The 115,343-nt window shown below is 58.2% G+C and carries 97 protein-coding genes, 4 tRNA genes and 1 pseudogene (2 of these 102 cut by a window edge); 37 read left to right on the top strand and 65 right to left on the bottom strand.

Annotated elements, in window-relative coordinates:
- The 25 genes from QP968_RS02635 to infC all read right to left on the bottom strand — a co-directional run.
- Positions 1-223 carry the 5' portion of an HAD-IIA family hydrolase gene (locus tag QP968_RS02635; protein WP_284854888.1) on the bottom strand. It extends 800 nt beyond the left edge of the window, so the window shows 223 of its 1,023 coding nt (coding positions 1-223); its start codon is at positions 221-223; its stop codon lies beyond the left edge, outside the window.
- Positions 224-235: 12 nt separating this feature from the next.
- The gene (locus tag QP968_RS02640) at positions 236-1,183 is read right to left on the bottom strand and encodes a tetratricopeptide repeat protein (protein WP_350309329.1); all 948 of its coding nucleotides are present in this window, start codon (positions 1,181-1,183) and stop codon (positions 236-238) included.
- A gap of 8 nt (positions 1,184-1,191) precedes the next feature.
- A complete protein-coding gene (gene tyrS / locus QP968_RS02645; protein WP_284854889.1) occupies positions 1,192-2,466 on the bottom strand; it encodes a tyrosine--tRNA ligase in 1,275 nt (424 codons plus the stop codon).
- A 78-nt stretch (positions 2,467-2,544) separates the two neighbouring features.
- Positions 2,545-2,736, bottom strand: coding sequence for a Trm112 family protein (locus QP968_RS02650; protein ID WP_284854890.1), 192 nt, complete (start codon positions 2,734-2,736; stop codon positions 2,545-2,547).
- Positions 2,737-2,756: 20 nt separating this feature from the next.
- Entirely contained in the window at positions 2,757-3,386 is a 630-nt protein-coding gene (locus QP968_RS02655; protein ID WP_284854891.1) for a hypothetical protein, read from the bottom strand.
- Positions 3,373-4,947: a VWA domain-containing protein gene (locus QP968_RS02660; protein ID WP_284854892.1), complete on the bottom strand. Its 1,575-nt coding sequence runs from the start codon at positions 4,945-4,947 to the stop codon at positions 3,373-3,375. Before QP968_RS02660 ends, QP968_RS02655 begins: the two co-directional genes overlap by 14 nt.
- The gene (locus tag QP968_RS02665) at positions 4,944-6,197 is read right to left on the bottom strand and encodes a hypothetical protein (protein ID WP_284854893.1); all 1,254 of its coding nucleotides are present in this window, start codon (positions 6,195-6,197) and stop codon (positions 4,944-4,946) included. Before QP968_RS02665 ends, QP968_RS02660 begins: the two co-directional genes overlap by 4 nt.
- Positions 6,198-6,257: 60 nt before the next feature.
- Positions 6,258-7,694: an argininosuccinate lyase gene (argH, locus tag QP968_RS02670; protein ID WP_284854894.1), complete on the bottom strand. Its 1,437-nt coding sequence runs from the start codon at positions 7,692-7,694 to the stop codon at positions 6,258-6,260.
- Between the two features lie 51 nt (positions 7,695-7,745).
- On the bottom strand, positions 7,746-8,948 hold the full coding sequence (locus QP968_RS02675; RefSeq protein WP_284854895.1) for an argininosuccinate synthase: 1,203 nt from the start codon (positions 8,946-8,948) through the stop codon (positions 7,746-7,748).
- A 68-nt stretch (positions 8,949-9,016) separates the two neighbouring features.
- Positions 9,017-9,535: an arginine repressor gene (locus QP968_RS02680; RefSeq protein WP_284854896.1), complete on the bottom strand. Its 519-nt coding sequence runs from the start codon at positions 9,533-9,535 to the stop codon at positions 9,017-9,019.
- 1 nt (position 9,536) lies between these two features.
- Positions 9,537-10,487: an ornithine carbamoyltransferase gene (gene argF, locus QP968_RS02685; protein ID WP_284854897.1), complete on the bottom strand. Its 951-nt coding sequence runs from the start codon at positions 10,485-10,487 to the stop codon at positions 9,537-9,539.
- A gap of 3 nt (positions 10,488-10,490) precedes the next feature.
- Positions 10,491-11,702, bottom strand: a complete 1,212-nt coding sequence (locus QP968_RS02690; RefSeq protein WP_284855104.1) for an acetylornithine transaminase — start codon at positions 11,700-11,702, stop codon at positions 10,491-10,493.
- Positions 11,703-11,710: 8 nt separating this feature from the next.
- Complete coding sequence (gene argB, locus QP968_RS02695; protein WP_284854898.1) at positions 11,711-12,679, bottom strand: acetylglutamate kinase; 969 nt, start codon at positions 12,677-12,679, stop codon at positions 11,711-11,713.
- A gap of 16 nt (positions 12,680-12,695) precedes the next feature.
- Complete coding sequence (gene argJ, locus QP968_RS02700; RefSeq protein ID WP_284854899.1) at positions 12,696-13,856, bottom strand: bifunctional glutamate N-acetyltransferase/amino-acid acetyltransferase ArgJ; 1,161 nt, start codon at positions 13,854-13,856, stop codon at positions 12,696-12,698.
- Positions 13,857-13,916: 60 nt separating this feature from the next.
- On the bottom strand, positions 13,917-14,960 hold the full coding sequence (gene argC / locus QP968_RS02705; protein ID WP_284854900.1) for an N-acetyl-gamma-glutamyl-phosphate reductase: 1,044 nt from the start codon (positions 14,958-14,960) through the stop codon (positions 13,917-13,919).
- Between the two features lie 84 nt (positions 14,961-15,044).
- On the bottom strand, positions 15,045-17,555 hold the full coding sequence (gene pheT, locus QP968_RS02710; protein ID WP_284854901.1) for a phenylalanine--tRNA ligase subunit beta: 2,511 nt from the start codon (positions 17,553-17,555) through the stop codon (positions 15,045-15,047).
- Between the two features lie 27 nt (positions 17,556-17,582).
- Positions 17,583-18,632, bottom strand: a complete 1,050-nt coding sequence (gene pheS / locus QP968_RS02715) for a phenylalanine--tRNA ligase subunit alpha (protein ID WP_284854902.1) — start codon at positions 18,630-18,632, stop codon at positions 17,583-17,585.
- A gap of 175 nt (positions 18,633-18,807) precedes the next feature.
- Entirely contained in the window at positions 18,808-19,131 is a 324-nt protein-coding gene (locus QP968_RS02720) for a cupin domain-containing protein (RefSeq protein WP_373277169.1), read from the bottom strand.
- Positions 19,132-19,179: 48 nt separating this feature from the next.
- A complete protein-coding gene (locus QP968_RS02725; RefSeq protein ID WP_034662933.1) occupies positions 19,180-19,995 on the bottom strand; it encodes a class I SAM-dependent methyltransferase in 816 nt (271 codons plus the stop codon).
- A 59-nt stretch (positions 19,996-20,054) separates the two neighbouring features.
- A complete protein-coding gene (locus QP968_RS02730; protein ID WP_284854903.1) occupies positions 20,055-20,867 on the bottom strand; it encodes a TrmH family RNA methyltransferase in 813 nt (270 codons plus the stop codon).
- A 36-nt stretch (positions 20,868-20,903) separates the two neighbouring features.
- Positions 20,904-21,977: a hypothetical protein gene (locus QP968_RS02735; protein WP_284854904.1), complete on the bottom strand. Its 1,074-nt coding sequence runs from the start codon at positions 21,975-21,977 to the stop codon at positions 20,904-20,906.
- A 299-nt stretch (positions 21,978-22,276) separates the two neighbouring features.
- Entirely contained in the window at positions 22,277-23,863 is a 1,587-nt protein-coding gene (locus tag QP968_RS02740; protein WP_284854905.1) for a S8 family peptidase, read from the bottom strand.
- A gap of 316 nt (positions 23,864-24,179) precedes the next feature.
- Positions 24,180-24,563 carry a 50S ribosomal protein L20 gene (rplT, locus tag QP968_RS02745; RefSeq protein WP_284854906.1) on the bottom strand — a complete coding sequence of 128 codons (384 nt, stop codon included), beginning with the start codon at positions 24,561-24,563 and terminating at the stop codon, positions 24,180-24,182.
- A 59-nt stretch (positions 24,564-24,622) separates the two neighbouring features.
- The gene (rpmI, locus tag QP968_RS02750; protein WP_034662973.1) at positions 24,623-24,817 is read right to left on the bottom strand and encodes a 50S ribosomal protein L35; all 195 of its coding nucleotides are present in this window, start codon (positions 24,815-24,817) and stop codon (positions 24,623-24,625) included.
- Positions 24,818-24,848: 31 nt separating this feature from the next.
- Positions 24,849-25,370, bottom strand: a complete 522-nt coding sequence (infC, locus tag QP968_RS02755) for a translation initiation factor IF-3 (RefSeq protein WP_284855105.1) — start codon at positions 25,368-25,370, stop codon at positions 24,849-24,851.
- Positions 25,371-25,782: 412 nt separating this feature from the next.
- Here infC and QP968_RS02760 point away from each other — a divergent pair, with 412 nt between their 5' ends.
- Positions 25,783-27,822: a DUF2339 domain-containing protein gene (locus QP968_RS02760; protein WP_284854907.1), complete on the top strand. Its 2,040-nt coding sequence runs from the start codon at positions 25,783-25,785 to the stop codon at positions 27,820-27,822.
- Here QP968_RS02760 and uvrA read toward each other — a convergent pair.
- Positions 27,819-30,668: an excinuclease ABC subunit UvrA gene (uvrA, locus tag QP968_RS02765; protein WP_284854908.1), complete on the bottom strand. Its 2,850-nt coding sequence runs from the start codon at positions 30,666-30,668 to the stop codon at positions 27,819-27,821. The two genes, QP968_RS02760 and uvrA, sit on opposite strands and share 4 nt — an antisense overlap.
- 141 nt (positions 30,669-30,809) lie before the next feature.
- On the opposite strand from uvrA, the gene QP968_RS02770 reads away from it, so the two are divergent.
- The 3 genes from QP968_RS02770 (at position 30,810) to QP968_RS02780 (ending at position 34,967) form a co-directional block, all read left to right on the top strand.
- On the top strand, positions 30,810-31,409 hold the full coding sequence (locus QP968_RS02770; protein ID WP_284854909.1) for an MBL fold metallo-hydrolase: 600 nt from the start codon (positions 30,810-30,812) through the stop codon (positions 31,407-31,409).
- Between the two features lie 79 nt (positions 31,410-31,488).
- Positions 31,489-32,601, top strand: a complete 1,113-nt coding sequence (locus tag QP968_RS02775; RefSeq protein ID WP_284854910.1) for a DoxX family protein — start codon at positions 31,489-31,491, stop codon at positions 32,599-32,601.
- A gap of 143 nt (positions 32,602-32,744) precedes the next feature.
- Positions 32,745-34,967 (top strand): HelD family protein, encoded by a 2,223-nt coding sequence (locus QP968_RS02780; RefSeq protein WP_284854911.1) that lies wholly within the window; start codon positions 32,745-32,747, stop codon positions 34,965-34,967.
- A gap of 5 nt (positions 34,968-34,972) precedes the next feature.
- On the opposite strand, the gene QP968_RS02785 is transcribed toward QP968_RS02780, so the two are convergent.
- Together QP968_RS02785 and uvrB are read right to left on the bottom strand one after the other, a co-directional pair.
- Positions 34,973-35,413: a universal stress protein gene (locus tag QP968_RS02785; protein ID WP_284854912.1), complete on the bottom strand. Its 441-nt coding sequence runs from the start codon at positions 35,411-35,413 to the stop codon at positions 34,973-34,975.
- A 114-nt stretch (positions 35,414-35,527) separates the two neighbouring features.
- Positions 35,528-37,636, bottom strand: a complete 2,109-nt coding sequence (uvrB, locus tag QP968_RS02790; RefSeq protein WP_284854913.1) for an excinuclease ABC subunit UvrB — start codon at positions 37,634-37,636, stop codon at positions 35,528-35,530.
- A gap of 120 nt (positions 37,637-37,756) precedes the next feature.
- Between uvrB and QP968_RS02795 the strand changes: the two genes are divergently transcribed.
- From QP968_RS02795 to QP968_RS02820, 6 genes are all read left to right on the top strand, one after another.
- On the top strand, positions 37,757-38,629 hold the full coding sequence (locus QP968_RS02795) for a TetR family transcriptional regulator C-terminal domain-containing protein (protein WP_284854914.1): 873 nt from the start codon (positions 37,757-37,759) through the stop codon (positions 38,627-38,629).
- Positions 38,626-40,182 (top strand): ABC transporter substrate-binding protein, encoded by a 1,557-nt coding sequence (locus QP968_RS02800; protein WP_284854915.1) that lies wholly within the window; start codon positions 38,626-38,628, stop codon positions 40,180-40,182. Before QP968_RS02795 ends, QP968_RS02800 begins: the two co-directional genes overlap by 4 nt.
- Positions 40,183-40,194: 12 nt before the next feature.
- A complete protein-coding gene (locus QP968_RS02805; RefSeq protein ID WP_257997228.1) occupies positions 40,195-41,133 on the top strand; it encodes an ABC transporter permease in 939 nt (312 codons plus the stop codon).
- Entirely contained in the window at positions 41,133-42,137 is a 1,005-nt protein-coding gene (locus QP968_RS02810) for an ABC transporter permease (protein ID WP_284854916.1), read from the top strand. Before QP968_RS02805 ends, QP968_RS02810 begins: the two co-directional genes overlap by 1 nt.
- Positions 42,138-42,139: 2 nt before the next feature.
- Complete coding sequence (locus tag QP968_RS02815) at positions 42,140-43,924, top strand: ATP-binding cassette domain-containing protein (RefSeq protein WP_284854917.1); 1,785 nt, start codon at positions 42,140-42,142, stop codon at positions 43,922-43,924.
- Positions 43,925-44,112: 188 nt separating this feature from the next.
- Positions 44,113-45,849 (top strand): choline/carnitine O-acyltransferase, encoded by a 1,737-nt coding sequence (locus QP968_RS02820; RefSeq protein ID WP_284854918.1) that lies wholly within the window; start codon positions 44,113-44,115, stop codon positions 45,847-45,849.
- Positions 45,850-45,860: 11 nt separating this feature from the next.
- On the opposite strand, the gene QP968_RS02825 is transcribed toward QP968_RS02820, so the two are convergent.
- From QP968_RS02825 to rpsA, 3 genes are all read right to left on the bottom strand, one after another.
- Positions 45,861-46,226: a DUF4259 domain-containing protein gene (locus QP968_RS02825; protein ID WP_284854919.1), complete on the bottom strand. Its 366-nt coding sequence runs from the start codon at positions 46,224-46,226 to the stop codon at positions 45,861-45,863.
- A 109-nt stretch (positions 46,227-46,335) separates the two neighbouring features.
- Positions 46,336-46,944 carry a dephospho-CoA kinase gene (coaE, locus tag QP968_RS02830; protein WP_284854920.1) on the bottom strand — a complete coding sequence of 203 codons (609 nt, stop codon included), beginning with the start codon at positions 46,942-46,944 and terminating at the stop codon, positions 46,336-46,338.
- 369 nt (positions 46,945-47,313) lie between these two features.
- Positions 47,314-48,792, bottom strand: coding sequence for a 30S ribosomal protein S1 (gene rpsA, locus QP968_RS02835; RefSeq protein WP_284854921.1), 1,479 nt, complete (start codon positions 48,790-48,792; stop codon positions 47,314-47,316).
- A gap of 354 nt (positions 48,793-49,146) precedes the next feature.
- Between rpsA and QP968_RS02840 the strand changes: the two genes are divergently transcribed.
- Entirely contained in the window at positions 49,147-50,403 is a 1,257-nt protein-coding gene (locus QP968_RS02840) for a YkvI family membrane protein (protein WP_284854922.1), read from the top strand.
- Positions 50,404-50,422: 19 nt separating this feature from the next.
- Here QP968_RS02840 and polA read toward each other — a convergent pair whose 3' ends face one another.
- Together polA and QP968_RS02850 are read right to left on the bottom strand one after the other, a co-directional pair.
- Complete coding sequence (gene polA / locus QP968_RS02845) at positions 50,423-53,110, bottom strand: DNA polymerase I (protein ID WP_284854923.1); 2,688 nt, start codon at positions 53,108-53,110, stop codon at positions 50,423-50,425.
- 65 nt (positions 53,111-53,175) lie between these two features.
- Positions 53,176-54,186 (bottom strand): DUF418 domain-containing protein, encoded by a 1,011-nt coding sequence (locus QP968_RS02850; RefSeq protein WP_284854924.1) that lies wholly within the window; start codon positions 54,184-54,186, stop codon positions 53,176-53,178.
- A 116-nt stretch (positions 54,187-54,302) separates the two neighbouring features.
- On the opposite strand from QP968_RS02850, the gene QP968_RS02855 reads away from it, so the two are divergent.
- From QP968_RS02855 to QP968_RS02865, 3 genes are read left to right on the top strand one after another with little or no spacing between them, the layout of a single operon-like run.
- The gene (locus tag QP968_RS02855; RefSeq protein ID WP_284854925.1) at positions 54,303-54,701 is read left to right on the top strand and encodes a TetR/AcrR family transcriptional regulator; all 399 of its coding nucleotides are present in this window, start codon (positions 54,303-54,305) and stop codon (positions 54,699-54,701) included.
- Positions 54,698-55,060: a hypothetical protein gene (locus QP968_RS02860; protein WP_284854926.1), complete on the top strand. Its 363-nt coding sequence runs from the start codon at positions 54,698-54,700 to the stop codon at positions 55,058-55,060. The genes QP968_RS02855 and QP968_RS02860 overlap by 4 nt, the downstream gene beginning before the upstream one ends.
- A gap of 50 nt (positions 55,061-55,110) precedes the next feature.
- On the top strand, positions 55,111-56,205 hold the full coding sequence (locus tag QP968_RS02865; protein WP_284854927.1) for a DNA alkylation repair protein: 1,095 nt from the start codon (positions 55,111-55,113) through the stop codon (positions 56,203-56,205).
- Positions 56,206-56,427: 222 nt separating this feature from the next.
- On the opposite strand, the gene QP968_RS02870 is transcribed toward QP968_RS02865, so the two are convergent.
- Together QP968_RS02870 and QP968_RS02875 are read right to left on the bottom strand one after the other, a co-directional pair.
- Positions 56,428-56,501 (bottom strand) — tRNA-Leu (locus tag QP968_RS02870).
- A gap of 70 nt (positions 56,502-56,571) precedes the next feature.
- Positions 56,572-58,149 (bottom strand): alanine/glycine:cation symporter family protein, encoded by a 1,578-nt coding sequence (locus tag QP968_RS02875; RefSeq protein ID WP_284854928.1) that lies wholly within the window; start codon positions 58,147-58,149, stop codon positions 56,572-56,574.
- Between the two features lie 193 nt (positions 58,150-58,342).
- Between QP968_RS02875 and QP968_RS02880 the strand changes: the two genes are divergently transcribed.
- From QP968_RS02880 to QP968_RS02905, 6 genes are all read left to right on the top strand, one after another.
- Positions 58,343-59,257 carry a phytoene/squalene synthase family protein gene (locus QP968_RS02880; RefSeq protein ID WP_284855106.1) on the top strand — a complete coding sequence of 305 codons (915 nt, stop codon included), beginning with the start codon at positions 58,343-58,345 and terminating at the stop codon, positions 59,255-59,257.
- The gene (crtI, locus tag QP968_RS02885; RefSeq protein ID WP_284854929.1) at positions 59,254-60,831 is read left to right on the top strand and encodes a phytoene desaturase family protein; all 1,578 of its coding nucleotides are present in this window, start codon (positions 59,254-59,256) and stop codon (positions 60,829-60,831) included. Before QP968_RS02880 ends, crtI begins: the two co-directional genes overlap by 4 nt.
- A gap of 84 nt (positions 60,832-60,915) precedes the next feature.
- A complete protein-coding gene (locus QP968_RS02890; protein WP_284854930.1) occupies positions 60,916-61,260 on the top strand; it encodes a hypothetical protein in 345 nt (114 codons plus the stop codon).
- 100 nt (positions 61,261-61,360) lie between these two features.
- On the top strand, positions 61,361-62,260 hold the full coding sequence (locus QP968_RS02895; protein WP_284854931.1) for an ABC transporter substrate-binding protein: 900 nt from the start codon (positions 61,361-61,363) through the stop codon (positions 62,258-62,260).
- A 2-nt stretch (positions 62,261-62,262) separates the two neighbouring features.
- Positions 62,263-63,183, top strand: coding sequence for an amino acid ABC transporter permease (locus QP968_RS02900; RefSeq protein ID WP_284854932.1), 921 nt, complete (start codon positions 62,263-62,265; stop codon positions 63,181-63,183).
- The gene (locus QP968_RS02905) at positions 63,184-63,948 is read left to right on the top strand and encodes an amino acid ABC transporter ATP-binding protein (RefSeq protein WP_284854933.1); all 765 of its coding nucleotides are present in this window, start codon (positions 63,184-63,186) and stop codon (positions 63,946-63,948) included. It begins immediately after the preceding gene.
- An 86-nt stretch (positions 63,949-64,034) separates the two neighbouring features.
- Here the strand turns inward: QP968_RS02905 and coaD are convergent, their stop codons facing one another.
- The 6 genes from coaD to QP968_RS02935 are packed head-to-tail and all read right to left on the bottom strand — an operon-like array spanning position 64,035 to position 70,432.
- On the bottom strand, positions 64,035-64,514 hold the full coding sequence (gene coaD / locus QP968_RS02910) for a pantetheine-phosphate adenylyltransferase (RefSeq protein WP_284854934.1): 480 nt from the start codon (positions 64,512-64,514) through the stop codon (positions 64,035-64,037).
- On the bottom strand, positions 64,514-65,092 hold the full coding sequence (locus QP968_RS02915; protein ID WP_284854935.1) for an RsmD family RNA methyltransferase: 579 nt from the start codon (positions 65,090-65,092) through the stop codon (positions 64,514-64,516). Before QP968_RS02915 ends, coaD begins: the two co-directional genes overlap by 1 nt.
- A gap of 20 nt (positions 65,093-65,112) precedes the next feature.
- Positions 65,113-67,233, bottom strand: a complete 2,121-nt coding sequence (locus tag QP968_RS02920) for an ATP-dependent DNA helicase RecG (protein ID WP_284854936.1) — start codon at positions 67,231-67,233, stop codon at positions 65,113-65,115.
- A gap of 3 nt (positions 67,234-67,236) precedes the next feature.
- Entirely contained in the window at positions 67,237-68,775 is a 1,539-nt protein-coding gene (locus QP968_RS02925) for a DAK2 domain-containing protein (RefSeq protein WP_284854937.1), read from the bottom strand.
- 11 nt (positions 68,776-68,786) lie between these two features.
- Complete coding sequence (locus tag QP968_RS02930) at positions 68,787-69,431, bottom strand: uracil-DNA glycosylase (RefSeq protein ID WP_284854938.1); 645 nt, start codon at positions 69,429-69,431, stop codon at positions 68,787-68,789.
- Complete coding sequence (locus QP968_RS02935) at positions 69,428-70,432, bottom strand: thiamine-phosphate kinase (protein ID WP_284854939.1); 1,005 nt, start codon at positions 70,430-70,432, stop codon at positions 69,428-69,430. Before QP968_RS02935 ends, QP968_RS02930 begins: the two co-directional genes overlap by 4 nt.
- Before the next feature lie 141 nt (positions 70,433-70,573).
- On the opposite strand from QP968_RS02935, the gene QP968_RS02940 reads away from it, so the two are divergent.
- Positions 70,574-71,560, top strand: coding sequence for a DUF3515 domain-containing protein (locus QP968_RS02940; RefSeq protein WP_284854940.1), 987 nt, complete (start codon positions 70,574-70,576; stop codon positions 71,558-71,560).
- On the opposite strand, the gene QP968_RS02945 is transcribed toward QP968_RS02940, so the two are convergent.
- Together QP968_RS02945 and QP968_RS02950 are read right to left on the bottom strand one after the other, a co-directional pair.
- The gene (locus QP968_RS02945; protein ID WP_284854941.1) at positions 71,529-72,593 is read right to left on the bottom strand and encodes a D-alanine--D-alanine ligase family protein; all 1,065 of its coding nucleotides are present in this window, start codon (positions 72,591-72,593) and stop codon (positions 71,529-71,531) included. The genes QP968_RS02940 and QP968_RS02945 overlap by 32 nt on opposite strands.
- Before the next feature lie 22 nt (positions 72,594-72,615).
- Positions 72,616-73,614 carry an NAD(P)H-dependent glycerol-3-phosphate dehydrogenase gene (locus QP968_RS02950; RefSeq protein WP_284855107.1) on the bottom strand — a complete coding sequence of 333 codons (999 nt, stop codon included), beginning with the start codon at positions 73,612-73,614 and terminating at the stop codon, positions 72,616-72,618.
- Positions 73,615-73,765: 151 nt separating this feature from the next.
- On the opposite strand from QP968_RS02950, the gene QP968_RS02955 reads away from it, so the two are divergent.
- Positions 73,766-74,785, top strand: coding sequence for an NUDIX hydrolase (locus tag QP968_RS02955; protein ID WP_284854942.1), 1,020 nt, complete (start codon positions 73,766-73,768; stop codon positions 74,783-74,785).
- A gap of 25 nt (positions 74,786-74,810) precedes the next feature.
- Here QP968_RS02955 and leuD read toward each other — a convergent pair whose 3' ends face one another.
- Both leuD and leuC read right to left on the bottom strand, forming a co-directional pair.
- Entirely contained in the window at positions 74,811-75,401 is a 591-nt protein-coding gene (leuD, locus tag QP968_RS02960) for a 3-isopropylmalate dehydratase small subunit (RefSeq protein WP_284854943.1), read from the bottom strand.
- A 13-nt stretch (positions 75,402-75,414) separates the two neighbouring features.
- Complete coding sequence (gene leuC, locus QP968_RS02965; RefSeq protein ID WP_284854944.1) at positions 75,415-76,836, bottom strand: 3-isopropylmalate dehydratase large subunit; 1,422 nt, start codon at positions 76,834-76,836, stop codon at positions 75,415-75,417.
- A gap of 142 nt (positions 76,837-76,978) precedes the next feature.
- Here leuC and QP968_RS02970 point away from each other — a divergent pair, with 142 nt between their 5' ends.
- Together QP968_RS02970 and QP968_RS02975 are read left to right on the top strand one after the other, a co-directional pair.
- Entirely contained in the window at positions 76,979-77,686 is a 708-nt protein-coding gene (locus tag QP968_RS02970) for an IclR family transcriptional regulator (RefSeq protein WP_284854945.1), read from the top strand.
- Positions 77,687-77,710: 24 nt separating this feature from the next.
- Entirely contained in the window at positions 77,711-78,109 is a 399-nt protein-coding gene (locus QP968_RS02975; RefSeq protein WP_284854946.1) for a carboxymuconolactone decarboxylase family protein, read from the top strand.
- Positions 78,110-78,281: 172 nt separating this feature from the next.
- Here the strand turns inward: QP968_RS02975 and QP968_RS02980 are convergent.
- The 4 genes from QP968_RS02980 to gltX form a co-directional block, all read right to left on the bottom strand.
- Positions 78,282-78,354: transfer RNA gene (locus QP968_RS02980), tRNA-Glu, on the bottom strand.
- A 184-nt stretch (positions 78,355-78,538) separates the two neighbouring features.
- Positions 78,539-78,611, bottom strand: a tRNA-Glu gene (locus QP968_RS02985).
- A 45-nt stretch (positions 78,612-78,656) separates the two neighbouring features.
- Positions 78,657-78,728 (bottom strand) — tRNA-Gln (locus QP968_RS02990).
- Positions 78,729-78,874: 146 nt separating this feature from the next.
- A complete protein-coding gene (gene gltX / locus QP968_RS02995; protein ID WP_284854947.1) occupies positions 78,875-80,377 on the bottom strand; it encodes a glutamate--tRNA ligase in 1,503 nt (500 codons plus the stop codon).
- Between the two features lie 120 nt (positions 80,378-80,497).
- Between gltX and QP968_RS03000 the strand changes: the two genes are divergently transcribed.
- Positions 80,498-81,622, top strand: a complete 1,125-nt coding sequence (locus QP968_RS03000) for an isochorismate synthase (RefSeq protein WP_284854948.1) — start codon at positions 80,498-80,500, stop codon at positions 81,620-81,622.
- Between the two features lie 10 nt (positions 81,623-81,632).
- Here QP968_RS03000 and QP968_RS03005 read toward each other — a convergent pair whose 3' ends face one another.
- From QP968_RS03005 to QP968_RS03045, 9 genes are all read right to left on the bottom strand, one after another.
- Positions 81,633-82,424: a fumarylacetoacetate hydrolase family protein gene (locus QP968_RS03005; RefSeq protein ID WP_284854949.1), complete on the bottom strand. Its 792-nt coding sequence runs from the start codon at positions 82,422-82,424 to the stop codon at positions 81,633-81,635.
- An 88-nt stretch (positions 82,425-82,512) separates the two neighbouring features.
- A complete protein-coding gene (locus QP968_RS03010) occupies positions 82,513-83,097 on the bottom strand; it encodes a 3'-5' exonuclease (protein WP_284854950.1) in 585 nt (194 codons plus the stop codon).
- Positions 83,098-84,963: a DUF294 nucleotidyltransferase-like domain-containing protein gene (locus tag QP968_RS03015; RefSeq protein WP_284854951.1), complete on the bottom strand. Its 1,866-nt coding sequence runs from the start codon at positions 84,961-84,963 to the stop codon at positions 83,098-83,100.
- Positions 84,964-85,037: 74 nt separating this feature from the next.
- On the bottom strand, positions 85,038-86,585 hold the full coding sequence (locus tag QP968_RS03020; protein WP_284854952.1) for a cell wall-binding repeat-containing protein: 1,548 nt from the start codon (positions 86,583-86,585) through the stop codon (positions 85,038-85,040).
- Between the two features lie 10 nt (positions 86,586-86,595).
- Positions 86,596-87,612 carry a 3-isopropylmalate dehydrogenase gene (locus QP968_RS03025; RefSeq protein ID WP_284854953.1) on the bottom strand — a complete coding sequence of 339 codons (1,017 nt, stop codon included), beginning with the start codon at positions 87,610-87,612 and terminating at the stop codon, positions 86,596-86,598.
- 61 nt (positions 87,613-87,673) lie between these two features.
- Positions 87,674-89,257, bottom strand: coding sequence for a phosphoglycerate dehydrogenase (gene serA, locus QP968_RS03030; protein WP_284854954.1), 1,584 nt, complete (start codon positions 89,255-89,257; stop codon positions 87,674-87,676).
- A gap of 153 nt (positions 89,258-89,410) precedes the next feature.
- Entirely contained in the window at positions 89,411-90,379 is a 969-nt protein-coding gene (locus QP968_RS03035; protein WP_284854955.1) for a hypothetical protein, read from the bottom strand.
- Entirely contained in the window at positions 90,376-92,181 is a 1,806-nt protein-coding gene (locus tag QP968_RS03040; RefSeq protein ID WP_284854956.1) for a DUF262 domain-containing protein, read from the bottom strand. The genes QP968_RS03035 and QP968_RS03040 overlap by 4 nt, the downstream gene beginning before the upstream one ends.
- Positions 92,182-92,220: 39 nt before the next feature.
- Positions 92,221-93,171: a cation diffusion facilitator family transporter gene (locus tag QP968_RS03045; protein ID WP_502870903.1), complete on the bottom strand. Its 951-nt coding sequence runs from the start codon at positions 93,169-93,171 to the stop codon at positions 92,221-92,223.
- 225 nt (positions 93,172-93,396) lie between these two features.
- On the opposite strand from QP968_RS03045, the gene QP968_RS03050 reads away from it, so the two are divergent.
- The 4 genes from QP968_RS03050 (at position 93,397) to QP968_RS03065 (ending at position 97,299) form a co-directional block, all read left to right on the top strand.
- On the top strand, positions 93,397-93,813 hold the full coding sequence (locus tag QP968_RS03050; RefSeq protein WP_284854957.1) for a hypothetical protein: 417 nt from the start codon (positions 93,397-93,399) through the stop codon (positions 93,811-93,813).
- A 136-nt stretch (positions 93,814-93,949) separates the two neighbouring features.
- Positions 93,950-94,282, top strand: coding sequence for a DUF2314 domain-containing protein (locus QP968_RS03055; RefSeq protein ID WP_284854958.1), 333 nt, complete (start codon positions 93,950-93,952; stop codon positions 94,280-94,282).
- A 157-nt stretch (positions 94,283-94,439) separates the two neighbouring features.
- Entirely contained in the window at positions 94,440-95,666 is a 1,227-nt protein-coding gene (locus tag QP968_RS03060; RefSeq protein WP_284855109.1) for an amidohydrolase, read from the top strand.
- A 10-nt stretch (positions 95,667-95,676) separates the two neighbouring features.
- Positions 95,677-97,299, top strand: a complete 1,623-nt coding sequence (locus tag QP968_RS03065; RefSeq protein ID WP_284854959.1) for an MFS transporter — start codon at positions 95,677-95,679, stop codon at positions 97,297-97,299.
- A gap of 161 nt (positions 97,300-97,460) precedes the next feature.
- Here QP968_RS03065 and ilvC read toward each other — a convergent pair whose 3' ends face one another.
- From ilvC to QP968_RS03080, 3 genes are all read right to left on the bottom strand, one after another.
- A complete protein-coding gene (gene ilvC, locus QP968_RS03070; protein WP_284854960.1) occupies positions 97,461-98,477 on the bottom strand; it encodes a ketol-acid reductoisomerase in 1,017 nt (338 codons plus the stop codon).
- Positions 98,478-98,567: 90 nt separating this feature from the next.
- Positions 98,568-99,095 carry an acetolactate synthase small subunit gene (ilvN, locus tag QP968_RS03075; protein ID WP_034664858.1) on the bottom strand — a complete coding sequence of 176 codons (528 nt, stop codon included), beginning with the start codon at positions 99,093-99,095 and terminating at the stop codon, positions 98,568-98,570.
- 2 nt (positions 99,096-99,097) lie between these two features.
- Positions 99,098-100,906 (bottom strand): acetolactate synthase large subunit, encoded by a 1,809-nt coding sequence (locus QP968_RS03080; protein ID WP_502870018.1) that lies wholly within the window; start codon positions 100,904-100,906, stop codon positions 99,098-99,100.
- Between the two features lie 317 nt (positions 100,907-101,223).
- On the opposite strand from QP968_RS03080, the gene QP968_RS03085 reads away from it, so the two are divergent.
- From QP968_RS03085 to QP968_RS03100, 4 genes and pseudogenes are all read left to right on the top strand, one after another.
- Positions 101,224-102,801, top strand: a complete 1,578-nt coding sequence (locus QP968_RS03085; RefSeq protein WP_284854962.1) for a mechanosensitive ion channel family protein — start codon at positions 101,224-101,226, stop codon at positions 102,799-102,801.
- A 49-nt stretch (positions 102,802-102,850) separates the two neighbouring features.
- Positions 102,851-103,360, top strand: coding sequence for a PH domain-containing protein (locus tag QP968_RS03090; RefSeq protein ID WP_284854963.1), 510 nt, complete (start codon positions 102,851-102,853; stop codon positions 103,358-103,360).
- Between the two features lie 4 nt (positions 103,361-103,364).
- Positions 103,365-105,218, top strand: a complete 1,854-nt coding sequence (ilvD, locus tag QP968_RS03095; RefSeq protein WP_284854964.1) for a dihydroxy-acid dehydratase — start codon at positions 103,365-103,367, stop codon at positions 105,216-105,218.
- Positions 105,119-106,057: pseudogene (locus QP968_RS03100) on the top strand (glycosyltransferase 87 family protein); the annotation flags it as partial. The gene ilvD and the pseudogene QP968_RS03100, both read left to right, overlap by 100 nt.
- A gap of 288 nt (positions 106,058-106,345) precedes the next feature.
- On the opposite strand, the gene QP968_RS03105 reads toward QP968_RS03100, so the two are convergent.
- Complete coding sequence (locus QP968_RS03105; RefSeq protein ID WP_284854965.1) at positions 106,346-107,293, bottom strand: DoxX family membrane protein; 948 nt, start codon at positions 107,291-107,293, stop codon at positions 106,346-106,348.
- Positions 107,294-107,464: 171 nt separating this feature from the next.
- Here QP968_RS03105 and QP968_RS03110 point away from each other — a divergent pair, with 171 nt between their 5' ends.
- The gene (locus QP968_RS03110; protein ID WP_284854966.1) at positions 107,465-108,868 is read left to right on the top strand and encodes a YkvI family membrane protein; all 1,404 of its coding nucleotides are present in this window, start codon (positions 107,465-107,467) and stop codon (positions 108,866-108,868) included.
- 237 nt (positions 108,869-109,105) lie between these two features.
- The gene (locus QP968_RS03115) at positions 109,106-110,200 is read left to right on the top strand and encodes an HNH endonuclease signature motif containing protein (protein WP_284854967.1); all 1,095 of its coding nucleotides are present in this window, start codon (positions 109,106-109,108) and stop codon (positions 110,198-110,200) included.
- 187 nt (positions 110,201-110,387) lie between these two features.
- Here the strand turns inward: QP968_RS03115 and gatB are convergent, their stop codons facing one another.
- Both gatB and QP968_RS03125 read right to left on the bottom strand, forming a co-directional pair.
- Complete coding sequence (gatB, locus tag QP968_RS03120; RefSeq protein WP_284854968.1) at positions 110,388-111,890, bottom strand: Asp-tRNA(Asn)/Glu-tRNA(Gln) amidotransferase subunit GatB; 1,503 nt, start codon at positions 111,888-111,890, stop codon at positions 110,388-110,390.
- Positions 111,891-111,939: 49 nt separating this feature from the next.
- Positions 111,940-112,902 (bottom strand): bile acid:sodium symporter family protein, encoded by a 963-nt coding sequence (locus QP968_RS03125; protein WP_284854969.1) that lies wholly within the window; start codon positions 112,900-112,902, stop codon positions 111,940-111,942.
- A gap of 89 nt (positions 112,903-112,991) precedes the next feature.
- Between QP968_RS03125 and nadA the strand changes: the two genes are divergently transcribed.
- Together nadA and nadC are read left to right on the top strand one after the other, a co-directional pair.
- The gene (nadA, locus tag QP968_RS03130) at positions 112,992-113,945 is read left to right on the top strand and encodes a quinolinate synthase NadA (protein WP_284854970.1); all 954 of its coding nucleotides are present in this window, start codon (positions 112,992-112,994) and stop codon (positions 113,943-113,945) included.
- 4 nt (positions 113,946-113,949) lie between these two features.
- Positions 113,950-114,798: a carboxylating nicotinate-nucleotide diphosphorylase gene (gene nadC, locus QP968_RS03135; RefSeq protein ID WP_284854971.1), complete on the top strand. Its 849-nt coding sequence runs from the start codon at positions 113,950-113,952 to the stop codon at positions 114,796-114,798.
- On the opposite strand, the gene QP968_RS03140 is transcribed toward nadC, so the two are convergent.
- Positions 114,795-115,343 carry the 3' portion of a GNAT family N-acetyltransferase gene (locus tag QP968_RS03140; RefSeq protein ID WP_284854972.1) on the bottom strand. 33 nt of this gene lie beyond the right edge of the window, so the window shows 549 of its 582 coding nt (coding positions 34-582); the start codon falls outside the window, past its right edge — the gene reads right to left on this strand; its stop codon occupies positions 114,795-114,797. The genes nadC and QP968_RS03140 overlap by 4 nt on opposite strands.

The raw sequence follows: 115,343 nt of genomic DNA on the forward strand, positions 1-115,343 counted from the left end.
ACGTCAGCACATCCCCTGCGCTGGCATCAAGGCCAATAGCGGCGAGTTTGCCTGCCACTTCATCCGGACCTTTGGACGCGTTATTCGTCACATAGGCCACGGCGCAACCCGACGCGGTGCATGCGTTGATGTTTGCAACGGCATGTGGGATGGCGTCGCCGCCGGCCCACACAGTGCCGTCAAGATCGAGCAACAGCGCGTCATAAGGCGCGATCACGCTCATCGCTGTCCCCCTCTACCCCAGTTCCGTCAGGCGCTGCTTGGCATCCGTCCACTCCTCGTCGTCCACAGCGGCGACGTGTTCAAACCAGTGGCGCGCCTCATCAGTTCGGCCAATCTGCTGCAGCGCATCTGCGTACGCATACGCCAGGCGGGTCTGCGCGAAGCCGTGTGCGCTTAAGCTCGGATTCATCTGCTGCAGCGTTGCTAATGCCGATTCATGCTGGCCCAGGTCATGGCGCGCACCGGCGACGACAATGGCCAATTCAATCCGGGAATCCGGGTCCAGTTGTTTCACTTCCGGGCTACGGCCAATCTCAATCGCCTTCTCCGGCCGGCCAAGTCCACGCTCAGCGTCAGCCATGACAGCCAAGAGACCTGGGCCACCGCTCATACGGCGTGCGGCGCGCAGTTCAGACAGTGCTTCCTTCCACTCCCCAGCGTGGTACGCGGCAATACCTGCTGCTTCACGGACCACACCAACACGCCCAGCACGGTTCTTCGCAGCACGTGCGTGGGTCAGTGCCAGCTGCGGATCATCTGCCATCCATGTTGCGGCCATGATCATGTGTTTGGCCACCTTATCCGCGTTGTCCTTAGCCAACACGCGGAGGTCCTGAAGGACCGATGGATCAAGATCGGTCGGATCAATATCATCCGGCAGCGAGGGCTCTTTTTCCTTCTGCGCCATGCGGTCCTCACGGAAGCCCTGGCGGTAAGGATTGGATCGATCGTGGCGCACCTTGCCATCGCTGCCATCACGACCAGCGCCACCACGATTCGCATGCGTACGGCGGCCATGGTTGCCGCCCTGACGGTCATCTCGACCGCCGTGGTCACCGCGTGCGTTCCGGTCGCCACGGGGATTGCGGTTGCCACCGGACCTTCGGTCCTGGCGTCCTTCGCGGTTCTCCCGGTTATTGCGTGAATCCCGGCTGCTGTTCTGCTTGTTGTCCTCGCTCATTGCGTCACCTACCCGTTCACTTTCACGCCGGAGAAGTTCTTCTTGCCACGGCGCAGCACAATCCAGGAACCGTGGAGCAGATCTGCTTCGGTCGGCTCCCAATCCTCCGAATCGATGCGCTGGTTATTCGCATAGGCGCCACCTTCCTTGATGGTGCGGCGTGCAGCTCCCTTCGACTCGGCCAAGCCAGTGCCCACGAGCATGTCGACGATTCCGCGCGGCTCACCCGCATTGATCTCAAAGACCTCTGTCTCAGACACAGCAGCAGCCAACGTTGCCTCATCCAGATCCGTCAGCTCGGCGCGACCAAAGAGAGCCTGGGATGCCAGCTCAACGTTCTTCGTCGCTTCTGGGCCGTGAACAAGGTCAGTCATCTCCTTCGCCAGCTTCTTCTGCGCGACGCGTTTGAACGGGCGCTCCTTGACCTCAACCTCGAGCTCATCCAATTCTTCCTTGGTCAGGAAGGTGAACCAGCGCAGGTAACGGATCACATCAGCATCAGCGGTGTTGATGAAGTACTGGTACCAGCGGTACGGGCTGGTCATCTCCGGATCGAGCCACAGCGAGCCACCACCGGTGGACTTGCCAAACTTCTTACCCTCAGAGTCAGTCACTAGCGGCACGGTCAGGGCATGTACGGACTCACCATCAATACGGCGGTTGAGATCCACACCGGCAACGAGGTTGCCCCACTGATCAGAGCCACCAACCTGCAGCACACAATCGTGGCGGCGACGCAGCTGCACGTAGTCATTGGCCTGCAACAGCATGTAGGAGAATTCGGTGTAAGAGATACCGTCGTTTTCCAGACGGCGCTTCACCGTGTCGCGAGACAGCATGGTGGACAAAGAGAAGTGCTTGCCCACATCACGCAGGAAAGTGATCACGGACATCTCATTGATCCAATCCGCGTTGTTCACCATGATCGCGGCGTTCTCACCTTCAAAGGAGACAAAACGCTCAAGCTGACCTGCAATGCGCTTCGCCCAATCGCCGACGGTGTCGGCCGAGTTCATGGAGCGCTCCCCCACATCACGCGGATCACCAATCATGCCCGTGGCGCCACCAGCAAGCACGATAGGACGGTGTCCTGCTTCCTGGAAACGGCGCAGCATCAGCAACGGCACCAGGTGGCCAGCATGCAAGGACGGACCCGTCGGGTCAAAACCTGCATACAGTGTGATCGGCGCCTGCGCCGCCTCACGCAGGGAATCCAAGTCAGTAGACTGATTAATCAGTCCGCGCCACTCTAGTTCATCAATAATGTTTGCACTGTTAGCCATAGAACAGTTCTTTCACGCCTCGTTGAGTTGTAAATGGATTTTCAAAAAAAAGAAAGATGGGCAGCCCGAATCCGGGTTCTATGCGGCGGGATACGGCTCAGCTTCGTCGATAAGCAAAACCGGAATGCCTTCATCAATGCGATAGGCAACGCCAAGCCGGCGATTGACCAGTAACTGCTCGTCCTTGAGATACTCCAACGGCCCCTTGTCCTGCGGACACGCAAGGATGTCAAGGAGCTGAGGGTCAAGCGTTGGAGTGTTCGCCGTCATGGTGCTTCATCGTACCTTGTTCAGTTCTCATCCAACCCAGGCAGGTCACCGAAGGCTTCCCGCAACGCCCGCGCCTGAGAGTCCAAAGCACGCAGGTTCTGGTCCAAGATGCCCTGCTTCACTTTCTCCGCAGCGTTGGTCAACGTAGTCAGTGAGCCAGTGACCACGTCAGCAGCTTCTGGGCTCCGGTACTGCGGCGCGTCCAGGTATGTGGCAATCACCTCCGGCAGGTAGATATTCACGATGTTCCAGATGGTCTGCTGGTGCTGCGGGGCAGCTTCCAGGTCATCCCACTCGTGTAGGACGAAACGCAGTGTCTCCTCCAACTCAATGGCCTGCAGGTGAACCGACTCCGGCGGCTCCACTCGGTAGAGCGGCTGAAGAACCTTATAGAGCTTTTGATCCAACTGTTTCCCCGGTGGCAGCAAGGGTGAGGTGTTCGCGGGAAGAGCTTTTTGCCGCGGCGCTGGAGTCAACAACACGCCTGCACCCCACGCGGCTGCCGCAACGACAGGCCAGAGGAACCCAAGGCCAACCACCACGTGCGCTCCCACGACCGCGGTGGCAAGACCCATGCCCACCATATTTTTCTTGGAGCTGAAAAAACTATCGCCACTGAGGGCTGCCGGGAGGCGGTTACTGGTACCCACGAATCTCCTTGAAGGCGTCACCGAGGTCACCGTTAATCGCATCAAACACAGCGCCACCGGTCATATCCGCCAGTTCCTTCATTTCTTCAACGTTTGCTTCACCGTACAGGATGACAAACACTGGGACCTTACCCTTGTTCGCGGTGACCTTGGCATAGTCATTCTTGAAGTCCGCCATTCCACGACCCGCCGTGACCTCACCATCCGTGAGTAGCACGATCGTTGCGATGCCTGCATCTGGGTCAGCCTTCTCAGTGACGCTTAGAAGCGTGTCGTAGATATTTGTTCCGCCATCGGCGACAAGACCGTTGATGTAGTCAAGGAACTGCTGCTGCACGGCAGGATCAGTGGTGCTGTAGGTGCCGGTGAGAGGTTCCCACGGTTCGGAGGAGAACTTCTGGAAGGTCACGGTCTCCCCATCGCGCAGGGACACGTTGCCGATCGTGGTTGCTGCAGTGCCATCCACCAGCGACGTCATGATCTCCTTGAGTGAATCAAGCCGTTCCCCTTCCATCGAACCCGAGGTGTCCAGCACAAAGGTCGTGTTGCCGCGTGTGCGGTATTCATTGTTGTAGCGCTCAACGAGATTCTGAACTGTGCCGTAGTTACCTGGGAACGGCAGCTCAATGACCGTCTGGGTCTGCAGCGCTGCTGGCATGTTTTCTACATCACTGACCGGGCGACGGAAGGAATCGGCGATCAGCTGCTGGTGCTCAAGCAACCAGTCTGCCAGAGCCTTGACCTGCCCTGAAGCCTCCTGATTCGCAGGATTAGCCAAGGTGGACAAAGGGTAATCCGCGGAGACAACCCCGTCCGCCGGAACGATCACCTCAATATCCGCACCCTCAGCTCGCATCTGGTGCAGCGTGGACTCGTAATTGATAATTGCATCCGCCTCATGTGGATTCTGCAGGAAAGAATCAGCCAACCAACCAGAAGAGCCGGAGACCATCGACTGCGCTTGGAAGAGTTCGTGGAGGCTTGGGCCGACTGTCTCAACATCCTGATCAGTCAATGCCGAACCAGTATCAGCCATGGCAGTAGCCACGGAAACGAGTGCAGAGAAACCTGAATTCGATGCGGACGGGTCCGTCATGCCGAAGGTGAACTTACCTTCACGGCCCGCGGCGGCGAATTCACTCCACGTTGGCTGCTTCTTATCCCAGCCAAGCTCGCGTGCCTTTGCTGTTTGCACACCGAAGGCAACGGGACTCGTAGCAATCTTGGTCTCATCTGCAAGTGCACCCCGTGCACCAATGAGGTCAACGTAGCGGTTGGTAGCCATCCACGTGGCATCGACGGAGCCATCAAAGACCCCATTTTTCAGGTCTTGAGAGTTCTGCAGGGTACCCTGGTGGAACTGCATATTGATGGGAAAACCAAGATCCGCGGACGCCTGCTGAACCACGGGTTCAAGGTCTTCCAACTCGGTTGCGGCGATGATGTTCAACGCTGTATCGGAGTTAATCCCAAGCGAATTACTCGCCTTCTCCGTCAGCTCACAACCGCTCAGTGCCACGCCAGTCAGCAGGGCGACAAGCAGTGTGATTAGCTTCTTCATTTCTCTTGTTCCTCCTGGTTGCGTGGCGGGACGCTGCCATAACGAGTGCCCGTTCCTTCAATGAGTGCTTCCAACCTGTCGTAGTTCGGTGGGTCCACCGAAGAGACATAACTCGATGGCGCTGGGAGGCCCTTCTCCTCGACGACTTCCGTCAGATAGTCATTACTCGCTGGGCGGAAACCGTGCTGCGCGGCAAGACGCTGTAGAGTCTCATCCGTGGACAAAAGGCGCCCCAGCTCCTTGCCCTCCGGGCTGATGCCTACAACGCCGTGGTTGGCCAACACTGTTGGATCCAGCTGAACCAGCACCATGTCGTCCTTGATGCGGGAGTTCGGCTTCATCTGCTCCCCAAGGAACTGCGCCTCATAGACCAGCACCATCGGCGTTGAACCCATGCCTTGGCTCAAGTAGTCATTGAAAGGGCCTGCGGAAGAAGACTGGGTGTAGCCCTGGCCGGTAAAGAACGGTGCCACCTGCTGTGTCAACCATGCAACATCGTTTGCTTTGTCTGGTTCACGTTCACCAAACTGCCACGCCAAGATGGATAGAAACATCGCAGCAGAATTAGATGTGCGGATGTCCGTCGTGGCAATTTGCACGTTCCGCGGTGAAGGGAATGTATCCCCAAGGTCACGCCACCGCTTCCCCTCTTGGGTCAAGTCGATGTACTTGTTCACATCGAGGACGTAGCTCTCCCCTTCTTTACGCACCACACCGGCGCCAACCAGCAGGTCCACGATCGGTTGGAATGTTGCCACTGCCATGGGGGAAAAGAATGGGTAATCAGCGGAGTAGCCGGAGCCTTGATCGGTGACCTTCTGGGTGGCGGGACTCGAAGATGGGAAAACAAAGTCTTCCTCATCCAAGTCCACTTCAGTAGCAATACGGCGTGAGCCAGCGGTGCTCACTGTGACGGTGTAGCCCAACTCACCGAGGCGTTCCACCACGGCTGGGTCTTCAAAGTACTCCCGCTTCTCCGACCCGACTACACCATGAATGGCCTTGGTTCCCTTGGCTGGTGCAGGCTTACCGTCACCATCCCCACCAAAACCAAAGGACGGCCCAGGAATTATGCCGCGGCCCATCAAAACAGCGACAACAGCAACGATGAGGAGTAGAACGCCAAGGCCGACGGAACAGCCCCGCCGCTTCTTTCCCGATGAGTTGCTGCTGGGTGTGCCTGCAGGCGGTGGCCCAAAATTAGGCGAAAAACTCATGCCGAACGAGGAGTTGGGGTCTTGCGTGGACATGCGCACAGTTTAGTGCGCATACCCTAACCTTGCAGGCCAAGCGAGGATACGCCAGGCAGTTTAGTTGCCGTGTGGGCTCGTTTGAGCCCACGCGCGTGCTTGCGCATTTGCCTCATCAACACGCTCACGCTGCTCCACCACACGAACACCGGCGGTGCCACCGCGGGTTGCACGGGAAGCCACGGCACCATCGATCGTGAGCACCTCACGTACCTCAGGGGTGAGGCGCTTATCCACGCTGGCGAGCTCCTCATCCGTCAAATCAACCAGATCGACGCCGCGGGATTCCGCGATGCGGACGCAGGCGCCGGACGCCTCGTGGGCTTCACGGAATGGCACGCCCTGGCGCACCATCCACTCTGCGAGGTCCGTTGCAAGGGTGAACCCTGCCGGAGCGAGTTCCCTCATGCGATCCTCGTGGAAAACGAGGGTGGAGACAAGACCAGTCATGGCGGGCAGGAGGATGCGCAGCTGATTGACTGAGTCGATGATCGGCTCCTTGTCCTCCTGCAAGTCACGGTTGTAAGCCAGTGGCATTGCCTTGAAGGTGGCAAGAAGACCGGTGAGGTTACCAATGAGACGACCCGACTTACCGCGGGCAAGCTCAGCAACATCCGGGTTTTTCTTCTGCGGCATGATCGATGAACCGGTCGACCACGCATCATCAAGCGTGATGTAACCGAATTCCGGTGTGGACCATGCGATGATCTCCTCGGCCAAACGGGAAATGTCCACACCAATCTGCGCGAGGACAAAAGCCGCCTCCGACACGAAGTCACGGGAAGATGTGCCATCCAGTGAATTATCCGCGGCTGAGTCGAAACCGAGCTCCTTGGCGATGGCCTCTGGGTCGAGCTTCAGCGAAGATCCTGCGAGTGCACCGGAACCGTACGGGGAGACCGCGAGGCGCTTGTCCAGGTCGCGGATGCGCTCGAGGTCACGCAACAAAGGCTGAGCATGAGCAAGTAGCGAGTGTGCAAGCAGGATTGGCTGCGCTGCCTGGAAGTGGGTCTTGCCCGGCATAATCGCATCCGGGTGTGCGGCAGCCTGCTTGCTCAGGGCTTCCACGAGGTCGGTGACATCGAGGGAAACAGCACGCACAGCATCGCGCAGCCACATACGGAACATGGCCGCAACCTGATCATTGCGGGAACGGCCCGCACGCAGGCGTCCGCCGAGTTCCGGTCCAACCCGATCAATGAGGCCACGTTCCATCGCACCGTGGACGTCCTCATCGGAAGGTTCCGGGCCGAAGGATCCATCAGCCACATCACGGCCCAGCTGATCCAGGCCGGCGAGCATTGCCGCTAAGTCAGAATCGGTCAGAAGGCCCGCGCGGTTGAGCACCTTCGCGTGGGCCTTAGAAGCCAACACATCGTAGGGTGCGAGGATCCAGTCGAAGTGAGTGGACACGGACAGTGCGAACATAGCCTCCGATGGGCCACCAGAGAATCGGCCGCCCCAGAGTGCGCCTTCATTCGTACCGTGCTGTTCCATTCTTATCTCCCTTTCCTCGCGCCCTATTCCTCGTGTGCTTGTCCGTTTTATTTACTTGCCAGCTTCGCGGTCGCGCTTGTTAGCAATCTCGGAGGACAGGCCGTGCAGCTTGACAAAGCCCTTGGCGTGGGACTGGTCGAAGGTATCGCCCGTGTCGTAGGTAGCCAGGTTGAAGTCATACAGCGAGTGACTGGAGCGACGGCCATTGACTGTGATGGAACCAGCGTGCAGCACCATGCGGATATCGCCGGTGACGTGCTCCTGGGTGGACTCGATGAAGGCATCCAGGGAACGCTTCAGCGGACCGAACCAAAGGCCGTCGTAGACTTCCTCGGACCAACGTGCGTCGATAAGCCTCTTGTAACGCGCAAGCTCACGCTCAACGGTGACGTCCTCGAGAGCCTCGTGTGCGGTGATGAGTGCAACTGCGCCTGGTGCCTCGTAAACCTCGCGGGACTTGATACCCACCAGACGGTCCTCGACCATGTCCAGGCGGCCCACACCCTGGGCACCAGCGCGACGGTTCATCTCCTCAATGGCCTCGAGCACGGTAACCTTGCGGCCGTCGATGGCAACTGGCTTGCCACCCTCGAAGGAAATGATCACTTCATCCGGAGCGTTGCCCAGTGCCGGATCCTCGGTGTAGGCGTACAGGTCCTTTGTTGGCGGGTTCCACAGATCCTCTAGGAAACCAGTCTCCACAGCGCGGCCCCACACGTTCTGGTCGATGGAGAACGGGGAGGCAGCGGACTGCTCAATCGGCAGATCCTTGCCCTCGGCGTACTCGATCGCCTTGTCGCGGGTCCATGCGTAATCACGCGCCGGAGCGATGATCTCCAGGTTCGGATCCATGTTGACAAAGCCGACCTCGAAGCGGACCTGGTCATTGCCCTTACCGGTGCAACCATGTGCGACGTGGGTGCCACCGTGCTCCTTGGCTGCCTCAACGAGGTGCTTGACAATGAGCGGGCGGGAAATCGCAGAGACCAGCGGGTACTGCTTCATGTACATGCCATTGGCCTTGATGGTGGGCAGGCAGTACTCCTCAGCGAACTCATCGCGGGCATCCACGACGATGGACTCCACCGCACCACAGTCAAGCGCGCGCTGGCGGACGGACTCCATGTCCTCGCCGCCCTGGCCGAGGTCCAGGGAAACAGCAACAACCTCACCGCCGGTCATCTCGGCGAGGTACGGGATGGCCACGGAGGTGTCCAGGCCGCCAGAATAAGCAAGAACGACGCGATTCGTCATATGTTTTCAGGGCTCCTTAGCTCTGTTGAATGCTTTGTAAAGACCAATAAAGACTGTATGACAGCGTACTACCCGGCTCCGGGCTCATCGCCGTCGGAATGCTCCTCGCGGTCCCCCATGAACTCCTCGGCTAAGTCTTTACCCGTGAGGGGTTCTCGGGCCAGTACAAACACCGTGTCATCCCCCGCGATGGTACCCACCACTTGGTCGAGCGCGACGCGGTCAATGTAGCTGGCCAAGTATTGGGCGGCACCGGCCGGGGTGCGCAGCACGGCGATATTGCCGGTGTGATCAACGGACACCACGAGCTCAGCGAGCATACGGCGCAGCTTGTCCCGCGGACCCTTCGGTGAGGCTTGGAAGGACTGCGCTTCCTCCCCCACCGCGTAGTAGGAACGGCCACCACCGGTGGGACGGACTTTGCGGGCACCCAGCTCATCCAAGTCGCGGGACAGGGTGGCCTGGGTGATGTCAATGCCTTCGTCCAGAAGCAGCTCCGACAACTGCACCTGGGACGAGACCCGAGTGTGATCCAAGATGGCCAGGATCTTTGCCTGGCGCACGGTGCGTGAGTTTGGTGTGGTCATGTCACTGGTTCTCCAACAGCCAGGTGAGCAATGCCTTCTGTGCATGGAGACGGTTTTCCGCCTCATCGAAGACGCGCGACTGCGGGCCATCAATCACCTCAGCGGTGACCTCACTTCCGCGGTACGCCGGCAGGCAGTGGAGGAAAATCGCGTCCTTGCCAGCACGATCCATCACAGCCTGGTTGACCTGGTACGGCATGAACGGCGTGCGGCGATCCTTCCCGTCTTGTTCCATGCCCATGGACACCCACGTATCCGTGATGATCACATCGGCACCATCGACTTCAGCAAGATCCGTGGATACCGTTACCGTGGCACCGGTCTCCTGCGCGCGAACCTGCGCTCGGTCCACGAACTCCTGCTTGGGCAGGAAGCCCTCCGGCGCCACGATGGAAATATCCATACCCGCTGTAGCGAAGCCAATCATGTAGGAGTTGGCCATGTTGTTATCGCCATCGCCAAGATAAACGGCTTTCTTTCCGGCGAGACCCGCAGCACCTTCCTCTGGGCAGAGGTTCTCAATGATGGTCTGCAGATCAGCCAAAATCTGACAGGGGTGCAAGTCATCGGACAGCGAGTTGATGATGGGCACGGTGGCACCCTGTGCCATCTCGAAGAAATTGGAGTGCGCGTAGGTGCGCCAGACGATCGCGGAGACATAGCGCGACAAGGTTGCACCCGTGTCCTGGAAAGTCTCGCCTTTACCCATCTGCGAGTTACCGGTCTCCGCCACGATGGGGAATCCGCCAAGTTCCGCGATACCCGTCATGAAGGAAAAGCGCGTACGCGTGGAGGTCTTGTCAAAGAGCACGGCCACAGATTTCGGCCCTTCAAGCGGACGGTAGGCGTAGCGGTCCTGCTTCATCTTCGCCGCCAGTCCAAGCACTTCTGCCTGTTCAGCGGGCGAAAGATCATCATCAGCCAAAAAATTTCGTGGTGCTGCGTGAATCATTATTTATTCTCCTTCAGCTTCCGCGCGGAGACACTCCGCCAAGGTTGTTGCGAATGCGTCAACTGCCGCATCCAGTTCTTCATCCGTGATGGTCAGTGGCGGGGTCAGGCGCACCACGTTGTCGGTCGGCGCGTTGAGGATCACGCCATTTTTCAGCCCTTGCGCCACCATCTTCTTCGCCACAGGTGCTTCCACAACAACGCCGAGCATGAGCCCGCGGCCACGCACGTGGTCAACGCCAGATAGCTTTTCGACGCTCCCCGCGAGCTTCTCCCCCTTCGCCCGCACCGTCTGGCAAAACTCATCGTGGACCACACCGAGCACCGCTTGCGCTGCGGCGCAGGAAATCGGGTTGCCGCCAAAGGTCGTCCCGTGGGAACCGGGAGTGAACAGCGTTGCTGCCTTGCCGCGGGCAATCACTGCGCCGATGGGCATTCCGCCAGCCAGGCCCTTCGCCATGGTGACAATGTCCGGTGTAATGCCTGCTGCCTGGTGCGCAAAGAAGTTGCCCGTACGGCCAACACCCGTTTGCACCTCATCAACCACCATGAGGATTCCATACTCATCACACAGCGCACGAACATCTTCCAGGAAGCCCTCCGGCGCCGGAATCACACCAGTCTCACCCTGGATCGGTTCCAGGAAAATAGCGGCTGTGTTGGCAGGATCTTGCTCGACGAGTTCACGGAGGTTCTCAATGTCCCCATAGGTGTAAAACTCCACGCCAGGAACGAGCGGCTCAAAAGGCTTCTGCTTGGCCGGCTGCCCGGTCAAAGACAGCGCACCCATCGTGCGGCCATGGAAACCGTGCACCGCGCTGAGCACCCGCGTCCGCCCGGTCAAACGCGAGAGCTTGAACGCCGCCTCATTGGCCTCTGCACCGGAGTTGCAGAAGAAAACCCGCGCTTGATCATCACCAAAGCGCACACGCAGTTCTTTCGCCACTGCCAACGCTGGCTCAGAGCCAAAGAAATTGGAGATGTGCCCAAGAGTGCGCACTTGCTTTTCGACGGCCTCTACCACCGCCGGATGCCCATGTCCCAGCGAGTTGACAGCAATGCCGGCCAACATGTCGATGTAGGTTTTGCCATCCGCATCCGTCACCGTAGCACCATCACCGGACACCAGGTGCAATTGCGGGGTGCCATAGGAATCCATGAACACACCCGACCACTCGGCCAGTGCCTCCGCGTTAGTACGCGAAAGGTTCGTCATTGAATCGCTCACTGCATATCGTCCTTCCTGAACACGGTGCCATCCGGGTAGTTCTCACGCTCATAATCGTTGGGCAACACCATCGTTCCAATGCCACCCATGGTGAGCAGCTCCAAGAGAACTGAGTGCGGAATGCGCCCGTCAATGACGTGTGCTGCTGCCACTCCCCCGTTGACTGCCGTCAGGCACGCTTCCATCTTGGGAATCATGCCGGAATCAAGATTCGGCACAATCTTCTCCAGCTCACCCACCTCGATCTTGGACAGTAAAGAATCCTTATTCGGCCAGTCGGTGTACAAGCCCTCAACGTTGGTGAGCACCACGAGGCGCTCTGCGTTCAAAGCAGCAGCAAGCGCACCAGCGGCGGAGTCTGCATTGATGTTGTACACATTCCCATCAGCACCAGGCGCAATGCCGGACACGACGGGGATCCTGCCCGCGTCGATAATGTCCATCACGGCTGCCGGGTTCACATCGACGATTTCACCGACAAGACCGATGTCCGTCAGCTCACCGTCAACCTCAACGAGTCGCTTCTCTGCGGTGAACAAACCAGCATCCTCACCTGAGGTGCCCACCGCGTACGGACCATGTGAGTTGATGCGCCCCAAGAGGTCACGCCCCACCTGGCCGAAGAGGACCATACGCACAACGTCCAGGATCTCCGGTGTGGTCACGCGGAAACCACCAACGAATTCACCACCGTCAAGCCCCAGTCGTCCCAGCATGGTGGTGATCTGCGGGCCACCGCCGTGCACCACCACCGGCTTCGCGCCCACGGTGCGCAAGAAGACCATGTCGGCGGCGAAGGCTGACTTCAGGTCATCGTCGATCATGGCGTTACCGCCGTACTTGACCACCACGATCTTGTCACGGTAGTGCTGAAGCCACGGTAAAGCCTCCGCCAACACCTGTGCGCGGTCTTGGTTAGTCAGACCGCGGGTCAATTCTGCTGCTGCATCCATCTTGCTGCTCATTTTCTATCACTCAACTCTACGTCGAGTACTCGGAGTTGATTTCCACGTAAGCGTAGGACAAGTCCGTGGTGCTCACCGTTGCCTTACCCGGTCCACCGGTGCCCAAATCAACATTGACCTGGATATCGATACCGCTCAGATCAACCTCGCGGGCACCCGATGCACCGGTACTGCCTTCACACACCGGCTGGCCGTTGAAGTAGACGCTGATGTTGTCCGGATCCATGTCCGCCTCTGCCATACCGACGGCAGCAAGCACACGGCCCCAGTTCGGGTCCGAGCCGAACATTGCGCACTTGAACAGGTTGTCCCGGCCAATCGTGCGTGCTGCGTTAAGCGCCTGCCCATCGGTAGTAGTGCCTTCCACCGTGATGGACACGCGCTTGGTCACACCTTCAGCATCAGCCTGAAGCTGGTGCGCCAAATCACGGCTGATCTCTAGGATCGCATCAGCTAAATCTTCCGCAGTTGGGGTCACACCAGAAGCACCTGAGGCCATAGCAACCACGGTGTCATTGGTGGATGTCGTGCCATCAATATCCAGGGTGTCAAAAGTGACAGCGGTTGCTGCACGCAATGCACGATCCAGGACCTCCGGCGTCACCAACGCATCAGTAGTAATGCAGGTGAGCATCGTGGCCAAAGACGGCGCCATCATGCCCACGCCCTTAGCCATACCGCCGACGGTCCAGCCGCCACGCACAACAACTGCTTCTTTTGCCACGGTATCCGTGGTCATAATCGCCGTAGCTGCTGCTGTGCCGTCGTCACCGAGGGAGGTACTCAGCTCATCAATGCCACCGCGCACAATGTCCATCGGCAGCAGATCTCCAATACGCCCCGTGGAGCACACAGCAACATCGGATGCAGCGCTACCAAGAGCTGCAGCGGCGTACTCCTGCATCGCCACAGCATCCTCATCGCCTTGGCGGCCGTTGCATGCATTCGCATTGCCAGAGTTGAACACCACTGCCTTGAGCGAACCATCGGCAACAGCCTTACGCGTCACCTTCACGGGCGCGGCCACGACCTTGTTGCGCGTGGTCACAGCAGCCGCTGAATATTCCGGGCCGCTGTTGACCACGAGGGCCATATCAGGATTGCCCGAAGGCTTAATGCCGGCAGTCACTCCTGCGGCCACAAAACCTGCTGGGGCAGTTACGCCTGTGGTTGCCATAGTGAACGGACTCTCTTTCAGTAGTGAATATGTAATGAACAAGTAGTGAGTAACTAATAGTTAGGGCGCAACGGCTGCACGTGGCAGACCATCGGTCTCTTCAAAACCAAGCGCAATATTCATGCACTGCACTGCTGCGCCACCAGTGCCCTTAGTCAAATTATCGATGGCCGAGGTGATCACCAGAACACCGGCACCCTCGTCCACCTCGACTTGCATGTAGCACATGTTGGAACCGACAACATTCTGTGTCTGCGGTTGGATGCCCTGCGGGAGCAGGTACATGAATGGCTCATAGGCATAGAACTCGGCATAAGCCGCGCGCGCTGCTTCCTCAGTCACATCACCATTCAGTGGTGCTGTGATCGTGGAGAGGATCCCACGGGGCAACGGCGCAAGGACCGGAGTGAAACTCACGGTCACTTTCCCATCGGTCACCTCACTGAGGTTCTGCACCATCTCCGGGGTGTGGCGGTGCTTACCAGCGGTGTTGTAGGCCTTGAGGGAACCCATCGTCTCCGACCCCAGCAGGTCCACGTTGGCTTTCTTGCCGGCACCGGAAACGCCGGTCACAGAGACCACATTCAGGTTCGGGTGAACCAGTCCAGTGGCAACAGCCGGCAGTGCTGCCAGCGTGGCACCCGTAGGAAAACAGCCCGGAACGGCGATGCGACGAGCAGTGGCAATCTGCTCACGGTGGCCGGGCATCTCGGGGATGCCGTAGGGCCAAGAGCCAGCATGCTTACTGCCGTAATACTTCTTCCAATCCGCCGCGTTGCGCAGACGGAAATCAGCGGCACAGTCCAGCACCAGCGTGCTCTCCGGAAGGGCAGCACCAATCTCAGCACTGAAGCCGTGCGGGAGCCCAAGGAAGACAACATCGTGTCCGGAGAGAATTTCCGTGGTTGTTTCCTGGATGGTTTTATCCGCCAGTTGTGGAAGGTGCGGCAGCACCACCGCAGCACTTTGACCAGCATTTGAATTGCCGGTCAACGCACCGATACGAAGCGTGCCATCAAGGTACCGCGGGTGGTTGAGCAGCAGGCGAAGGATCTCGCCACCGGCATAGCCAGTAGCGCCCGCCACGGCGACAGAAATAGTCATAGCGGTCAGGCTACTCGCCCAAGCGGCCAAATGTAAACTATTCCGTGCGTTTCATTTTATAAATTTGTGGAGGCAGCTTCTCAGTTAAGCGCGCATCTGTGCGCCGAACTGCTTTTCAGCAGCTTCTGCTGCAGCAAGACGACCGGCCGAAGCCTCATCGTCCGTCAACGTACGGTCAGGCGCACGGAAGATCAGACCAAAAGCCAGAGACTTCTTGCCGTCGCCGAGGGATTCGGACCGGTAGACGTCGAAAAGCTCCACCGCCTCGAGCAACTCGCCAGCACTCTCCTCGATCGTGCGGCGCACGGATTCAGCTGGGACTTCCTCGTCCACAACGAGCGCGATGTCCTGGTGAAGAGCCGGGAAAGAAGACAGCACCGGTGCCGGCAGTGTCTGGTTGAAAGGCACCGCCGTGAGGTCAATCTCCATTGCACAGGTGTGCTCCGGCAGGTCGAGCGCTTCGAGCACCTGCGGGTGAAGCTCACCGGCGTAGCCGACGACAACGCCGTCAACGGAGAGCTTTGCGCAACGTCCCGGGTGCCACGGAAGGTGCTCAGCGGACTCAATGTCCAGGCTCACACCGCACGCACGCGCGACAACCTGCGCGGACTCAATCGCATCAGCCCAGGTGTATGCACGGCCATCGCCCCACGGACCTTCGAGCTCAATATTGCCGATGGCCACGGTCGCCGCATGCAGGTGCTGTACCGGCAGCGAGGACACAAGTTCCTCTACAACCGCGTCGCTTGGACGCGATTCAACGCTCGGCATCGGCGATTCATCAGCGGTCTTCTCCGCGGTTTGTGCCACGGAGTACAGGCTGAGGTCATGGCGACCACGGGCGACATTGCGGCCGACAGCTTCCAGCATCGCCGGCAGCAGCGTGGTTGCCAGCACTGCATAATCCGCATCAAGCGGGTTCTGCACAGCAACGGTATTGCGGCGCGGATCGTCTGCATCCAGGCCCCACGTGTCCAAAACGGTGTTGGACATGAACGGTGTCGGGATGATCTCCACGTAGCCCGAGTACGCCAACGCGTGCGTCACTGCACGGCGACGGCGCTGCTCCGGGGAAAGACCACGACCACCACGCGGGGTGGGAAGCACCAGCGGAATATCGTCCAGGCCCTCAAGGCGCACAATCTCCTCAATGAGCTCCACAGGCTCATTCAGATCCGTACGCCACGTCGGTGGTGTGACCACGAGGACATCGCCGTTATCGGCAATGTCGCAACCAACCTCCTGCAGGCGCTTGATCACGGTCTCCTTGGAGTACTCCACACCAATGAGCTCAGATGGATGCGCCACGCGCAGGTTGATCGGATGACGCTGCTGCACAGCACCTTCAACCAACGTCCGCTTGTCGGAGATGGTGCCGCCGGCGATCTCCACCAGCAGGGCACACGCCATATCCAAGGCCACCTCAATGATAGTGGGATCGACGCCGCGCTCGAAACGTCGAGAAGCTTCCGAGCTCAACTTGTGGTGGCGTGCGGAACGCGCAACGGTGAGTGCGTCCCACGAAGCGGCCTCGAAGTAGACATTCGTCGTCCCGTCGCTGATCTCCGAGGTCGTGCCACCCATGATGGCTGCGAGCGACTGGATGCCGTTGTCATCGGAGATGACCACATCATCCGGAGTGAGCGTGCGCTTGGTGTGATCAAGGGTTTCAAACACTTCCCCACCCTGCGCATTGTGCACGCGCAAACCACCGGCAACCTTATCCGCGTCAAACGCATGCATCGGCTGGCCGAGCAGCAACATGACGTAGTTGGTCACATCGGTGGCAGCGTTGACAGAACGCACACCAGCCTGCATGAGCACGCGCTTCATCCAGAACGGTGCCTGCGCAGTTGGATCGATGCCCTCAACCTTGCGCAGGCCAAAACGCTGGACCTTCGCGGACTCCTCCAGGGTGATCGGAATGACTTCACCCGTCGGCGCCGGGACACCGGAAACATCGATACCCGCAACGGACGGATCATCGGCCATATCTTTGTACTTAAGATCAAACGCGGATGCGACCTCGCGGCCCAAGCCACGCGCAGACAGTGCGTAACCACGATCGGGAGTGATGTTTACTTCGAAGATCGTGTCCGGACCACCGAGCACCTCGCGCGCATCCTGGCCCAGCTCACAAACGCCCTCAGGCAGCGTGATGATGCCATCGCTCTTGGACGTGAACCCAAGCTCAGCCTCAGACGCCATCATGCCGTTAGAAATGTGACCGTAGGTCTCACGCGCGGCGATCTCAAAACCTCCCGGCAGCACAGCACCCGGCAGGGACACCACGACGTAGTCACCCTCCTTGAAGTTGCGCGCACCACAGATGATGCCCTGCAGCTCACCAGTGCCATTCGCCTTACCGACGTTCACCTGGCAGTACCGAATAGGCTTCCGGAACTCCGTGAGCTCCTCAATCTCCTCTACGCGACCGATAACGAGCGGACCGGTTGTCTCCGGCAAGGGGTCGTAGCCCTCGGTTTCAAAACCGACGCGAACGAAACCTGCATCCAGTTCCTCCGCGCTGACGGACCAGCCTGGGTTACCAGCGTTGTTCAGCAGGGACGTCAACCACTTCTGAGAAATCAGCATTTTCTACTCTCCTTAGACCTTTCCCTGTTACGCCTGAACACCAAACGGCTGCGTGAAGCGCACATCGCCTTCAACCATGTCGCGCATATCCGTCAGACCATTGCGGAACTGCAACGTGCGCTCAATACCCATACCAAAGGCGAAGCCCTGGTACTCATCCGGATCAACACCAACCGCGCGAAGCACATTCGGGTTGACCATGCCGCAGCCACCCCACTCGATCCAGCCGGCGCCACCCTTCTTATTCGGGAACCACACGTCCACCTCCGCGGACGGCTCCGTGAACGGGAAGTAGTTAGTGCGAATACGCGTCTTCGTCTCCGGGCCGAAGAGCACCTTGGCCAGGTGGTCCAGCGTGCCACGCAGGTGCGCCATGGTCAGACCCTTGTCCACTGCAAGACCCTCCACCTGGTGGAAGACCGGCGTGTGCGTGGCATCCAGCTCATCCGTACGGAAGACACGGCCTGGGCAGGCAATGTAGATCGGCAAGTCACGCTCCAGCATCGTGCGCACCTGGACTGGGGACGTATGAGTGCGCATCACCTGACGCGACCCTTCCTCGCCCACGTAGAACGTATCCTGCAGGGTGCGCGCCGGGTGATCCGGGATGAAGTTCAACGCATCAAAGTTGAAGTACTCTGCTTCGACCTCCGGGCCTTCAGCAACTTCCCAGCCCATACCGATAAAGATGTCCGCGATCTGCTCACTCAACGCGGTGATCGGGTGCATCGCACCAGCCTGCGCACGCGAGGTTGGCAGCGTGACATCCACCTTCTCCGCACGCAGCTGCTGCTCTCGGTGTTCCGCTTCTCGCTCTGCATGCAACTGGCCGTAACGCTTTTCTGCACGCCCACGCGCCATGTTCACAAAACGGCCGGCATCCTTACGCTGATCCTTCGGAATCGATCCCAGCGACTTCCGCGCCTGCATAATCGGCGACTGCTCGCCCAAGTGCGCGCGCTTGGCCTCTTCAAGCGCCGCCAGGTCCGCGGCTTTTTCGAACGCCGCGATAGCCTCGTCCGCAGCCCGATTCAGGTTCTCCTCGGTCAGTTCAATTTCGAGTTTGTCAATGCTCACTGCACACCCGCACCTTTCCACTTCGGCGGCATCACAAAACGTTCACAAGCATACCCGCGGGTATTCGGCTGTCTCCTAGGAGGATAAGTTGTCCCTGCATCTATACAGTGCGGACTCTGGGCGCACGCCGAATCTCGTGCTGTTTTGTGGTCATGAGCGTGACAACCACCCCTTTTTAAACCGCCGTAGGACGGTTCAACATATACAGCACCATTTTTGCCGGGGTCAGTGCTTTAACAGCGTGCGGTAGGCGCGTGGTGAAATGCACCAAACCGCCAGGACGCAGTATCACCGTTTTACCGTGGGCAGTAATTTCCAGTTCACCCTCTAGGGCCTGCACAATCACTGGCATCGCAGCGGTGTGTTCTGAAAGTTCCTCCCCTTGATCAAACGAGAACAACACCACGTTGACCCCCTCGGCACGCAGGAGCTTGGTCGATGTGATCGAGTTTGGGGAATACTCAACATGCTCCGCCATATTTTCGACGTAACCAAGCATGGCTTCTGGCACGTGTTCGTGTCCGCTCATGAATCTAATCTCCTTCTTTTACACGCTGCCATCGGGTTTTCGAGCGATGATAGCGATGCCGGTGAGATTGTCTCGATATTCATTAAAGGTTCTACGCATCTCCAGTACACGGTGACGCAAATCCCTATCCCGCACTACGTTACGCAAAATCCGAAAAACTCCGCCAAAACCTTCATCTGCAAGATTGCGACGCATTGACAGTAGGGCCATCGGCTCAGTTCCAACCCATTCAATGTCAAAACCCGACTCCTCCAACAATCCACACCATTCTCGGCGCGTAAGTGGGCGAGCATTCACGCGGATCGTTTTCGCTAGGCGCTTCCGCAACTGATCAGCGAGTTCTGCATCAATTGTATCGGGGGTGAGTCCCAGCTCATGGATCGCATACAAACCACCTGGCTCCAGCAAACGGAACGCTTCAGCAATAATCGCGCGTTTGCCTTTCTCACCTTGCATTGTCAGCATCGCCTCACCGACCACCACCTGGGCAGAACCTCTTTCAAGGCCGGTGGATTCGGCACTAGCATTGACCACTGTGCCACGCGATCCCACCACGGACTGCGCGCGTGTCACTGCATCCACATCTTGGTCTACACCGACATAGGACGCGATGTCCCGTTCAAGCATGATGGTGGCAGTTCGCCCCAACCCAGGCGCGAATTCCACCACCCTTTTATCCTGCAGTTCTGCTGCATCCAACAAACGATTCGTCAGCTTCAAACCACCAGGACGCAAAACGCGCTTCCCAGCTCGAGCGAGCACCCAATGGCCTGCAGCAACGTTGGTCGATCTGTCGCTCTGCGGTAATGGCGGTTGACTTCCATTCGTTCCCATGAGGCCAACCTTACAGCAGAAACTTAGGCTTGCCTACCCTTATATCTGTGCGATAAGGATCACCTCTCGCGCAACGCTTTTGCTGACTCCCACAGGCAAATGGACGCCGCGGTGGACAGGTTGAGCGATTCGGCGGAGCCCTTGATCGGGATGGAGGCTGTGTCGTCGGCGGCGGCGAGGACGTCGTCCGGCAGACCGTGGGCCTCGTTACCGAACAGCCAGGCGGTGGGCTTGTTTAGTGCATCGCCCGCATTGGTCAGGTCGAGGTTGCCGTTCATGGTTGTAGCTAACGTCGATAAGCCGGCCGCCCGCAGCTGACCGAGGACTCCCTTGATATCGCGCTCGCGTGCGACTGGGACATGGAACAGTGAGCCGGCCGAGGAGCGCACGACCTTCGGTGATTCCGGATCGACCGTATCGCCGGCGAAGACAACGGCATCCGCCCCAAGTGCGTCGACAAGCCTGATAATCGTGCCGGCATTGCCAGGATCATTGGTCTCCACGCACACGGCGACGAGCTTGGGGCGACCTTTGAGGATCGAGCCGAGCGTCCACGTGACTGGCTTGCATACGGCGAAAATACCGGTGGTGTGCACGGTGTCCGTGAGCGATTGGGCAGCCTTTTCCGTGATGGCGTGGGTGTACACATCCATGTAGCCGGCGGTGGTGACAATGTCGGCGAAGCGGTCAGCAGCAGCTTCAGTGACAAAGAGGTCCGTAGCGGCGCCAGTGGCCACGGCAGCCTCAACAGAGTTTTCCCCCTCCGCGAGGAAGGCCTTAGCCTTCTTCCTGCCAGCAGCCCGATTCAACTTTGCGGCGTTGACCACGCGCGGGGTGCGTTCAGTGAAAGGTTGGGAGAAATCAAGACTCATGGCAACCAAGCGTATAGCTAGAGCGTTCCGTTCGCGCTAACGTGCTCGCTCCGCGACGGGAGTGCGCTCCAGAATCTCGTCGATTGTGGCCGGGGGCACGACCGTCTTGCGGGCATCCAGGTGAATGAGCTCCCTCATCGCCTCCGTCCACTCGGCGACGATAACGCGCTTTTTCTTTATCCTGGTCTCCAGCTTTCCGCCTTTGACGTTGCCACCGCCGACGATCACGAGTACGAACTCGACTTCCCCACCGTTGACTAGGCGCGCAGCGTCTACCAGCGCACAGATCGAGCGGTAACGCGACAGCTCCTCCGACCCCAGGTTCGCATCCACGATGGTGCCGTCCCGCGCTAGGCTCAATGTGCCGTTCCACCACTTAATATCAGCGACAACAACTCCGCCACGGGTGGAAATGATTTCGCCCACCCGCAATGAATCTTCCTTCTGCGCCTGCTCTAGGAGTGAACCGAGGAAACGATTCCTCTCCTGTTTTAACTCGGTGGAGAAATCCAAACCGGAGAAGATAATCGGGTCCACTGCCCGTACCTCATTCTCGTGCGCACGTCTGACGAACGCCTTGCCCCGCGGGAGAACCCCGATGTCATGGCAGATCTGTACCTCGAAGGGCAAAGCATTCTCCAGATCCAGCCCCATCTGCTGCCGGCGATACGTTGCCTCTGCATACATCCGTGCATACGGGTAGGCGTCAAAGCCATTAAATGTGCCACGCTGAGCCTGCTTCACAAGAGGACTTAATGCCTCCAAGCTCCCAGCTGAGAATGCGCGCTGCTTATTCCTCCGGTGGCGGAAACGAAGGTAGTAAAAGAGGGACACCCCAACCACCGCTGTAATGAGACCGGCAAGCAACCACATACCTCGTCCGGCACCGAGGGTCGCGGCCACGGTGCTCCAGATGACCATGAAACAAAGGTAGACACCGAGGATAATCAGGTAGTATCTTGCGCTGATGAGCCGAAACTGCACCGGGTTATCGAGCCTCCTGGATTCCTCGAATGGATCCGTTGGGTTGAATCGCTCCGGGTCTTTGGCTGCTGCCTGAAAAGCACGCTCAAAGAAAATCCAGGTTCCAGCGGATGGCGGTTGTCCCATGCGCAACGCCATGTGCCTCTTTGCCTTCCCGCTACCGATAAGCTCCACGCCTTCCGTCCCCCACACGGCAGCATGACGTGGCAGACCGACATCATTACAGCACAACGCCCCACTGTCACGGGATGGAACCGGAGCAGCAGAGCGCGGACAAGCGAAAACGGCTTAGGTTCCCTTCAGAGGGTTGACGTCTGATGGTGGGCGATGCAGTACCTAAACAGCTTTTCAAAGCAGCTGACGGAGCACACCACTGCTAGCAGGTGCCCCGTCAGGCTATGGAACTAGATGAATCAAACAGTCATCTATGGGCGGAAAACCCACGGGAACCTAGGCCACGGGTTCAAACCCTCCCAAGGATCCCAGTTATCCCAATCATCCCAGCCGCCTCCCGGAGGTTTCGGCGTGCTTGGTGGCGGAGTTGGAGTCGGTGTCGGTGTAGGAGTTGGTCTTGGCGCCGGATTCCACGGCCAAGGCAAAGGTGCCGGCGGCCGTGGTGTCGGTGGCTGCGGTGTCGGTGGTTGCGGCGCCGGTGGCTGCGGGTTGTTGTCTTGGCCCTGGCTTACCGCCGCTGCAGGATCAACGATGCCTGTGCCACAGCCATTGCAATTACCTCGCAATGGGCGTGTGGTCGCGCGCAGTCTCTGAGCAACCTGATCCGGAGACAGCCTCGGACTTTCCGCGCGAATGAGCGCTACAACACCGGCAACGTATGGTGCTGCCATGGATGTGCCTTGGAGCGAACCATAGGAAGGCTGAGCGGGTTGCTGCCTTCCGGAATTGTAGGTGGCCAAGATTCCGCCACCTTGGTTGGAATCACCACCAGGCGCAGTGACATCTACCGGCGCCCCGTAGTTAGAGTAGCCAGCCTTTTGGTCACGTGGACCGGACGCGGCCACTGTGATTGCCCCACGACAACTAGCCGGAGTAACGTTCGCAGCATTTTGGCTCTCATTGCCCGCAGCAACCACTACTACCGTGCCACGGCTGCGCGCATTATCAATTGCTTGCTGATACAGGCGCGAGCACCTGCCCTGCCCGCCGAGGGACATATTGATCACGGTTGCCGGGTTCGAGTTACGTGGCGCTCCCCGCACTGCGCCACCAGAGGCCCACTCTATTGCATCAATGATGTCAGAGGTGTAGCCACCACAAGGACCCATGACTCGCACAGGCTGAATTGTCGCTCTTGGGGCAACGCTGGCTACGCCTTCGCGGTTATCCGTCACTGCGGCAGCGATGCCGGCGACGTGCGTGCCATGCCACGAGGAATTGGTTGAACGGCCGCATTGGCCGGGTTGCGTCCAGTCCCCTTCATCACTTGGGTTCGGATCCCATCCATCGCCGTCACGCCCGGTCTGCGGTGAAGAAATGAAGTCATATCCACCCCGTACATTCTGGTTGAGGTCAGGGTGGTTTGTAATGCCGGTGTCAAGAACCGCAATGGTTTGCCCAGCACCACGACTGGGCGCATGTGACCACGCGGTCTCAATGCTGGACCCTACGGAGCCATTCAAAGACCACTGCTGGCGGAAATGTGGGTCATTCACCGCCATTGGGTACATGCGTACATCTTCTTCGATGTAATCAACCTTGCCGCTGGCAAGTGCCTCCTGCATGAAGGTATCCACTTCATGGTCACTCATTTTCTTATCCGCTGCGACAACCGTGGTTCCATCTTCGCGTTCACGGACTTCTGTTACATCTGGTAGCGACTCTTCCGTCGTCGTATTGAGGATTCGCGTGCGCTCCACGGGTGTGTCCACATCATCAGCAAAGTTCACGATGAACTGCGTCGGTGCGTTGTCCTGTTGACTCTGAACGCCAACATCTGGTGCGCCAGAAATCTGCACATCTTGCGCGGACGCCACTGGCGGCTGTGCCGAAACCATGAACACAAGGCTCATCGGAACGGCCATATAGGCAAAGCTTTTTCTAGGTTGCAATGACTTCCCCTTCAGTCAGTGTTTCGGTTTCCCAGCGACCTATCCCCCGTGCTCATATGACGCGAGCATGATCGCTGGCTTCCCACCGTCTCGAGTTGATAACGGGACGGTAACGGAAGCATAACAAACACGGCACTCCTCCTACCCCTAAAACCCACCCCCGCCCTTCACCACCCCTAAACAGCACGAAACCCCGTGGCCGGCAAAAGCCGGGACACACGGGGTTCCGTCGAAAAGCTAGATGCGCAAGCGCATCCAGGGGTTAGGCAGCCTTCGGAGCGTTAACGTCTTCCGGAAGGGCGTTCTTAGCCACCTCGCACAAAGCGGAGAACGCTGCGAAGTCGTTGACAGCGAGCTCAGCCAGGATCTTGCGGTCCACCTCGACCTCAGCCAGCTTCAGGCCGTGGATGAGGCGGTTGTAGGTGATGTCGTTCATACGAGCAGCCGCGTTGATGCGCTGGATCCAGAGCTTACGGAACTCGGACTTGCGGGCGCGACGATCGCGGTATGCGTAGGTATGGGAGTGCAGCCACTGCTCCTTGGCCTTGCGGTACAGGCGGGAACGCTGGCCGCGGTAGCCCTTAGCGGACTTCAGAATCGCGCGACGCTTCTTCTTGGCGTTAACTGAGCGCTTAACACGTGCCACAGTGATACTTCCTTAACTTCTCGTGACGGATGATTTATCTGGGAAAGGCAGGCGCTCGATTAAGCCATGCCGAGGAGGCGCTTAGCGCGCTTGACGTCACCCTTAGCAACGTCGGTGGTGCCGGAGAGCTTACGGCGACGCTTGGACGAAAGCTTCTCGTTCAGGTGGCGCTTACCAGCCTGCTCACGGCGCAGTTTGCCGGAGCCGGTGACCTTGATGCGCTTTGCGGTGCCCTTGTGGGTCTTCTGCTTCATAGTGGTAAATCCTTAAAGGCGGTGAAACGATCTAATTCTTACCCTTGCGAACCGGGCCAAAGACCATGGTCATGTTGCGCCCATCCTGCTTCGGACGGGACTCGACCTGGCCAACCTCCTGGATATCCTCAGCGAGGCGCTCCAGCAGGCGGTACCCCAGCTCCGGACGCGACTGCTCGCGGCCACGGAACATGATGGTCACCTTGACCTTGTTGCCCTTGCCCAAGAAGCGCTCAACATTAGCCTTCTTGGTCTGGTAGTCATGCTCATCAATCTTGGGACGGAACTTCTGTTCCTTCACCACAGTCTGCTGCTGGTTCTTGCGGGCTTCGCGGGCCTTCTGATCCTGCTCGTACTTGAACTTGCCGTAATCCATGATCTTGCACACGGGCGGCTTCGCGTTCGGTGCCACCTCGACGAGGTCAAGGTCAGCTTCGTACGCAAGCTTGCGTGCATCATCGGTACGGACAATGCCAACCTGCTCACCGGACGGGCCGACGAGACGTACTTCCGGAACGCGGATGCGTTCGTTGATGCGAGCTTCAGCGCTGATGAGAACTCCTAGTGTCTAGGGCGGGTATATGGTTCGCTACCGATTCGCCCGTGAGAATTCCCCCTCAAACAAAAACCCACGCTGCCGGTGGCATGCGTGGGAGTTCATCCGAAAACGGCGCCAGCATTATGGCTGCCACCGTTGTTTTGACCCTTAGCCTTCCGGGCTATCGGCGGCATCAGGTGGGAGTAACTCCACTTGCAACCCACGAACCTTTCAAGGCCCGTAGGCGGTAGTGGGTAGAAGATTAGCACTCCCCTGCCACAGCACCAAATCACAACACTCCAGGCCTGTCGCGGGAAGGCCATCGCAGAGACGCTATGTCACAACACAGTAACTATTCAGTCGTGTGCGAAACCTTTTGAACCTAAACGTCGTCTAAGAATAGATAGACATACTTAGGAGGCCCAATATGAATCAACCGCGTGAACAGATTCTTGCGCATGTTCACCGCCAACTCGGTGAGCTCCGTGCTAGCACTGCGCATTCACAAAAGCTTATCGACGATATCCAGGCAACCCTCAACCACCTCAGCCAGGTCAACCCTGCCTCAGCTGTGGGTATGGCTGCACCTGCGCCTCCACCGGTTGGAGCACCGCTGCCACCACAGCAGCCCCAACCACAGTTCGGACCACCACCACAGTTCAGTGCACCACCACAACCGGGCCAGGCACCCCCGCCAAGGGAGCCTCTGCTGACTCCGCACCCACCAAAACCGAAGTTGACCACGGAGCAGCAAGTGATGCGATGGGCTGCGGTTGTCGGTTCCATCATCACCTTCGTGGGTGTGAGCTTCGGTATTGGGCTGGCTATTCAAACCGGTCTGCTTGGCCCTGTTGGTCGCATGGTCGGCGCTGCGCTTCTCGCGCTTATCCTGCTGGCCGTGGGCATTCGTGTGGATCTGCGCAAAGGCAAGAACGCTGGCGTGATGGCGCTGTACATCACTTCATTCCTTATTTTCATTCTTAATCTCTTGGATGCCGCGGAAGCCCGAGGCTGGTTGACTTCATTAGGTTTAGTCAGTTCCTTCTTGGTGCTGTGGTTGGTATATCTCGCCCTTGCGCACTGGCGAAAGAGCCCGCAGTTGGTTTTGGCTATGTGCATCATCTTGGTGTTCTACACACTCGGCATGACCAGCTGGGACGGTCTGGCTAATGCTCTTCTTATGGTCGCGCCGGTGGCTGTAATCCTGGTGAGCTGGCTAATGCCCATGTATGTCACCCCGCGTCTTCTTGCCATCGTGCGCGGGGTAGCAGGGCTGCTGCTTGCTTGGCAGATATACGCCGCGACATGGGCCACTGGATCTCGGTTATTCCGCGAGGACACGGGTACACCGATCGACTTTGCTGTCACAATGCCACTCATCGGCCTCGTGCTTCTGGTTCTTGGGGAGATCTTCTTTGGCGCCCCCGGCGCCAAACGTGCCTACAGGATCGTCCCAGCAGTTGTTGCACCAGCTGTTATTTTGATGGCATCTAACACGATGGTTAAGAACGCAGGCGTGTGGCTGCCCTTCATCACTGCCATTGGTGTCACACTGCTCGTCTTGGTTCTTCAGGCGAAGAATAACCCGCAGTTCGTTTACGATCTCATCACCGGTTGGTTCATCGTGCTTCCATTTACACTCAACCGGCCGCTGGCTGCATCCCGCGATTTCACCAGAGAAAACCTCCACGCAGAGGCGATTCCAATCTTCATCTTCCTCGCCCTTGCCATCACTTTGCTTCTATTTATCCACCGCCTGCCCGTGAACACACTTGCTGTGCTTACCAGCTGGACAATCATGCTCTTCAACGCCATTCTCCCCCTGCTTGTAGGCGCGTTGATCCCGTTTGCTCGCACAGGCTGGTCGTGGTTCGTTTTGTTCGAGGGTCTCATGCTCGTGGCCCTGATCGTTGTAGCAGCAACTCGAAAGGCTGTATGGAGCGGCATGACAATCGGGGCGCGAGGAGTATTTGCCGCCGTTGGGCTTCTACTGGAGATGGTGGCGGTAGTCACCCTCGCAGATGTGACCAAGAATGCCGCACTCTTCTTGTCGGGAGCTCCCACCACACCCACCCTTGAAGCCTCAGAAGGCGGTTTCTACACGGGGCACATGATCGTATCCATCTCCTGGATGGCTGTAGCTTCCTGGCTTCTGCTCAAACGCCCCAGCGCTATGGATACCAAGAATCTACGCAAAGCTGGTTTGCTCATGGCCATTGTGGCCACACTCAAGTTGGTTTTCTTCGACATGGCGGCCATCGGCGGAATCATGCGCGTGATCACCTTCATCGTCTGTGGTCTGATCCTCATCGCGGTTGCCGTCAGGGGCGCACAGCAGGTGGGTGCTGGGGCTAGCAATCGGGCAGGCAACAACCCCTATGCCAACAGCCCGGGGCCGAACATCCCAGCAGCGAGCCCTTCACAGGTGACTAACGCTCCTAGCGGAGCACAGCCCCCTGCGAACTAAACAAGATTGCTCAGGAACTGGCCGGTGAAGGATCCCTTCACCGTGGCCACGTCCTCGGGCGTGCCTTCGGCGACGACGGTTCCGCCGCCCGAGCCGCCCTCTGGGCCCATGTCAATAATCCAGTCAGCACACTTGATCACATCAAGGTTGTGCTCAATAACCAGGACAGAGTTGCCCTTGTCCACCAATCCGTTGAGCACGAGCATGAGTTTGCGGATGTCCTCAAAGTGAAGACCGGTCGTCGGCTCATCGAGGATGTAGATCGTTCGGCCATTGGAACGCTTCTGCAGCTCGGACGCTAGCTTCACGCGCTGAGCCTCGCCACCAGACAACGTCGTAGCGGATTGACCAAGGCGGACGTAACCCAAGCCGACGTCGCAAAGCGTCTGCAAATAACGATGGATCGACGTGATGGGCTCGAAAAACTCGGTGGCCTCACTGATGGGCATGTCCAGCACTTCAGCGATGTTCTTGCCTTTGTAGCGGACTTCCAGCGTCTCGCGGTTGTAGCGTGCACCGCCGCAGACTTCACACGGCACGTACACGTCAGGCAGGAAGTTCATCTCAATTTTGATAGTGCCATCACCGCGACATGCTTCACAGCGACCGCCCTTCACGTTGAAGGAGAAACGCCCAGCCTTGTAGCCGCGCACCTTTGCCTCCTGTGTTTCAGCAAAAAGATTGCGGATCTTGTCAAAGACTCCCGTGTACGTAGCCGGGTTGGAGCGAGGTGTTCGGCCAATCGGCGACTGATCCACCTGCACTAGTTTGTCCAGGTGCTCGAGGCCCTCCACTTTCTTCACACGGCCGGGGACTTGGCGCGCACCATTAAGTCGGTTCTGCAACGTCTTGGCCAGAATCTGGTTGACCAGAGTGGACTTACCCGAACCAGATACGCCCGTGACAGCGACGAGGACACCGAGTGGAATATCCACCGACACGTTGTCCAGGTTATTCTCCCGGGCGCCAACGACCTTCAGCTGACGCTCCTTATCGCGGGGACGGCGTGAGTCCGGAACAACGATCTCTTTCTTCCCAGAAAGATAGTCACCAGTCAGCGAGTTCTTTGCAGTCAGGATTCCCTTGGGCGGGCCCTGGTAGACCACTTCCCCACCGTATTCACCGGCGAATGGGCCGATGTCAATGAGCCAATCGGCCTCTCGGATCGTGTCCTCATCATGCTCCACCACCACGAGCGTGTTGCCAATATCGCGGAGCTTTTTCAACGTGGCAATGAGGCGTTGGTTATCGCGTTGGTGCAAGCCAATGGAAGGTTCATCAAGGACGTACAAAACACCTGCGAGACCGGAGCCGATCTGCGTGGCCAGGCGAATACGCTGTGCCTCACCGCCGGACAGCGTCCCGGCGGAGCGGGACAGGGTGAGATAGTTCAAGCCGACATCCAGAAGGAAGTGCAGGCGTGCCTGAATTTCACGCAACACTGCGCCGGCAATCATCTCCTCGCGGTACCCCAGGACAAGGTTGTCCAGGTACTCAGAAGCATCCTCAACAGATAGTTCCGTTAGGCCAGCAATTGACTTCTCACCATGCGTTGTGGAATCCAAACGGACAGCCAGAATCTCTGGCTTCAAACGTGCACCTTTGCACGTCGGGCAGGCCACATCGCGGGTGTACGCCATGAAGCGTTCTTTGGTGTGCTCTGAATCAGACTGCTCAATTTTGCGGTGCAGGTAGCCCCGCACGCCTTCAAAAGCAGCCGTGAAAGACCGCTGACGCCCGTAACGGTTCTTGTATCGAACGGACACCTTCGTATCCGTACCGTTGATCAGCGCATCGCGGTCGCTTTTCTTCAAGCTCGACAGTGGCGCTTCCGGGTCAAAGCCCTCCTCCTTCGCCAAAGCGACGATGAGTTTGGCAAAGTAGCCCTTGTTCGGACTAGAGTTCCACGGCTGGAACGCATCCACCGCTGGGGCATCCGGATCCGGGATAACCAAATCCGTGTCAATCTCCGCGCGTGTACCCAAACCATCACACGCTGGGCAGGCGCCAAACGGAGAGTTGAAGGAGAACGCGCGGGGTTCGTACTCTTCCACGCCCAGGGTGTGGCCATTCGGGCAGGCCATCTTCTCGGAAAAGATCACCACTCGTTCCGGGTCATCCGCATCTTTTTCAACCCAGTCGAAGGCCACCAGCCCGTCGGCAAGTTTGAGTGCCGTTTCCACGGAATCGGTGAGGCGCTGCTTCTGGCTTTCCTTGACCGTGAGGCGGTCCACCACCACGTCAATATCGTGCTTGATCTGCTTCTGTAGCTTCGGCGGATCACTCAACGTATACGTCTCACCGTCGACGTTGACGCGAGCATAGCCTTGCGCGGCCAGGTCAGCGAAAAGATCAACAAACTCACCCTTGCGCTTGCGCACAATCGGCGCAAGCACCTGAAACTTGGTGCGCTCCGGGTTTTCCATCACCTGATCCACAATCTGCTGCGGTGTCTGCCGTTCAATCACCGCATCACACACCGGGCAGTGCGCCGTACCCGCACGGGAGTAAAGAAGGCGCAGGTAGTCGTAGATCTCCGTAATCGTTCCCACCGTCGAACGCGGGTTACGGTTGGTCGACTTCTGGTCAATGGACACAGCGGGGCTCAGTCCATCGATGTAGTCAACCTCAGGCTTATCCATCTGCCCTAGGAACATGCGCGCATACGAACTCAAGGACTCAACATAACGGCGTTGACCTTCAGCAAAGATCGTGTCAAAGGCAAGGGAGGACTTGCCGGAGCCCGACAGCCCGGTAAACACCACCATTTTGTCGCGGGGTAGTTCAATGTCTATTCCCTTGAGGTTGTGTTCGCGTGCTCCGCGGACAATCAGCTTCTCAGCCACAGGCAGTGCATCCCCTTGTTGTAAGTTGCTGTTTGGAATGAGGTTGGATCCTCGAACAAAGATACCAACGTTAGCCAACCACCAATCATTCCCGCAGCATCAGCCCACCCAGGAGGCCCACGCCTCATTAAAGTAGGCACCATGACCAGACTTACTCTTCATTCTGTTTCCGTTTCCCCGATGGATAACAATTGCTATCTGTTGGCGTGTGATGGGCGGGGATTGCTTATCGACGCCGCGGCGGAGCCCCACACCCTCCTCTCCATGGCCGAATCCGCTGGGGTTCGCATCACTGATGTTTTGACAACGCACCGGCACGCAGACCACGTGGGGGCTTTGGCAGAGATCCTCACGGAAACAGGAGCAAACCACTGGGGCTCCTTCTTGGACGCCCCTGCCCTCCCGGTGGCACCGGACCATGAACTGCATGAGGGAGATACGCTCGACTTTGCTGGCCACCAGTTCCCGGTTCACATCCTGCGTGGTCACACTCCTGGTGGCGCCGCCATCGCGGCTGAGATCGATGGCACTGTGAACCTCTTCGTTGGTGATTCCCTCTTCCCCGGTGGGGTGGGCGGGACGAACGGCGAAGGCGATTTCGTTCGCTTGTTCACGGATGTGAAAGAAAAACTCTTTGACCAATATCCGGATGAAACCATCGTGCGCCCAGGACACGGAAAGTCGACCACATTGGGTGCAGAGCGTCCCCATCTGGATGAGTGGTGGAAGCGCCGCTGGTAACTTTTCCCTGCCAGCCTGCCGGAATCCGTCTACAGTGGAAAGGACGGAGAATCCCCGAATAAGAGAAGGATACGTGAGTATGATCCGTAAACTAGCTCGACCGATGCTGGCCTCTGTGTACATCGCAGATGGCGTCAACTCGGTCACCAAAGCTTCCGAGCACGCAAAAAGCGCAGAGAAGGTAGCTGGCGCTATTAAGTCGGTGCTCCCGGCTCAGTACGCAAGCTTTATCCCTTCTGACCCGGAGACCCTGGTCAAGATTGGTGGCGGTGTAAAGATCGGCGCTGGATCCACCTTCGCACTGGGCAAGGCTCCGCGCCTGTCCGCTGCCCTGCTGGCCGGCTCTTCCGTAGCTACCCTCCTTGGTCGCAATGCGTTCTGGGAGGCATCCAACGAGTCTGAGAAGGTACGCCAGCGCAATGGTGCGCTGACCAACGTTGCACTCCTTGGCGGTGTGCTCATCGCTGCTGCTGACACTGAGGGCAAGCCTGGTCTGGCTTGGCGTGCACAGGACGCCGCGAAGCGTTCCAAGAAGAACATCCAGCAGGCTCTGCCAACCCAGTCTGAGTCCGAGAAGGCTCTGAAGAAGGCTGGCGAATGGTTCCAGGACACTCGTGAGACGGTGACTGAATCCGCGCAGCAGGCAGCTCACCAGGTGGCAGACTACGTGGATGACAACAAGGGTGACTGGAAGAAGGTTGCTGAGAAGTGGGCTGACAAGGCCACTGATGTTGCCCACGATGCCGCTGACTGGGCTGAGGACACCTACAAGGACCTCAAGCCGAGCAAGGTGCAGCAGTACAAGGCTAAGCGCCAAGTTAAGGGCTTAATCGGCGACGTTCAGGACCGTGTAGGCGATGTGCAGGCCCGTATTGAGGATCTGCAGCCGTCCGCACTGGATAAGTTCAAGGCAAAGCGCAAGGTCAACTCCGTTGTGGGTGACCTGCAGAGCACCTTGGATGATTTTGGCCCCTCGGCGCTGGACAAGTTCAAGGCAAAGCGCAAGGTGAAGAAGAGTGCTACCAAGGCTCAGAAGACCGCGCAGGATGCTATTAACACCTTGCAGGATGCTTTTGAGAACCTTGATGCCGCTCCGAGCCGCCGCCAGAAGCGCAAGCTGAAGAAGAAGGTCAAGAAAGCAGAGAAGACTGCCAAGAAGGCCGTGAAGAAGGCAGAGAAGAAGTTCAAGTAAGCTCTCTCGCTTCTGTCCTACAGCGCGACAGCCTCATTGCTGGTTTTCCAGCGGTGAGGCTGTTTCGCATTTCGCGCTAGACTGGACCGTCATTGTTTACAGGCCATCTGGTGAACGAAGTTGAGTAAAGGAGTGTGTGCGTAGTGGCTAACCAGTCCGGAGACTTGTCCTTGAATTCCCCGGAGGCGGTACAGCACGAGCAGGCTTACGTCGATGTGCTGTTTGCTCACTTGGACCGCGAGGTCTCTAATGCACAGCAGCGCCTTGAGGAAGTTCAACGGGATGTGGACCCGGATAATCCGGATGCGGATGCGTTGGTGCGGCGTGAGACGGAATATCACGGCCTGAATGCGAAGTTGGATGCGCTGAATATCGCCGAGACGGGTCTTGTCTTTGGGCGTATCGATGTTGAGGATGGCTCCCCAGAAAACCCTGTGCCCGGTTCGCCGAACCAGGACAGGCGGTATATCGGCCGTATGGGTATGGATGACCGGGATGATAACTACCGCACGCTCTTGTTGGATTGGCGCGCCCCAATGGCTCGTCCGTATTACCTGGCCACTACCGCACACCCGGAAGGAGTTGTATCCCGCCGCAATATTCGCATGCGTGGGCGGACCGTCACCGCCGTTGATGATGATGTGTTGAGCGGGCCAGGGGCCGATGGCGCCGGCGCGGATTCTGGTGTGGCCAGCGAAGCAGCATTGGTGCGGGCCCTGAACGCACCACGCACTGGTCACATGCAGTCCATCGTGGAAACCATCCAGCGGGAGCAGGACCAGATCATCCGCGATAAGACCCGGGGCGTGCTTGTTGTGGCCGGCGGTCCCGGAACAGGTAAGACTGCTGTAGCGCTCCACCGCATTGCGTATTTGCTCTACACATGGCGTAACCAGTTGGCCCGCACCGGTGTTCTTATCGTTGGGCCTAACCGGACCTTCTTGGAGTACATCTCGCGCGTGCTTCCGGAACTCGGCGAGACAGGCGTGGTGTTAAGCACTGTGGAGGATCTCGTTCCCGTGTTCACGCCTGGCCTGCAGGATGATCTCCTCACACGGGAAGTCAAGGGATCAGCCGAGATGGTCACAATTCTCTCCCGCGCCGTGCGCAACTACCAGGTGGTTCCCTCGTCCCCTATTCCTCTCACAATCGACGGCATTGAGATCGCGACCACGCCCAAGATGTTCATGGCGGCACGCACGCGGGCTCGACACAGCCGTAAGCCACACAATGAAGCGCAGTCGGTTTTCGCCGAGGTTCTCACACAGCGCCTTGCAGAAGCCATGGCGGAGCGCATCGGTGCGGATCCGCTTGGTGGAGCAAACTTGCTCTCACACGCGGATGTGGATCAGTTGCACGATGATCTCGCAGACGAACCCCAGGTCGCCGATCTCATTGCGGAGCACTTCCCTATCTTGAATCCCGTCGAGGTGCTCGCGGAGTTTCTCAGCAGCCGTGAGGCCATCAGCGCTGCTGCACATGATTATGACGAGGAGACGCAGGACGCGCTCTACCGCGCCGACGGTGATGCATTCACAGCGTCAGACACGGCGCTTATCGACGAGTTGTATACCCTCATCGGCATCCCCACCCCCACCGACGAGGCGGAGAAGGCCGAACGACAATGGCGTGAACTGGTGGCGGATGCGGAAGATGCGCTGGATATCTTGGCGTCTTCGGCGAACACGGATACGGACGATGAGTTTGAGGCGGAAGTCCTCTCAGCCCACGACATCATCGATGCGGAAACTCTCGCTAGCCGCCAACGCGAGACAGATGCGCGGTCCACCGCTGAACGCGCTATCGCTGACATGACCTGGGCCTATGGTCACGTGATTGTGGATGAGGCACAAGAACTCACGCCTATGGAATGGCGTATGGTGTTCCGCCGCTGTCCGTCGAAGTGGATGACACTCGTTGGGGATACTGCACAAACCTCGTCCCCTGCTGGTGTGGACGACTGGGCCACTGCACTGGAGCCCTTCGTGGGCCAACGCTTCGTCTCTCACGAACTCAGCGTCAACTACCGCACCCCAGAAGAAGTAATGGAAGTAGCCAACGAGGTGCTCACGGCGATTGACCCGGATGCTCAACCCGCCGTGACAATCCGTTCATCCGGCCACCCCGTGCGTATCCTTCCCGAAGGCACAGATACCACCACGGTCCGCGCTGAAGTAGAAGAGCTTGGCGGACTCGTGGTGGTGATTAACAAGGACAATGTCAATGCGGTGAAAGGGCTGGAATTCGACCACGTCATCGTCGATAAGCCCCACGAGATCATCGAGGCCTCCCCGCAGGGGCAACAAGACCTGTACGTGGCACTGACACGCGCCACACAAACATTGACCGTGATTGGTGAGCTTTAAGCCACTTAAGCCACCGTGTGCACGATCATGACATCGCAATCGGACTGACGAGCCACATCTGCGGGGACGGAGCCCAGAAGGCGGCCCGTCAAAGAATTGATGCCACGGTTACCCACGACGAGGAGATCTGCATCGTGCTCTGTCACGATGGCCATGAGCGCCTCAACCGGGGTGCCTGAGCGCACAGTGGTCACCACATCTAACGCACCATGCTGCTTGGCGTGCTCGGCAGCAGCGACGAGGTTCTCCTTCGCCGTCTCATCCCCAAGAATCGTGTTGGAATCCTGGCGGAGTGTTCCCGCAACATCCTCCTCCGACTCGTAGTACGCACAGCCGATAACCAGCGTGGAATTGAAAGCAGAGGCAATCTCTGCGGCGCGCTCAACTGCCAGCAGCGAAGAGTGTGAACCATCCGTGCCAACGACAACAGTGTTGTACTTGCTCATGTTGCGCCTTTCGCATCTACTACGGTCCCTTCACGGACCATGTCTTCTCCGGCCACTATATACACGTACGTCACACAGCCGTCCGGTAGGCCGGACTACCTCGAGGGATACCAGTTAAATCCCGGCTTCTTTCACTCCGCGAAGTTCTTTCTTCAGGTCCGCAATCTCATCACGCAAGCGTCCTGCCAACTCAAACTTGAGTTCACGGGCGGCGGCGGTCATTTGAACCGTCAAATCGTCGATAAGCGTCTGAATCTCATCTGAAGCCATCGTCGAGGTATCGCGACCTTCAACCATCGCCGTGTCGCCTGCCAGAGTCTCCTCCGGAGCACCGCGCTCCTCCCCGTTGCGCTCATAGACCTCATCGAGGATATCCGCGATCTTCTTCCGCAATGGCTGCGGATCAATCCCATGCTCCTTGTTGTACGCAATCTGCTTCTCACGGCGCCGCTCGGTCTCATCAATCGCCTCACGCATCGAATCCGTGATGTTGTCGGCGTACATGATGACCTCGCCGGAGACGTTTCGTGCGGCACGGCCAATCGTCTGAATGAGAGACTTGGTGGAACGCAGGAACCCTTCCTTATCCGCATCAAGGATGGCCACGAGTGAGACCTCCGGGAGATCTAGGCCCTCGCGCAGAAGGTTGATGCCCACAAGGACGTCATATTCCCCCAAACGCAGCTGACGCAGAAGCTCAACGCGCTGCAACGTATCAATATCGGAGTGGAGATACCGAACGTTAATGCCGTTATCCAGCAGATAATCCGTGAGGTCCTCCGCCATGCGTTTGGTCAAAGTGGTGACCAGGACGCGCTCATCCTTCTGGGTGCGCTCACGGATCTCATGGATGAGATCATCGATCTGCCCCTTCGTTGGGCGCACGTGCACCTTCGGATCCACCAAGCCCGTGGGGCGAATGACCTGCTCGACGAACTCGCCACCAGCTGCTTCCAGCTCATAGTCACCCGGTGTTGCAGACATGTACACGGTTTGGCCCACGCGCTCCTCGAATTCATCGAAGGTGAGCGGGCGGTTATCCACGGCCGAAGGAAGACGGAAACCAAACTCGACGAGGTTGCGCTTGCGCGACATGTCGCCTTCATACATGCCACCGATCTGTGGCACGGTGACGTGGGACTCATCGATGATGGTGAGGAAGTCTTCCGGGAAGTAATCGATGAGGGTGGCTGGCGCGGAGCCTGCCTCGCGTCCGTCGATATGCCGCGAATAGTTCTCAATGCCGGAGCAGAAACCGACTTGTTGAATCATCTCCAGGTCATATTCCGTGCGCATGCGCAAGCGCTGTGCCTCGAGGAGCTTGCCCCGGTTCTCCAAATCCTCCAGACGGTCAGCGAGCTCCTCCTTAATGGCCTCAATCGCCTTTTCCATGCGCTCTTCTGTGGCTACATAGTGCGTTGCCGGGAAGATACGCAGTTCATCGCGCTGCTGCAGCACATCACCAGTAAGTGGGTGGATGTAATACAGTGCATCCACTTCATCGCCGAAGAACTCCACGCGCACGGCCACTTCCTCATAGGCCGGGATGATGTCAACTGTGTCGCCCTTCACGCGGAAGGTGCCGCGTTTGAAGTCCACGTCATTGCGCTCATACTGCACATCAACGAGGAGGCGCAGGAAGCGATCGCGCTCGATCTCCTCACCAACGCGCAGGAGCAGCGAACGGTCAAGGTAGGACTGCGGTGTGCCCAAACCGTAGATGCAGGACACGGATGACACGACGACGACATCTCGTCGACTAAGTAGCGCAGATGTGGCCGAGTGGCGCAAACGCTCCACATCATCATTAATCGACGAATCCTTCTCAATGTAGGTATCCGTCTGCGCGATATAAGCCTCCGGTTGGTAGTAGTCGTAGTAGGACACGAAGTACTCAACCGCGTTATTGGGCAGGAGCTCACGCAACTCCGTAGCCAGCTGCGCAGCCAAAGTCTTATTCGGTGCCATCACGAGTGTGGGGCGCTGCTGCTGTTCAATCAGCCACGCTGCTGTTGCGGACTTACCAGTACCGGTAGCACCCATGAGAACCACGTCCGGCTCCCCTGCCCGCAGCCGTCTATCCAACTCCTTGATCGCGGCAGGTTGATCGCCGGAGGGCTCGAACTCCGAGACGACTTCGAACAGTTTGTCCGATCGCTCCACTTCACCTACCGGCCGAAACTCGGAGTGGGACAAAACTGGGTGTTCAGCAGCAAAAGCCATGCCCGCCAGTCTATCCATCCGCACGCCGCGAAGCACCGGCCGGTAGAAAGTTGCGAAATGCGACTTGAACATCGGTCAAATAGTTGCGATAGATTCACAGCTATACCTAAGCTTGCGTACATGGTCTCGCATTCACCCCTGTCAGCCGCGCGTGACGCAATCACTGCGTCGGGCTTGCGGCATAACGAGGTGGCTGCATATCTAGGCATTGATGCCCCGAAGCTGTCCAAGTCCCTCTCCGGTGTCCGGCGCTTTAGCCAGACAGAGTTAGAGCGCTTGGCAGAACTCACCGGCGTTGAAGTAGAAGCCTTAAGACCATCGCCGAAAGAAAGGCACACGTCACCGAACCCACGCCATTCCGGTGAGGAGTTCGCGCTGCGTCAGCAAAAGATTGTGGATACGGCCTGGCCACTGTTCACATCCCGCGGATACCAGGCGGTCACCATCGCCGATATCGCTCGAAGCGCTGGGATTTCCACCTCAGCAGTGCTCTATTACTTCCAGTCAAAGAATGACATCTTCATTGCCACGCTGGACCGATGCTCGGAACAAGCTGCTGGGCGCAGGTCTTTTGTCGCAGAAATTCCGAATCCCGCCGAACGTCTACTTACCTTTGCTGAAGTGACGCTCGACGGATCGCCGGAGTCATTCCGCGAATGGACAACGTGGGCACAATTTTGGGCATCATCCACTGCTTTTGAGGACGCAAAACATGCCACCGTAGTGGCCTACGCACGGTGGGAAAAACAAATGCGCAGCATTGTTGAGGATGGGATTGCCACCGGCTGTTTCAATGCTCAAGCCCCGGAGCCAATGATCAACGCGGTCACCGCAATGATCGACGGGCTCGGCGTACGCATGCTCGCAGGGACACTTAGCCCTGCAGCTGCGAAAGATGCTGTCACTGCATACCTGAACACGTGGATTGAGCCACTAGACGCGAAGGAATTCGTATCAGCTACACCCACACGTAAGGAGAATTATTCACCATGATTGACCTCACACGCCGGCAACTGTTCGGCGCCACGGCAGTCGCTGGAGCAGCGGGAGCACTCGTCTCATGCTCCGCACAGCCGCCAGCCGAACAGATTGACACTTCCGGTCCACCACGTAAGGGCGGAAAACTACGCGTCGGGCTCGTTGGTGGTTCTACGGCCGACACGGTGGACGCTCACACCCCAGCGAGTGCCAGTGACGCGGCCCGCGTTATCAACCTCTACGAGCTGCTTGTGCGCCGTGGGTACGACTACGAGTTGGAGTACCGCTTGGCCGAATCGATTGACTCGAATGACGCAGCGACTGAGTGGACTGTGGTGTTGCGTGAGGGCGTGAAATTCTCTGATGGTCGCCCGGTTCGCCCGCAGGACGTTAAAGCAACACTCGAGCGCGTGGCTGATCCCGAGAATCCGAAGAACGGTGCTGGCTCCATCGCCCACGTCGAAGCGATCGAAATTATTGATGACCGTTCGTTGGTGATCAAGCTTTCTCAGGCAGATGCTGTGTTTGTGGACACTCTGGCGGAGTACCAGATGGGTATTGTTCCGGAGGATTATGACCCGAAAAATCCGATCGGTGCCGGGCCGTTCAAGCTGATGAACTTCAGCCCAGGACGCTCCACATCGCTCGCACGAAATGAGCACTACTTCGAAGGGCCCGCAAACTTGGATGAAGTCCACATCATTGACTTCTACCAAGAAGACGCGATGCTCAATGCTTTGTTGTCCTCCCAGGTCGATGGCATTGGTGCACTGAACCACGCGTTGGTGCGCGTCATCGAAGCTGATCCGCGTTTGAATGTGGTCAGTTCTGAAACAGGTATGTGGTTGCCGTTCACCATGCGTGTTGACGTCGAGCCTTTCGACGACGAGCGAGTGCGCCAGGCAATGCGCCTCGCGGCAGATCGTCCGGGCATGGTCAACCAAGTGTTCTCCGGCGAAGGCCAGGTGGGCAATGACATGTTCTCTCTGTATGACTCGGCCTACCCGCACGAGTTCCCGCAGCGGGAGCAGAACATTGAGGAAACCAAACGTCTCCTCGCCGAAGCTGGGTACCCAGACGGCATCGACGTTGAGCTAAACACCTCGGAGATCGCCTCCGGGGCTATTCGTGCTGCGCAGGTCTATGCCGAACAGGTCCGCGAGGCTGGTATTCGGGTGAAGATCAACCAGGTGGATTCCACCACTTTCTGGGCGGAAGGCAATTACTTGTCCTACCCGTTCTCCCAGAGTTTCTACTACACCCGTAACTTCCTTGAGCAGGTCAACCGTTGTGCCACTGCTGATGCGCCGTTCAATGAGACGCATTGGGTAGATGATGAGTTCACGGCAAAAACCATCGAAGCGCGTTCCGTGTCCGATGATCGCGAGCGCACCAAGCTGATCAAGGAATTGCAGCAAGATCTGTATGACCGCGGTGGTTACATCATCTGGGGCTTCCCCAACAACATCGATGCGTATCACAACTACGTGGTTGGGGCTCGCCCGCACCCGAGTGGTGTGGCACTGTCCCAAGCACTCTTCTACGACATGTGGATTGCGGAGGCATAAACAATGGGCAAAATGATTCTTCGCAGACTAGGTCTGAGTATCTTCATTCTTCTCGCAGTGTCCATCATCGTTTTCTGTGCGACGCTGCTTCTACCAGGTGACCCGGCACGTGCAATCCTTGGCCAGCAGGCCACACCGGAACGCATTGCGGCGCTGGAAGCTCAAATGAACTTGGACAAGAGTCCTTTTGAGCGGTACTTCCTGTGGCTCGGCGGTGTTGTCACCGGGGACTTTGGTATGTCCACCACGACCGGTGGCCCCGTATCAGAACTGCTGGGTGAACCCTTGGTCAACTCCCTGATCCTCATGGTGTTGGCCGCACTCGTTGCCATCCCGGTGGGTATTTTGCTGGGTGTCTACGCCGCTTGGTGGCGTGGCTACAAGCGCGACAGCGCTATCACCTGGGTAACGCTGATTCTGGCAGCAATGCCGGAGTTCGTCATCGGTATTCTTTTGATCACGCTTTTTGCTACCTCGGTATTCCAGGTACTACCAGCGGTGACCATGTCACCACCGGGCACTGCTGTGTGGGAGTACCCGTCCCAGCTGATCTTGCCCACGCTGACGTTGGCTCTGGTGGTCAGTCCTTACATCGCGCGCATGACACGCGCGACGATGATTGAAACCTTGGATTCTGGCTACGTGGAAATGGCACGCCTGAAGGGTGTTCCGGAGCGCCGCGTCATTTTCCGCCATGCACTCCCCCACGCCGTTGGTCCTATTGCACAAGTTGTGGCCATCCAGCTGGCCTGGTTGGCCGGCGGCATCGTCGTGGTCGAGTACCTGTTCCGTTACCCCGGCCTCGGTGTCGCCATGATCGACGCCGTGAATTACCGCGACGTCCAGGTGGTACAGGCAGTCACGTTGCTGATTGCCGCCGTATACGTCGTAGTCAACTTGCTCGCTGACGTGGTGAGCATCATGGCCAACCCGAAGCTAAGGAGCAACTAATGACTCAGCCACAGCTGAATCCACACTCCCCGACTCCGGTGCCTGTCTCCGCCGAGACGCAGGGTGAGCACACCACTGAGCTGAAAACTTCCCTGTCCAAACCGGCACCAATTTACAAACGTATTTGGGCACAACCTGAAGGTAAGGTCGGTGCGATCCTCACAGGAATCGTTCTCCTTGTCGCACTGGTCGGTTACTTCTTCGCCGAGCAAATCACCGGTTACTCGACCACTGAGTTCCTCGGCCTGCCGTTCACCAGCGATGGAACGTTTGGTACGGACAACCTTGGTCGCTCCGTTGCCTCCCGCTTCATTGCCGGTGGTTTGCTGCTGTTGGTCACCGCTTTCCTTGCCACTGTGCTGGGCATGCTCGTAGGCACACTCTTGGGCATGATCGCTGGCTACGCGGGTGGGAAGACTGATGCGGTAATCATGCGCATCAACGACATCTTCCTGGCTTTCCCACAGCTCATCTTCGCGATGTTGGCGATTGTGATCTTCGGTCCTTCCGCAACGGTGCTGGTGTTGGTCATCGGACTCACACACGCCCCGCGTATTGCGCGTGTGGCACGTGCTTCCACCCAGTCCGTGACCAATGAGGACTACATCCGTGCGGCACAGATGTACTCCGTCCCACACTGGAAGATCCTTACCCAGGAGATCCTCCCCAACATCACCGGCCCGTTGTCCGTGGAAGCCGGTTTGCGCCTGACCTACTCCATTGGTTCCATCGCTTCCCTGTCCTTCTTGGGTCTGGGTATCCAGCCGCCGGCTGCGGACTGGGGCTTGATGATCAATGAGAACCGCATCGCTTTGTCCATCCAGCCATGGGGTGTTGTGCTTCCGGTGTTTGCCATCGCACTGCTCACCATTGGCACCAACATGCTCGCGGATGCGACAGCCCGGGCAACTGCAACGACCGCTATGCCGATCAAGCGCACTGGCCCGAAGGCTGAAAGTGTGCGTCAGGAAAAGGTCGAGCCGATCCACAACGAGGAGGCATAACCATGAGCACCCCACATAATTCCGGTGGACCGACCCCGGTCAATCAACCTGCACAGGATGCATCAAGTGGCATCAACCTGTGGGAAGCTGCTGGCTTGCAGGGTGAGTACACCCCGCCACCGCGTACCGAAGAAACACTGGTGATGCGTTGCCGTGACCTTCGCTTGGCCACGTTTGAGGGAACGGAAATCCTCCACGGCGTTGATTTTGATCTCTACCGCGGTGAAATCGTTGGCCTCGTCGGCGAATCCGGCTCTGGCAAGACTACAGCTGGGCTGGCCACGATGGGTCACTTCCGCACCGGCCTGATCAAGACAGATGGCACCATCACGCTGCATACGCGTGAGGGTGAATCCATCGACATCTTCAGCCTGAACGAGGACCAGCTGCGTGATCTGCGCGGTGGCCGTGTTGCCTACATTCCCCAGGACCCGGCTCTGAGCCTTAACCCTGCGATGCGAGTGGGCGATCAGATCCGCGAGGTCCTAGACATCCACGGATACGGCTCAAGCGCACAAGAGCGCGAGGACCGCGTGCGCGAGGTCATGCGCGACGTGGACTTGCCTGACACCGATGAGTATCTGGCCCGTTGGCCACACCAGCTCTCTGGTGGCCAACAGCAGCGCGTCGGTATCGCCATGGCCTTTGCCATGTACCCGGATGTGCTCATCTGTGATGAGCCAACCACCGGCCTTGATGTGACCACTCAGAACCACGTTCTGAAGACGATTCGCACGATGACGGTGAAAAACGATGTTGCATCGCTCTACATCACCCACGATCTTGCAGTCGTTGCGGAGCTAGTGGACCGCGTCGTGGTGATGCTGCGGGGCGACATCGTGGAAGAAGGCCCCTACAACACGGTCTTGTACACCCCAAAGCACCCGTACACCAAGAAGCTACTGGCAGCCATCCCGGATCTGGCGGGCCGCAAGGACATCGCAGGCTTTGCGCGCTGGGGTGAAGGGTCGGATGCGGGGAAGATCCAGACTCCGGCAGATGCGCCTACTGAAGAGCGTGAGCAAAAGCGCAAGCACAACGCTTTGCTGGAAATCCGTGACCTCAAGATGGCGTATGGCTCCAACCAGGTGCTCCACGGTATCAATCTGACGGTGGAGCCCGGTGAGTCCATTCTCATTTTGGGTGAATCCGGTTCTGGTAAGACCACGTTGTCACGATCCGTCGTGGGTCTTAATGATGGCTACACCGGCCAAGTGCTGCTGCGTGGACAGGAACTTGATCCCAGTAGCCGCAAGAGGTCACTGCCGGAGCGCAAGGATGTCCAGTACATCTTCCAGTCCCCCTTCTCCTCGTTGAATCCACGTCGCACGATTGGGGAGTCCATGAGTGTCCCGCTCGTTATCGCGGACGAGCTATCCAAGGACGAGCAGCGCGCGATTGTTGAGGAGACTCTGGAAGCCGTGCAGCTGGACCGGAGCTTCTACGACCGACGTCCGGGTGACCTGTCCGGTGGTGAACGCCAGCGCGCGGCAATCGGTCGCGCTCTGGTGAGCACCCCTTCAGTGCTGGTCTGTGATGAGGTGACATCGGCTCTCGATGTCTCCGTTCAAGCCAGCATCCTCAAACTGCTCGCCGAACTGCGCCATGAACGCGATCTGGCCATGCTGTTTGTCACCCACAACATTGCGCTCGCCCGCCACATTGCCACTCGCGTTGCTGTACTGAACAAGGGCGTCATCGTGGATGAAGGCCCAGTGGACGAGGTTCTGGAGAACCCGCAGCATGAGTACACCAAGGAGCTTCTGGCTAATATTCCGTCGCTCTAAAGATTCCTAGACCGGTGGATGTAAACACCGTTCTAGTCCGTCGCCGTCACTCTCCCTCCCCGCCGGCCACCCCGCGGTGGATGAGGTGACGGCGATCATGTTTTTGCAGGTCTTGGGACGGGGATTTGGTGGGTAGAGTGGGCTGTGTATGCACTCAATGAAGACCTACCCATAGGAGGCCTGCTCTCGTGGCTGCGAATCCCACCATTGCGCCGCACCCGTCAACACTGGACCTGAAGGTTCTTGAGGTCCCGCCGCTGGATGACACACTCGATGCGTATAAGCATGCACTCTCGGCTGTGCTCGATGAGGATGCGCTGAGCCGCGCCGACGCTATCGTCGAAAAGTTCCGCACTGGCGCTGGCCCGAAACTTGACGCTGCTCTGCGTGAGCGTGCCGAAGCACGCGCGGCTGTGGGTACGAACTGGCTTCACGACGAGTGGTATTCCAGCTACCTCACCGTCCGTGAGCCACTGCCTTTGAGCACGAACGTGGGCTTCCAGCTCGCCCTTCCAGCGGAGCAAACACCAGTAGGCCTTGACCGCGCCATTGAGTTCATTCAGCGCGCTGCCACGGTGCACTTGCAAGCGGCCTCTAAGAAGCTGCCGGAAGATGTGGATGCCCGCGGTAACCGCATCACCTTGAACCAATGGTTCGTGTATGGCGGTGGTGTGCGCCATCCACTGCCGAATGAAGACACGATTTGGCAAAGCGAACTCGATGAAACGAACCGTGAGATCGGCGTATTTGTCAATGGACGCCTCTTTGCCATCCGCATCACCGACAGCGCCGGCAAGCTCGTCTCGGCAGAGACATTGCGTGCCACTTTGGAGAACATCTTGGCAGCCGCGGCTGAACCAGCTGAGCTTGATTTCAACGCCCCTTCCCTACTTGGCTCCGGCGTACTCGGGGAGCTTCTCCCGGAGATGCTGAAGCAGAGTAATAATGAGTCGGTGTATGAGCGCTTGAGTGACATGCTCTTCACTATCGAGCTGCTCGACGACGAGGACAAGACGAATAACCAGCGCATCCATGAAGCCACATTCACCCCACGCGGTGCATGGACATACAAAGCGTTGAGCTACCAGGTGAGCCTTACCGACGACTGGATTGCGGTTCACGTGGAGCATTCCTGCATCGACGGTGCCACCTTGGTCACCGCTATGAACCGCCTGCAAACGGTTGAACTGCCGGGTGAATCATCCGAGGAGCTGACAGAGCTGGTCCCCGAGGAACTCGTGTGGACGCTCGATGAAGCAACCAGCGAGAAGATCCGCCAGCAGGCCACCTCCTATGCGGCACAGGCAGAAAAACTCGCGGTGGAAATCATCGACGCGCCACTACGCCAACCAGCTGAGCTACCGTTCAAGATCAGCCGCGATGCCTCTACCCAGCTGATCATGCACATCGCGCAACAACTGACCTTCGGCCGCGTCCGTGGTGTATATGAAGCTGTGGATATGCGCGAGTTCCGCGCCGGCCGCACCGAGTGCTTGCGTGCTGCTACCCCGGAGGCCGTCGCGTTCGCAGAAAAACTAGTTGCAGGGACCGCTACGCAAGACGATCTCCTCGCGGCGGTGAACGCCCACCGTGGCTGGGTCAAACGCTGCAAGTCCGGCAATGGTTTTGACCGCCACATTCAGATGATGGCCACCATCGATGACAGCGACCCCTTCTTCAACGATGAGGCCGTCGTTGCTGCGCGCAGGGACTTCCTGTCCACCACATCTATTGGTGGCGCACAACAAATCGTGCGTTACAGCTTCGCGCCTACTCTGCCGGAGGGCTTCGGCATTTCCTACACTCCCCTCCCGGGCGCCACGGAGTACTGCGTCTCCTGGAACCTGGATACCGCGGAGAAGCCAAAGGAGTTCAAGGCAAACCTGGTCAAGGCCTCCGATTTGCTCTGGGATTTCCTCCAGTAAGTCAGCGTGGGCTAGCTGACAAACTTCCCGGAGTATTTGCGGGCTTCGGCGAGCCAATTCTCTAGCTCGCCGGCATCCTGCCACAGATCGTACAACTCGGAAATGTCCGGGTTCACCGCGTGATCAGCACGGCGCCGAATCCACTGGCGATCATCGCGGGTGAACGGGAAGGACAGCGCTGCGTTGTACTCCTCCGATGGCACATAACCATTCAACACAGCTGCTAAGGCTAGGACGGTTTCAGCCTCATCGGTGCCAAGAGCTCCGCGACCACATTCAAAACGGAATTGCGCCATACGGAAAGACCCGTCGGACAATGCGGCGACGGTGTCCAATGCCTGATCATTATCAAAAGGCCCGATATCCCACGTTCCCATGGGTTGAGACAGTAGGGATACCAGGTTAATCAAACGTGTCTACACACTAGCCGGACACTTAACTTTGCCGGTCAAATGGGCAACCTGTTGTGTGCTTGTCATCTTTCCACTACCGGAAAGCGTCACCGGATTGTACAGCCGAAATGAAGCGCTGAACCTGCGGATCGAGTTCTTCCAATGGGCCGTTGTTGTCAATGACCCAATCGGCTGCTGACTTGCGCGCATCATCATCGATCTGCTGCTTGATACGCGCGCGGGCATCTGCCTCATCCAGGCCACGTGACGCCACGAGGCGGCGTACACGCTCTTCCGCAGCAACATCTACAACAACGGTCAAGTCCATGTCCTTGTTCAAACCCAACTCAATAAGCAAGGGCATGTCGTAGACGGCCACGGCAATGCCATCGGCTTCTGCTTGCATGAACTGCCGGTGGGATTCCGCACGAATCGCTGGGTGCGTAATCGCGTTCAGGCGCTGAGTGGAGTCAGTGTTCGCGAACGCACGGCGCGCGAGTTCCGCCCGGTCCAGTGAGCCGTCTGTGTTGAGCACATCGTGCCCGAACTCATCGGCTACCTTGGCCAGCACTGGTGAGCCAGGTTCCATGATCTCTCGGGCGATTCTATCCGCGTCCACCACCCGAAAACCCGCTTCGGCCAGCATCGCTGCCACCGTGGATTTGCCGCTACCAATTCCGCCTGTCAGACCAATCTTTTTCATGCCCGCAACCGTAGTGGGTTGCGCAGCAAAACGGGTATCGACTACCGGCGCGTCGTGGCGGGTTAAGTGGGCGGGGATTGTCCAAAGACACTCTCCTTCGCCGGGTGCGTGTAAAAAACTACATCGCGAAAACTCGGCTCGGATAAAGACCGTGATAGAGATTTTCTAACGTTTGCTAGTTACCGGCGCAATGTAACCGGCTGCACCGAAGTAGGCGCACGCGTGAGTAGCCGAGAGCGAAGCATGGCGCGGGAGGCGGCCCGTAGTCGAGTTCAGGGCAGAGAAAAAGGCCCGCACCTTTCGGTGCGGGCCTTTTTGTCTAGGGCTATTGCCTAGGTCCTAGTGGTGAGACGCCTCAGCGACTCGCCACTAGTTGCCGGCTAGCTTCTCGCGCAGAGCGGCGAGCTGCTCGTCGGAGGCAAGGGAGCCACCCTGCTCAGCTTCGCCAGCGGACGGTGCTGCCGGAGCTGCAGCATCGCCGGAGGTGGAGCTGTAGTTGGTCGGGGTAGCGCCCTCACCGTTAGCCTCAGCCTCAGCTGCGGCAGCACGGTTGCGCTCGATCTGAGCGGTGTGAGCCTCGTGCAGGCGTGCAGCCTCGGCGTAGCGGGCCTCCCACTCCTGACGTGCCTCGTCGTAGCCTTCCATCCACTCGTTGGTCTCCGGGTCGAAGCCCTCCGGGAAGATGTAGTTGCCCTGCTCGTCGTAGGAATCGGCCATGCCGTAGCGGGACGGATCGAACTCTTCCGAGTAGTCCTCATCTGCTTGCTTGAGGGACAGGGAGATGCGACGACGGTCCAGGTCGATGTCGATGACCTTGACCATGACTTCCTGACCAACACCAACAACCTGGTCCGGTACCTCGACGTGGCGCTGAGCCAGCTCGGAGATGTGGACGAGGCCCTCGATGCCCTCCTCGACGCGAACGAACGCACCGAACGGGACGAGCTTGGTCACCTTGCCCGGGACGATCTGGCCCACAGCGTGGGTGCGGGCGAAGACGCGCCACGGATCTTCCTGGGTTGCCTTGAGGGACAGGGACACGCGCTCGCGGTCCAGATCCACGTCGAGGACCTCGACGGTGACCTCGTCGCCGACAGTGACAACCTCGGATGGGTGGTCGATGTGCTTCCAGGACAGCTCGGACACGTGGACCAGGCCGTCAACGCCGCCGAGGTCAACGAATGCACCGAAGTTGACGATGGAGGAGACAACGCCCTTGCGGACCTGACCCTTCTCCAGCTGGTGCAGGAAGTCGGAGCGGACCGCAGACTGGGTCTCTTCCAGGTATGCACGGCGGGACAGAACAACGTTGTTGCGGTGCTTGTCCAGCTCGATGATCTTGGCCTCGAGCTCCTGGCCGATGTACGGATCCAGGTCACGCACGCGACGCATTTCAACCAGGGAAGCCGGCAGGAAGCCACGGAGACCGATGTCGAGGATGAGACCACCCTTGACAACCTCGATGACGGTACCGGTAACCGGCTGGTCGTTGGCCTGGAGCTCCTCGATGGTGCCCCATGCGCGCTCGTACTGTGCACGCTTCTTGGACAGAAGCAGACGACCTTCCTTGTCCTCCTTGGTCAGGACAAGTGCGTCAATCTCATCGCCGATCTGGACGACCTCATCTGGGTCGACGTCGTGCTTGATGGACAGTTCGCGGGTCGGGATGACGCCTTCGGTCTTGTATCCGATGTCGAGGAGAACCTCGTCGTGATCGACCTTGACGACGGTGCCGGTGACAATGTCGCCATCATTGAAGTACTTGATGGTCGCGTCAACTGCGGCAAGAAAATCCTCAGCGCTGCCGATGTCGTTGATGGCAACCTGCGGGGTAGTAGAAGTGGGCATAAGTTATGTTGCTCCGAAACGGATAGGAGATAGCAAATGGACATGAGCGCATCTCTCGACACTCCGGCTCACGCACGGCAAAGCCCCGTATGAGCTGGGGTTTCGATCTCGCTTCCAGCACGGGCGGCCCTCCTATAATGACCGGATCCGCGACAAAAGCGTAGACACGCTCGTACGAGATTAGTCTATTTCCCCAGCTTGATCAAACTTTAGGCCCGCGCGCCAACAAACAATTGCTATCGACGCTCCCGCGGACGGTTCCAGCATTCCTTACTCTTGCTATTAGGCTTGTGTATTCAAACAAATTTTTCATAGCGGCCCAAGGTATTACCTGGGCGCATAGGTGGTGTTTTTATGTTAAAACGCGGTATCGGTATCGGTTTCGCGTTCATTGGCGTGGTTGTTGGTGCTGGTTTCGCTTCCGGCATGGAGGCTTTCCAATACTTCGTGTCATATGGGCACATGGGGCTATGGGGAATTGCCCTGGCAGGTGTAGTCATGGCGTTTGCGGCCGTGGCCTTCCTTGCTTTCGGCTCCTACTTCCGCGCAACGGAGCACACGCGTGTGTTCGGCGCTGTTTCTGATGGTCTGTCTTCAAGGATCATGGACTGGTCCGCCATCGCGTGCATGTTCAGTGTTGGCTTTGTCATGTTCGCTGGGGCTGGCTCCAACTTGGAGCAGGCCTACGGCTGGCCGATATATGTCGGCGGTGTAGCCATGCTCATCATCATGTTGTTGGTGGGCCGCCTGGATGTGGACAAGATCTCCTTCATCTTGGGCCTGGTCACTCCCCTGTTGATCATCTTCGTGCTCATTGCGTCCTTCTGGACGTTTACCCATGCGAGCGTGGATCTTGCCGCACAAAGTGCATGGACCAAAGAACATGTCGCTGGCGCCACGGGCGCACCAACCTGGTGGCTCGGTGCACTCAACCACACGGGGCTTAACGCACTATGCACGGTGTCCATGGCCATCGTCATTGGCGGTGACAATTTTGATAACAAGTCCGTGCGCATTGGTGGCATTATCGCGGGCGCGCTATACGCACTGATGCTTGCTCTACTCGTGGTCACCTTGTTCATCGAAGCGCAGGCCGTCAATGGCGATGACATGCCCCTGCTGACCGTGCTGTTCAACTTCAATCCGGTCCTGGGCCAGGTGATGACATGGGTGATCTTCCTCATGGTGTTCAACACCTGCCTGGGCATGATCTACGCCCTAGCTAAGCGCCTGACCCGTGATAACCCGGAAAACTTCTACAAGGTGTACGTAGTCGCCTGCATCATTGGCTTCATCCTGTCCTTCATTGGATTCAAAACGCTGGTGGCTAACCTCTACCCGATCTTGGGTTACCTGGGCCTCTTTGTCATCGCGATCATGGTGTACCAGTACTTCCACTACCGCGATCACCTGGCTAAGGAGAGCGAGGTTCGCACGGCCGCAGTTGACCTCGTTGCCGATGAGGACAATTTGGATCCAGACAGCGAGTTCGCAGACATGACTCTTGCGGAGCTCGCCGAGGAATCTAGCCTCGACCTTGAGGAGTTTAAGGAGGGCCTCGAGTCCGAGATGGAAACCCTCGACTCCGAGTCGGAGTCAAAGGCGGACTAAACCCGCCTGCTCATGCTGCCTAGTGGGCCGCCTCGTCCCAGTTCTTGCCCGTGCCGGCAGAAACTTCGAGCGGCACACTCAAGGTGATCGCACGGTCCATCTCCTTTTCCACGATCGCGCGCACCTGCTCTAACTCACCCGGAGCGACCTCCACAACGAGCTCGTCGTGCACTTGGAGCAGCACACGCGAGGCCAACGTCTTGCCCGCAAGCTGCGTCATTGACAGCGCGTGATCAACGCGGATCATGGCGACCTTGATGATGTCCGCAGCAGTTCCCTGGATCGGCGCATTCAATGCCGCACGCTCCGCGTTCTCGCGTGCCACACGGTTGTCGGAATTCAGCTCCGGCAGGTAGCGGCGACGGCCAAAGATGGTGGAAGTGTATCCATCGCGGCGGGCCTGCTCCACAACTTGGTCGAGGTAACGCTTGACGCCACCGAAGCGCTGGAAATAGTTCTCCATAATCTGCTTCGCCTCACCCGCTGGGATTCCCAGCTGATTGGACAGACCGTAGGCCGATAGGCCGTAGACCAAGCCGTAACTCATCGCCTTGACGCGGCGGCGAAGTTCTGGGGTGACCTCACTGATAGGAACATCAAAGACTCGGGAACCTACGAAGTTGTGCAGGTCCTCCCCTTCCTTGTATGCCTCGATGAGGCCCGGGTCTTCGGAAAGATGCGCCATCACGCGCATTTCAATCTGCGAGTAATCAGCGGTGAGCAGGCACTCATAGCCCTCGCCCACCGTGAACGCGGAACGAATCCGGCGGCCCGCCTCCGTGCGCACTGGAATGTTCTGCAGGTTCGGATCCGTGGAACTCAAACGCCCTGTCGATGTCACCGTCTGGTTGAACGTGGTGTGGATACGGCCGTCCTCCCCCACGGATTTGATCAAGCCCTCAAGCGTGGACTTCATTTTCTGGTACTCACGGTGCGCGAGCAGCTCATCGAGGAACGGGTGCGGGTTCTTCGCCGCCAGTGCTTCAATTTCCTTCGCTGCGGTGGAATAACCCGTCTTCGTCTTCTTAGTCTTGGGCAGCTCAAGCTTGTCAAAGAGAACCACAGACAGCTGCTTGGGGGAAGAGAGGTTCAGCGAAGGCTCGTCAACAAGCTGGCGTGCTTTTTCTTCAGCAGCAGCGACCTTCTCCGCGAACTCTTTCTGCTGATTTCGCAGCACATCCACGTCAACTGCAATGCCGTTTTCTTCCATCTCCGCGAGGATGGTCACAAGTGGCAACTCGAGATCCGCGTAAAGCTCATAGGAATCGATCTCGCGCAGCTCACCAGTCAACTTTTCAGCCAGCTCAAGGATCGCCACTGCGGAATCCACCACCGAGGTGTCCTCATCCAGCAAGCTCATCTGCTCACTCGCCGGCGCGAGCTGTCGCTGCAGGTGGCGTTGGTACACATCCGCCAGGTCATACGTGCGCTGGCCTGGGCGCAGCAAGTACGCCGCGATCGCCGTGTCATGCGCAATGCCATGCAGAGTCATTCCACGACCTCGCAGCATGTGCCACGTAGCTTTCGCCGAATGTACGTACTTCGGCGCATCCGATTCAATCCAAGCCTTGAAGGCCGCATCTTCAGCAGGGCTCAGTTCCCCTACTTCGCGCGTAATAGCGTGCCTTTGCTTATCCACGACCCCCACCGCCTGCGCATCCCCACCCGCCGGCACCGCGGTACCCACGACGTAGAGGGCCATGCCTTGGCCTTCGCGCTCTTGGAGCCATTCATCCAATGGTCCGTCATCGATGGTGAGTTCAAGGGTCTCGTCGGCTGAGTCCTCGGCATCAAGCAGTGCACCGTCATGTGGCACGGCGGCGAGCACTCGCTCGCGGAGGTTCACACCGAATTCCAGATCATCAAACGCGGTAGCCACTGCGTTCACGTCTGCTGGCTTGAGCTCCAACTCATCCGGACCGACTGGCAGCTCCAGGTCACACACCATCTGGGTAAGCTCCCGGTTCAGCTGTACCTGCTCAATCCGCTCGCGGAAGGATTCACCGACCTTGCCCTTGATCTCATCCGCGTGATCAATCAGGCCTTGGAGATCCCCGTACTGCACGATCCACTTCGTCGCGGTCTTCTCCCCTACGCCCGGAATATTGGGCAGGTTATCTGACGGGTCACCGCGCAGTGCCGCGAAATCCGGATACTGCGCCGGGGTGAGTCCGTACTTCTTCTCTACTTCCTCCGGTGTGAACCGTGTCAAGGTGGACACACCACGGGTGGGATACAGCACGGTCACCGTGTCATTGACCAGTTGCAGGTAGTCACGGTCACCGGTGACGATGACAACCTCGTAGTCATCCTGCGCCTGCGTGGTCAGCGTGGCCAGAATGTCATCGGCTTCGTAGTTTTCCTTGGTCAACGTGACAATGGCAAGATCCCCCAGCACATCCTGGATGATGGGCACCTGGCCCTTGAATTCCTCCGGCGCCGATTCACGCTGCGCCTTGTACTCCGGGAAACGCTCCGTGCGGAACGTCTTGCGTCCGATATCAAAGGCCACCGCCACGTGCGTCGGCTTCTCATCCGCGAGAATATTCGCGAACATGGACAAAAAGCCGTACACCGCATTCGTATGCTGCCCACCCGAGGTGGAGAAGTTCTCCACCGGCAGTGCATAAAAAGCTCTAAAGGCCATCGAGTGGCCATCAATGAGCAGAAGACGTTTCTTAGCAGAGGAATTATCAGCGGAAGTCACGCTGTCCTACCTTACCCGTGCCAGCTGCACCCCGATTTAGGGTTACAGGACTACCCTTCACTCGTTTAGGAGGCCATACGAAGGCCGGTGCCCCACGTAATCTTCCGCCATAGTTTCTCCAACGGACCCTGGCTAAATTTCTTGAGCCAAAGTGCGCTGAAAATCATCTGTGCAGTCAGCATGACCATAACCACTGCCCATGCCGTGAAGAAGGAGGCGTTCGTAGCCGATCCTTGTTCGGCGGGAATGCCCAACACCGGCCTGATTGCCAGCAGGATCATTGTTGCTCCGATGTAGTTGGTTAAAGCCATTCGGCCTAATGGGGCAAAGATTACCTCGAATCCTTGTCGCAGAGGCGTGCGCAGTATGACGACTACAGCCGCAACCCATGTTGCAGCGAACAGGAAGCCGGCAATCGAAGAATGCGGTGAGAAGCCCGCTTGATCGCGGTGAAGGTATTGAATGTAGCTGCCGATGGCGGTGAGCAAGATGAGTATCGGCAGTGCTAACGCTGCTGGCTTCGGGTGCTCATCCAGTTTCTCCGGAACGCGCCACTCCGATGCGGCAAAGCCAAGTAGGAGCAGACCTGGAATGAGCAAAACACCACCAAAATACACGCCGACGAGGGTGAGGATCACACCAAGTGCGAGTGCGATTCCTCGTCTCTTCTCCAACGGTAGGAAAGTCAAAGGAAACAGGAAGACGAGTCCACCAATTGCGTAGGGCGTGAGGGCCTCACCTGGCTGAAATATCGTATGCACTAGCCCAAGGAGAAGCAGAGGAATGAGCCGTCGCAGCATGATCTGCCATTCCACTCGTCCGCGTCTCCGTGCCGAACGGGTAATCATGGCAAAGCCGATTCCAAACAAGAAGGTAAAAACAGGAAAGAACCGTTCGTTTACAAGGAGGTTCACCCATGTCCAAGCCTGGGTATTGCTTGTCGACGCTGGGTACATATTCCACATCTGCGTCACGTTAACGAAGGCGATGCCGCATACCGCGATTCCACGCACCACATCTAGCGAAAGAAGCCGGTTAGGTATCTCGATCTTTGCCGACGATGCACTGATGACCATTGCGTTCCTTACTGTTTAGTACTTCCCGTTTATGTGCAGTCTCCCCATTACCTCATAAATAGACCTTCAGATTCCTTTTTTGAAGGTTCTGGACATTTCATTCCAGAATAAATAGTATGAAAGTCATGGGCAGGCCAAGAGAGTTTGATGAAGACCAAGTTATCCGCAAGGCAATTGCGCTATTTGGTGAACGCGGATTTAATGCTCCACCCGTAGATGCAATCCTTTCTTCCCTTGGGATTAACCGCTCGAGCTTCTACAAGCTCTTTGGATCGAAGCACGGCCTGCTCCATGCAGCACTGGAGGCAGTGTGCCAAGAAGCTAAGGCCGGAGAAGTGACCGAGGACGCAAAAAACCTCGTTGTGGTCACCCTCGTTGAAGTTGCACCTACGAGCCACGAGATGCGAGGCCTCATTCTTGACGCAAGCGTTCTGTGCTTTGGAAAAGACAACGCCGTCCTTGGCAAACACCTACTCAACCGCGCCAGCGGAAAGCTCAAAGGAGACCACCAATGATCAATAGGCTTACTTTTACTGACAACGCACTCATTATTGAACCCGTTGGGATGAACAAAGTTTGGTCCTTTAAAGGCTCTATCAAGGTGCCGTGGAGCCATGTTCGAGGCGCCACCCACGACCCGGGTATCAAAGATGAACCGAAAGGCTTCCGTGGGCCGGGGCTCGCACAGGGGAAGAAGTTTGCCGGAACATTCCGCACTGGAGGAGAGAAACACTTTTGGAATGTCAGTGGATACGAGGATGCCGTAGTTATTGAACTAACCAACGAAGACTTCAGTCGGCTGATCCTCTCGATTGAGAACCCGGCGCAGAACGTAGCAAGAATTAATGAACTGGCTATGGCCAATAAAAAGTAGTCACGCAGTGAAATGTAGAGGTTTCTCCACACCCGGTATTGTGCACAGTCATGGCCCCCAAATTGAAGGACTACTTCAACGCTGACACGGCAAAGAAACTCGGTGCGCAACTGGGGATTGATGGTGCGGAATACGCCACGTGGGTCGCGCCGCGCGTTGAGAGTTTAGAGATCCTGGACCGTGTGACTGTGTTTGCTCAGGGGCTTCGAGAGAGGCTTGCGGGGGACTATACGGAGGTGGTTGGAGGGATCGTCGATAAGCTTGGGCCCGAGCTTGCGGAGGGCGAGGGCTACTTCAACCACGCATTTCACTTGTGGCCGGTGAGTCGTTTTATTGAGCTATACGGGGTGGATAATCCGGAGGTTTCTCTAGGTGCAATCGAGGCTCTTACGAGGGCCTTTACTGGCGAGTGGGCTGTGCGTCCCTTCCTCGAGCGCTACCCGGAGCTGACCATGGCGCGGGTGCATGAGTGGGCAGGCTCGGACAGCCACAACGTGCGTCGTCTGGCTTCTGAGGGCATCCGACCACGCCTGCCATGGGCAAAGGTGCACACACCGTTTGTGGCGGATCCTTCCCCGATCATTCCGGTGCTGGACCGGTTATATACGGATGAATCGCTCTTCGTGCGTAAATCCGTGGCCAACAACCTCAACGACATCGGACGAACACAACCGGACTTGGCGCTCGCAACTGCTCGGCGATGGGCAGACAGCGGTGCACCGCACGCCGCATGGGTAGTGGAACGCGGGTTGCGTGGGCTGATCAAGCAAGGTCACAGTGAGGCCTTGGAGCTGGCCGGGTTCTCGTCACCTACCGCCATCACCATGACTCGCCCCGAATTCCCCCACGCTGTGGGTATTGGGGAGAAGGCGACTCTTTCAGCGACGCTCATTAACACGGGCGATGCGCCCGCGAATGTACTGGCAGAATACCGCGTTCACTTCCTCAAGAAGAACGGAACCCGCAAACCAAGCGTTTTCCGCCTTGGCAAATACACGCTTGAGCCGGGTGAAACCCGTGTCGTGACCAAGACACACCCGTTCCGGATCACCAGCACGCGTACCTACTACCCCGGTACACATGCTATAAGCCTGGTGATCAACGGGCGCGAGGGTGAGCTCGTGGAATTCGAACCCACCCAATAGCAGCCGCAGGTGGACTAGCCGCCAGTAGACGGTGAGGTCTCACCGCGCTCCTGCGTGGCTCCCCGCTGCACCATTCTCGAATATCGTGCAGAACCCCCATTAAAACACCTGGACTGCACTGAACTTCGGAAAGTTGAGGGCATACTGTCAACACCCAGGTCTCGGGTTAAAAGAAAGAAGCCCCGAGACATAACCGGAACTATGTCTCGAGACTTCACACCGTGCCCCAGGTGAGACTCGAACTCACACTGGACGGGTTTTGAATCCGTTGCCTCTGCCAATTGGGCTACTGGGGCGTGCTCTGGAAAGAATAGCGCACGGGATCGCGTGCGCTGAAATCAGCACGCTCCAGAGGCTGTTATCCCACTAAATGCGTGGGTAGCGGTCGAGGATGGGGTCGTTGAGACGGAGTTCGTCGATAAGCTCGCCTGTCTCCCATGTGCCGGCCTCAACCATGGCGGCTTTGCGTGCAACCCAGAAATCGGCGTTCTTGATGCCCAGTGCTTCAGGGTCGAACTGGGGGTCGCGGCCGGCCTTCTTCTGGCGGCGGTAATCCCACAGGCACTTAAGGGCGGGCGCCTGGATGACCAGGATGGCCAGAATGTTCAGCCAAGCTGTCGCGCCCACGCCAATGTCGCCGAGTGCCCATGCGTTGCCCGGGGTGGTGGTGGCGCCCACCCAGACGGATCCGAGGATGAGGACACGCAGGAACCAGATGATCACGGAGCGGGTCTTCTCATTCTTGATCCAACGGTTCAGGTAGGTGAAGTTGACCTCAGCCATGTAGTAGTAGGCGACGATCGTGGTGAAGGCGAAGAACAGGATGGCCAGCGCCACGAAGCTCGCGCCAAGGCCCGGGGTGAAGGAGTCAAGTGCGGACTGCACGAAACCGGGGCCGACCTTAACTGTGTCCGCCACAGCACCGCTGAAACGTACTGGCCCGTCTTCGATGCCGTTCTCGTACACGCGGTACATGTCGGTGGAGATGATGATGAACGCGGTAGCGGAGCAGATGAGCAAAGTGTCAACGTACACAGCGAAGGACTGAACAAAACCCTGCTTCGCCGGGTGCGAAACTTCGGCGGCAGCAGCGGACTGCGGGCCGGTGCCCTGGCCAGCTTCGTTGGAGTAAATGCCGCGCTTGACGCCCCACATAATGGCGAAGCCAAGGAGGCCAGAGAATGCTGCTTCCTTGTCGAATGCGGAGCGGAAGATCAGCCCGAAGACCTCCGGGATCTCAGATGCGTTGACAAAGAGCACGGCGATGGCCACGATCACATAGATCAGTGCCATGAAGGGCACGACCATGGAGGCGAACCACGCGATGCGCTTCACACCACCGATGACGATGATGCCCAGCAGAGTCACCATGACAAGGGCGGTAGCCCATGTCGGAACCGCCCAGGCGTTCTCAACTGCACCAGACACACCGTTGGCCTGCACGCCCGGCAGGAAGTAGGACGTGGCCAGGATCATCATGACCGCGAAGACGATCGCGTAGACGAGAGCGAATTTGCCGGCCTTGGTGTGCTTGTAGGCCTTCTCAATGTAGTAGGCCGGGCCACCACGGTATTCGCCCGTGTCCTGGTCCTTCTCCTTGTAGATCTGAGCCAGACAGCACTCAATGTAGGACGTGGCGGACCCAAGGAAGGCCACGATCCACATCCAGAACACAGCGCCCGGGCCACCAAAGGCAATCGCGGTGGCCACACCTGCGATGTTGCCCACACCGACGCGGCCGGCAAGCGAGATCATGAGGGACTGGAACGGCGAAATACCGTCAGCGGAGTCTTCCCGCGACGACACCTGCTTGATCATGTCCGGCAAGCAGCGCACCTGCAGGAACAAGGTCACCAGAGTGAAGTACACCCCGGCGCCCAAACAAAGATAAACGAGCCAGTTGGACCAAATCAGGCCATTCAGCGTTGTAATGACGGTTTCCACGTATGGACCTTTCCTATGCCAGCCGCAGCGGGGCGGGTTTCACATGATGAAATGAATTTAGTGCATGGTCCAGCCCAATGTTAAGAGTTTTCAACGAATTTCTTGTTAAAAAATACACGCCTGTGCATATGTCAAGGCCCGTACCGTTTCGGCATTCTGGCCGCCACGCACTAACTTATGTCCTATGAGTGCAATGTCCTCGGATCGCTTTTTGCGGCGATACGACGCGATGTGTTGCGATGCTGCGGCCGCGGTGATGAAGCGGTATTCCACAAGCTTCACCATGGCCACGAAGCTACTCCCCGGGCAGACCAAGGTAGACATCCGGAACCTTTATGCGGTAGTCCGCATTGCGGATGAGATTGTGGATGGTACTGCGCAGCAAGCGTCGGTGGCTGATGTTTCTGCGCTGCTCGATGCGTATGAAGTCGCTGTGCTTGCCGCGCCGTCTCAGCGTTTCCACTCCGACCCTATCCTTCACGCCTACGCCCAAACAGCACGACGCTGCGCATTTGATCCTGCGCATATCACCGCCTTCTTCACTTCCATGCGCAGGGACGCCAACCAAACCACGTACACACAAAATGACTTTGATGAGTATGTGTACGGTTCAGCGGAAGTCATTGGGCTTCTTTGCTTATCGACGTTCACCGCAGGCATGCCTTTCTCCCCTGCCGAGGAGGCAAAGCTTGCCGAGGGCGCACGCTCCTTGGGCGCGGCCTTCCAGAAGGTCAATTTCCTCCGAGATATAGCAGTCGACTCACGCGAGCTCGGTCGTTCCTATTTCCCCGGAATCAATCCAGCCGCGAACCAACCACTCGATGATGCTGCCAAAGATGCCATCGTTGCTGATATTCGCGCAGATCTTGCGGTAGCACGGCAATCCATCGGCCTTCTCCCCCGCCGTGTACGAGCCGGAGTTGTTGCGGCAGCCGATCTTTTCGAGGAACTGACAAACATGATTGATGTGACGCCGGCATCCGTACTAGCCACAACACGCATTAGTGTTCCCCGTCGACGCAAGCTGTGGTTAACGGCACGTGCCGCTTCCCGTGTTGCTGGCCAGCGCCAAAGCATGTCCTCGTTCTCGGAGGATCCACGGCAATGACCACGCATGAAGGTGTGCATGCCGGGCGCACCGCCATTGTGATTGGTGCTGGCATCGCTGGTCTGGCCACAGCCGCGTTGCTGGGCAAGGAGGGCTATGCCGTGAAGCTGATCGAACGCCTAGATGCCATCGGCGGCCGCGCCGGAGATCTCCATGTCGACGGCTTTCGTTTTGATACCGGTCCGTCCTGGTATCTCATGCCCGAGGCTTTTGACCATTTCTTTGAGCTCTGTGGCACGCGCACTGCGGATGTCCTTGATCTCGTGGATCTCAATCCCGGCTACCGGCTCTTCCCTGAGGGAGCCACCTATATTGATGTGCCTTCTAACCGTGGTGAAGCCATCGCTCTATTCGAATCCATCGAGCCTGGAGCGGGTGTGGCGCTGGCGGACTATCTGGATAGCGCCGGGGAAACCTACCGGCTGGCAGTGGACTACTTCCTGTACACCACATTCAGCTCCCCGGCTGCGTTCTTTGTGCCCGCGGTGTGGCGGAACTACTCCAAACTCGCCGAGTACCTCACCCGCTCCCTGGAAAGCTTTGTGGCGAGACGGTTTACTGACACACGGCTTCGCCAAATGCTCTCCTACCCAGCGGTGTTCCTGTCATCTGATCCGGCACACACGCCGTCGATGTATCACCTCATGAGCCACACAGATCTTGTCCAAGGAGTGAAGTACCCCCGCGGTGGATTCACCGCCGTTGTTCAGGCCCTTGCGGGTCAAGCTGTCGCCTACGGCGCTGACATTCAGCTGAATACCGCGGTGACAGCAATTGATACGGAGGGGAATAGAGCTACCGGGGTGACGGTAGGGCGGGATAACGGGGACGTCGAAAAGCTTTCTGCTGACATCGTGGTGTCTGCTGCGGATCTGAAATTCACTGAGACACAGCTGCTTCCTCACGATAAACGCACGTATAGCGAGGAGTACTTTGCCGCCCGCAACCCCGGTTTGGGCACGGTGCTGGTCATGCTTGGCGTGAAGGGCGCACTCCCCCAGCTTGAACACCACAACCTGCTGTTTAGTGCCGATTGGTCTGACGACTTTGGTGCGGTTTTCCGTGACCCAGTGGCTAGTCGGCGAAACGGCGCGTCCCAGTCGATCTACATTTCCAAGCCTTCCGCGACGGATCCGAGCACAGCGCCAGAAGGCCATGAAAACCTTTTCATTCTCATTCCTACGCCAGCTGACACAAATCTTGGGCACGGCGATGCGTACCACGTGCATGCCTCCGAAACGGTGGAAGCTATCGCAAATTCTGCTATTGAACAGGTGGCTGCATGGTGCGGGATTCCTGATTTGCCCCAGCGCATCATGGTCCGACGCACTTTAGGCCCGGCTGATTTTGAAGAGCGCTATCACGCTTGGGCCGGTGGTGCGATCGGGCCTGCGCACACACTGAAACAATCAGCATTCCTCCGAGGACGGAACGCATCACGGAAATTAAAAAACCTTTACTACGCTGGGGCGACAACCGTGCCTGGCGTGGGTGTGCCGATGTGTTTGATTTCAGCGGAGAACGTGATCAAACGCCTGCGCGGTGACCGTTCGGCCGGGCCGTTATCCGTGTGAAACTCCGCAACTCCACCGCGATTGTAGGTTTCTGTACACCAATTCAGTTTTGTATTGGGGCTAGTAAAGCTACACTTCACTGTCATGCGTACAAAGATGATTGCCGTTGCCACCGCTGCCACCTTGGCCCTTTCCGCTGCACCCGCTGTTCATGCACAACCCGCGAAGAGCACCAAGGGTGCTGATACCGCTATTGGTCGCGGCATTGAGAATGCCTTTGATCCGGAGAAGGCCTCGTCGATGAAGGAAGATAGCGCCAAGGGCTTCTTCGACATGGTGGTGAAACCGTACCGTCTGATGTCTTCTGACAATACGGAGCAGAGCTCCCAGGGTGTCACCCAGGCCATCATCAACTACGTGATCCTTGCGGTTGGTGTGACGGTGATTGGTCAGATTATTCAGCTGATCATGTCCAAACTGCCACGCTAATAATCCAAGAATGCGCTGCTCAATCAGCGTTTAAAAATTCTTCCACTTTATCCAGAGGCATACAATAATCTTCATTCGAAGGCATTGTATGCTTCTTTTTATGTTTAAACCTCGCAAGGTGGCCACCGCCATGCTCACCGCCGCTACTGTCGGCGCGTTGAGTGGCTGTGTCACCAACGTAGAAGGCGGGAATCCAGACGGCTGGGAACAAATTACCCCAGCTGAAGTACCCAAGATCGCAGCAATGGTGCCGGACAATGTCCGTCAGGACGGTTTCTTCACCATTGGCGCCAACCCACCGTTCGCGCCTTTCGAGTTTAAGGACTCGGAAGGCGCAATCGTGGGGATGGAGATGGATTTGGGCCACGCCCTAGCTAGCGTCATGGGCTTGGAATTCCGCGCTGTTGACCAAGACTTCGCCATGATTCTCCCCGCAGTGCAAGCAGGCACGCTTGATGCTGGCATGTCGGGTTTTACGGATAGCGAGGAACGCCGACAGAACTTTGACTTTGTCAATTTCCTCTACGCCGGCATCCAGTGGGCGCAATCTCCTGGCAACGATGTTGATCCGGCTAACCCCTGTGGTCTCACCGTGGCTGTACAGCGCACCACCGTCTCCGAAACGGATGATGTGCGGCCGAAGGCCGCCAAGTGTGAGGAGCAAGGCAACCCCATCACCATCCTCTCCTACGACACGTCGGACAACGCTGCTCTTGCTGTGCTCGTCGGTCGCGCCGATGCGCTGAGTGCGGACTCCCCTGTTTCCGCGTGGGCTGTGGACCGCTCAGACGGCAAGCTCGAATTGGTTGGGGAGATGTTCGATGCGGCACCGTATGGCATTGCTGTGCCGAAGGACTCCCCACTGGGGCCAGCATTGGCCGCTGCCATGCAGCATCTCATCGACACTGGCGAGTACGAACGCATCATGGAGCAGTGGAATGTGAAGACAGGCATGCTCGACCAAGCTCTTATTAACGAACAACCCGTGGGAGGACAATAACCATGACGCTCAAACCCACACGCCCAGAGCGCATCGAAGCCAAACCGTTGCGCCATCCCGGACGGTGGATCACCGCAGCTATCCTCGTTGCGCTGTTCATCTTGTTCATCGTCGATGCCGCCGGCCGTGATGCCTATGGGTGGTCCACGTACAGGGCATACATCTTTGACACCCGCATTCTTACCGCTGCTGGTCACACCCTCGCGCTGACTGTTCTGTCCATGATCATCGGTGTTGTGCTCGGCGTGGTGCTGGCAGTGATGCGCATGTCGCCGAACCCAGTGTTCAAATCCATCGCTTGGCTGTACCTGTGGGTCTTCCGTGGCACCCCGATCTACGTGCAGTTGGTCTTTTGGGGTCTCATTGGTGCGATCTACCAGTCCATCAACCTAGGGTTTACAGAGGTTTCCCTCGACGCACTGACGTCTTCTGCTTTCGCCCTCGCCGTGATCGGCTTGGGTCTCAACGAGGCTGGCTACATGGCAGAGATTGTCCGTTCTGGTGTGAACTCGGTGCCTGCTGGCCAGATTGAAGCGTCGAAAGCCTTGGGCATGGGCTGGGGCATGACTATGCGCCGCACCGTGCTGCCGCAAGCCATGCGCATCATCATCCCACCTACCGGAAATGAGTTCATCTCGCTGCTGAAGACCTCTTCCCTCGTTGTCGCTGTCCCCTACTCCCTCGAGCTCTACGGCCGCAGCCAAGACATCGCTGCCGCGCTCTTCGAGCCAGTGCCCATGCTGCTTGTTGCCGCAACGTGGTACCTCATCATCACATCCATCCTTATGGTTGGCCAGCACTACTTGGAGCGCTATTTTGACCGCGGTGTTACCCGCGAACTGACCGCCCGCCAGTTGGCGGCACTCACTGACGCTGAGGGTAAGGCCCCGAACAACGTCACCGTCGTGGAAAGGAACTCTTAAATGAGCACCCCTATGATTCAAGCCGTTGATGTATGGAAGTCTTTTGGCACTCTTGACGTGCTCAAGGGAATCAACCTAGAGGTGAATAAGGGAGAGGTCACCTGTCTCATTGGCCCCTCTGGTTCCGGCAAGTCCACGTTCCTGCGTTGTGTCAACCACCTGGAAAAGGTCACTGCTGGTCGCCTGTACGTCGATGGTGAGCTCATCGGCTACCGGGAGAAGAACGGTGCGTTGCATGAAATCTCCGAGAAAGAAGCCGCACTGCAGCGTCGCGAGGTAGGCATGGTGTTCCAGAACTTCAACCTCTTCGGTCATCGCACCGCGCTGGAGAACATCATCGAAGCGCCGATCCATGTCAAAGGCATGAAGCCGGAGGCCGCGAAGAAGCGCGCGATGGAACTGCTTGAGCAGGTCGGCCTGGCCAACAAGGCTGAGGCGTATCCAGTACAGCTCTCGGGTGGTCAGCAGCAGCGTGTTGCCATCGCTCGTGCGGTTGCGATGGATCCGAAGCTCATGCTTTTCGACGAACCCACATCCGCCCTTGACCCCGAACTCGTCGGTGAAGTCCTCCGCGTCATGCGTGAACTAGCGGCTTCTGGGATGACCATGCTCGTGGTCACCCATGAGATGGCCTTCGCCCATGAGGTGGCTGACAACGTAGCCTTCATGTCTGACGGTCAGATTGTCGAATACGGCACGCCGGAGCAGGTGCTGGACAACCCGCAGCACGAGCGGACGAAGGAATTTCTTTCCTCTATCTTCTAGCGTTCGAGAAATCTCTCATCGCAAGAGCGCCGACCTGGGGAAACAGGTGCGCATATTCAGGAAGTGGTGAGATTTCTCGAGTGCTTCTAATCCTTGAACTTGGCGTTCATGGCCTCCACGACGTGATCAGGCACCAGTCCGCTCACGTCGCCGCCATATTTAGCCACTTCTTTGCACAGGGATGAGGAAATGTAGCCATACTTCTCATCCGTCATGAGGAAGAAGGTATCTACCCCAGACAAGCGACGGTTCATCTGCGCCATCGGCAGCTCATAGTCGTAGTCCAGGGAAGAGCGCAGGCCCTTCACCAAGGCACCCACATGGTTTGCCGTGGTGTAGTCCACCAACAGCCCACCCCATGTGTCCACCGTGATGTTGGGGATGTGGCTGGTGGCCTGACGAATCATGTCCATGCGTTCTTCGATGTTGAACAAGCCACTTTGCTTGTTCGGGTTCGCGGTGACAAGGACGATGACTTCCTCGAAGCTCTTGGCGGCACGTGTGAAAATATCCACGTGGCCGTTTGTCACGGGATCAAAGGATCCGGGGCACACTGCTTTCGTCACTATTCCTCGTCCTTCCTGCGGTGGAACGTGGCCATATCCATACGAGCGATACCATACAGCCGCTTCTTCAGCTTCTGCCCAGTGGGCGTGAATCCCTCCGGCCACGCTGTCTCCGGGCTATCACGGTGGCGTTCAATCACCACTGCAGCCTCATCAGCCAGGGCGGGGATGAGGGCGTTGAGCATGTCCACCACCGCTTCGTCCGCAAGCTCATACGGCGGATCCGCCAAGACCATGGTGAAATGCTCACGCGGGGCACGGGCAACATAGGTCGATGCTTTCACGGGTTCGATGTGCACGTTCGGGTGACCAACAACCCCCGCGTTGTAGCGGATGATCTCTACCGCTTGCGGGTCGTTTTCCACCAGCACGACCTCAGCCGCGCCACGGGACGCAGCTTCCAAGCCGAGGGCTCCGGAGCCGGCAAATAGATCAAGCACATTTTGTCCGGCGAAGCCGAAACGGACCTGCAACGAGGAAAACAAGCCTTCACGCGCACGATCAGCAGTGGGCCTGGTGCCCTCCGGTGGGACCTTGATCTTCCGGCCTCGGGCTTCACCCGAAATGATGCGGTTCATGCGCAACACTCTAGCTTGAGTTAGCTCTTGTTCAGATAATCAAAGGGGTCGAGGAAGAGATCCTCGGCGATCTCCCGTGCACGTTCGGGCGCAGAGTCCACGTAGTCCGCCGCATCGTCGTACGCGCGCTGAATAATCTCATAGTCCTGCACAAGATTCAGCAACCGCAGTTGACGGTCCGTACCGGACTGGGATGTGCCCAGAACGTCACCCTCGGAGCGGGTTTCCAGGTCAAGTTCGGCGAGCTGGAAACCATCAGAGATTTCCGCAATCCGGGTGACGCGTTCCAGTTGGGGCGATCCTTCCTCCGCGAACGTGTGGAAGAGACACAACGAAGCGTGACCGCCACGGCCAACGCGTCCGCGGAGCTGGTGGAGCTGGGAAACACCGAAATGCTCTGATTCGCGCACCATCATCACGGTGGCGTTGGGCACATCCACGCCCACCTCAATGACCGTGGTGGAGACCAGCACGTCGATTGTTCCCGCGGTGAAAGCGGACATGACGTGATCCTTCTCTTCACCCTTCATGCGACCGTGCAGGACACCGATGGTGAGCCCTTCGAGCTCGCGGCGCTCTAGCGTGTCGGCGACCTCAAGAACGCCCCCTGGACCATCAATACGCGGGCACACCACGTAGGCCTGGTGGCCGCTGTAAACCTCTTCCTTTATCTTCTCCCAGGCCCGTTCCACCCACGCCCGCTTGAACTCAGGGACAACCGCGGACTGGATGGGTTTACGTCCACCGGGAAGTTCAGTCAAGGTGGACACAGCCAGGTCCCCGAACACCGTCATGGCGATGGTGCGGGGAATCGGCGTTGCTGTCATGACCAGCAGATGCGGTGTGTTCTCCCCTGCTTTATCACGCAAACGATTGCGTTGTTCCACCCCAAAACGATGCTGCTCATCCACCACGACGAAGCCAAGGTTAAAAAATTCCACCATGTCCTGGATAATCGCGTGAGTTCCAACGACGATGTCAGCTTCACCCGTCATAATCGCCAACAGCGCTTCCTGTTTCTGCACCGTGGACATGGACCCTGTCAGCGCAACAACGCGCGCGTGCACCCCCGTTTGCATGAGGGTCTTGCGCAAGGACTTCTCGTGCTGCAGGGTGAGCACCTCAGTCGGTGCAAGCAGGGCGCACTGCATGCCGTTATCAACAGCTTGCAACATCGAGGCAAGAGCAACGATGGTCTTACCGGAACCCACTTCACCCTGCAGCAACCGGCTCATGGGGGTGCTGCGCTCAAGGTCAGCGGAGATCTCTTCAAGTACCTTTGCCTGCCCGGCGGTGAGCTTAAACGGAAGATGATCCACCAGGTGTGACATATCCCCATCAGGCTTGCGTGGCAGCGCGGTGGCTTGACGGTAGGAATCATCACGCCTACGCATAGCCATGACAAGCGCGACGCTCAATGCCTCGTTGTATTTGAGTCGCTCCATCGCCGCGTGCGGTCCCTGCGAGGTGGGGTTGTGAATCTGATTGAGCGCCTCATGCAAAGACAGCAGGCCAGGTGGCGTGTACCCCAGCGGTTCAGGAATCTCTTCAATGGTGTCCAGCACCATACTGATAGCACCCATGATCGTCCACGTAGACAGGTTCTTCGTGGCTGGATAGACGGGAAGATAATCACGTCCAGCCAGAAGTTCATCCGGATCCCCAAAGACCGAGAGCTTCTTAATCGACCCAGTGGACGCCCCCTTGTTGCTGCCTGCTTGAGGGGTCCCCGGTGCAGACAGGATCATGAAATCCGGGTGCTGTATCTGCGGCTGATCCCTGAAGAATTTCACCTTGCCCGTGAACATCGCGCGCACGCCAGGCTTGAGTACCCGCGGGGCATACTTCGCGCCGAAGAAGGAAGCCTCAATCGATTGAGACCCATCGGTGATGACGGCTTTAAAAATTGGACGCTTGGACGTCGTGATGGTGCGCACGCTCTCCACGTTGCCGATGAAACTGATCGTGTCATCGGGCAGGACACCATCCAACGCGTCCCCCGTGCCGTATTGCAGGTATTTGCGGGGATAGTGCTCTAGGAGACCAGCAACTGTCTCAATCCCGAGGTGCTTCGCAATCGCGCGCGCAGGTGCCGTGGGAATGACCAAGTTTAGAGGGGTGAAATTAGTCAGACCCAGCATGTTTTACTCCACTCCGAGCTGTCCGGCCGAGCCTAACCCATCTGCGGGATACACCACGACCTCAGCGTCAAGGTCAGCTTCCAGCGCCTCCACATCTACGTTGGCCACATCCTGCGGGGAGACCAAAACTGTCACCAGTTCCCCACCGCCATCCAACATCACTGTAGCTGCGTCCCGCACGGCTGCGGTTAGGCTTTCGGTCCGCACAATCAGCGTGTCGCGTGCGACGACTTCCACACCACCATCTGTGGCCACAATGTCCGCCACGGCCATCTCCTCAGCAGCTTCGCTCATCACTGCTGCGGCCTCATCAACAGGCAGGCGCGGATCATGGACAGATACCGCCGCGATGCCGTTGACCAGGCGGACAGTGGGGAGCAGCGTCAGCGCCAAGGACTCATTCGCCGCTGTCGCTTCGATCTCCTCCAGGGTAGCCCGGTCAAGCTGCCCATTAGGAAGAATGATCACTTCATGCGCACCGGAAGCCGCTATTTCGCGGTAAACGTCCGCGACCACGTTGGGCCCCGGAGCCACCGCCACAGCGCCCGCGCGGTTGTACAAATCCATGAGCGAACCAACCGGCGTAATTGCCACAATGAGACGACCAACGCGTCGCGCTTCGTGCATCGGGGTGGCATCCGGCAGGATCTCCAACCGCAGGTCACTCACGGCACCGAGCTCAAAAACTCGCTCAATCACCGCACCAGCTGCCGTCGTGTGAATGTGTACCTTGCCATGTGTATCCGTCGCTCGCGCGATCACAAGGCTACGGCCCATCGTGGCCAACACAGCTTCAAGCTCATCCAACGGTCCTTCAAACATGAACAGGACTTCCAGCCAGCCTGCTACCCCATGGGAATGATCCGCCTCATCATGTGCGCTCTCATGCTCCGCGTCATCCCCCGCGGTTCCATGAATACTGCCACCAGTCACCTCAGCATTAAGCACCTTGAGCAACAACACCAAGCCTGTACCGCCCGCATCCACAACACCGGCTTCGCGCAGTTCAGCCAGCTGAGAAGGAGTGTTCGCAAGAGCTTCTTCAGCGGATGCCAAAGCCGCCGCCGTGACATCGCTCAAATCAAGATTTCTTATCGACGCCCCCTCCGCCGCCCTCGCCGCCTCCCGCAAGACCGTAATGATGGTGCCTTCAACAGGTTCCGCAATAGCGCGTTCCACGAAGGCAACGGCATTGCCCAAAGCCGCCGCGACAGCGCTGCCATCCAACTCCCCATCTGCTGCTGCCTGGGCAACGCCACGCAGCACCTGCGATAGGACCACACCGGAATTGCCACGAGCACCTTTGATGCTGCCGACGGCCAGAGCCTCCGCAACAACATCAGCGGTGGCGTCAGCTTCACATTCCGCAGCTTCACGCACGGCAGCAGCCATGGTGAAAGCCATGTTTGAGCCCGTGTCCGAGTCCGGGACGGGGAAAACATTCAGGCTGTTGATCTCTTCGCGGTGACGGCCCAATTCATCTGCTGAACGGCGCGCCCATGACAGGAGTCGGGCACCATCAATAGTCTCAGCAGAAGTCATGGCCATTAACTCTACAATGCCCAGTCGACACCGGTCCCGCCCTGTGCGGCAAGAGCCTCATTAGCACGGGAAAACGGCCTCGAACCAAAGAAACCACGGCGTGCTGAAAGCGGTGATGGATGTGGAGACATAATGCACGGCGTATTCCCCAAGAAGCCCTTCGCGGTCTGCGCATCCCTGCCCCACAAAATGGCAACCAGCGGTGTTCCACGCTGAGCAAGCGCACGAATCGCCGTCTCCGTCACCTCTTCCCAGCCCTTGCCACGGTGGGAGCCTGGTTGCGCCGGCGCAACGGTGAGAACTCGGTTAAGCAGCATGATCCCTTGGCTTGCCCAGGAGCTTAGGTCGCCGTCGGTGCGGGGTGGGATGCCTAAGTCGTCGAAAAGCTCTGCATAGATATTCACTAAGGAACGCGGCGGCTTGACTCCGGGCTGCGTAGAAAAACTTAAGCCCATCGGATGTCCCGGTGTGGGATACGGGTCTTGGCCAAGGATGAGTACTCGGACACTCTCAAACGGATCCTGAAAAGCCCGAAGGATGTCCTTCCCCGCCGGCAAATACGCTGGCTGTGTGCGGAGGAAATCCCCCATCGCATGAATACGATCCTCAACGCTGGCCAGCGGCTCCTGCCACGAAGGGTGAACGGGAAGACTCACGAGAAACTCTCCCACCCGCGTGTGTACTGTGGCGCATTCCCATCGATGGTCACGGAGATGCTGGAGGTGGTTGCGGCACTGGACCCGCTCTCACTACTTGGCTTGTGCACCGTCCCGATGGGACGGAAACCCACCGGCGCCTCGGCCTGCAGGGTGCCTATCAACGTGTGGTCCTCCCCTCCTTCACATACCCACTTCCAGGGATCAACCCCCAGCATCTCACCGGCCTTGACCAACAACGCATCTGGCGCGATCGCATCGGAGTTCAAATCAATCCGGACACCAGAGCGCTGCGCCAAAACTCCGACATCATGCAGCAGACCATCCGAATTGTCCGTCATCGAGGTAGCGCCAGCTGAACGCGCAACCATGCCGCACCCTGGCGTGAGCTCCGGCGACTGGTAAGCATGCGCGAGCGGCTCCAGTTCTGCCGGAATAGTGATGCCGGACTCCAACAGCTCCAACCCCGCAGCTGAGTAACCAATTCGCCCATGCGCCACCACCGTTTGTCCAGCACGCGCACCCGTCAACGTCAAGGGTGGGCGATTGCCGCCGAGGGAGCCGATCGCGGTGATCGACAAAACTAGGCTCTGCCCCGCCGTCACATCTCCACCCACGAGCTCGGTGCCGTACTTATCCAATTCCGTGCCAATACCGCGGGCGATGTCCGCCACCACCGCAGCTGGAGTCCTGCTGGGTGCGGAAAAAGACAGCAACGCGGCTAATGGGCGAGCCCCCATCGCCTCAATATCGGCAAAGTTCTGCACCACAGCCTTTCGCCCCAACAGGAACGGGGTGGTCAGATCCGACCTGAAATGGCGCCCCTCCACCATCATGTCGGTCGTGGCAACCATCCGGGAATTAGGGGACGGCGGATGAAGCACAGCTGCATCATCACCATTCACAGCCGAAGGGCTGGCTTCAATGATGGAGCGGATAACAGCGTCCTCCCCGATCTCACCCAAGGTGGGACCATCAAGGGGAAAGCCAGTGTTGATCACAGAACGTCGCGCCTTTCGCATGGAATCAGACGGGGAGAATGAAGACAATCAGGTCACAGGGTAAACGACCGTAGGCCACAACACCGCGCCCGGGGTAGCTGCCATGGGTTCTGTACCTCTCACCAGATAGACTGTGCCGTTATGAGCACGGCGAGTACACACACAGAATCTTCCACCAGCGCACCCATGAACCGCACATTGGTGTACATCACCCTCGGGCTAGCGCTGCTGCTGGTCATCGGTGTTCTGGCTGGATCCAAATTTGTCTTGGACCGCACTGCCCACCAGCCTGTTGTCCTCTCACCCCTCCCAGCACCGCTGGCCGAGTCCCCCGACTGCGCTGCCGTGGTTGAACAGCTGCCTGAAAAGCTCGCTGGCCACCAACGCACACCGCTGGCGGACCCCGCCCCGGCTGGTGCCGCCGTGTGGCAGTCCTCCTCCACCGAGCGCATCACGCTGCGCTGTGGTGTGGATATGCCCCTGCAATACACAGAACTCAGCCCCACGTTCACCGCTGCCGGGGCCAAATGGGTGAAGGTGGGTGATCCCACAGGCACTGGCCTGGCTACCTGGTTCACCGTCGACCGCTCCCCCGTGTTGGCAGTGACGGCTGACAACACGGCTCTCGGCCGTCACGACAACCCAGTTGAAGGCCTGAACCTGGGCGCAGCTGAAGGCACGGCCCCTGAACCAGCACGTGCACCACTAGCAACGCTGGAAGACGCCCAGGATTATTCCGCACGTGCCTGTGATGAATTCATCGCCGCGTTGCCCGAAGAGGTGGCGGAAGGCTACACCCCCGTTGATGTCAGAGGGGTTGAAGGCCTAAACAAGGACCGCACGCAGGCCTGGGCGGGCGATGGCCTTGAGCCCATCGTTGTTCGCTGCGGCGTGAAGCAACCAGACAGCTACGCGCCGGGGGCAGTGCTCACGCAAGTCAATGAGATTCCGTGGTTTGAAGATGAAGCGGCCACCGACAATCCTGAAACCTCCGGTGGCCTAGCTACAACTCTCTACGCACTTGGCCGTGAAGCAAATATCGCTTTGTCGCTGCCGACTGGCCTCGGGGATGAAGCCCTGAACACAATCTCCGGTGTTATTTCCTCGACCGTTCCAGAGCGGAACTAATCAGTGTGTTGAGGAGCCCGCTGTAGCTCATTCCCGCAGCTTGGAATACCTGAGGGAACATCGAAATAGAGGTGAAACCAGGCATGGTGTTTACCTCATTGAGCATCGGTCCAGCCTCTGTGACAAAGAAGTCCACGCGTGCAAGGCCACGGCAATCCAAAGCCTTGAACGTCTGAATAGCTAGATCGGCGAGCTGCTGGTTCAACTCGTCGTCATATCCTGCCGGGATCGTCGCGGTGACCACGTTGTCCAGGTACTTGGTTTCAAAGCCGTAGAAACCTTCATCCGAATCAGCAGTGCCGTTGAGCTTCGCCGGGGGTGATGCCACCAACTCACCGCTGGCCAGCTCGATGACGCCAACCTCAACCTCATCGCCGACGAGCTCAGCCTCGACGATGACCTTCGTGTCATAGAGCTGCGCCATCCGCACTGCGTCCGCGAGATCATCCCACGCAGTGACTTTGGTGATTCCTATCGACGATCCCCCGCGCGCCGGCTTCACAAACACCGGCAAACCGAGGTAGTCCCGTTCCTTCTGACCAATTAAGTCTGCCGCCATACCGTCATGGAGGATGACTTCTCGGGTGACCGGGATACCAGCAGCACGAGTGATTGCTTTGGTGAACTCCTTGTCCATGGAGCACGCCGAGGAAAGCACACCCGTGCCCACATAGGGAACGCCAGCCATCTCCAACAGCCCCTGGATCGTCCCATCTTCACCGTAAGTGCCGTGCAGCACAGGAAAGACAACATCGACGGTGGCGAGGACCTCACCTGTATTCACGTCATAAAACTCGCCACGGCGTTTCGGGTTGACGGACAGAGCGATTTCACGGCCCTGCGTAACAGACGGCAGCTTGGAATCCCCTACTGGATCTGTTGTGCCCTCCACCCACACACCGTCCTGGGTGATGCCTACCGGGAAAATATCGAAGGTGTCCTGTGGCAGTTCAGCCATTATGGCGCCTGCGGAAATGCAGGAGATGGAATGCTCAGACGACATTCCTCCGTAAACGACGGCTAGTGTGATCATGGTTCACCACACTACTTGGGTGCTACTCCGATTTTTTGGATCGACCCATCAGTGCCACATCCATCTCATCAACTTTCATGTCCCCGTGGCAGACCGCATGAACCGCGGCTGTGAGAGGCATCTCTACCCCATTTGCCTCAGCGAGTTGATGCACGCTGGTGGAACTAGTCACGCCCTCAGCCACCTGACCATTCGTGGCCTTCCGCGCCTCCGCCATGGACATGCCTTGCCCCAAGCGCTGCCCGAATGTCCTGTTCCGAGAGAGCGTTGAACTGCACGTAGCCACCAAGTCACCGATTCCGGCCAGGCCAGCGAAGGTCTTCTGATCAGCCCCCAATTGCACACCCAAGCGCGTGATCTCAGCTAGGCCACGAGTGATCAGCGTTGCCTGAGTGTTCTCTCCCAGACCCTTACCTGCAGCCATACCGCAAGCCAAGGCAATAACGTTTTTACAAGCACCGCCGATCTCACAGCCCACGACATCGGTGTTGGTGTACGGACGCAAATAGTTCGTGGCGCACGCAGCTTGAATCAGTTTTGCGCGATTTAAATCAGTGCACGCAATCACAGTGGCAGCTGGTTGTTCCTCTGCCACCTCACGCGCCAAGTTAGGCCCTGACAGGACAGCAATACGGTCTTCTGCCACACCCGTGACATCCGCGATGACCTCTGACATCCGCTTAAACGTGCCCGTCTCAATACCTTTAGAAATGGACACCAGCGTGGAATCAGACGGCAAGTAAGGCGCCCATTCAGCTAAATTTTCACGCATCGTCTGACTGGGCACAGCAGGCACAACGATCTGTGCGGAATCAACAGCCGCTACTGCATCAGACGTGGCCTCGATGCCCGCCGGCAAATTAATCCCAGGAAGGTAATCAGCATTCACGCGGGTTTCAGCAATTGCCTGGGCAAGCTCCGGCCGGCGAGCCCACAACATCACTTGATTGCCCGCGTCCGCAAAAACCTTTGCCAAGGCCGTGCCCCAAGATCCAGCGCCTAAGACGGCTACTTTGACCATGTGCGTGCCCTTCCCTTCGTCGATAAGCATGCGCTTTTGAAAAACGCGTTCCTCCCCAAACTATCTAGCAGAGTAGGTCACAGTGTGTAAGGACGCGCAGACAAGGGGGCTTCCGTGCACAGTATCAAGCGATGCGGAACAATGGGTTCTCATGGGCAAGCAGTCACAACCAAACTCAAAGTTGCACGAACATGACAAAGACGTGCGGGGCGAAATGTTCCTCACAGGACGCCACCAAGAAATCCCCCGCAACCCGCATGAAGAGTTTGCAAAGACCACACTCGCCGCAGGTGCTGTGCTGTGGCGAGGCAATATTCAGGACTTCGACAGCATTGAAGTGGCCTGTATTCATCGGCCGCGTTACGACGATTGGTCCCTGGCTAAAGGCAAGGTCGATCCGGGCGAGTCGCTTGTGGCAACAGCGGTGCGCGAAATCCGTGAGGAAACCGGCTATCACATCAACCTGGGCAAGCTGCTGGGTAAAACCGTTTACCCGATTAAGAACTCAACCAAGGTTGTGTACTACTGGACAGGCAAGGTCATCGGTGGCGAGTTCGAACCGAACGAAGAAGTCGATGAGATTCGCTGGTTGCCTATCGACGAAGCTAAGGCCATCATGTCCTACGACCTCGACCGCCAGGTGCTAGCCAAGGCGGAGAAGCGTTTCCGTCTGCCTTCGACCAGCCGAATTCTCTACGTCCGCCACGCTCGCGCCCATGACCGCAAGAAATGGGCTGGCAACGACAACTTGCGTCCTTTGGACAAGAAGGGGCGCCGCCAATCAGAGATGCTTGTTCCGCTGCTGGCACCTTTCGCGCCGGACCGGATCTACTCGGCCCTGCCCGATCGCTGCCAAGCAACCGCAGCGCCGCTAGCGGACGAATTGAAGCTGCCCGTCGACGTAGACATCCGCTTTGGTGATGAAACCTGGATCAACAACATGGTGGAAGCCCAAAAAGCCTTCATGGATGTGGTCAATGAAGGTGGCACGAGCGTCATCGTGGGCCAGGGCCTGATCATCCCGAATATGCTCGCCTGGCTGGCAGCAAACGGTCGCTTGCCTATCGACGGGGAAATCAAGTCCAAGAAGGGCTCCGTCTGGGTGCTGACCTTTAATGAAGGCCAGCTCATCGGCGCGGACTACATGCCCACCGCGCTGCCCGTGCGCTAGGTAGTGCGAGGGCTAGTGCGGGTGCCTAGGACACCGACGGCTTGTATGCCGGGCGGTGCTCCTCAAAATCCTCGATAGCATCCGCATCGCGCATGGTCAGACCAATATCGTCCAGGCCTTCCATGAGGCGCCAACGGATGTAGTCGTCAATCTCAAACGTGAAGGTGTTTTCCCCCACGGTGACCGTGCGATCCTCTAGGGACACAGTAACCTCGGTGCCCGGACTCTGCTCGAGGATCTTCCAAATGAGCTCGATATCGGACTCCGTCATCTGGCCTGCCAACAGCCCTGCCTTCGACGTGTTGCCGCGGAAGATGTCCGCGAAGCGGGGGCTGAACACAGCCTTGAAGCCGTAATCCATGAGCGCCCAAACGGCGTGCTCACGGGATGAGCCCGTACCAAAATCCGGACCAGCGAACAGAACGGATCCGTTCTTGAACGCCTCCTGGTTCAGCACAAAATCCGGCTCACCTTGGCGCCAGTTAGAAAACAGCCCATCCTCAAAGCCGGTGCGTGACACACGCTTCAGGTACACGGCCGGGATGATCTGGTCCGTGTCCACGTTGGAGCGGGTCAGTGGCACGCCAATGCCGGTGTGGGTGGTGAACTTCTCCATGGTGTTGTTCTCCTTACAGATCAGCGGGGCTTGACAGGTGGCCAGTAATAGCGGTGGCTGCGGCAACCAGCGGGGACACCAAGTGGGTGCGGCCACCAGGGCCTTGACGGCCTTCGAAGTTACGGTTCGATGTGGAAGCAGAACGCTCGCCCGGCTTGAGCTGGTCCGGGTTCATGCCCAGGCACATAGAGCAGCCAGCGGTACGCCAATCCGCACCGAACTCGATGAAGATCTTGTCCAACCCCTCTTCTTCTGCCTGCTGCTTCACCATGGCGGAAGACGGCACAACCATCATGCGGGTCTCCGGGTGGATCTTCTTGCCCTTGAGAATCTCAGCAGCGGCACGCAGGTCTTCAATACGAGCATTCGTGCACGACCCCAGGAAGACCGTGTCGATCTTGATGTCACGCAACGGCGTACCCGGCTCAAGGTCCATGTACTTGAGGGCCTTCTCAGCCGCGGCCTTGAGAGTGTCATCACCGAAGGACTCTGGGTCCGGCACAGTCTCTGCCAACGGCAGGCCCTGGCCCGGGTTCGTACCCCACGTGACAAACGGGGTCAGCGCGGAGCCATCGATTTCCACGACTGTGTCAAACTCGGCGCCCTCATCCGTGGGCAATGTCTTCCAATACGCCACTGCGTCGTCCCAGTCCTTGCCCTTCGGCGCGAACTCACGGCCCTTGACATATTCAAAGGTCTTCTCATCCGGAGCGACCATGCCGGCACGGGCACCGCCCTCAATGGACATGTTGCAGATGGTCATGCGGGCTTCCATAGAGAGCTTCTCAATTGCCTCGCCACGGTACTCAATGATGTGGCCCGCGCCGCCGTTGGTGCCGATTTTGGCGATGATGGCCAGAATCAAGTCCTTCGCCGTCACGCCCGGCTGCAACTCACCAGAGACCTCAATAGCCATCGTCTTAAACGGCTTGAGTGGCAGCGTCTGCGTTGCCATGACGTGCTCCACCTCGGAAGTACCAATGCCCATACCGATCGAGCCGAAGGCGCCATGGGTGGACGTGTGCGAGTCACCACACACAATGGTCATGCCAGGCTGAGTGATACCCAACTGGGGGCCGACGGTGTGCACAATGCCCTGTTTAATATCGCCCATGGAGTGCAACCGCACACCGAACTCTTCGCAATTCTTGCGCAGGGTGGACACCTGCGTGCGGGAGGTCAGCTCCTCAATCTCCAGCAGGTTGCCGGACTTGATGCCCACGGTGGGCACGTTGTGGTCCTCGGTAGCCAGGTGCTGCTCCGGACGACGGATCTCACGGCCGTTCATGCGCAGCCCGTCAAAAGCCTGCGGCGAAGTCACTTCGTGGAGAAGCTGGAAGTCAATGTAAATCAGATCCGGGTCACCGTTCTCACCCTTCTTGACCACGTGGTCACGCCAGACTTTCTCAGCCAGTGTCAACGGTTTATCAACCATTGTCGCCTCCTTGAAGCTTCCCATCGCATGGGACGTACATTTCCATTCAGTGAGACAGTATAGAACATCTCTGCATGCAGCTTATCGACGCCTCCCCCACTCCCCCGCCCCTCCCACATAGTGGACTGCTACGATCCACTACGTGAGAAAGACCGACAAGAAGACAGACGCGCTCGAGGGCCCTTCCGGCATCAAGGTCCTCGACCGCTCTGTAAGCATCATCGAGGCCGTCGCTGGCGGCGATAAGACACTGTCTCAGCTCAGCGATGTCACCGGCCTGCCTCGTGCCACCACACACCGCCTGGCCACCGCACTGGAAGTACACCACATCCTCATCCGCACAGAAGCTGGAGCTTGGTCCATCGGACCGGCTCTCTCCCGCTACGCTGCGTCTGCCCCGTCAGCTGTCATTGAGGCGGCTAAACCCATCATGGGCGCACTGGTGCGCACCACCGGTGAATCCGTCCAGCTCTACGAACTGACCGGCAACACCCGCACTTGCGTTGCCGCCGTGGAGCCACCCAGCGGATTGACCAACACCGTGCCGGTTGGCTCCCAGCTTCCGCTCGACCGCGGTTCCGCTGCCCGCGTTTTCGCCGCCTATGAGCACATCACTGCACCTTTCAGCGAGGGAGAACTCGGGCGCGTGCGCAAAACACGTCTGGCAGAATCCGTCAATGAGCGTGAAGTTGGTTTATCTAGCGTGTCCACCCCTATCCATGACGCCACAGGACGTCTGTGCGCCGTCCTGTCCATCTCCGGCCCAGCTGAGCGCCTGAAGCCCTCCCCCGCCAACACGTGGGGTAAGCAGCTACTCAAGGCTGCCGACCAACTTATGTCAGAGATCTAACTCACCTTGCGGAAGGTTAAAACCATGACTGAAAAAGACAGCCGCTACGACACCGGCATTGAGATCCGTCGTGCCGTGATGGGCGATGACTTCGTCGACGCCGCTCTTGCGCGCAACGCCGGCAAAGACGGTGAGCCACTCCAAAACCACATCACCGCCACTGTTTGGGGTTCCGTATGGAACCGTCCGGGCCTGAGTCGTCGCGACCGCAGCCTCCTCAACATCGGCATGCTCGTCGCCCTGCGCGCCACCGAAGAACTCCGCGGCCACGTTCGCGGCGGGCTGGCCAACGGCCTCACGCGCGAAGAGATCACCGAAGCCATCATCCACTCCTCCGGCTACTGTGGCGCACCCGCTGCCCTCTCCGCTATGAAGGTGGCCCAGGAAGTGCTCGAAGCCGAGCTCGGGCCAAAAGAGGACTAGGCTGCGAACCCACGGTCGGCTCCGCGTAACACACTTCTCGAATCACTACAGAAACATATTAAAGCCACAGGACGTGCTACACATTTCCGGAAGCCGGTAGCACGCAGCGGGCTGATCCGCAGAAAACAATTGTCCCTCCGAACCTGAAAACAGATCCGGAGGGACTTCTTTGTACCCCGTACGGGATTTGAACCCGTGTTACCGCCGTGAGAGGGCGACGTCCTAGGCCGCTAGACGAACGGGGCGCGCTCGCTATTTTTTGCGACTTGCTTACAGTAAAGGACCGCACCCGAAACTCCAAACTGGCTGGTAAACATAATGCTTCATGCGTTTGACCCTTGACCCGAGAACATGCAGCAGATCACACACCAGCCACGCGAAGAAAAATGTCCCTCCGTACCTGAGAACAGATCTGGAGGGACTTCGTTGTACCCCGTACGGGATTTGAACCCGTGTTACCGCCGTGAGAGGGCGACGTCCTAGGCCGCTAGACGAACGGGGCGTAAGGTCTTTTGTCCTGCAGAGCGCTATTGCTAGTTTTCTGCAGCTGGCCTACCAGGACTCGAACCTAGAATGACGGTACCAGAAACCGTAGTGTTGCCAATTACACCATAGGCCATCGTTGCTGTTGAACTTCTTAAGTTCTTAAGCTGTTCAAGACAACGTTGGATACTATAACCACGCCTGTGCTGGACTACCAAATCGCCAGCTCAAACCGTAGAAATAGCAGGATAGTAAGAGCAGCAAACTACCCCGCTGTGATTTCTACTGCGTAGGTTCTTCCGCCACGTACGGCGTGACAGCACGTGCAGCCCGCAAGCGGACCAACGTGGATTCGCGGCCAAGAAGTTCCATCGATTCGAATAGTGGCGGGGAAACAGCTGCGCCGGTGACGCCTACGCGCAGGGCGCCGAAAGCGACGCGGGGTTTGAGGCCGAGATCGTCGATAAGCGCCTTGTTGAGCGCAGCTTCGATGTTGGGCGTGGTCCACTCCCCGACTGCCTCCAGGGCGGCGATGCCAGCGTCGAGTGGCTCGATGGCCGCTTCCTTGAGGTTCTTCTTCGCGGCGCGCTCGTCGAGGGTGAGGTCCGCGTCCGGGATGACAAGGAATTTGAGCAAACCGTAGGCGTCGGAAAGCACCTTGATGCGTGTCTGTACGAGGTCAGCGGCGATGGCGAACTTGTCGGCCGGGTAGTCAGCCGGGAAGTCGGTGTACTCGGTGAGGTACTCGCGCAGACGGTTCTTGAAATCCTCCGGGTCGAGCATGCGAATATGGTCCGCATTAATGGCTTCCAGCTTCTTTTGGTCGAAGCGAGCGGGGTTAGCCAGCACGTCTGAAACGTCGAAAGCCTTGACGAACTCATCCACCGTGAAAATGTCCTGATCAGCAGACAAGGACCAACCCAGCAGGGCCAAGTAGTTGATCATGCCTTCCGGGATAATGCCGTTATCGCGGTGGTTGAACAGGTTGGATTCCGGATCGCGCTTGGACAGCTTCTTGTTGCCCTGGCCCATGACAAAGGGCAGGTGACCGAACTCCGGAGTGAAGTCGGTCACGTCAATGCGCTGCAGCGCCTCGTAGAGCGCGATCTGACGCGGGGTCGACGACAATAGGTCCTCGCCGCGCAGTACGTGGGTGATCCCCATGAGTGCATCATCGACGGGGTTGACCAAGGTGTACAGTGGCGCACCGTTGGAACGCGCAACCACGTAATCCGGTTGGGTGGCGGACTTAAATTCGACGTCCCCGCGGACAAGGTCGTGCCACTTCCAATCCTTCTCCGGCATACGCAGACGCCACACCGGTTCGCGCCCCTCCGCCTTAAATGCAGCAACCTGCTCTTCCGTGAGGTCTCGGTCGAAGTTGTCGTAGCCCAGCTGCGGGTCGCGGCCGGCAGCAATATGGCGCTCCTTGACTTCTTCGGCGGTGGAGTACGCCGGGTAGACCTCGCCGGCCTCGATCAGCTTGTCCAGGATCTCCTTGTAAATGTCCATGCGCTGGGACTGCCGGTACGGCTCATGCGGCCCTCCCTTGACCACGCCTTCGTCCCATTCCATGCCGAGCCAGGTCAGCGAATCAATGATGGCCTGGTAGGACTCTTCAGAGTCACGCTTGGCATCAGTGTCCTCAATACGGAACACCAATGTGCCCCCGGTGTGGCGGGCTTGCGCCCAATTAAACAGTGCCGTGCGCACCATGCCCACGTGCGGAGTACCAGTGGGTGATGGGCAGAAACGTACGCGTACAGATGCAGCAGTGTCAGTCATGCCCACAACTGTAGCGCGCTCCCCCTCACGCAACTTCAGCAGAGTCCATGCTGTCAGTGGACATGAACCGACATGGTTCAGCGGTGAGCCGAGAATATCCACCCGCTAAGATGGTCCCTCATGTCCACCCGCCCTGAAGCCGCACCTGATTCTGCACCGGATTTTGCTCTGTCCCGGCCCACAGGTTCAGTGCGTACCCAAGGCGCGGTAACCACGTTCACCGATGCTGGCTCCGCAATCGCCGCGCTTGAGCGTGGCGACGTTGAAATGGTAGTCGGCGCACTCCCCTTCGACCGAGAGGCACCAGCAGCACTCACGGTTCCGGAGCACATTATCCGGGAGGACGGCTGCCTACAGCCTCACGCCTATTACCGGACGGGCCCTGGCTCAGTGGTGCACGCGCGTGTGAGCGGCTTCGATCCAGAACCGCACGAACACCTTCGCCGCATTGAAGCCGCGATTGACACCATTCGGGAGTCGGTCCTAGACAAAGTTGTGCTCGCCCGCGCAGTTGATTTTGAGTTTGATCCACCAGTAGACCCGCGCCTAGTGGCAGCGCGCCTCATCGATTTATCTCAGTCCCGCGACGGGTTCATGGCGGACCTTTCACCCGCCGGCTTGAAGGGCCACACCATTGTTGGATCCTCACCGGAGCTTCTCATCCGCCGCCACGACCTGAAGATCTACTCCTATCCGCTCGCCGGTTCAGCCCCGCGGGTCCCGAACAACCCCGTAGCCGATGCTGCCGCAGCCAAGGAACTAGCTGAGTCAGAGAAGAACCTCGAGGAACACTCCTACGTCGTAGAGCACATCCGGGACATCCTCGCACCCCTCTGCACAGAGCTAAACATCCCTGACCGCCCACAGCTCGAAGCCACGAACGAGATGTGGCATCTGGCCACCCCGATCAGTGGCGTGCTCAAGCAGCCAGCCCCGACCGCATTGGAGCTCGCAGCTAAGCTCTACCCCACCCCAGCTGTGTGTGGAACCCCGCAGCATGCAGCAGAGACCCTGATCACCACTGCGGAATCGGATCGTTCCTTCTATGCCGGTGCTGTCGGATGGGCAACATCCGACGGTGATGGCGAGTACGTCGTATCCATCCGCTGCGCCCAAGTCAACGAGGATGGGACGGCTGCCCGGGCCTGGGCGGGTGGCGGACTCGTTGGTTCCTCAGATGCGGAAGAGGAGCTTGCGGAAACAACCGCGAAGCTCCTCACCATCCAGCGAGCGCTGGGGCTTTAGGCTTTAAGCACTAAGCCCGCTCGACCGGATTGCGCAGGGACCCAATCCCATCAATCTCGACCTCGATGACATCACCCGGGATCATCTCGGCGGTACCTGCCGGGGAGCCGGTGCAGATCACATCACCCGGAAGCAAGGTGTAGGACGAGGTGATGAACTCAATGATCTTGCCAATCTTCCAGATCATCTGATTCGAGTTTGAATCTTGCTTCGTCTCAGTAACACCGTCATGAGTCAGGTGCGCCTTGATCGGCAAATCATCAAAGTCAAACTTGTCCAGATCCGTTTCAATCCAAGGACCGAGAGGACAGAAAGTGTCAATGCCCTTCGCACGCGCCCACTGACCATCAGCAAACTGCAGATCACGCGAGGAAACATCGTTCACGATGGTCACACCACGTACAACAGACTTCCAGTCCTCAGCCTTCACGTTCTTGCATGGGACACCAATAACCAGTGCCAGCTCGCCTTCAAATTCCACGCGGGTGGCAAAGTCTGGGATCTTAATAGCTGCTTCCGGACCAATGACCGCGGTCGGTGGTTTGAGGAAGAGGGTCGGCGGAAGGTGCTCAGCGGACTGCTTGAACACCTCAGCGACGTGGTCGGCGTAGTTGCGACCAATAGCTACTACCTTGCTGGGAAGCATGGGGGCGAGTAGGCGCACGCTATCCAGCGGCCACTCCTTACCGGTGTACTCCGGCTCCGTAAACGGGGTTCCCTTGATCTGCTTAGCAGTGGTGCCCTCATCATCGATGACCGCGAAGGTCATTCCCTCAGGTGTGGCAATTCGTCCAAAACGCATGAAAAAGAGCATACGCGAGCTAGATCACAACAGTGGCTTTAACCCACGCATTGTTCTCAGCGCTCTACATATTGTGCATGTAGATCCCCTACCGCTCGGGCTTCCCCGCAGTTAAAGCCAGGTAAAGCTCAGCGCACGCTAGTGCATCCGTCAGCGCATTATGGTTGCCGTAATCAGGCAGCCCGTGGCGGGCACGCACACGTGCTAGCCGCAAATCCTCTCCACGTGGATACGTTCCCATGCGTTCCATGCGGCGGCGTTCCATAGTCATGGTGTCCACGACCTCGTCCTCGTGCACACGCCACGTCTTCCCCAGAACCTTTTTGTGCAACGCTCCAAGAAAACCGGTTTCCATCTGGGCAAAGTGCGCCAAGATCTTGCGGCCCTCTATCGCCTTCAGAAACTTTTGAAGGGCTTCCGCAGAAGGGATGCCATCGCGCGCAACATCATCATCAGTAACACCATGCACGGTCGCGGAATCACCAACATGGGCACCACTAAGCACACAGTAGCCAGCGCCGGAAAGGTCAATCACCCGATCGTTGACGGGCACCCATCCAATGGAAACCAGCTCATGCACCCCGGGTTTCAGCCCCGTCGTCTCCACATCCACGGCGAGCAGTGCGCCTGATTCCACGTCGCGTTTCTGTGGCCCAAAAAGACCGGACAACATCTAGATCGACCTCACGGGGAACTTCGATGCCATCGCCGCCTGCAGGGATTTAATAATGCGGAAGGAGTCCCGCAGCGCGTCACGGTCGATGGAAGACATCTTGGACGGATCAATGTGATAGTTCGGAGCCTCCCCGGCACGAACCTGCTCCGCTTGGTGGCGCAATGCCAGATTAGAAATGTGGTTGTAAGCGCGCTGTAAATCTTGAGCACCCCGGGCGCTGATGCTATCTCCCGCTGCTTGTTCAATGCGCTCCTGTGTGCCCACAACCGTTGAACCAGACAAAATGCCGTACAGTCGCGCCATCTGTACGACTGCTGCGGTGCCTCCCTTCTTTACATCAAGGGTGTCCGCATACTCCCCGGAACGCTGGACAACGAATCCGCGGAAGAAACCGATGGGTGGTTCACGGCGCGTTGCCAGCGCCGCCAAGTGAGCGTGAAGGCGCCGGGATCCACGCGCGGAAACAACTGCATTGTCATGCACCCGTTGCGCCATCTCCTCATCACCGAAGAGACAACGGAAATCAAAGAACACCTGCGCGTGGAGCAGTGCCTCCGATTCGGGGGCGGTGATCCAGTTGTGGAAGGTTTTGTTCCATTCACTTTCAGTCATACGCCATTCGGGCGTAGACGCCATCATGTCACCGGGACACAAGGCCTGCCCGGCATCAGCCAGCCCCATGCAGATGTACTCGGAGAACTTCTGGAAGTATGCGCCGTGTTCCGCCTCGTTGTAAGAATCCGACAATACCAGTGCATTGTCCTGATCCGAGGCCGGTCCCATCTCACGGCGCGCTTGTGAGCCCACAGCCACGAAGGCGAAAGGCACAGGTGGTGGCCCAAACTCCTCGTAGGCCAGCTCAGCAAGACGCCGCGCGATCGAGTCTGCAATGCCCGTGAGAAGGTGTTGCACATCGCTTGCCGACGACCCCCGGTCCACAAACCTCGCCGCCACCGCCGCCGCGCGCTTGTAGGCATCCCGCAGCTCTTCCCTACTGCTGCCAGCAACATCAGCAGCCAAGTAGATGGGATCTGATTGGAGCTGATGCATAACGTCGCTGCTGGTCAATACACCGATGATTTCCGTCGCGGAGCCATCGACCACGGGCAGGTGGTGGAACCCATGCTCGCTCATCACCAACATGGCCTCAAACAGCAATGTCTCGGCGCTAATGGTGCGCACCGGAGATGTCATCACTTCTGCTACCGCCGCATCAGTGGAATAGCCTTGAGCCACTACGCGGCGGCGCAGGTCCCGGTCGGTGAGAATGCCAATCTCCCCGTTGTCCTCCACTGGAGTGACAACAATGCAAGACACATCTGACTCACTCATACGGACAGCAGCATCTCGGATCGAGGCGGAGGCTTCCACCGTGACCAAGTTGCCCGTTTTGATCATTTCGCTCACGTTGGTGCGCAGCGTGTCCGCATTGCCCGGATCGTTCAACTCCTGCGCATAAGCCGCAACACGGCGCGAGAGGGATTGGAAGAAGCGAAGGATGTCCGGGTGATCGCTAATCAACGAAACAAAGGCCTCACGTGGCAGGACCAACAAAATGCTGTCCTCCACAGCGATCATGGTGTAATCCGATTCGGGCGTACCCACGAGCGAGGAGTACCCGAAATTACGGCCTGACTCGCGCCGATCGATAAGCGCATCGCCCTCCGCAAGAACATCAACAGCACCAGACCGGATGATGTACAGGTTGTCATTGACCTGCCCACGGGCCACGATGACCTCGCCCCGACGCACATAGATGATCTGCATCTGTCGCGGTAGCGCAGAAAGCGCCTCATCCGGCAGGTGTGAAAACGGTTCGTGCTGCGCGAGAAAGCCACGCACCTCATCGAGCTCAACTGTCATGCGCTTAGAGTGCCAGAAACTTTGCTCTCACATGACAGCTTTGACCATTTTGGTTTCCAGCATGAAACAGATATCTACTGGTAGCTAACAAACCACAGGCGTGGCTGAACCTGCGTGTAGGTCTGCTCCGGAGTGAACATCGGCTTGTCCTCGTCAATGAAGTTTTTCCATGCAACGAAGAATCGCGGATCGAGATTCTCCAGGAGGATGTTCCAGGTATCAAACTTTTCGCCCGGTGAGCCATGTCCATCCGCATGCAGGATGAACGACCATTCTGGGTGATCTGTATTGATGTTGTGCCGATCCGGCAGCATAGCTACCTGGAACTGGTGCACGATGAGGGCCTTCTGGGGCAGATCATGCTTGCGTGTCAGGTCAGCCAGCCACTGCGTCACCTCATTAATTTCCGCGGCTTCTGCGGAACCGACCTGTGCGGCTGGGGTTTGTCCCGGCTGAAGCTTCCACTCCGGATCCAGTGCCAAACCGACATTCGGGCGCTTCAACAGATCCTCATACAGCACAGCCTGGTCCTTGAACGTGGCCAGTCCCGGTTGCAAGTCAATCACTGCATACCCACCGGCCTCCGTAATCGCATCGATGTACGGCACGAGGTCAGCTGGATCTGTTTCGTTGGTGAAGTTGCCATCGTCCCCGGGCCCGCCCGCTGCCACGGTGGCAATGACCTCGAAGGCCGGGATGATGGTCTCATTGGTGTGCTCGCGGTATTGGTCCACCCAGTTCTGCGCCACCTGAACCGCTTCGGCCGGTGGCTGCTCCCCCATCTGCCCCAATGCTGGACCAGACGGGTGGCCATACAAAGCAACCATCCGACGGCCTGGGAAGACCAAACCACCGCCGCCTGGCAGTTCACCGTTAGCAGCCATGTCTACCGCCCCACGGAAATACTCCGAGGAACCAAAGTCTTGGCCTAAGGCGAGGGCTTTCTTGCCTTTCACCTGATCCATCGATTCCCGGGTCACGCGGGGATCCGGGTGGGATAACACGGTGACAGGGATGCGTTTAGCAGTGGCAGTCGCTGCTGCTGCCAAGGAGGTCGCCTCGGTAGCAAGAACTGGGGTATTGCTTTCTTTCGTAGCCGCTGCTCCACGTTTGATGATCTGAGCGATGCCGTGGCCTTCACCGGGCTCGATGGGCAGAGTTTCGTCGATAAGCGCTACATCCTCAGCATCCTCTTCGAGTTCCACGGAAGCGTCTGCAGGATCCTCTGATGAAACCTGAATTCGGCGTTGTACACCAAGGCGCGAGATCTCAGTCTCCACTGCATCTTTTGAGCCTGGTTGGCGGATGAGCATTGGCGCGCCGAGGTCCACAGCGATACCCGCTGCTTTCAGCTGAGCATCATGGGACGGCGCCGAAATAACCACGTCATCAGAGGTTTCAAAGAATGCCCTAGAGGCGTCGATCCCTGTCCCATCGGCATCCCCGAGCACGGTGGAGCCGTCTTCGAGCACTGCCTGAAGCAGAGTATCGGTCTCTGACAATCGCTCGACATCGAATTCAGGTTTCGTTGTACACGCAACACCGCCCAGTCCCACGGCGAGACTGACTGCGGCAGCAGCGACAGTACGGACCACATGGACTGGGCGGTGAGATGCACGCATGGGCCGAAGCCTACTTGAGAGCCTCAGCGATCCTTGTGCCGACCCGCTCCGTTGCAATTGGCTCATCACCACGCTGGGACACATCCTGGGCCACAGCGTCTTCGATGCGAACCGCGTTGTCCTCATCACCCAACCAGCGCAGCATCATGGCCACAGACAGGATCATGGCGGTGGGATCAGCAATCCCCTGCCCGGCGATGTCAGGGGCGGAGCCGTGGACTGGCTCGAACATGGACGGATTCGTCCGGGATGCGTCAATGTTGCCCGAGCAGGCCTGGCCGACGCCACCGGTGACAGCGCCAGCCAGATCGGTGATGATGTCGCCGAAGAGGTTGTCGGTCACGATAACGTCATAGCGCTCCGGGTCAGTGACCAAGTAGATGGTTGCGGCGTCGATGTGGTTGTAATCGACCTCCACCTCCGGATACTCCGCAGCAACGTCGTTGACGGTGTTCTGCCAGAGAGCGCCCGCATTGGTCAACACATTGGTCTTGTGCACGAGCGTGAGCTTCTTACGGCGCGCCATCGCTGTTTCAAAACCATGGCGCACGAGGCGTTCAACCCCGTAGCGCGTGTTTTGCGAAACCTCACATGCGACCTCAGCCGGGGTCCCCTGACGCAGGGTACCGCCATTACCGCAGTACAAACCTTCAGTTCCCTCGCGCACCACAACGAAATCGATGTTGCCGGGGTTTGCCAACGGACTTACTGCCGTCGGGTACAGCTTCGAAGGCCGCAGGTTAACAAAGTGATCGAGCTTGAAACGCAACGGCAACAGCAGACCACGCTCCAGCACTCCGGCCGGCACCCGCTCCGGATCACCAATCGCACCGAGCAGGATGGCATCGTGCTCACGCAGGCTTGCCAGGTCCTCCTCTGTCAACAACTCGCCATTGCGGAGGTAGCGGCGGGCACCCAAGTCGTACTCCGTGAACTCAACATCCTGGCGCACAGCATTGAGTACCTTGAGGCCCTCAGCCATCACCTCGGGGCCGATTCCGTCGCCAGCAATCACTGCGATGTTCATATTGTGTGTGACCTTTCTTCCCGTCGAGGGTGGCTGAAGAGCTGTTACGTGCAATGGCTGTTTAGTCCAGAACCAGCTGGAAGCTGGATGCCTGGATGGAGTCGGCGATGGACTGCTCCAGATCTTCCGGGATCTCAGATTCGACACGGAGGATGAGGAAGGCGCCGTCGCCCTTAACCGCCTGGGTCAGGGCAGCTGCCTCAATGTTGATGCCCTGCTCACCCAGTTGGCTGCCCACCTTGCCCAGTGCACCAGGCTGATCGGTGTAGGACAGGAAGAGGTTACGGCCCTCTGCGCGCATGTCCACGCCACGACCGTTGATGCGCACGATCTTCTCCACATGCTCAAGGCTGGTCAGCGCACCCTCAACGGTCGCGGTGTCACCATTGGCGGAGACGACTTGAACCTCGAGGGTGGAACGGTGGCCACGGGACTCAGTTGCCACACCGGACTCCATCTCAAGGCCACGGGCCTTGGCAATAGCCGGGGCGTTGACGAAGGTGACGGGCTCCTCCACGATACCGGAGAACAGACCACGTACAGCAGACAGTGCCAGCGTGGAGGGGTCCTCGGTGGAGAGCTCACCGCGGGCGGTGACGCGGAGGGACACCGGGGCGTCATCAAGCAGGTTGCCTGCGAGGAGTCCGAGCTTGCGTGCGAGCTCGAGCCATGCGGCGACCTCTTCGCCTACAGCACCGCCGATGACGTTGACAGCATCCGGGACGAACTCGCCGGCGAGCGCCTTAAGCACGGAATCTGCAACATCCGTGCCTGCGCGGTCCTGCGCCTCAGCGGTAGACGCACCCAGGTGCGGGGTGACAACCACCTCGTTCAGTGCGAACAGTGGGGAGTCCGTGCACGGCTCGGTGGCGTACACGTCAAAGCCGGCACCGCGGATCTTTCCGTTAGCAATGGCATCAGCCAGTGCCTGCTCATCTACCAGGCCACCGCGGGCGGCGTTGATGATGATTTGGCCTTCCTTCGCCTTTGCCAGAAGCTCTGCGTTGAACATTCCCTGCGTTTCCTTGGTCTTGGGCAGGTGAATGGTGACAAAGTCAGCGCGGGAAACAAGCTCTTCCAGCTCAACCAATTCGACGCCAAGCTGTGCGGCACGGGCGGGGTTGGCATACGGGTCATACGCGATGACGGTGGTTTCAAAAGCGGAAAGACGCTGCGCAAAGAGCTGACCGATGTGGCCAAACCCGACGATGCCCACGGTCTTGCCAAAGATTTCTACACCCTTGAAGGAGGAGCGCTTCCATTCCCCATCGCGGAGGGTTTTGTCCGCAGCCGGAATTTGGCGTGCGGTGGACAGAAGCAGAGCAATAGCGTGCTCACATGCGGAGTGAATGTTGGAGGTCGGCGCGTTGACCACCATGACGCCACGCTGGGTTGCGGTGTCTACGTCGACGTTGTCTAGGCCCACACCGGCACGCCCAACGATGCGCAGGTTCGGCGCGGCTTCAAGGACCTCCGCATCAACAGTGGTTGCGGAGCGAACGAGCAATGCCTCTGCCTCGGGCACAGCAGCGAGGAGCTCAGCGCGGTTCGGACCGTCTACCCAGCGCACCTCCACTGCATCTCCAAGTGCGTCCACGGTGGACTGGGCGAGTTTGTCTGCAATGAGGACAACGGGTTTAGACACGGTCTTTACTTCTCCTGCTATGTGGGTTGGTGCACACGGACGTGCATTCGCTTCTGGCAGCGTCGATTATTTTATTCACACTGCCGTGTATTCCCCTATTTCAGGGTTCTATTTCATGCAGGATTGCTTATCGACGTCCCCCAAGCCCCTCCCTCACAGAACCTGCGGCAACTTCTCCACCCCAGCAAATCTCCGGGTATCTGCGGATGCCTCCGCTTCCCTGATCCGGCTGCGAAGCTCCTCAGCTGTGCCGAATTCTGGGCCAAGAGCAATGAGTGGCTTATCCGCAAGTCCTGCCATGACCAGCAGTGCGCGGTCATCGGCTCTGGGGTCAGGGCTATCCACTACATAAACGTCCGCGCCAAAACCTCGTGCAGTAGCAATAGCGGCGAGAGGGCTCGAAGCAAGGGCAATCACGTGAGGTGCCATCTCAGCATTCTGGCGTGATTGAAGCGGGACAACGCCTTCCTTTGCCTCTTCTTCTACGTGCTGCTCTCCCCCATAGCCACTTTTCAGCCACACCGGATCATTGGGATCCAGACCCGCAACCGCTGCAGCAGCATCCTCAGGCGCATCCACAATTTTTTCGCTGAACTGCAGCGCTGTCGCTTTCTCTAAGGCTTCCAATCCGCCGGGATCCCGGATCACCGTGAGCTTCTCCGAATAGTTGAGCACCGGCACATCCCCCACCGCAAAGACGGTGTGCGCACCTAAACGTTCGATCTCCTGCACAACAGCCGCATGATGGTCACTCGAGTACACCACCATCGGCGCATGCGCGACCACCGCGAGCGAGGCAGCGCGCAGCTGGGATTGCGGGTCACCGTCGCTGATGATTAATACCTCGGAGATGTCAAAGAAGATCTTGGAGGCCTCAAAACCCCACGGATCATCCAACACGACCGGGGTTGGAGCAAAGCGTTCAGAGACATGGTTTGAACGGTTCACTGTGCGTGCTTGCTGCAGGAGTGGATGCACCGTCGTTGTTGGCGCGGTCACCGTCGAGTCTTGCCCAGTCACGTCCTCTTCAGCAGCCCCGCATGCAACGAGCCCCAGCGCAAGACAGATGGCTGCACCAATTGCCGGTGCTGTCTTAGCCAATGCGTTGATTACCTTGGTCACTCGTCTCCGTTGTCTTCGCTGTCTTCACTGTCTGTATTCCAAGCACTGACGTTACCGTCACGCACTACGGGTTTGTCCATGGCGTATTCAATCATCCCGATGAAGCGTTCTGCCCGGTCAGCAAAGAATGCTTGCCAATGGGACGTCAGCAGATATTCGGGCTCCAATTCGTGCGTTGCCAAAACCGAATCAAACTCAGAATCTTCCATGATGGCCTTGGATTGCAGCCGCGACAGATACCGCTTCGGGGCGCCACTTTCCATCACCCTTTCAGTGCGTTTGCCAAGGGGCGTGCGGTTGAGCACCGAATCTGCGAGTTGTTCATCGACCCCCTGTGCGCGACAGTAGCCGGCCGGGAAAACCTGATAGAAATCTGGTTCCAGCTCAACCACGCTTGTTGAGTCAAAAGTCTTGCCGGTACGCCAGTCACGTGCACCCCGTGCCATGAGCAGTGAATAAATTCCCCGGTACACCGCCGAATCAGGCCCGGCGGTGAGTAGGCGTGACTGTGCAAACTGCGCATCCTTCACCGTCTTTGGCACCTGATCGGTGGCGCCCATTGCCCACGGGGTCACCTGATCTACGTCAATACCTGCCCGAATTGACGGCGCATGTGCACCATAAAGTTCACCGAACACACCGCACCAGAACCACTGGTTGATGCGGTCAGTCATGGTCTGCGCATCGCAACTGGCGCCAGCAGAATCCCTGCTCAAGCGCGCAAGGATGACGGCCAAGGGAACCAGTTGGTGCGAATACGGCACTTGATCCACGCTGAAAATGCACCGCTCTTCCAGGAACTGTGCGGTGCGCTCAAAAGCCTCGACCAGTTCGCGTGAGGCCCAGAGGTAATCCTCCAAAGACAGGTTGAGCACGTCCCCGCGGTGACCGCGCGACGGACCGGTGATGCTGGACACCAACAGTGAGACGCCACGCAGGAACCGCACGCGGTCGATCTCATCTAACGCCGGATGTTTGCGTAGTTCTTTCTCACATTGCGCCCAATGTTCGGCGAGAACAAACGTGGGATCCTCAAGGGCAAAGCTGGCAGTGAGCAGCTCGAAGACATCCATCGACACGCCCTGCGAATTGGCCTGTGCAAAGATCTGTCCCACACCAATCTGGGAGGTGCCCCGGTCCAGCCGTGTCATCGGAATGTCATAAGCAGCCAACGGCCGTAGCACTCGGCGATGAAATTCTTTCACGCTTTCGCGCAGCACAGGGTCATCCGTATTCGCCGCCATGTCGAAGAGCAAGTCATTGCCTTCCTCCCACAACAGGGAGGACACCGGTACCACATAGTTCTCCACCATCGTTTCCCGCGAGGTGATACCCCCGGGGATGTCAGGCCCGAAGTGGGAGCGGATGCCCCCGTCATCGTCGATAGCAAAAATTGCTTCTTCCGGGATGGGCTCGGATTGCACAGCGAGGCGCACGTCGACGAAGAAACGTCGATAAATGCTCCGCCCGCGGAAATCCAAGACCTCCACGCGACCATCACCCTGGAAAGCCAAGTACAAGGACGACAGGCGCTGTTGGCCATCGAGCAGGAGCAAACCTGGCTGACTATCAGTAGCTGGCACGCCAGGAAGTGGCTGCGGGCTGAACCGCATGGGCACATTTCGTGAATCCAGCGCCAGAAGGGTTCCCACTGGATAACCACGCAGAACCGTGGAAATAAGCAAGCGCGTACGGTCCACGTCCCACAAGTAGGTGTGCTGGAAATCAGGAATCTGAAGCTCGCCACGCTCGGCGCGTGCGAACAAGTCGGTCAAGGAGTAGCTCGGCGTTGTAAAGCCCATGTGCCTAACTGTAGAGGACACCAACACTTTGAGCTGGGTCTAAAGAGTTTCCCGTGCCTCCTCAGGTGCGCACACCACTTCATGGTTCACGTGTCCTGGCGGTTCAATCTGAATGGTTGCGTGATCAACCCCCAGCTCTGCGAGCTTCGCTTGCGCACGGTCCAGCAGAATCCCATGATCCGCACGCGTAATCAGGTGCACGGTGCACAGAACGTTATTGCCGCTCATCGACCACAGGTGAAGATCATGGATCCCCTCCACGCCGTCCAACGCCAGCAGCTCGTTAGCCACCTCATCGGGGTCGAAGCCTTCGGGAACACGCTCAAGCAGAATGCTTGTCGACGTCTTGAGCAACTCCCACGCCCTCGGCAACACCATCCCAGCAATGATGAGGGACGCGATCACGTCCGCCGCCTGGAAGCCGGTGGTGGCGATAACAATGCCGGCCACGATGACAGCCACTGAGCCAGCCATGTCCACCAGAACGTGAAGGTATGCACCTTCCACATTGATGGAGTCCTTGCGCTGGCGATGCAGCACGAGCGCCGATGCCGCATTGGCAATCAAACCAATAACGGCAATGATGATCATCGTGCGGCTGGCAATCTCTGCGCCACGCCCAAGTCGCGATACTGCCTCGTAGACGATCCACAATGACACCACGCCCACCGTCACAGCATTCACCGCTGCGGCAAGAACTTCAGCCCGGCGGTACCCAAAGGTGGCAAAACGTGACACTTGTTTCCGCCCGATGAGCACAGCAACGAGGGCGATAATCATCCCCGTGGCATCAGACAGCATGTGCATCGCATCTGCCAACAACGCCATCGAACCAGATAACCAGCCACCGATAAGCTCCGCGAAGAAAACAACACCGGTAATAGTCAGCGCGATGACAAGCGAACGCACCGAGGCATCCATGGCAACCGCCCCACCGTGATCATGGTGGTGATGAGAGTGTCCATGAGAGGACGCACTGTGATCTTTCATGACCTCACTTTATGACAATTCAACACTTATTGAAAGTCTATTGAAAATAGGGTGGCCTAACACATTGGCCCGGCACGTTCCCTCACCTGCTTTGATTCATTACGCATTGCAAACCACCCACGACACAGCTCACTGCAAAGTGAAAAGAAAACCTCACGTAGCCCAAAAACTTGTTAGCGTGGACATTCGATTACTTACAACAGATTATTGGAAGGTAGACCACACATGACTCACCAGAATCCAAACGACGAGACACGTATCCAGGACCAGGTTCTGCCGGAGGAGTCCCACACCGAGTCGATTCCACTCGCCACAGGTGCTGGCTACGCCGAGAACCCCACTACCACTGACGCCAACGGCGGTGGCTGGTGGAAGTGGCTGCTCGGCCTGATTGCCTTAGCCTTGCTTGGCTGGCTCATCTGGGCTCTGGCCACAGGTTCCGGTGAAGAATCCCCGACGGAGCCGTCCACCACCATCGTGGGCACCACCACCATCAACGTGACCACCACCGTCGCGCCTGCTGAGGATGCTCCGGCACCGGCTGAAGGCGAACCGGGCGATGGCGCTCCTGCGGAGGACGCTCCGGCACCGGCCGAGGACGCTCCCACACCGGTTGAGGAAGCGCCAGCACCGGCCAACTAAGTCGCCGCACTTTCGCGGGCTCGAAGGGAATCCACTCCCCTTCGGGCCCGTTTTCTATGCCCTATATGTCCTAGATGCCGTCAGTCGTCCAATGTGAAAAACGGGGCATGTCCTAACTATCTGAAAGAATGCGCGCATGACTAACGAATACTGTGAAATGCCTACGCCTGTTGACTATCACCTCGACAACGCCGAGCAGCTACACGCCGCAAACCCCTTCACGTTTGAGATCCCTCACCGGATCAAACGAGAGAACCTTGCCACCGGCGTTTTAGTGAAGCTCGTGTTCCTTCTTGACGATCCTCCAGCGGGTCAACCGAATGGTGAACGCATGTGGGCGAAGGTTGCAGCCCAGCAAGGCAGAAACTATGTCGGTGAACTGCATAACCAGCCCGCGTTAGTGCGCGGTGCCAAGCTTGGGGATTTCATCGAATTCGGGCCAGAACACGTTATTGACATTCACGAGTAGTAGCGAGTCCTGATCCACCCGGTTTTAGCAAGCCCTAAAGCTGTGAAAAATCTCATATTCTATGGAAACGTTTCCTGAATATTCTTTTACCGGCAGGTTAAAGGCATGATCTAGCCTGCACTAAAGCTGAGAATGGGCGTACCGTGAAAGTACGTCCATCAATATAGAGCCTGTCAAGAAGATATTGGGGGATCTCCCATCCACCCAATCCGACCGCGAAGAACTGTACAAGTTTTTTCACCAACACCCTGAGCTGTCTATGCAGGAGCACGGCACTGCAGATCGGATTGTTCAAGAGCTCGAAGGTTCAGGCATATCCACTACTCGCATCGGTGAAACCGGTGTGCTCGCCACCATCGAGAACGGTGACGGTCCGATCGTGGCTATGCGCGCGGATATTGACGCGCTGCCCGTAAAGGAAGTCTCAGGCAAGGATTACGCTTCCACGGCAACGCAGGTTGATCAGAAGACTGGCGTAGAGGTCTCCGTTGCTCACGCTTGTGGGCACGACTTCCACCTCATGTCGCTGATCACCGCGTTGCAGGCCTTCAACGCGCATAAAGATCAGTGGGCAGGCACCTTCATCGGTGTCTTCCAACCCGCTGAAGAGACTGCCGAAGGTGCCCGCGCCATGCTCGAAGAAAACCTGAAAGAGGTCATGCCCCGCCCGGATGTCTATCTCGGCCAGCATGTGCTCGCCAGCCTTCCGGGCGGTTACGTGGGCACGCGCCCAGGTCCAGTGCTCTCCTCGGCTTTCTCGGTAAAAGTTGTCGTACACGGCAAAGCTTCCCACGGCTCCATGCCAGAACTTGGTGTTGATCCAGTGATGCTGGCCTCCACCATTGTGATGCGACTGCAGACGATTGTCTCGCGCGAGGTGGCAGCCAAGGAGACGGCGGTAGTGACCGCGGGAGCGATCCATGCGGGCACGAAATCCAACATCATTACGGATTCCGCGGAACTGCTCATCAATACCCGGGCGTACAACAGTGCGGTGAGCGAGCACCTCAAGGAAGCAATCGAACGCATCGTTCGCGCCGAGTGTGTTGCGGCGCGAAGCCCGCAAGAGCCTGAGTTCACTTACTACGACCGCTATCCGCTCACCGACAACGACGGGGATGCCACCAGCACTGTGCGCGAGGCATTCGACGCCTACTTTGGCGATGAGGCCTGCGACCTCGATGCCGTCCCCGCCTCCGAAGATTTTTCCATCATTCCTGATGCGCTCGGTGTGCCATACACCTACTGGGGCCTCGGTGGCTTCGCTGACTTGAGCAAAGCCGTGGGGAACCACAATCCTGCTTTCGCACCGGACCTCCAACCCACCCTTGATCGTGGCGCTGAAGCAGTTGTTGTTGCAACGTCCGCATGGCTGACCAAGTAAGGATTCCATGATGTCAACATCACTTCAATCAGTCCAAAAGGCCAAAGAGTTCAAAGGTAATGATTCTGCCCTCCTCGGCATTGTCCTTGCCGTGATCACCTTCTGGCTTTTTGCTCAGACAACACTGAATATTGGTCCGGCGATGGGCCAAGATATCGGCACACCTCCTACCATCATGAACATCGCCATCTCCCTGTCCGCATTGTTCTCCGGCATGTTCATCGTTGTTTCTGGTGGCTTTGCTGACCGCATCGGGCGTGTCCGGATGACCAATATTGGTAACATCCTGGGCATCATCGGTTCCCTCCTCGTCGGTTTTGCTATCACCGGCGGCGTGGGCAATACGATGCTCATCATTGGCCGCGTCCTGCAAGGCGTGTCAGCAGCGTGCATCATGCCTGCAACGATGGCACTGCTGAAGACCTACTGGCAGGGTACTGACCGACAACGCGCAGTATCCATGTGGTCGATCGGTTCCTGGGGTGGCTCTGGCCTGGCTGCTATCTTTGGCGGGTTCATGGCTTCCACACCCCTTGGATGGCGCTCCATCTTCATCATCAGCGCACTCATCTCTGTGGTCTCTATCCTGCTCATGCGACAGATTCCGGAGGATGCTCCTGCAAAGGACTCTGGTGCGAAGACAGATGTGCCCGGCATCATCACCCTGGCAACCTTTGTGTTGACACTGCTGCTGGTGGTCACCCAAGGCGCCAACATTGGTTGGACCAGCTGGATTACATGGACGCTGTTGGCAGTGTCCATCCTCTCGCTGACCGCCATTATCCGCGTTGAGAACCACGCCGAGGCTCCTCTGGTTGACTTCACCTTGTTCAAGAACCCGGTGTTCACCGGTGCCACGATCTCTAACCTGATGATCAACGCAACGGCTGGCCTTATTCCTGTCACCCTGTGGGTCTTGCAGGATGCTGTCGGTATGGACGCGGCAAAGGCTGGCTACTACACGCTGGGCTACGCGATCTTCATCATCGCTTTCATCCGCGTCGGTGAGAAATTGCTGCAGAAGTTCGGCGCCAAGAAACCGATGATGTGGGGTGCGATGATCGTCATCGTCTCCATTGTTCTGCTCATGGGCACCAATGTGATGACTCAGACGTACCTCATCCTGTCGGTGATCGCCTTCAGCCTGTTTGGCCTGGGCCTGGCTTTCTACGCCACTCCGTCGACGGATGCAGCACTGAGCGCACTTCCAGATGAGCAGGCTGGCGCAGGCTCCGGCGTGTACAAGATGGCATCTTCTCTCGGTGCAGCTTTTGGCGCCGCTATCCCGACGACCATCTACACCGTCATGTCTTCCTCCGACTCGATCCTTTTGGGCAACGCACTCGAGTTTTCCGGTCGCCAAGACAACGCCGTTGTACGCGAAGCAGCAATGTTCGGCTTGGGTGCAACGCTCATCATGGCGCTGATCGCCCTGTCCTCCATCATCCTGTTCGTTCCGAGTGACGCTGGTAGCAAGAAGTCCGACAAGGCAACTACAAAGGCCACGGAACTTCTCGCTGCTGCCGAGGAAGAAATCGCCGCTGCCGAAGAAAAGATTGCCAAGGCACAAGAAGAAGCACGCCTGGCACGTCAACGCTACAAGGAAGCACAAAAAGCTTTGACGCACGAGTAGTACTTCGGCCTTTGCGCTTCTCCCCCACTTTCCGAGCTGAGAAATCAGTTCGGAGGGTGGGGGAATTGTTATGGGAAGGAATGACAAAACCGCCTGGAGCTATCCGGTTCGAACCCGGATTCCAGGCGGTTTAGGTTTGCCACACAGTGCGGCGGAGCTGATTAACGCGCGGTATCGGTCAGCGGATTCTGCACCCAGGACATCATGTCACGCAGCTCAGCACCGGTCTTCTCAATCGGGTGCTGGGAGATCTTTGCGCGCAGGTCCTCGAGTTCCTTGTTGCCACCCTCGACGTTGGCAATGAGGCGACGGGTGAACTCACCGGACTGGATGTCCTTGAGTACCTCACGCATACGCTCCTTGGCACCAGCGTCAACAACGCGTGGGCCGGACAGGTAGCCACCGAACTCAGCGGTGTCAGACACCGAGTAGTTCATGTTGGCAATGCCACCTTCGTAGATCAGGTCAACGATGAGCTTGATCTCGTGCAGGCACTCGAAGTACGCCATCTCCGGTTCGTAGCCAGCCTCAGTCAGAACATCGAAGCCGTTCATGATCAGCTCTTCCAGGCCACCGCAGAGAACAGCCTGCTCACCGAACAGGTCGGTGACGGTCTCAGCCTCGAAGGTGGTCGGGATGACACCGGCGCGAGCGCCACCGATGGCTGCAGCGTAGGACAGAGCCAGGTCGCGGCCATTGCCCTTCGGGTCCTGCTCAATAGCAATCAAGCACGGCACACCTTTGCCGTCGACGAAGGTGCGGCGAACGAGGTGTCCCGGCCCCTTCGGCGCAACCATGCCGACGATGATGTTGTCAGCCGGCTCGATGAGCTTGAAGTGGATGTTCAGGCCGTGGCCGAAGAACAGTGCATCGCCGTCATTGAGGTTCGGCTCAATGTCGTTCTTGAAAATCTCGGCCTGGGAGGTGTCCGGAGCCAGCAGCATGATCACATCTGCCCATGCAGCGGCATCGGCGTTGGACTTGACCTCAAAGCCAGCCTCGCGAGCCTTCTCCGCGGACTTGGAGCCCTCGCGCAGACCCACAACAACCTCAACGCCAGACTCACGCAGGTTCTGTGCGTGGGCGTGACCCTGGGAGCCGTAACCAATCACGGCAACCTTGCGGCCCTGGATGATGGACAGATCAGCATCGTTGTCGTAAAAGACTTCAATAGCCATGAGCGAACCTTTCAAATTCTGTGAGATGTGCCAATCGCACGTCCCACTATACGGGACGCGCGTCTAACTATGTGAGACGGGGGTGGAAAATTATTTAGAGGGCGCCAGCGTCTTCGGACCCCGGTTAAGCGCCACGCGGCCGGACTGAACTAGCTCACGGATACCAAATGGCTCGAGGACATCCAGCAAAGCGCGCAGCTTGCTCGACGTACCGGTGGCTTCGATAACAACGGAATCCGGCGCAACGTCTACCACGCGTGCACGGAAAATATTCGCGGCATCCACAACCTGCGGACGGTTGCTGTTGTTCGCATTCACCTTCACCAGCATGAGAGAACGCGCAACGGTCGACTCTTCTTCCAGGCGCAGAACCTTGAGCACGTTCACGAGCTTGTTCAGCTGTTTGGTGATCTGCTCCACCGCATGCTCCGAGGCATCAACCACAACGGTGATGCGGTGAATACCCGGTGTTTCCGTCTTCGCAGAAGTCAAGGAAACAAGGTTGAAACCACGACGTGTAAACATTGCGGTCACGCGGGTGATGATGCCTTCGACGTCCTGAACCAGCACGGACAGGACGCTACGAGTCACGTCGTCATAAAGATGATTAGTAGTCATGCTTAGTTCTCCTCGTCGTTGTCGTCATCAATCGCCTCAGCGATCGTCTCGTGGATGTCTGCGGGGGATTCGCCGGCAGAGAGTTCCTCGTCGAAAAGCGGGCGCAGATCACGCGCGTACTGAATCTCAGAGTTGGAGCTTCCAGCAGCAATCATCGGCCACACCTGTGCGTTCTCACCGACAACGAAGTCAATGACAACCGGGCGGTCATTGATCTCACGGGCACGTTTGATAGCCGGCAGGACCTCTTCTTCCGTGGTCACACGGATCGCCTCAGCACCCAGAGCTGCGGCCAGCCCCAGGAAGTCCGGAACATACGTGGTGTCCTGGTGCAGCTTGGTGTGCGAGTAGTGGCCGTCATAGAACAGCGTCTGCCACTGACGCACCATACCCAGGTTGCCGTTGTTGATCAGGGCAACTTTGAAGGGGAATCCCTCCACTGCAGCGGTGGTAATTTCCTGGTTGGTCATCTGGAAACAACCATCACCGTCAATCGCCCAGACTTCCTTGTCCGGGCAACCTGCCTTCGCGCCGAGTGCAGCTGGGACGGCGAAGCCCATCGTGCCCAGACCACCGGAGTTGAGCCAGGTGCGTGGATGCTCGAAGTCGAGGAACTGTGCGGACCACATCTGGTGCTGGCCAACACCAGCAACGTAGATGGCATCGGGGCCAACTTCCTTAGACAGGGTCTCAATGACAAACTGCGGAGACAGGGTGCCGTCCGCATGCTTCTCGTAGCCGCGCGGGAAGCGCGTCTTCATATCGCCGAGGTACTCCATCCACTCGTCGATCTTCGGGGTGGAGATCTTCTTGCCCTTCTTGAATGCCTCCGTCAACTGGCCGATAACCTCTCGCGCGTCACCCACGATCGGAACATCGGCAACGCGGATCTTGCCAATCTCAGCTGGGTCCACATCAGCGTGGATGACCTTGGCATCCGGGGCGAAGTGCTCTGGGTCGCCCGTCACGCGATCGTCGAAACGCGCACCCAGAGTGATCAGCAGATCAGCCTTCTGCAGCGCTGCAACTGCCGGAACCGTTCCGTGCATGCCCGGCATACCCATGTACTGCGGGTGGTGCGACGGGAAAGCGCCCAGAGCCATGAGCGTAGTCACAACGGGCAGGCCGGTCAGCTCAGCGAACTCGCGGAGCTCCTTAGCAGCGTTAGCCTTGATAATGCCACCGCCGGCGTAGATGACTGGGCGCTCCGCCTCAGCGATCATCTTCGCCGCCTGAGTGATCTGACGGTTGTGCGGCTTCGTGGTCGGCTTATACCCCGGCAGATCAACCACCGGTGGCCATTCGAAGTCCAGCTCAGCGTTCTGGATGTCCTTGGGAAAATCCACGAGGACAGGGCCTGGGCGGCCGGTGGACGCAAGGTGGAATGCCTCAGCCAACGCCTTAGGAATGTCCTCCACGCGAGTCACCATGATGTTGTGCTTTGTAATCGGCATGGTGATGCCGCGGATGTCTGCTTCCTGGAACGCATCCGTACCCAGCAAAGCAGTGCCCACCTGACCGGTGATGGCCACGATGGGAACCGAGTCCAAGTAAGCATCTGCTAGGGCGGTAACAAGGTTGGTTGCGCCCGGGCCTGAGGTGGCCAGGCACACACCGACCTTGCCGGAAGCGAGTGCGTAACCCTCAGCGGCATGCCCAGCACCTTGTTCATGGCGCACGAGGACGTGGCGCAACTTCTTGGCGGCAAACAGGGCGTCATATAGCGGAAGCACCGCTCCCCCTGGAATACCGAAAACAATGTCCGTGCCCAGCTCCTCAAGACTGCGGACGATCGCCTCCGCACCTGTCATGCGTTCGGGCTGCTTTTTCTGTGACGCTGCCACTATTCCCTCAAACTCCTTATGTGAGGCCTTTTCGGTGTTTTACCAGACTTAATCACACCCAGTTAGTAGGCGTGATCTTGGGGTGACCAACAACAAAGCCCCCGCTTACTTAGCGGGGGCGCTTGCTGTACTTGACCGTTTGTGAAACCGGCTCCGATGCTACGAGAGCATCAGTCACGCGAAGCGCCACGCCGTACCACTACTAGGCCAATAAAAGTCATGCCGAAGATCATACACAATTCCCCAGCACTTTCTCAGCTATAACGGGCTAGTCTAGCTGTGTTATGCCGTTTTCACTGATTCTTGACCAGGTCTGGCGTTGGCTTGCTGATACCGGAATTAACCTGGCCCTTCTGCTTCTCCTCGCTTTTCTGGTGCCTCGCGCTGGCCGTTTGGCCAACCGTTATGTGGAACGCCAGGTAGCTGAATCTAAAGACACGAATGAGGGTAAAACTTCCCTAGCGCTTGCCGGTGTGGGCATTTATATCGTCCAGCTGATCGCCTACTTCCTCATCCTTGTTTTCTTCCTGCAGCAGCTTGGCTTCTCTCTGGCCGGCGCTGCTATTCCTGCCACCGTGGTATCTGCTGCCATCGGTTTTGGTTCGCAACAGATCATCGCGGACTTCGTCGCAGGCTTCTTCATCCTCACGGAAAAGCAATACGGAGTGGGCGATCTGGTCACATTCCAGGGCAATGGCATTGATGTCACTGGTGATGTCATTCAGATCACCATGCGCGCCACGCAGGTGCGCACACTCGAGCAGTACACAGTGACCATTCCGAATTCTGCGGCACAGGTGTGCATTAACAATTCGAATCACTGGTCTCGCGCCCTCGTGGAAGTGCCCGTACCGCTGCTTGGTTCCCACGACACCGAAGAAGTCATCTCGCGCGCGGAAGCAGCAGCACGCCGTGCGATTTCGGAGCCGGATATCGTTCCGCTCATCCAAGGCGAGCTGCTGTGCCAGCCCGGCACCGACCTCAACCCGCCGAACACGGTGGGCATGCCATGGACGCTGGATATCCGCTTCATGGTGCGCTGCACACCTGGTGATCAGTTCCCCATCGAGCGCGCAATTCGCGTGTACATCCTCGACGAGTTCTTCGATGAGTACGGCTCCGCCGCCGCCATGCCAGAGGCTCCGCTTTTCGACGCAAACGATACCCGCACCACCGCCTTCACCCCCGCCTTCCTCACCCGGCGTTATGCCTCCGAGTGGAATCAGTGGGAATCCGAAGACAAAGAGGACAAAGAGGACAAAGAGGACAAGGACAAGCACATCCTCTCCCCTGCCCCTGAAACAAAGGTTGAGCCTGTAGCGGTAGAAGAAACCTCACATGAACCGCAACGCACCGGTTTGTCCGCGGGTGACCGCACCAAGCCCGACAAGACTGCTCCGGAGGATGACCCAGCAACAAAAGATAAAGCAGAAGCTGACAAGCAGCGGCGCTCTCACTTTGGCACCCTTGGTGGGCGCATTCGGGCGTCTACAGGCATGCTCATCTTGGTCTTCGCGGTGCTACTCATTCTGCGTGGCTTGACGTTGTCTTCGGGAGAAGACAGCGAGAGGAACTCCGGGATCCTTGCCCCACCGCGCAGCAACACGCCTTCCTCCGTTGTGGAAACGCCACAGCCACAACCCCAACCGACCCAGGCGCCAGCTCCCACCTCCGACGCTGCCCCCACCGACGCAGCTGAGTCTGAGTTCAACACCACCGAGCCCACGTCTGGGCAAACGGAGGCACCAACGAACAACCCTCAGCAGCCAGAGCAGAACCCAACCGAGCAGGGGCAGGCACCGCGCCAGGAAGAGGCCGGGGCGGCCCAGGGGGCGTCGATAAGCGAGCCCGCACGACCGTAACCTGGCGGTGACTGCCCAGCGTGACACCTAGTTGGCTAGCATGACACCCATGACTTCTGTCGGCCGTACGTTTACTCCAGACCGCACCCACCTCCTCGCGGTGGGTTTGATGACGGGTATTGGGCTCATCGCGATCTCATGGGCCCCGCTTTACCTCGGCTGGGTTCTCATCTTCCCGGTGATCTTCATCATGTGGGTGCTGAAAACACAAACGCATGTTGATGAGGCGGGAATTGACATCAAGTACCTCTTCCGCAAGAACGTTTCTATTCCTTGGGACGAGTTCAAAGGTGTGTCATTCGAAGGCATGAGTGCCAAAGCCGCCACCACAAACGGCAAAGAGTTCCCCATGCCCGGAGTAACATTTAATTCATTGCCGGAGCTGTCTGAAGCCTCCCAAGGTCGCATCACCGACGTGATTACGGAAGCTGCTGAAGCAGCAGACGGAATGATGGAAGTCACCGACACCGAAGGCAACTCCGTACTCATGACTAAGGAAGAGTACGAAACCCACGCACAAGCACACGCGGAAGCAGAAAAGCAAGCAGACAAGGAGTAAGCACGTGCCCAACGCGATCCCTCTCCGTTCCCGGGTCACCACCGTCGGCCGGCAAGCCGCCGGTGCGCGCGCTCTGTGGAAGGCAACCGGAACCAAAGACAACGAATTCGGTCGCCCGATCGTTGCGATTGTGAATTCGTACACCCAGTTTGTGCCCGGTCACGTGCACCTGAAGAACGTCGGCGACATTGTTGCTGAAGCAGTGCGTGAAGCTGGCGGTATTCCGAAGGAGTTCAACACCATCGCTGTTGACGACGGCATTGCCATGGGCCACGGCGGAATGCTGTACTCCCTTCCCAGCCGTGAGATCATCGCGGATTCCGTTGAGTACATGGTCAACGCGCACACTGTTGACGCCATGGTCTGCATTTCCAACTGTGACAAGATCACACCGGGCATGCTCAACGCTGCGCTGCGCCTTAACATTCCGGCGGTCTTTGTCTCCGGTGGGCCGATGGAGGCAGGCAAGGCTGTTGTCATCGACGGAATCGCCCAGTCCGGCAAGAAGACGAACCTCGTCGATGCGATCTCCATGTCCGCGGATGACAACGTGAGTGATGAGGACCTCGACCGCATCGTCGAATCCGCCTGCCCTACCTGTGGTTCCTGCTCTGGCATGTTCACCGCAAACTCAATGAACTGCCTGACGGAGGCACTAGGACTCTCCCTGCCGGGTAACGGCACCACGCTGGCTACGCACACCGCGCGTCGTCGCCTGTTCGAGCGAGCTGGTGCCGCGATCATGGACATCTGCCGCCGCTACTACGGCGAGGGCGATGAATCTGTCCTGCCACGCAACGTGGCTACGCGCGAGGCCTTCCGCAACGCCATGGCCCTGGATATGGCCATGGGTGGTTCTTCTAACACGATCCTGCACACCCTTGCCGCAGCGCAAGAAGGTGAAATCAACTTTGACCTGAAAGATATTGACGAGCTCTCGCATGAGATCCCGTGCATCTCCAAGGTCGCACCTAACGGTGACGCGCACATCGAGGATGTCCACCGTGCCGGCGGCATCCCCGCCATCCTGGGTGAGCTCAACCGCGCTGGACTGCTCAACACTGATGTCCACTCTGTGGTCTACCCCACCCTCCAGGAATGGCTCGATGACTGGGACATCCGCGGTGGCAAGGCTACGGAAGAAGCCATCGACCTCTTCCATGCGGCCCCAGGTGGTGTTCGCTCCACCGAGGCATTCTCCCAATCCAACCGCTGGGACAGCCTGGACACCGATTCCGTCAACGGTGTCATCCATGACTTTGACCACCCGTTCAGCTCCGATGGTGGCTTGGTGGTTCTGCGTGGCAACCTCGCCGAGGACGGCGCCATTCTGAAGACAGCTGGCGTGGACCAGGAGCTGTGGGAATTCTCCGGTCCTGCCCGCGTTGTCGATTCCCAGGAACAGGCTGTATCCATGATTCTTGCCCGCGAGGTTCAGCCGGGCGATGTTGTGGTCATACGCTACGAAGGTCCCGCCGGTGGCCCGGGCATGCAGGAGATGCTCCACCCCACCTCCTTCCTCAAGGGTGCCGGTTTGGGCAAGGTGTGTGCTCTCATCACCGATGGGCGCTTCTCCGGCGGCACCTCCGGTCTGTCCATCGGCCACATTTCGCCGGAAGCAGCCCAGGGGGGCCTCATCGGCCTCATTGAGAACGGCGATACGATCCGCATCTCCGTGCGTGACCGCGTGTTGTCACTCGAGGTGGATGACGAAGAACTAGATAAGCGCCGCACAGCGATGGAAACAAAGGACAATCCATGGACACCGAACCGCACCCGTCACGTCACCAAGGCGCTCAAGGCCTACGCACGCATGGCAACGTCGGCGGACAAGGGCGCAGTACGCAAACTCGACTAGTTTTCCGCGTTCTGCTCATCGCGCTCGCCATCACGCTGGGCGCGGTGAACCTGTACGGCAGCTACCTCACGGCGTTTGACTCACGCTTGCTCGACGTCGGTGTCTTCCGCGATGCCGGCAATGCGTTTAGGCACGGCCATCCGCTTTACGACGGCTTCCCGTCCCGCAGCGGCTACGCCTTCATCTACCCACCATTTGCAGCTGTCCTGTTCCTCCCCTTGACTGTGGGCGGGGAACTATTCATGGACATCGTGTGGAACGCCACCATCATCGCCTGCGTGGTGGGCATTCTAGCGATGGCCTGCCACCGTTTGGGCATGAAGGACTGGCTGTTCTGGGCAGTCACCCTCGGCGGATTTGCCACCTGCCTGGACATCATCCAGGCCAACCTATACTTCGGCCAGATCAACGTTTTCTTGGTCTTCTTGGTCACGGCTGACGTGCTCGGATATACCCCGAAGCCTCTTCGCGGCCTGGGCATTGGTCTCGCCGCGGGTGTGAAAATCACGCCAGCTGCCTACGCCATCATTTTTTTGGTACGCAAGGACTGGTGGTCCCTGGGCCGCTCCGCCGGATTCTTCTTCATCACCGTCATTCTTGGATTCTTTGCCCGCGCGAGTGAATCGGTGGACTTCTGGACGAAGTACTTCTTCGAAACCGACCGCGGTGGCCGGGTAGATTACCCACACAACCAAGGCCTTGGCGGCCTTTTGTCCCGGGGACCATTGAGCGTTGATGCGGTGGGCACCCTCACACCGTTTATCTTCGTCGCTTTTGCGGCCGCCACCATTTACGTGGCCTACCAACTGGAGAAGCACAACCGCAGCGTGGAGGCTCTCTTCCTGGTTGTCCTTGGTATTTCCATCGGCGGGCCATATGCGGTGGCCCACCACTGGGCCGGTGCCATCCTGGTCCTTCCGATCATCCTTGCTGTGCGTGAGGATTTCCTGCGGATTCTGCTTTCCATCACAGCCGGTGCGTGGATTGTCCCGGGTTACATGCTCATCCCTGAGAGTGACCCCTCCAACGTGGAATGGCGGACGTGGCTGGCTGGCAACCTTATTGGTCTGATGGGGTTAACGGTGTTCATCGTGTACCTGATTTACACCGCTTCCCCCGAGTGGCGGTTACAGGAACCACCACAGAAGGCCGGCGGCACCAAGACCGATAGCAGCGCCGATCCAGGCACTGACGCGCGGACGACGGGCCCAGCTGCGGGAGTAATCCACACCGAAGAGACCGGGGCCAGTGAACTGAACCGCTAAGGCCATGCCCAGCAGAACAACCGCGAGCCACGTAGCCGGATCCCAGTTGAATGGCGAGACCGTACCGGCCACAGCATCAAGCGCTACAAACCCGGTTGCAGCGACACCCACCATGGCTGCCACCGGAGTCATCAGACCCAGCAGTAGGAAAACACCAGCCGCCAGCTGCATTGTCGGCAGCGCAATCGCGAGGATGCGCGGCTCATTGTGGTTAGCCAACTGATCCTGCAGTCCGGCCAACCCTTCGTTCGTGCCCAACTGGAAGAAAGTTGCCACCGCGGTCAGCGTGAGCACTAGGCCCAGAACAACGCGCAGAATCAGCAGACCAAAGTCGATCGTCCCGCGGTCCACCGCGACCGGTTGTGCTGCTGGTGCGGGAGTCGTGCCGTCGATAAGCGATGGCTGCTCGGGGCCGTCCGTGGGCTCGAGCGAAACCGTCGATGCGGTGGCGCCTGCCGCAACCGGTGCAAGCGTCTCTGTCTTCAGACCTTCTGACCGTGCCGGAGCCTCCGTCTTACCGCCAACGATCTTGATCGGCTCCTCGTCCGCCACAAACTTCTCGGCCGTCTTTTCCGTGGGGACGACCGGCGCTTCTGGCTCCGGTGCGGACTGCGGCTTCGGGGCTGCCGGGAGAACCTCAGTCGGTGCTGCCTTGCCCGTACGGGTGTAGACATTCGATTCGGATGCGGACGGAATATCATCCAGCGCGGTATCAAGCTCAAGGTCAATGTCCACGTCATTGATGTCGCGGGCATCTAGGCTCGGCTGTTTCTTGTTCGGATTATTCGGAGTGCTGCCAGTTTCGTTCATGCACACCAATCTATGGCAGCACCCTGCTGATCCTGGGGATCTTTCCCGCGTGTACGCCAAGCCATCAACAGAAGCTGGGTGATTCCTGGCCAAAAGGTTGAGTCCACCGCATCAAAACCTGTCTGATACCCTCGACTCCGCACGTTTTTTCGATATCTAAAGGTTTTTTAAATGAATAAGTCTCTAAAAGTGGCCCTAGCGCTCGTCGGACTCACAGTGGGTGCTGGCTTTGCGTCGGGCCAAGAGATCCTTCAATACTTCCTTGCATTCGGCTACCGCGGCATCATCGGTGCTGCCATCGCCGGCATCACCATCGCAGTGTTCAGTGCCTGGGTGTACCAGCTTGGTTCCTACTACATGGCTGATGACCACAGCGCCGTATTCAAGAGTGTCTCCCACCCATGGCTTGCCCGCTACATGGACGTGACCACAATGTTCACGCTGTTCTGTATCGGGTTTGTCATGGTCGCCGGTGCCGGGTCCAACCTGAACCAACAGTTTGGGGTCGACACATGGATCGGTTCCGCAATCATGGTGCTACTGCTCATCGGTTCCGGATTCTTGGACATTGACAAGCTGACCAACGTCATCTCCTTCATCACTCCCCTGCTGATCATCTGCCTTTTGGCTGCATTTGCAATCACGCTGATGAACATGCCGGAGAATGCGGCCAGCCTCAATGAACTCGCCCAGACGAATACTCCAGCTTCCGGCACGTTCAACAACTGGTTCATCACGGCATTGAACTACGCCACCCTGGTGATGATCATGGACTGCTCCATGATGCTCGTCTTCGCCGGCTCCCAAATGAACCCAGCGCAAGCCGGTAAGGGTGGACTCCTTGGCGGCATCATCTTCGCTGTGTTGCTGATGATCCTTGTGTTCATCCTGTTCTTCAACATGGAACACATCATGGACGCAGACCTGCCGCTGCTCATGGTCTTCTCCACGATGCACCCCGTTGTGGGCACGATCGTGTCCATCATCATCTACCTGATGATCTACAACACCGCCGTTGGCCTCTTCTACGCTCTTGGCCGCCGCCTCAGCCACGACAAGCCGAAGAAGTTCCGCGCCTACTACGGCATCGTGGTCATGATCGGTTTCGCACTGTCCTTCATTGGCTTCGCTGATCTCATCGGCTGGGTCTACCCACTCCTTGGCTACCTGGGTCTGATCCTTGGCGTTGTCATGGGTGTTGCTTGGTTCCGCGACCGCGAGAACATCAAGGAGGAGACGGAGCGCCGTGAGCGTTTGGCCGAGCTGGCTGAAACCGCACTCGACCCGGAGATGGAAGACCTCACTAGCACACAGCGCGAGGAAGTTGAGGATCTTGTCTCCGATTCTCACGTTGCGGATCAGGAGCTGTGGCAGTCCGTCCAGGAGGAAGTAGCCGCTGACCTTGATGCAGATCCGGAGAGCGAATTCGACCTCAAGGACGTTCCGGCTCTCGACCCTGAGTCCGAACAGTACGAAGGCGCACCTGAAACTCAGGATGATGAGATCCAGTGGAAGGCCTACGAGGAGATGTACGAAACCGGCGAGTTCCCCGCCGTCAAGCCCGAGTCGAAATAGCTTTTCGCTTATCGACGCCCCCAATCCTTTTGCCGGGCCAGCAAATCCGATTGTTTTCTGCGGGCCTTAACTTTTTTGGGTTTTCGGGAACTCTTCCTGTTCTCGCTGGTCATGCGGCTTCTTTACGTGTTCTGGCACCTGTTTCGGGGCGTGGCGCCTGTGGATAGTTTTTGGGTTATCCACAGGCTTTTTGGCCCTTAGCTGCACGTTTCTGATTTTCGGTTTAGTGTGCGTGGCATGAACACTTTTGCAGCACTAGTCGCGGGTTTAACCAACCCGATCGAGACCCTGGCATCCTTTGATGCCCAGGTCCTCCTCGACGCTGGCTGCAAACCCGCCCTGATTCGCCAATGGACCAAAGTCCACAAGGTCTACTACGGGAAAACAAAGTTCACCCGCAAACAAGCCAACGCGATTACAGTGGCACGCTCGACGAAGAAGTCCTTGGATCAGCTTGCCTACATCGAGAGTCGTCTTGCCGGGATCACAGACCCCGGCAAGAAATGGGAGTTACGCCTTGCCCTGTTGTCGGTCAAGGGAAACTACAAGACGCTGCAGCGTCGCGCTCAGGACATCGTCCCGGAGGTGGATAAGCCTGCCCCGGAGCCAACAATCCGGTTTGGTCGCTCACGTAAACAGTCCCGCCCCATGAATGTCATGGGCCCAGAACACGACATGGCAGCCATCGAGTACGCACTACGCCAACAAATCACCAGCGATGGGCCTGCCGGGCCACAGATGTACGAAGCATTCATGACCATCCTCGGGCTTCGCCCCGACACTGCGGGCGAGACCCCAGCTCGTATTGCTCCTGCTGTACCCCGTCCACTGATCCTCATCCCATTGGAAGAGCACACCAAGATCATCAGTGGTGCCGGCGACGATGTCATCCTGGGGCTAACCGATGGCACCACCATGACCGGTGCGGAATACTTGGCCCAAAATTTTGGGGACGTACTCGAAGTAGCGGTGTTCCACCCACAAGTTGGTGCGGTCAACCTGTATGACACGCAACGGTTTGCTAACCAGAAGCAACGCGACCTAGCCAGGGCATTATCACCAACATGTCCGGTACCGGATTGTCGGCATGCGGCGGATAACTGTCAGGTCCACCACATCAAAGCCTGGTCACAGGGTGGGTTAACCAACATGGACAACCTGGCCACGCTGTGCCGGTATCACAACCGCACCAACGACGATGACCCCGAACACAGCTACCACGGCCGGGTAGACAACATCCGGGGCGCACCCATATGGAGATCACCAAACGGACACCTCATCCCCAACACCATCCACCCCTTTGGAGCAATGACACTCCTGTACGGGCGGTAACCCACCAAGTAGCCGGCATGTCCGGCCATTTGGTGTGCCTAGAAAAGGTTGGTTTGACTATCGCCAGTCATGCGCAGCAAAACCGCAGGTCGCTGAGCGCTGCACGGTGCGATAGTCAAACCGCTCATCAATGCGAAGGCCCCAGCAGCGAGGAAAGGCTGTCTGGGGCGTCGGGTGCGTCGAGAAGCTAGTCGGCGAGTTTCTTCGCGATGATCTCGTTGATCGACTTCGGATCCGCCTTGCCCTGCGTTGCCTTCATCACCGCACCCACGATGGCGCCGGTGACCTTGGTGTTTCCGGCCTTGTACTTCTCCACGATGTCCGGGTTGGCCGCAAGCGCTTCATCAACTGCTGCCTCGATCGCGCTGTCATCGCGGACGACTTCGAGGCCACGCTTAGCCACGACCTCATCGACATTGCCCTCACCGGCAATCACACCGTCGAGTGCCTGGCGGGCGAGCTTCGTGGTGAGCTTGCCTTCCTTCACCAGTGCTACAACACGCGCGACATCTGCGGGCGTGACCCCAAGCGCATCAAGATCGGTGCCCGCCTCATTCGCCTTACCAGCGATGTAGGACACCCACCATGCGCGCGCCTCGTCCGGGGTGGTGCCGGCGTCCACTGTGTCCGCGATGAGGTCGAGTGCACCGGCGTTGACCAGATCACGGAATTCCTTCTCCGGCAGCTGCCACTCCTCTTGGATGCGTGCGCGGCGGACCCACGGCAACTCGGGCAGTGTTGCGCGGATTTCCTCGACCCACTCCGGCTTGGCAATCACTGGTGGCAGGTCCGGGTCGTTGAAGTAGCGGTACTCGCTTGCCTCTTCCTTCGGTCGGCCCTTGGAGGTTGAACCATCCGTTTCCTGGTAGTGGCGGGTTTCCTGAACGATCTCCCCGCCCGCTTCGAGCACAGCAGCATGGCGCTGCATTTCGTAGCGCACAGCCTGTTCGACGGACTTCAAAGAGTTAATGTTCTTGGTCTCCGTACGGGTACCAAACTTCTCCTGGCCCTTGGGGCGCAGGGACACGTTCGCATCACAGCGCATGGAGCCTTGGTCCATGCGAGCATCAGACACGCCGAGCGCCTTGACCAGCTCACGCAGCGCAGCAACATACGCGCGGGCAACTTCAGGGGCACGCTCCCCTGCACCAACGATCGGCTTGGTCACGATCTCAATGAGTGGGACACCAGCACGGTTGCAATCCACCAGCGAAGCTGTCGCGCCAGAGATTCGGCCAGATGCGGAACCCAGGTGGGTCAGTTTGCCCGTGTCTTCCTCCATGTGGGCGCGTTCGATGTCGACGCGCCACTCGGTGCCGTCGTCAAGCAGAACGTCGAGGTAACCGTCGTATGCAATCGGCTCGTCGTACTGCGAAATCTGGTAGTTCTTCGGCTGGTCCGGGTAGAAGTAATTCTTGCGGGCGAAGCGGGAGGATTCTGCGATCTTGCAGTTAAGAGCAAGGCCGATCTTGATGGCCCACTCCACGCCTTTGGCGTTCACCACCGGAAGTGCACCTGGCAAGCCCAGCGATACTGGGTCGATGTTGGTGTTTGGCTCCGCACCAAAGTGCGCGGAGGAGGTGGAGAACATCTTCGTCTCAGTAGAGAGCTCGACGTGCACCTCAAGGCCCATAACTGGGTCGTACTTTTCCAGTACCTCGTCGTAATCCATCAGGTCGTACGCAGTCATAGTTGACCAGTGTAGTGCGCTTCCTCTGGTGCCGAGACGATAGCTCCCGTTACTGCTTCTTTCGGTCCTTCGCACGGAAGAGAAGCGCCAGCACCGCACCGGACAGGTTATGCCAGACGGAGAACACCGCGCCAGGCAGAGCGGCCAGTGGACTGAGGTAGGTGGTAGCCAGCGTTGCTGCCATGCCGGAGTTCTGCATGCCCACTTCAACGGCCATGGTGCGCGAGGTTGCCTCCGGCTGGCCCGTGACCTTGCCGGTGAGGTAGCCAAGCAGGTACCCGATCGCGTTGTGCAGGATCACTGCGATGAGGACGATAAGGCCCGCCTGTGCGAGCTTGTCGCGCGAACCTGCGACAACGATGGCCACGATCATCGCGATGGCCGTCACAGAGACCCATGGGAGTGCAGGCAGAAGCTTTTCGACGAACCTCGGAGCCAGAAAACGCACCAACAGCCCCAGCCCAACAGGCAGGACAACCATCTTCAGGATGGACAGCGCCATCGGTCCAGCACTGACATCCATGTGCTCACCTGCCAGCCACAGTGTCAGAAGTGGGGTGAGCAGGGGCGCCAGCAGTGTGGACACGGATGTCATGGTCACGGACATGGCGACGTCACCACGTGCCAAGTACGACACAACGTTGGAGGAGGTCCCGCCTGGGGCACAGCCGACAAGGATCACGCCTGCCGCGATTTCGGGTGGCAAACCCAACGCCCACGTCAGTGCGACGGCAGCCAATGGCATGATGACAAACTGCGCCACCACACCGATGACCACTGGCAGGGGTTTCTTCGCCACAAACACGAAGTCCTTGCCCGTCAGTGTCAGGCCCATGCCGAACATGACGATGCCCAGCAGCCACGTGGTCCACCCCGAAATCGGTGCGACAACGCTGGGCGCGGCGAAACCGATAACACCGCCGGCAATCACCAACAAGGGAAAGCCAAGTGTTGCGATGAAAGCAGAGCGCTCTTCATTGCGCTTGTTCTGTTCAATTTCCGTTGATTCCATACAGCGGACAATAGCTCCCACTGTGTGAAACTTGTGTTTTGGGGGTCAACTTGACCTTGTTTGGATGAAAAGCGGGCTACATTGAACACATGTGGACCGATGAAGTGCAAAAACTGAAGGAAGAACGTAACGCCGTCATTCTGGCGCACAATTACCAAATCCCAGAAATTCAGGACGTCGCTGATTTCACTGGTGACTCCTTGGCTCTTTCCCGCATCGCCGCAGAAACTGACGCAGACGTGATTGTGTTCTGCGGTGTGCACTTCATGGCAGAAAGCGCAAGAATTCTTAGCCCGGACAAAACCGTGCTTATCCCGGATGCGAAAGCTGGGTGCTCACTCGCGGATTCCATCACCGCTGAGCAGCTCCAGCAGTGGAAGGAAGAATTCCCCGACGCCGTCGTGGTCAGCTACGTCAACACCACGGCAGACGTGAAAGCACTCACCGATATCTGCTGCACCTCGTCTAATGCGGTGGAGGTCGTCGCGTCCATCGATCCGGACAAGGAGATTCTCTTCTGCCCCGACCAGTTCCTTGGCGCGCACGTGAAGCGCGAGACTGGCCGGGACAACATGCACATCTGGGCCGGCGAGTGCCACGTCCACGCTGGCATCAATGGTAAGCAGTTGGCTGATCAGGCAGCTGCTCACCCGGATGCGCCACTGTATATTCACCCGGAGTGCGGTTGCGCGAACTCCGCGATCTACCTGGCTGGTGAAGGCGTCATCGATCCTGACCGCGTGCACATGCTATCCACCGGGGGCATGCTCGACCAGGCCGCACAAGATACGGAAGGCACCGTGCTCGTGGCCACTGAGGTGGGCATGCTCCACCAGCTGCAACTGAAATCCCCGAACACCGACTTCCAGCCGGTGAACCCGCAGGCTTCGTGCTCGTACATGAAGATGATCACACCGGGGAAGCTCGTGGCCTGCCTGCGCGAGATGAAGGATGACGTCACAGTCCCAGAGGATGTCGCGGCGAAGGCACGGCGGTCGCTGGAGCGCATGATCGCCATCGGTAATCCAGGCAGTGGGGAGTAAACCAATGCAGAGTTTGAACAAAGACGCCACGTTGCAACTCATTCGGCTTGGACTCGGTGAAGATTTCGCGCATGGTCCAGATGCCACCACCGAAGCGACCATCGATGCGGACGCACAGCTGACCGCAGCCCTTATCCCCCGACAACCAGGCGTTATCGCTGGACTCGACGCCGCGCGGTGGACGTTCACTGAGGTGTCCCCCGCCATCGCGGTGGAGGTCCACGCATCCGACGGGGACGCTGTCGCACCCGGTGATCACCTAGCCACTATTTCCGGCCCAGCGCGCGCCATCCTGTCAGCAGAGCGTACCGCCCTGAACCTGCTGACCTACGCCAGTGGCATTGCCACTCACACCAGCCAGTGGACTCAGGAGCTCGCGGGAACGCACGCCCGCGTGCGGGACTCCCGCAAGACGCTGCCCGGCTACCGCGACCTGGCTAAGTACGCCGTGCGCTGCGGCGGTGGAGCCAATCACCGCATGAGTCTGGGGGACGCCGTGCTCATCAAGGACAACCACGTCGCCAGCGTGGGAAGCGTCGCCGAAGCTTATCGACGCACCATCGAAGCCTTCCCCCACCTCCCCCGCGAAATCGAAGTCGATGACCTTAAGCAACTAGAGCAGGTGCTTGTATTCAAACCAGACCTGGTGATGCTGGACAATTTTGGTGTGGAGGGGACGCGGGAGGCCGTCGATAAGCGAAATGCTTTGTCATCAGAGACGAAGCTGGAATCCTCGGGCGGACTCACGCTTGACGTTGCACGTGCTTATGCGGAGACGGGCGTGGACTACCTTGCCGTCGGCGCACTCACACACTCCGTGAGGGTCTTGGACATCGGGCTGGATGCAATCTAGCGACGCAGATTCGCCAGCAGCGCAGTTTTCACCTCAGGCCACTCGGTGTCCAAGATCGAGTACACGCACGTGTCGCGGACAAGCCCGCTCTTAAGAATCTTGTGGCGGCGCAGCACACCGTCAAGCTTGGCACCAAGGCTCTCAATGGCCGCGCGCGACTGGCGGTTCATGTAATGCGTACGAATCTCCACACGCAAGCAGCCAAGCGCCTCGAATGCGCGCTGCAGCAACAGCAACTTCGCGGCCTTGTTGATCGGGGTGCCCTGCGCGTCTTTGGCCAACCAGGTCGAGCCGATCTCGATGTTCCTGTTCGCAGGATCCGGGTGGAAGAAGGTAGTCACGCCGATCGCTTGCCCCTCTGGATTCACAATCGCCCACGGTGCGCGGGACCCCTGCTTCTGCTGCGACAGGAGGGCATCGATGTAAGCGGGCACGCCCTCCGGCGTGGGGATGTGGTCCTGGTACCACAGCTCCGAGAGGTCCCCGACGTGCGCTGCGAGGGATTCCGTATGCTCGTGGCTCAGCGGCTCCAACGTAACCCACTC

Source organism: Corynebacterium sp. MSK041, from assembly GCF_030232265.1.
In the GTDB taxonomy this organism is placed as follows: domain Bacteria; phylum Actinomycetota; class Actinomycetes; order Mycobacteriales; family Mycobacteriaceae; genus Corynebacterium.

What these genes read in the sequence shown, in the direction of transcription:
- QP968_RS02675 (WP_284854895.1), bottom strand. Translation starts at nt 8,948, where the DNA reads ATGACGAATCGCGTCGTTCTTGCTTATTCTGGCGGCCTGGACACCTCC.
- QP968_RS02665 (WP_284854893.1), bottom strand. Translation starts at nt 6,197, where the DNA reads ATGTCCACGCAAGACCCCAACTCCTCGTTCGGCATGAGTTTTTCGCCT.
- QP968_RS02785 (WP_284854912.1), bottom strand. Translation starts at nt 35,413, where the DNA reads ATGAGCAAGTACAACACTGTTGTCGTTGGCACGGATGGTTCACACTCT.
- QP968_RS03055 (WP_284854958.1), top strand. Translation starts at nt 93,950, where the DNA reads ATGACTAACGAATACTGTGAAATGCCTACGCCTGTTGACTATCACCTC.
- QP968_RS02890 (WP_284854930.1), top strand. Translation starts at nt 60,916, where the DNA reads ATGCGTACAAAGATGATTGCCGTTGCCACCGCTGCCACCTTGGCCCTT.
- QP968_RS02805 (WP_257997228.1), top strand. Translation starts at nt 40,195, where the DNA reads ATGATTCTTCGCAGACTAGGTCTGAGTATCTTCATTCTTCTCGCAGTG.
- leuC (WP_284854944.1), bottom strand. Translation starts at nt 76,836, where the DNA reads ATGGTTGATAAACCGTTGACACTGGCTGAGAAAGTCTGGCGTGACCAC.
- QP968_RS03110 (WP_284854966.1), top strand. Translation starts at nt 107,465, where the DNA reads ATGAATAAGTCTCTAAAAGTGGCCCTAGCGCTCGTCGGACTCACAGTG.
- argH (WP_284854894.1), bottom strand. Translation starts at nt 7,694, where the DNA reads ATGGAACAGCACGGTACGAATGAAGGCGCACTCTGGGGCGGCCGATTC.
- QP968_RS02680 (WP_284854896.1), bottom strand. Translation starts at nt 9,535, where the DNA reads ATGACCACACCAAACTCACGCACCGTGCGCCAGGCAAAGATCCTGGCC.
- QP968_RS03010 (WP_284854950.1), bottom strand. Translation starts at nt 83,097, where the DNA reads ATGTTGTCCGGTCTTTTTGGGCCACAGAAACGCGACGTGGAATCAGGC.
- QP968_RS02660 (WP_284854892.1), bottom strand. Translation starts at nt 4,947, where the DNA reads ATGAAGAAGCTAATCACACTGCTTGTCGCCCTGCTGACTGGCGTGGCA.
- QP968_RS02800 (WP_284854915.1), top strand. Translation starts at nt 38,626, where the DNA reads ATGATTGACCTCACACGCCGGCAACTGTTCGGCGCCACGGCAGTCGCT.
- QP968_RS03045 (WP_502870903.1), bottom strand. Translation starts at nt 93,171, where the DNA reads ATGAAAGATCACAGTGCGTCCTCTCATGGACACTCTCATCACCACCAT.
- gatB (WP_284854968.1), bottom strand. Translation starts at nt 111,890, where the DNA reads ATGACTGCGTACGACCTGATGGATTACGACGAGGTACTGGAAAAGTAC.
- QP968_RS03015 (WP_284854951.1), bottom strand. Translation starts at nt 84,963, where the DNA reads ATGACAGTTGAGCTCGATGAGGTGCGTGGCTTTCTCGCGCAGCACGAA.
- QP968_RS02720 (WP_373277169.1), bottom strand. Translation starts at nt 19,131, where the DNA reads ATGCTTGGTTACGTCGAAAATATGGCGGAGCATGTTGAGTATTCCCCA.
- rpmI (WP_034662973.1), bottom strand. Translation starts at nt 24,817, where the DNA reads ATGAAGCAGAAGACCCACAAGGGCACCGCAAAGCGCATCAAGGTCACC.
- QP968_RS02640 (WP_350309329.1), bottom strand. Translation starts at nt 1,183, where the DNA reads ATGAGCGAGGACAACAAGCAGAACAGCAGCCGGGATTCACGCAATAAC.
- QP968_RS02945 (WP_284854941.1), bottom strand. Translation starts at nt 72,593, where the DNA reads ATGATCACACTAGCCGTCGTTTACGGAGGAATGTCGTCTGAGCATTCC.
- ilvN (WP_034664858.1), bottom strand. Translation starts at nt 99,095, where the DNA reads ATGACTACTAATCATCTTTATGACGACGTGACTCGTAGCGTCCTGTCC.
- argJ (WP_284854899.1), bottom strand. Translation starts at nt 13,856, where the DNA reads ATGGCAACCACAGGCGTAACTGCCCCAGCAGGTTTTGTGGCCGCAGGA.
- QP968_RS02735 (WP_284854904.1), bottom strand. Translation starts at nt 21,977, where the DNA reads ATGGGACAACCGCCATCCGCTGGAACCTGGATTTTCTTTGAGCGTGCT.
- argB (WP_284854898.1), bottom strand. Translation starts at nt 12,679, where the DNA reads ATGAGCAGCAAGATGGATGCAGCAGCAGAATTGACCCGCGGTCTGACT.
- tyrS (WP_284854889.1), bottom strand. Translation starts at nt 2,466, where the DNA reads ATGGCTAACAGTGCAAACATTATTGATGAACTAGAGTGGCGCGGACTG.
- QP968_RS02950 (WP_284855107.1), bottom strand. Translation starts at nt 73,614, where the DNA reads ATGGTCAAAGTAGCCGTCTTAGGCGCTGGATCTTGGGGCACGGCCTTG.
- QP968_RS02895 (WP_284854931.1), top strand. Translation starts at nt 61,361, where the DNA reads ATGTTTAAACCTCGCAAGGTGGCCACCGCCATGCTCACCGCCGCTACT.
- QP968_RS02825 (WP_284854919.1), bottom strand. Translation starts at nt 46,226, where the DNA reads ATGGGAACGTGGGATATCGGGCCTTTTGATAATGATCAGGCATTGGAC.
- QP968_RS02940 (WP_284854940.1), top strand. Translation starts at nt 70,574, where the DNA reads ATGAGCACGGCGAGTACACACACAGAATCTTCCACCAGCGCACCCATG.
- QP968_RS03115 (WP_284854967.1), top strand. Translation starts at nt 109,106, where the DNA reads ATGAACACTTTTGCAGCACTAGTCGCGGGTTTAACCAACCCGATCGAG.
- QP968_RS02915 (WP_284854935.1), bottom strand. Translation starts at nt 65,092, where the DNA reads ATGAACCGCATCATTTCGGGTGAAGCCCGAGGCCGGAAGATCAAGGTC.
- QP968_RS02975 (WP_284854946.1), top strand. Translation starts at nt 77,711, where the DNA reads ATGACTGAAAAAGACAGCCGCTACGACACCGGCATTGAGATCCGTCGT.
- QP968_RS02815 (WP_284854917.1), top strand. Translation starts at nt 42,140, where the DNA reads ATGAGCACCCCACATAATTCCGGTGGACCGACCCCGGTCAATCAACCT.
- QP968_RS02865 (WP_284854927.1), top strand. Translation starts at nt 55,111, where the DNA reads ATGGCCCCCAAATTGAAGGACTACTTCAACGCTGACACGGCAAAGAAA.
- uvrB (WP_284854913.1), bottom strand. Translation starts at nt 37,636, where the DNA reads ATGGCTTTTGCTGCTGAACACCCAGTTTTGTCCCACTCCGAGTTTCGG.
- QP968_RS02740 (WP_284854905.1), bottom strand. Translation starts at nt 23,863, where the DNA reads ATGGTTTCGGCACAGCCGCCAGTGGCGTCCGCGCAAGATGTGCAGATT.
- QP968_RS02860 (WP_284854926.1), top strand. Translation starts at nt 54,698, where the DNA reads ATGATCAATAGGCTTACTTTTACTGACAACGCACTCATTATTGAACCC.
- QP968_RS02850 (WP_284854924.1), bottom strand. Translation starts at nt 54,186, where the DNA reads ATGGTCATCAGTGCATCGTCGGCAAAGATCGAGATACCTAACCGGCTT.
- QP968_RS03040 (WP_284854956.1), bottom strand. Translation starts at nt 92,181, where the DNA reads ATGGGCTTTACAACGCCGAGCTACTCCTTGACCGACTTGTTCGCACGC.
- leuD (WP_284854943.1), bottom strand. Translation starts at nt 75,401, where the DNA reads ATGGAGAAGTTCACCACCCACACCGGCATTGGCGTGCCACTGACCCGC.
- QP968_RS02925 (WP_284854937.1), bottom strand. Translation starts at nt 68,775, where the DNA reads ATGACTTCTGCTGAGACTATTGATGGTGCCCGACTCCTGTCATGGGCG.
- nadC (WP_284854971.1), top strand. Translation starts at nt 113,950, where the DNA reads ATGCAGAGTTTGAACAAAGACGCCACGTTGCAACTCATTCGGCTTGGA.
- nadA (WP_284854970.1), top strand. Translation starts at nt 112,992, where the DNA reads ATGTGGACCGATGAAGTGCAAAAACTGAAGGAAGAACGTAACGCCGTC.
- QP968_RS02690 (WP_284855104.1), bottom strand. Translation starts at nt 11,702, where the DNA reads ATGACGAACCTTTCGCGTACTAACGCGGAGGCACTGGCCGAGTGGTCG.
- coaE (WP_284854920.1), bottom strand. Translation starts at nt 46,944, where the DNA reads ATGAAAAAGATTGGTCTGACAGGCGGAATTGGTAGCGGCAAATCCACG.
- QP968_RS02760 (WP_284854907.1), top strand. Translation starts at nt 25,783, where the DNA reads ATGAATCAACCGCGTGAACAGATTCTTGCGCATGTTCACCGCCAACTC.
- pheT (WP_284854901.1), bottom strand. Translation starts at nt 17,555, where the DNA reads ATGCTGATTTCTCAGAAGTGGTTGACGTCCCTGCTGAACAACGCTGGT.
- rpsA (WP_284854921.1), bottom strand. Translation starts at nt 48,792, where the DNA reads ATGCCCACTTCTACTACCCCGCAGGTTGCCATCAACGACATCGGCAGC.
- QP968_RS02770 (WP_284854909.1), top strand. Translation starts at nt 30,810, where the DNA reads ATGACCAGACTTACTCTTCATTCTGTTTCCGTTTCCCCGATGGATAAC.
- QP968_RS03005 (WP_284854949.1), bottom strand. Translation starts at nt 82,424, where the DNA reads ATGCGTTTTGGACGAATTGCCACACCTGAGGGAATGACCTTCGCGGTC.
- QP968_RS02650 (WP_284854890.1), bottom strand. Translation starts at nt 2,736, where the DNA reads ATGACGGCGAACACTCCAACGCTTGACCCTCAGCTCCTTGACATCCTT.
- QP968_RS03000 (WP_284854948.1), top strand. Translation starts at nt 80,498, where the DNA reads ATGTCCACCCGCCCTGAAGCCGCACCTGATTCTGCACCGGATTTTGCT.
- QP968_RS02725 (WP_034662933.1), bottom strand. Translation starts at nt 19,995, where the DNA reads ATGGGAACGAATGGAAGTCAACCGCCATTACCGCAGAGCGACAGATCG.
- argC (WP_284854900.1), bottom strand. Translation starts at nt 14,960, where the DNA reads ATGACTATTTCTGTCGCCGTGGCGGGCGCTACTGGCTATGCCGGTGGC.
- QP968_RS02955 (WP_284854942.1), top strand. Translation starts at nt 73,766, where the DNA reads ATGGGCAAGCAGTCACAACCAAACTCAAAGTTGCACGAACATGACAAA.
- argF (WP_284854897.1), bottom strand. Translation starts at nt 10,487, where the DNA reads ATGATTCACGCAGCACCACGAAATTTTTTGGCTGATGATGATCTTTCG.
- QP968_RS02840 (WP_284854922.1), top strand. Translation starts at nt 49,147, where the DNA reads ATGTTAAAACGCGGTATCGGTATCGGTTTCGCGTTCATTGGCGTGGTT.
- QP968_RS03025 (WP_284854953.1), bottom strand. Translation starts at nt 87,612, where the DNA reads ATGAACATCGCAGTGATTGCTGGCGACGGAATCGGCCCCGAGGTGATG.
- QP968_RS02775 (WP_284854910.1), top strand. Translation starts at nt 31,489, where the DNA reads ATGATCCGTAAACTAGCTCGACCGATGCTGGCCTCTGTGTACATCGCA.
- QP968_RS03085 (WP_284854962.1), top strand. Translation starts at nt 101,224, where the DNA reads ATGCCGTTTTCACTGATTCTTGACCAGGTCTGGCGTTGGCTTGCTGAT.
- gltX (WP_284854947.1), bottom strand. Translation starts at nt 80,377, where the DNA reads ATGACTGACACTGCTGCATCTGTACGCGTACGTTTCTGCCCATCACCC.
- QP968_RS03020 (WP_284854952.1), bottom strand. Translation starts at nt 86,585, where the DNA reads ATGCGTGCATCTCACCGCCCAGTCCATGTGGTCCGTACTGTCGCTGCT.
- QP968_RS03080 (WP_502870018.1), bottom strand. Translation starts at nt 100,906, where the DNA reads ATGACAGGTGCGGAGGCGATCGTCCGCAGTCTTGAGGAGCTGGGCACG.
- QP968_RS02880 (WP_284855106.1), top strand. Translation starts at nt 58,343, where the DNA reads ATGTCCTCGGATCGCTTTTTGCGGCGATACGACGCGATGTGTTGCGAT.
- QP968_RS02905 (WP_284854933.1), top strand. Translation starts at nt 63,184, where the DNA reads ATGAGCACCCCTATGATTCAAGCCGTTGATGTATGGAAGTCTTTTGGC.
- QP968_RS02855 (WP_284854925.1), top strand. Translation starts at nt 54,303, where the DNA reads ATGAAAGTCATGGGCAGGCCAAGAGAGTTTGATGAAGACCAAGTTATC.
- QP968_RS03125 (WP_284854969.1), bottom strand. Translation starts at nt 112,902, where the DNA reads ATGGAATCAACGGAAATTGAACAGAACAAGCGCAATGAAGAGCGCTCT.
- QP968_RS03105 (WP_284854965.1), bottom strand. Translation starts at nt 107,293, where the DNA reads ATGAACGAAACTGGCAGCACTCCGAATAATCCGAACAAGAAACAGCCG.
- QP968_RS02920 (WP_284854936.1), bottom strand. Translation starts at nt 67,233, where the DNA reads ATGCTGGGTCTGACTAATTTCACCCCTCTAAACTTGGTCATTCCCACG.
- QP968_RS02730 (WP_284854903.1), bottom strand. Translation starts at nt 20,867, where the DNA reads ATGAGTCTTGATTTCTCCCAACCTTTCACTGAACGCACCCCGCGCGTG.
- ilvC (WP_284854960.1), bottom strand. Translation starts at nt 98,477, where the DNA reads ATGGCTATTGAAGTCTTTTACGACAACGATGCTGATCTGTCCATCATC.
- crtI (WP_284854929.1), top strand. Translation starts at nt 59,254, where the DNA reads ATGACCACGCATGAAGGTGTGCATGCCGGGCGCACCGCCATTGTGATT.
- QP968_RS03050 (WP_284854957.1), top strand. Translation starts at nt 93,397, where the DNA reads ATGACTCACCAGAATCCAAACGACGAGACACGTATCCAGGACCAGGTT.
- QP968_RS02795 (WP_284854914.1), top strand. Translation starts at nt 37,757, where the DNA reads ATGGTCTCGCATTCACCCCTGTCAGCCGCGCGTGACGCAATCACTGCG.
- QP968_RS02810 (WP_284854916.1), top strand. Translation starts at nt 41,133, where the DNA reads ATGACTCAGCCACAGCTGAATCCACACTCCCCGACTCCGGTGCCTGTC.
- QP968_RS03090 (WP_284854963.1), top strand. Translation starts at nt 102,851, where the DNA reads ATGACTTCTGTCGGCCGTACGTTTACTCCAGACCGCACCCACCTCCTC.
- QP968_RS02900 (WP_284854932.1), top strand. Translation starts at nt 62,263, where the DNA reads ATGACGCTCAAACCCACACGCCCAGAGCGCATCGAAGCCAAACCGTTG.
- QP968_RS03065 (WP_284854959.1), top strand. Translation starts at nt 95,677, where the DNA reads ATGTCAACATCACTTCAATCAGTCCAAAAGGCCAAAGAGTTCAAAGGT.